At 72.1% G+C, this 112,980-nt stretch carries 104 protein-coding genes, 1 pseudogene and 2 riboswitches (2 of these 107 only partly in view); of the genes and pseudogenes, 47 read left to right on the top strand and 58 right to left on the bottom strand.

The features are described 5' to 3' along the window. Positions 1–637 carry the beginning of a class II 3-deoxy-7-phosphoheptulonate synthase gene (locus ACH4DX_RS04450; protein WP_398153945.1) on the bottom strand. It extends 719 nt beyond the left edge of the window, so only the first 637 of its 1,356 coding nucleotides appear in the window; it begins with the start codon at positions 635–637; its stop codon lies off the left edge, out of view. A gap of 201 nt (positions 638–838) precedes the next feature. Next, positions 839–1,777: a DUF2867 domain-containing protein gene (locus ACH4DX_RS04445; protein WP_398153944.1), complete on the bottom strand. Its 939-nt coding sequence runs from the start codon at positions 1,775–1,777 to the stop codon at positions 839–841. Positions 1,778–1,828: 51 nt separating this feature from the next. Between ACH4DX_RS04445 and ACH4DX_RS04440 the strand changes: the two genes are divergently transcribed. The 3 genes from ACH4DX_RS04440 (at position 1,829) to ACH4DX_RS04430 (ending at position 4,601) form a co-directional block, all read left to right on the top strand. After that, positions 1,829–2,440, top strand: coding sequence for a TetR/AcrR family transcriptional regulator (locus tag ACH4DX_RS04440; protein WP_398153943.1), 612 nt, complete (start codon positions 1,829–1,831; stop codon positions 2,438–2,440). Positions 2,441–2,484: 44 nt separating this feature from the next. Next, positions 2,485–2,541, top strand: a complete 57-nt coding sequence (locus ACH4DX_RS04435; protein ID WP_107450524.1) for a trp operon leader peptide — start codon at positions 2,485–2,487, stop codon at positions 2,539–2,541. A 113-nt stretch (positions 2,542–2,654) separates the two neighbouring features. Next, positions 2,655–4,601 (top strand): anthranilate synthase family protein, encoded by a 1,947-nt coding sequence (locus ACH4DX_RS04430; RefSeq protein WP_398153942.1) that lies wholly within the window; start codon positions 2,655–2,657, stop codon positions 4,599–4,601. Here the strand turns inward: ACH4DX_RS04430 and ACH4DX_RS04425 are convergent. From ACH4DX_RS04425 to ACH4DX_RS04405, 5 genes are all read right to left on the bottom strand, one after another. Then, entirely contained in the window at positions 4,544–5,548 is a 1,005-nt protein-coding gene (locus ACH4DX_RS04425) for a 2-hydroxyacid dehydrogenase (RefSeq protein WP_398153941.1), read from the bottom strand. The genes ACH4DX_RS04430 and ACH4DX_RS04425 overlap by 58 nt on opposite strands. Before the next feature lie 111 nt (positions 5,549–5,659). After that, positions 5,660–6,688, bottom strand: coding sequence for a 6-phosphofructokinase (locus ACH4DX_RS04420; protein WP_398117681.1), 1,029 nt, complete (start codon positions 6,686–6,688; stop codon positions 5,660–5,662). Between the two features lie 144 nt (positions 6,689–6,832). Then, positions 6,833–7,594, bottom strand: coding sequence for a response regulator (locus ACH4DX_RS04415; protein WP_398153940.1), 762 nt, complete (start codon positions 7,592–7,594; stop codon positions 6,833–6,835). Beyond that, positions 7,591–8,931 carry a MacS family sensor histidine kinase gene (gene macS / locus ACH4DX_RS04410; RefSeq protein WP_398153939.1) on the bottom strand — a complete coding sequence of 447 codons (1,341 nt, stop codon included), beginning with the start codon at positions 8,929–8,931 and terminating at the stop codon, positions 7,591–7,593. Before macS ends, ACH4DX_RS04415 begins: the two co-directional genes overlap by 4 nt. Positions 8,932–8,977: 46 nt before the next feature. Continuing rightward, a complete protein-coding gene (locus ACH4DX_RS04405; RefSeq protein WP_398153938.1) occupies positions 8,978–9,919 on the bottom strand; it encodes a lysophospholipid acyltransferase family protein in 942 nt (313 codons plus the stop codon). A gap of 163 nt (positions 9,920–10,082) precedes the next feature. Here ACH4DX_RS04405 and ACH4DX_RS04400 point away from each other — a divergent pair, with 163 nt between their 5' ends. Together ACH4DX_RS04400 and ACH4DX_RS04395 are read left to right on the top strand one after the other, a co-directional pair. Continuing rightward, positions 10,083–10,862 carry an alpha/beta hydrolase gene (locus ACH4DX_RS04400; RefSeq protein ID WP_398153937.1) on the top strand — a complete coding sequence of 260 codons (780 nt, stop codon included), beginning with the start codon at positions 10,083–10,085 and terminating at the stop codon, positions 10,860–10,862. Beyond that, on the top strand, positions 10,855–11,535 hold the full coding sequence (locus ACH4DX_RS04395) for a hypothetical protein (RefSeq protein ID WP_398153936.1): 681 nt from the start codon (positions 10,855–10,857) through the stop codon (positions 11,533–11,535). Before ACH4DX_RS04400 ends, ACH4DX_RS04395 begins: the two co-directional genes overlap by 8 nt. 168 nt (positions 11,536–11,703) lie before the next feature. Here the strand turns inward: ACH4DX_RS04395 and ACH4DX_RS04390 are convergent, their stop codons facing one another. The 6 genes from ACH4DX_RS04390 to ACH4DX_RS04365 all read right to left on the bottom strand — a co-directional run bounded on the left by ACH4DX_RS04390 (position 11,704) and on the right by ACH4DX_RS04365 (position 16,861). Continuing rightward, entirely contained in the window at positions 11,704–12,462 is a 759-nt protein-coding gene (locus ACH4DX_RS04390; RefSeq protein ID WP_398153935.1) for an endonuclease/exonuclease/phosphatase family protein, read from the bottom strand. Positions 12,463–12,667: 205 nt separating this feature from the next. Next, entirely contained in the window at positions 12,668–13,621 is a 954-nt protein-coding gene (locus tag ACH4DX_RS04385) for an ROK family glucokinase (RefSeq protein WP_398117669.1), read from the bottom strand. Positions 13,622–13,675: 54 nt separating this feature from the next. Further along, positions 13,676–14,230: a DUF5304 domain-containing protein gene (locus tag ACH4DX_RS04380; RefSeq protein ID WP_398153934.1), complete on the bottom strand. Its 555-nt coding sequence runs from the start codon at positions 14,228–14,230 to the stop codon at positions 13,676–13,678. A gap of 69 nt (positions 14,231–14,299) precedes the next feature. Continuing rightward, entirely contained in the window at positions 14,300–15,487 is a 1,188-nt protein-coding gene (locus ACH4DX_RS04375; protein ID WP_398153933.1) for an ArsA family ATPase, read from the bottom strand. 72 nt (positions 15,488–15,559) lie between these two features. Next, the gene (locus ACH4DX_RS04370; RefSeq protein ID WP_398153932.1) at positions 15,560–16,003 is read right to left on the bottom strand and encodes an SRPBCC family protein; all 444 of its coding nucleotides are present in this window, start codon (positions 16,001–16,003) and stop codon (positions 15,560–15,562) included. A gap of 81 nt (positions 16,004–16,084) precedes the next feature. Continuing rightward, entirely contained in the window at positions 16,085–16,861 is a 777-nt protein-coding gene (locus ACH4DX_RS04365; protein WP_398117662.1) for a metallophosphoesterase, read from the bottom strand. 382 nt (positions 16,862–17,243) lie between these two features. Between ACH4DX_RS04365 and ACH4DX_RS04360 the strand changes: the two genes are divergently transcribed. Beyond that, positions 17,244–19,040: an AMP-dependent synthetase/ligase gene (locus ACH4DX_RS04360; RefSeq protein ID WP_398153931.1), complete on the top strand. Its 1,797-nt coding sequence runs from the start codon at positions 17,244–17,246 to the stop codon at positions 19,038–19,040. A 185-nt stretch (positions 19,041–19,225) separates the two neighbouring features. Here ACH4DX_RS04360 and ACH4DX_RS04355 read toward each other — a convergent pair whose 3' ends face one another. Continuing rightward, positions 19,226–20,368 carry a glycosyltransferase family 4 protein gene (locus tag ACH4DX_RS04355; protein WP_398117659.1) on the bottom strand — a complete coding sequence of 381 codons (1,143 nt, stop codon included), beginning with the start codon at positions 20,366–20,368 and terminating at the stop codon, positions 19,226–19,228. A gap of 128 nt (positions 20,369–20,496) precedes the next feature. Between ACH4DX_RS04355 and ACH4DX_RS04350 the strand changes: the two genes are divergently transcribed. Then, a complete protein-coding gene (locus ACH4DX_RS04350; protein WP_398153930.1) occupies positions 20,497–21,837 on the top strand; it encodes a glycosyltransferase 87 family protein in 1,341 nt (446 codons plus the stop codon). On the opposite strand, the gene ACH4DX_RS04345 is transcribed toward ACH4DX_RS04350, so the two are convergent. From ACH4DX_RS04345 to ACH4DX_RS04325, 5 genes are all read right to left on the bottom strand, one after another. After that, a complete protein-coding gene (locus ACH4DX_RS04345) occupies positions 21,794–23,032 on the bottom strand; it encodes a hypothetical protein (protein WP_398153929.1) in 1,239 nt (412 codons plus the stop codon). The two genes, ACH4DX_RS04350 and ACH4DX_RS04345, sit on opposite strands and share 44 nt — an antisense overlap. Before the next feature lie 100 nt (positions 23,033–23,132). Next, positions 23,133–24,185: an NlpC/P60 family protein gene (locus tag ACH4DX_RS04340; RefSeq protein WP_398117653.1), complete on the bottom strand. Its 1,053-nt coding sequence runs from the start codon at positions 24,183–24,185 to the stop codon at positions 23,133–23,135. Between the two features lie 417 nt (positions 24,186–24,602). Then, positions 24,603–25,670, bottom strand: coding sequence for an NlpC/P60 family protein (locus ACH4DX_RS04335; RefSeq protein WP_398117651.1), 1,068 nt, complete (start codon positions 25,668–25,670; stop codon positions 24,603–24,605). 223 nt (positions 25,671–25,893) lie between these two features. Further along, the gene (locus ACH4DX_RS04330; RefSeq protein WP_398117649.1) at positions 25,894–27,243 is read right to left on the bottom strand and encodes an NYN domain-containing protein; all 1,350 of its coding nucleotides are present in this window, start codon (positions 27,241–27,243) and stop codon (positions 25,894–25,896) included. 34 nt (positions 27,244–27,277) lie between these two features. Then, positions 27,278–27,517, bottom strand: coding sequence for a hypothetical protein (locus tag ACH4DX_RS04325; protein WP_030564270.1), 240 nt, complete (start codon positions 27,515–27,517; stop codon positions 27,278–27,280). 147 nt (positions 27,518–27,664) lie between these two features. Between ACH4DX_RS04325 and ACH4DX_RS04320 the strand changes: the two genes are divergently transcribed. From ACH4DX_RS04320 to ACH4DX_RS04290, 7 genes are all read left to right on the top strand, one after another. Beyond that, positions 27,665–28,396 (top strand): rhomboid family intramembrane serine protease, encoded by a 732-nt coding sequence (locus ACH4DX_RS04320; protein ID WP_398153928.1) that lies wholly within the window; start codon positions 27,665–27,667, stop codon positions 28,394–28,396. Then, a complete protein-coding gene (locus tag ACH4DX_RS04315) occupies positions 28,393–28,674 on the top strand; it encodes an Lrp/AsnC family transcriptional regulator (protein ID WP_058850481.1) in 282 nt (93 codons plus the stop codon). Before ACH4DX_RS04320 ends, ACH4DX_RS04315 begins: the two co-directional genes overlap by 4 nt. 128 nt (positions 28,675–28,802) lie before the next feature. Next, positions 28,803–29,417 carry a hypothetical protein gene (locus ACH4DX_RS04310; protein WP_398153927.1) on the top strand — a complete coding sequence of 205 codons (615 nt, stop codon included), beginning with the start codon at positions 28,803–28,805 and terminating at the stop codon, positions 29,415–29,417. 67 nt (positions 29,418–29,484) lie between these two features. Continuing rightward, complete coding sequence (locus ACH4DX_RS04305; protein ID WP_398154177.1) at positions 29,485–30,855, top strand: ATP-binding protein; 1,371 nt, start codon at positions 29,485–29,487, stop codon at positions 30,853–30,855. A gap of 28 nt (positions 30,856–30,883) precedes the next feature. Beyond that, a complete protein-coding gene (locus tag ACH4DX_RS04300) occupies positions 30,884–31,546 on the top strand; it encodes a response regulator transcription factor (RefSeq protein ID WP_398117643.1) in 663 nt (220 codons plus the stop codon). 78 nt (positions 31,547–31,624) lie between these two features. Then, on the top strand, positions 31,625–33,058 hold the full coding sequence (locus ACH4DX_RS04295; RefSeq protein ID WP_398153926.1) for an SLC13 family permease: 1,434 nt from the start codon (positions 31,625–31,627) through the stop codon (positions 33,056–33,058). A 61-nt stretch (positions 33,059–33,119) separates the two neighbouring features. Next, positions 33,120–34,346, top strand: a complete 1,227-nt coding sequence (locus ACH4DX_RS04290) for a glycerate kinase (RefSeq protein ID WP_398153925.1) — start codon at positions 33,120–33,122, stop codon at positions 34,344–34,346. On the opposite strand, the gene ACH4DX_RS04285 is transcribed toward ACH4DX_RS04290, so the two are convergent. The 6 genes from ACH4DX_RS04285 to ACH4DX_RS04260 all read right to left on the bottom strand — a co-directional run bounded on the left by ACH4DX_RS04285 (position 34,271) and on the right by ACH4DX_RS04260 (position 41,774). Next, the gene (locus ACH4DX_RS04285; protein WP_398153924.1) at positions 34,271–35,710 is read right to left on the bottom strand and encodes an aminotransferase class V-fold PLP-dependent enzyme; all 1,440 of its coding nucleotides are present in this window, start codon (positions 35,708–35,710) and stop codon (positions 34,271–34,273) included. The genes ACH4DX_RS04290 and ACH4DX_RS04285 overlap by 76 nt on opposite strands. A 235-nt stretch (positions 35,711–35,945) precedes the next feature. Next, positions 35,946–36,063: riboswitch (SAM riboswitch) on the bottom strand. Positions 36,064–36,284: 221 nt separating this feature from the next. Continuing rightward, a complete protein-coding gene (gene trpD / locus ACH4DX_RS04280) occupies positions 36,285–37,349 on the bottom strand; it encodes an anthranilate phosphoribosyltransferase (RefSeq protein WP_398117635.1) in 1,065 nt (354 codons plus the stop codon). A gap of 180 nt (positions 37,350–37,529) precedes the next feature. Further along, positions 37,530–39,191: a cytochrome bc complex cytochrome b subunit gene (locus ACH4DX_RS04275; protein ID WP_398117634.1), complete on the bottom strand. Its 1,662-nt coding sequence runs from the start codon at positions 39,189–39,191 to the stop codon at positions 37,530–37,532. After that, positions 39,188–40,243, bottom strand: a complete 1,056-nt coding sequence (locus ACH4DX_RS04270; RefSeq protein ID WP_398117632.1) for a Rieske 2Fe-2S domain-containing protein — start codon at positions 40,241–40,243, stop codon at positions 39,188–39,190. Before ACH4DX_RS04270 ends, ACH4DX_RS04275 begins: the two co-directional genes overlap by 4 nt. Beyond that, the gene (locus ACH4DX_RS04265) at positions 40,240–41,049 is read right to left on the bottom strand and encodes a c-type cytochrome (RefSeq protein WP_398117630.1); all 810 of its coding nucleotides are present in this window, start codon (positions 41,047–41,049) and stop codon (positions 40,240–40,242) included. The genes ACH4DX_RS04270 and ACH4DX_RS04265 overlap by 4 nt, the downstream gene beginning before the upstream one ends. A gap of 104 nt (positions 41,050–41,153) precedes the next feature. Beyond that, positions 41,154–41,774 (bottom strand): heme-copper oxidase subunit III, encoded by a 621-nt coding sequence (locus ACH4DX_RS04260; RefSeq protein WP_030564245.1) that lies wholly within the window; start codon positions 41,772–41,774, stop codon positions 41,154–41,156. Positions 41,775–41,939: 165 nt separating this feature from the next. On the opposite strand from ACH4DX_RS04260, the gene ACH4DX_RS04255 reads away from it, so the two are divergent. Next, entirely contained in the window at positions 41,940–42,341 is a 402-nt protein-coding gene (locus tag ACH4DX_RS04255) for a hypothetical protein (RefSeq protein ID WP_398153923.1), read from the top strand. Positions 42,342–42,396: 55 nt separating this feature from the next. On the opposite strand, the gene ACH4DX_RS04250 is transcribed toward ACH4DX_RS04255, so the two are convergent. From ACH4DX_RS04250 to coxB, 4 genes are all read right to left on the bottom strand, one after another. Further along, positions 42,397–43,644 carry an Ig-like domain-containing protein gene (locus ACH4DX_RS04250; protein ID WP_398153922.1) on the bottom strand — a complete coding sequence of 416 codons (1,248 nt, stop codon included), beginning with the start codon at positions 43,642–43,644 and terminating at the stop codon, positions 42,397–42,399. Between the two features lie 165 nt (positions 43,645–43,809). Then, on the bottom strand, positions 43,810–44,208 hold the full coding sequence (locus ACH4DX_RS04245; protein WP_398117624.1) for a cytochrome c oxidase subunit 4: 399 nt from the start codon (positions 44,206–44,208) through the stop codon (positions 43,810–43,812). Continuing rightward, positions 44,205–45,944, bottom strand: a complete 1,740-nt coding sequence (gene ctaD, locus ACH4DX_RS04240; RefSeq protein ID WP_398117622.1) for a cytochrome c oxidase subunit I — start codon at positions 45,942–45,944, stop codon at positions 44,205–44,207. The genes ACH4DX_RS04245 and ctaD overlap by 4 nt, the downstream gene beginning before the upstream one ends. Further along, positions 45,941–46,903 (bottom strand): cytochrome c oxidase subunit II, encoded by a 963-nt coding sequence (gene coxB, locus ACH4DX_RS04235; RefSeq protein WP_398117621.1) that lies wholly within the window; start codon positions 46,901–46,903, stop codon positions 45,941–45,943. Before coxB ends, ctaD begins: the two co-directional genes overlap by 4 nt. Positions 46,904–47,234: 331 nt before the next feature. On the opposite strand from coxB, the gene ACH4DX_RS04230 reads away from it, so the two are divergent. Further along, positions 47,235–48,614 carry a cysteine desulfurase/sulfurtransferase TusA family protein gene (locus tag ACH4DX_RS04230; RefSeq protein ID WP_398153921.1) on the top strand — a complete coding sequence of 460 codons (1,380 nt, stop codon included), beginning with the start codon at positions 47,235–47,237 and terminating at the stop codon, positions 48,612–48,614. A gap of 104 nt (positions 48,615–48,718) precedes the next feature. Here the strand turns inward: ACH4DX_RS04230 and ACH4DX_RS04225 are convergent, their stop codons facing one another. Then, positions 48,719–49,693, bottom strand: coding sequence for a carbohydrate kinase family protein (locus ACH4DX_RS04225; RefSeq protein ID WP_398153920.1), 975 nt, complete (start codon positions 49,691–49,693; stop codon positions 48,719–48,721). Positions 49,694–49,826: 133 nt separating this feature from the next. Here ACH4DX_RS04225 and ACH4DX_RS04220 point away from each other — a divergent pair, with 133 nt between their 5' ends. Together ACH4DX_RS04220 and ACH4DX_RS04215 are read left to right on the top strand one after the other, a co-directional pair. Then, positions 49,827–50,054, top strand: coding sequence for a hypothetical protein (locus ACH4DX_RS04220; protein WP_398117616.1), 228 nt, complete (start codon positions 49,827–49,829; stop codon positions 50,052–50,054). Between the two features lie 224 nt (positions 50,055–50,278). Continuing rightward, positions 50,279–51,907 (top strand): hypothetical protein, encoded by a 1,629-nt coding sequence (locus ACH4DX_RS04215; RefSeq protein ID WP_398153919.1) that lies wholly within the window; start codon positions 50,279–50,281, stop codon positions 51,905–51,907. Positions 51,908–52,076: 169 nt separating this feature from the next. On the opposite strand, the gene ACH4DX_RS04210 is transcribed toward ACH4DX_RS04215, so the two are convergent. Beyond that, positions 52,077–52,433 (bottom strand): iron-sulfur cluster assembly accessory protein, encoded by a 357-nt coding sequence (locus tag ACH4DX_RS04210; RefSeq protein WP_030564219.1) that lies wholly within the window; start codon positions 52,431–52,433, stop codon positions 52,077–52,079. Between the two features lie 253 nt (positions 52,434–52,686). Here ACH4DX_RS04210 and nadA point away from each other — a divergent pair, with 253 nt between their 5' ends. Continuing rightward, entirely contained in the window at positions 52,687–53,883 is a 1,197-nt protein-coding gene (gene nadA, locus ACH4DX_RS04205) for a quinolinate synthase NadA (protein ID WP_398153918.1), read from the top strand. An 80-nt stretch (positions 53,884–53,963) separates the two neighbouring features. Here nadA and ACH4DX_RS04200 read toward each other — a convergent pair whose 3' ends face one another. The 4 genes from ACH4DX_RS04200 to ACH4DX_RS04185 form a co-directional block, all read right to left on the bottom strand. Next, positions 53,964–54,641, bottom strand: coding sequence for a response regulator (locus tag ACH4DX_RS04200; protein ID WP_398117610.1), 678 nt, complete (start codon positions 54,639–54,641; stop codon positions 53,964–53,966). Beyond that, positions 54,638–55,894 (bottom strand): sensor histidine kinase, encoded by a 1,257-nt coding sequence (locus tag ACH4DX_RS04195; RefSeq protein ID WP_398153917.1) that lies wholly within the window; start codon positions 55,892–55,894, stop codon positions 54,638–54,640. The genes ACH4DX_RS04200 and ACH4DX_RS04195 overlap by 4 nt, the downstream gene beginning before the upstream one ends. A 139-nt stretch (positions 55,895–56,033) precedes the next feature. Further along, positions 56,034–56,312: a hypothetical protein gene (locus tag ACH4DX_RS04190; protein ID WP_398117606.1), complete on the bottom strand. Its 279-nt coding sequence runs from the start codon at positions 56,310–56,312 to the stop codon at positions 56,034–56,036. 70 nt (positions 56,313–56,382) lie between these two features. Then, positions 56,383–57,180: a PspA/IM30 family protein gene (locus ACH4DX_RS04185; RefSeq protein WP_398153916.1), complete on the bottom strand. Its 798-nt coding sequence runs from the start codon at positions 57,178–57,180 to the stop codon at positions 56,383–56,385. Between the two features lie 277 nt (positions 57,181–57,457). Here ACH4DX_RS04185 and ACH4DX_RS04180 point away from each other — a divergent pair, with 277 nt between their 5' ends. The 3 genes from ACH4DX_RS04180 (at position 57,458) to ACH4DX_RS04170 (ending at position 60,186) form a co-directional block, all read left to right on the top strand. Continuing rightward, positions 57,458–58,060 (top strand): DUF3043 domain-containing protein, encoded by a 603-nt coding sequence (locus tag ACH4DX_RS04180; protein ID WP_398117602.1) that lies wholly within the window; start codon positions 57,458–57,460, stop codon positions 58,058–58,060. A gap of 50 nt (positions 58,061–58,110) precedes the next feature. Then, complete coding sequence (locus ACH4DX_RS04175; protein WP_398154176.1) at positions 58,111–58,812, top strand: class I SAM-dependent methyltransferase; 702 nt, start codon at positions 58,111–58,113, stop codon at positions 58,810–58,812. Between the two features lie 276 nt (positions 58,813–59,088). Further along, positions 59,089–60,186 carry a S1C family serine protease gene (locus tag ACH4DX_RS04170; protein ID WP_398153915.1) on the top strand — a complete coding sequence of 366 codons (1,098 nt, stop codon included), beginning with the start codon at positions 59,089–59,091 and terminating at the stop codon, positions 60,184–60,186. Between the two features lie 153 nt (positions 60,187–60,339). Here ACH4DX_RS04170 and ACH4DX_RS04165 read toward each other — a convergent pair whose 3' ends face one another. Further along, positions 60,340–60,555 (bottom strand): hypothetical protein, encoded by a 216-nt coding sequence (locus tag ACH4DX_RS04165; RefSeq protein ID WP_398117596.1) that lies wholly within the window; start codon positions 60,553–60,555, stop codon positions 60,340–60,342. Between the two features lie 113 nt (positions 60,556–60,668). Between ACH4DX_RS04165 and ACH4DX_RS04160 the strand changes: the two genes are divergently transcribed. Continuing rightward, on the top strand, positions 60,669–61,868 hold the full coding sequence (locus tag ACH4DX_RS04160; RefSeq protein WP_398153914.1) for a bifunctional adenosylcobinamide kinase/adenosylcobinamide-phosphate guanylyltransferase: 1,200 nt from the start codon (positions 60,669–60,671) through the stop codon (positions 61,866–61,868). 36 nt (positions 61,869–61,904) lie between these two features. Here the strand turns inward: ACH4DX_RS04160 and ACH4DX_RS04155 are convergent, their stop codons facing one another. Beyond that, positions 61,905–63,014 (bottom strand): class I SAM-dependent methyltransferase, encoded by a 1,110-nt coding sequence (locus tag ACH4DX_RS04155; protein ID WP_398153913.1) that lies wholly within the window; start codon positions 63,012–63,014, stop codon positions 61,905–61,907. A 362-nt stretch (positions 63,015–63,376) separates the two neighbouring features. On the opposite strand from ACH4DX_RS04155, the gene cobT reads away from it, so the two are divergent. From cobT to ACH4DX_RS04140, 3 genes are all read left to right on the top strand, one after another. Then, positions 63,377–64,450, top strand: a complete 1,074-nt coding sequence (cobT, locus tag ACH4DX_RS04150; RefSeq protein ID WP_398153912.1) for a nicotinate-nucleotide--dimethylbenzimidazole phosphoribosyltransferase — start codon at positions 63,377–63,379, stop codon at positions 64,448–64,450. Positions 64,451–64,534: 84 nt separating this feature from the next. Then, positions 64,535–66,340, top strand: a complete 1,806-nt coding sequence (locus tag ACH4DX_RS04145; RefSeq protein ID WP_398153911.1) for a phosphatidylglycerol lysyltransferase domain-containing protein — start codon at positions 64,535–64,537, stop codon at positions 66,338–66,340. Next, entirely contained in the window at positions 66,337–67,038 is a 702-nt protein-coding gene (locus ACH4DX_RS04140; protein WP_398117586.1) for a hypothetical protein, read from the top strand. Before ACH4DX_RS04145 ends, ACH4DX_RS04140 begins: the two co-directional genes overlap by 4 nt. Here ACH4DX_RS04140 and ACH4DX_RS04135 read toward each other — a convergent pair. Next, positions 66,978–67,742 (bottom strand): hypothetical protein, encoded by a 765-nt coding sequence (locus tag ACH4DX_RS04135; protein ID WP_398153910.1) that lies wholly within the window; start codon positions 67,740–67,742, stop codon positions 66,978–66,980. The two genes, ACH4DX_RS04140 and ACH4DX_RS04135, sit on opposite strands and share 61 nt — an antisense overlap. A 135-nt stretch (positions 67,743–67,877) precedes the next feature. Between ACH4DX_RS04135 and ACH4DX_RS04130 the strand changes: the two genes are divergently transcribed. From ACH4DX_RS04130 to ACH4DX_RS04100, 7 genes are all read left to right on the top strand, one after another. Continuing rightward, entirely contained in the window at positions 67,878–68,672 is a 795-nt protein-coding gene (locus ACH4DX_RS04130; protein ID WP_398153909.1) for an adenosylcobinamide-GDP ribazoletransferase, read from the top strand. 137 nt (positions 68,673–68,809) lie between these two features. Beyond that, positions 68,810–70,360, top strand: a complete 1,551-nt coding sequence (locus ACH4DX_RS04125) for a leucyl aminopeptidase (RefSeq protein ID WP_398153908.1) — start codon at positions 68,810–68,812, stop codon at positions 70,358–70,360. A gap of 351 nt (positions 70,361–70,711) precedes the next feature. After that, positions 70,712–72,100: a dihydrolipoyl dehydrogenase gene (gene lpdA, locus ACH4DX_RS04120; protein ID WP_398153907.1), complete on the top strand. Its 1,389-nt coding sequence runs from the start codon at positions 70,712–70,714 to the stop codon at positions 72,098–72,100. Between the two features lie 60 nt (positions 72,101–72,160). Continuing rightward, entirely contained in the window at positions 72,161–73,987 is a 1,827-nt protein-coding gene (gene sucB, locus ACH4DX_RS04115; protein WP_398153906.1) for a 2-oxoglutarate dehydrogenase, E2 component, dihydrolipoamide succinyltransferase, read from the top strand. Positions 73,988–74,154: 167 nt separating this feature from the next. Next, the gene (locus ACH4DX_RS04110; protein WP_398153905.1) at positions 74,155–74,778 is read left to right on the top strand and encodes a GntR family transcriptional regulator; all 624 of its coding nucleotides are present in this window, start codon (positions 74,155–74,157) and stop codon (positions 74,776–74,778) included. 390 nt (positions 74,779–75,168) lie between these two features. Beyond that, positions 75,169–77,874 (top strand): pyruvate dehydrogenase (acetyl-transferring), homodimeric type, encoded by a 2,706-nt coding sequence (aceE, locus tag ACH4DX_RS04105; RefSeq protein WP_398117573.1) that lies wholly within the window; start codon positions 75,169–75,171, stop codon positions 77,872–77,874. Positions 77,875–78,209: 335 nt separating this feature from the next. Further along, positions 78,210–79,205, top strand: a complete 996-nt coding sequence (locus ACH4DX_RS04100) for a helix-turn-helix transcriptional regulator (RefSeq protein WP_398153904.1) — start codon at positions 78,210–78,212, stop codon at positions 79,203–79,205. On the opposite strand, the gene ACH4DX_RS04095 is transcribed toward ACH4DX_RS04100, so the two are convergent. Beyond that, positions 79,196–80,314: an SDR family oxidoreductase gene (locus ACH4DX_RS04095; RefSeq protein ID WP_398153903.1), complete on the bottom strand. Its 1,119-nt coding sequence runs from the start codon at positions 80,312–80,314 to the stop codon at positions 79,196–79,198. The two genes, ACH4DX_RS04100 and ACH4DX_RS04095, sit on opposite strands and share 10 nt — an antisense overlap. A gap of 134 nt (positions 80,315–80,448) precedes the next feature. On the opposite strand from ACH4DX_RS04095, the gene ACH4DX_RS04090 reads away from it, so the two are divergent. Continuing rightward, positions 80,449–80,970 carry a DUF4240 domain-containing protein gene (locus ACH4DX_RS04090; protein WP_398118083.1) on the top strand — a complete coding sequence of 174 codons (522 nt, stop codon included), beginning with the start codon at positions 80,449–80,451 and terminating at the stop codon, positions 80,968–80,970. Between the two features lie 50 nt (positions 80,971–81,020). Here ACH4DX_RS04090 and ACH4DX_RS04085 read toward each other — a convergent pair whose 3' ends face one another. Together ACH4DX_RS04085 and ACH4DX_RS04080 are read right to left on the bottom strand one after the other, a co-directional pair. Beyond that, positions 81,021–82,172 (bottom strand): PP2C family protein-serine/threonine phosphatase, encoded by a 1,152-nt coding sequence (locus tag ACH4DX_RS04085; protein WP_398117569.1) that lies wholly within the window; start codon positions 82,170–82,172, stop codon positions 81,021–81,023. 121 nt (positions 82,173–82,293) lie between these two features. Continuing rightward, positions 82,294–82,782, bottom strand: coding sequence for a GNAT family N-acetyltransferase (locus ACH4DX_RS04080; protein WP_398117567.1), 489 nt, complete (start codon positions 82,780–82,782; stop codon positions 82,294–82,296). Positions 82,783–82,963: 181 nt separating this feature from the next. On the opposite strand from ACH4DX_RS04080, the gene ACH4DX_RS04075 reads away from it, so the two are divergent. Further along, a complete protein-coding gene (locus ACH4DX_RS04075; protein WP_398153902.1) occupies positions 82,964–83,926 on the top strand; it encodes a TIGR01777 family oxidoreductase in 963 nt (320 codons plus the stop codon). 210 nt (positions 83,927–84,136) lie between these two features. Continuing rightward, positions 84,137–85,558 carry an NAD(P)/FAD-dependent oxidoreductase gene (locus ACH4DX_RS04070; protein ID WP_398153901.1) on the top strand — a complete coding sequence of 474 codons (1,422 nt, stop codon included), beginning with the start codon at positions 84,137–84,139 and terminating at the stop codon, positions 85,556–85,558. Positions 85,559–85,741: 183 nt separating this feature from the next. On the opposite strand, the gene ACH4DX_RS04065 is transcribed toward ACH4DX_RS04070, so the two are convergent. Continuing rightward, complete coding sequence (locus ACH4DX_RS04065; protein WP_398117561.1) at positions 85,742–87,184, bottom strand: regulator; 1,443 nt, start codon at positions 87,182–87,184, stop codon at positions 85,742–85,744. A gap of 292 nt (positions 87,185–87,476) precedes the next feature. Between ACH4DX_RS04065 and lipB the strand changes: the two genes are divergently transcribed. The 4 genes from lipB to ACH4DX_RS04045 all read left to right on the top strand — a co-directional run bounded on the left by lipB (position 87,477) and on the right by ACH4DX_RS04045 (position 90,691). Beyond that, positions 87,477–88,277, top strand: a complete 801-nt coding sequence (gene lipB / locus ACH4DX_RS04060) for a lipoyl(octanoyl) transferase LipB (RefSeq protein ID WP_398117559.1) — start codon at positions 87,477–87,479, stop codon at positions 88,275–88,277. Between the two features lie 173 nt (positions 88,278–88,450). Next, positions 88,451–89,416 carry a lipoyl synthase gene (locus ACH4DX_RS04055; protein ID WP_398117557.1) on the top strand — a complete coding sequence of 322 codons (966 nt, stop codon included), beginning with the start codon at positions 88,451–88,453 and terminating at the stop codon, positions 89,414–89,416. Positions 89,417–89,749: 333 nt separating this feature from the next. Continuing rightward, a complete protein-coding gene (locus ACH4DX_RS04050) occupies positions 89,750–89,953 on the top strand; it encodes a hypothetical protein (protein ID WP_398117556.1) in 204 nt (67 codons plus the stop codon). A 30-nt stretch (positions 89,954–89,983) separates the two neighbouring features. After that, complete coding sequence (locus tag ACH4DX_RS04045) at positions 89,984–90,691, top strand: DUF4191 domain-containing protein (RefSeq protein ID WP_398117554.1); 708 nt, start codon at positions 89,984–89,986, stop codon at positions 90,689–90,691. Between the two features lie 307 nt (positions 90,692–90,998). Here ACH4DX_RS04045 and ACH4DX_RS04040 read toward each other — a convergent pair whose 3' ends face one another. After that, positions 90,999–91,466: an RDD family protein gene (locus ACH4DX_RS04040; protein WP_398153900.1), complete on the bottom strand. Its 468-nt coding sequence runs from the start codon at positions 91,464–91,466 to the stop codon at positions 90,999–91,001. A 299-nt stretch (positions 91,467–91,765) separates the two neighbouring features. Between ACH4DX_RS04040 and glnA the strand changes: the two genes are divergently transcribed. Next, positions 91,766–93,175: a type I glutamate--ammonia ligase gene (gene glnA / locus ACH4DX_RS04035; RefSeq protein ID WP_398153899.1), complete on the top strand. Its 1,410-nt coding sequence runs from the start codon at positions 91,766–91,768 to the stop codon at positions 93,173–93,175. Between the two features lie 410 nt (positions 93,176–93,585). Here glnA and ACH4DX_RS04030 read toward each other — a convergent pair whose 3' ends face one another. From ACH4DX_RS04030 to ACH4DX_RS04010, 5 genes and pseudogenes are all read right to left on the bottom strand, one after another. Then, on the bottom strand, positions 93,586–94,608 hold the full coding sequence (locus ACH4DX_RS04030; protein ID WP_398153898.1) for a hypothetical protein: 1,023 nt from the start codon (positions 94,606–94,608) through the stop codon (positions 93,586–93,588). A 138-nt stretch (positions 94,609–94,746) separates the two neighbouring features. Next, positions 94,747–95,097: an ASCH domain-containing protein gene (locus ACH4DX_RS04025; protein WP_398153897.1), complete on the bottom strand. Its 351-nt coding sequence runs from the start codon at positions 95,095–95,097 to the stop codon at positions 94,747–94,749. Next, positions 95,094–96,207 (bottom strand): annotated as a pseudogene (locus ACH4DX_RS04020) (hypothetical protein). The gene ACH4DX_RS04025 and the pseudogene ACH4DX_RS04020 overlap by 4 nt, the downstream one beginning before the upstream one ends. A 28-nt stretch (positions 96,208–96,235) precedes the next feature. Then, positions 96,236–96,715 (bottom strand): hypothetical protein, encoded by a 480-nt coding sequence (locus tag ACH4DX_RS04015; protein WP_398153896.1) that lies wholly within the window; start codon positions 96,713–96,715, stop codon positions 96,236–96,238. Then, positions 96,709–97,167, bottom strand: a complete 459-nt coding sequence (locus tag ACH4DX_RS04010; RefSeq protein ID WP_398153895.1) for an ATP-binding protein — start codon at positions 97,165–97,167, stop codon at positions 96,709–96,711. The genes ACH4DX_RS04015 and ACH4DX_RS04010 overlap by 7 nt, the downstream gene beginning before the upstream one ends. A 104-nt stretch (positions 97,168–97,271) precedes the next feature. Between ACH4DX_RS04010 and ACH4DX_RS04005 the strand changes: the two genes are divergently transcribed. Both ACH4DX_RS04005 and ACH4DX_RS04000 read left to right on the top strand, forming a co-directional pair. Next, positions 97,272–97,952 (top strand): helix-turn-helix domain-containing protein, encoded by a 681-nt coding sequence (locus ACH4DX_RS04005; RefSeq protein ID WP_398153894.1) that lies wholly within the window; start codon positions 97,272–97,274, stop codon positions 97,950–97,952. A gap of 66 nt (positions 97,953–98,018) precedes the next feature. Beyond that, complete coding sequence (locus tag ACH4DX_RS04000) at positions 98,019–98,354, top strand: tyrosine-type recombinase/integrase (RefSeq protein ID WP_398153893.1); 336 nt, start codon at positions 98,019–98,021, stop codon at positions 98,352–98,354. Positions 98,355–98,416: 62 nt separating this feature from the next. Here ACH4DX_RS04000 and ACH4DX_RS03995 read toward each other — a convergent pair whose 3' ends face one another. The 9 genes from ACH4DX_RS03995 to ACH4DX_RS03955 all read right to left on the bottom strand — a co-directional run bounded on the left by ACH4DX_RS03995 (position 98,417) and on the right by ACH4DX_RS03955 (position 108,793). Further along, complete coding sequence (locus ACH4DX_RS03995) at positions 98,417–102,124, bottom strand: hypothetical protein (protein ID WP_398153892.1); 3,708 nt, start codon at positions 102,122–102,124, stop codon at positions 98,417–98,419. Between the two features lie 485 nt (positions 102,125–102,609). After that, the gene (locus ACH4DX_RS03990) at positions 102,610–102,900 is read right to left on the bottom strand and encodes a DUF6355 family natural product biosynthesis protein (RefSeq protein WP_398153891.1); all 291 of its coding nucleotides are present in this window, start codon (positions 102,898–102,900) and stop codon (positions 102,610–102,612) included. 277 nt (positions 102,901–103,177) lie between these two features. Continuing rightward, the gene (locus ACH4DX_RS03985) at positions 103,178–103,705 is read right to left on the bottom strand and encodes an MmcQ/YjbR family DNA-binding protein (protein ID WP_398117543.1); all 528 of its coding nucleotides are present in this window, start codon (positions 103,703–103,705) and stop codon (positions 103,178–103,180) included. 10 nt (positions 103,706–103,715) lie between these two features. Beyond that, entirely contained in the window at positions 103,716–104,489 is a 774-nt protein-coding gene (locus ACH4DX_RS03980) for an ABC transporter ATP-binding protein (RefSeq protein WP_398153890.1), read from the bottom strand. 80 nt (positions 104,490–104,569) lie between these two features. Further along, a complete protein-coding gene (locus tag ACH4DX_RS03975) occupies positions 104,570–105,628 on the bottom strand; it encodes a FecCD family ABC transporter permease (RefSeq protein ID WP_398153889.1) in 1,059 nt (352 codons plus the stop codon). A 7-nt stretch (positions 105,629–105,635) separates the two neighbouring features. After that, on the bottom strand, positions 105,636–106,661 hold the full coding sequence (locus tag ACH4DX_RS03970) for an ABC transporter substrate-binding protein (RefSeq protein WP_398154175.1): 1,026 nt from the start codon (positions 106,659–106,661) through the stop codon (positions 105,636–105,638). A gap of 157 nt (positions 106,662–106,818) precedes the next feature. Continuing rightward, positions 106,819–107,004: riboswitch (cobalamin riboswitch) on the bottom strand. A gap of 13 nt (positions 107,005–107,017) precedes the next feature. Beyond that, positions 107,018–107,473, bottom strand: a complete 456-nt coding sequence (locus ACH4DX_RS03965) for a VOC family protein (RefSeq protein ID WP_398153888.1) — start codon at positions 107,471–107,473, stop codon at positions 107,018–107,020. Beyond that, positions 107,470–108,360: a helix-turn-helix domain-containing protein gene (locus tag ACH4DX_RS03960; RefSeq protein WP_398153887.1), complete on the bottom strand. Its 891-nt coding sequence runs from the start codon at positions 108,358–108,360 to the stop codon at positions 107,470–107,472. Before ACH4DX_RS03960 ends, ACH4DX_RS03965 begins: the two co-directional genes overlap by 4 nt. Positions 108,361–108,508: 148 nt before the next feature. Further along, on the bottom strand, positions 108,509–108,793 hold the full coding sequence (locus tag ACH4DX_RS03955; protein ID WP_398118079.1) for a hypothetical protein: 285 nt from the start codon (positions 108,791–108,793) through the stop codon (positions 108,509–108,511). A gap of 241 nt (positions 108,794–109,034) precedes the next feature. Between ACH4DX_RS03955 and ACH4DX_RS03950 the strand changes: the two genes are divergently transcribed. The 4 genes from ACH4DX_RS03950 (at position 109,035) to ACH4DX_RS03935 (ending at position 112,781) form a co-directional block, all read left to right on the top strand. Further along, positions 109,035–109,403, top strand: coding sequence for an arsenate reductase family protein (locus ACH4DX_RS03950; RefSeq protein ID WP_398153886.1), 369 nt, complete (start codon positions 109,035–109,037; stop codon positions 109,401–109,403). 145 nt (positions 109,404–109,548) lie between these two features. Continuing rightward, positions 109,549–110,604, top strand: coding sequence for a glutamine synthetase (glnII, locus tag ACH4DX_RS03945; protein WP_398153885.1), 1,056 nt, complete (start codon positions 109,549–109,551; stop codon positions 110,602–110,604). Positions 110,605–111,022: 418 nt separating this feature from the next. Beyond that, on the top strand, positions 111,023–111,655 hold the full coding sequence (locus ACH4DX_RS03940) for a winged helix-turn-helix domain-containing protein (RefSeq protein WP_398153884.1): 633 nt from the start codon (positions 111,023–111,025) through the stop codon (positions 111,653–111,655). Positions 111,656–111,785: 130 nt separating this feature from the next. Continuing rightward, positions 111,786–112,781 carry an NAD-dependent epimerase/dehydratase family protein gene (locus tag ACH4DX_RS03935; RefSeq protein ID WP_398153883.1) on the top strand — a complete coding sequence of 332 codons (996 nt, stop codon included), beginning with the start codon at positions 111,786–111,788 and terminating at the stop codon, positions 112,779–112,781. Positions 112,782–112,945: 164 nt separating this feature from the next. Here the strand turns inward: ACH4DX_RS03935 and ACH4DX_RS03930 are convergent, their stop codons facing one another. Further along, positions 112,946–112,980, bottom strand: the 3' end of a protein-coding gene (locus ACH4DX_RS03930) for an MMPL family transporter (RefSeq protein WP_398153882.1). The gene runs 2,152 nt beyond the window's last position; only the last 35 of its 2,187 coding nucleotides appear in the window; the start codon falls outside the window, past its right edge; its stop codon occupies positions 112,946–112,948.

Here is a 112,980-nt window from a genome sequence, read left to right as displayed (position 1 = left end):
CGATCTCCCGCGCGAGCTGCTCGTAGCGCTGCCCGGACGGGGACGACTTCACGAAGTCCTGGTTCCAGGCGTGCACCTGGTGCAGGTCGGCGTAGCCACCGGTGGTGAAGGCGCGCACCAGGTTGAGCGTCGAGGCGGAGGCGTTGTACATCCGCTTCAGGCGCTGCGGGTCGGGGACGCGCTCCTGTTCGGTGAAGGCGAAGCCGTTGACGGAGTCGCCGCGGTAGGTCGGCAGCGTCACGCCGTCGCGGGTCTCGGTGGGCTTGGAGCGCGGCTTGGAGTACTGCCCGGCGATCCGGCCCACCTTCACGACCGGCACCGAGGCGGCGTAGGTGAGGACGGCGCCCATCTGGAGCAGCGTCTTGAGCTTCGCCCTGATGTGCTCGGCGCTCACGCCGTCGAAGGACTCGGCGCAGTCGCCGCCCTGGAGCAGGAACGCCTCACCCCGGGCCACGGCGCCCATGCGGGAGCGCAGCTGGTCGCACTCGCCCGCGAAGACGAGCGGAGGATACGAGCTGAGCTCGTCGACGGCGTCGCGCAGCGCCTCGGCATCGGGGTACTCGGGCTGCTGCGCCGCAGGCAGGTCTCGCCAGGTCGCGTTGATGGCGACGGCGTGGGAATCAGCATTCACGGTCACGGCGTAAACATTACGGGGTCCCGTCAAGCGACTTTGCCCCTGCTCGGTTGATGAGACGACCGGCGTTTTACCCGATGGTGCGGTGTTCTGCTATGGCACGCACCAAGTATGACCCGATGGCCCGTTCCGGTGTGGTTTCGCTGAAGGGGCTCGAATGGGTGCTTCCGGGGGTTCGCCGCACGTCAGCGGGGTGGCCGTGGTTCACACCGCGGGGAGGCAGTCCCGGCCGACGGGACAGCGGGCGAGGGCCCGTTCACCCGCGCTCGGGGCCGCGAGGGCCAGCGCGCGATGCGTACGGCGCATCGTCAGCCTGGCCATGACGGGGTGGCCGAACCGGACCACGCCCCAGTACACGCGGCTGCGCCGGGTGTCGGGGCGCGCGAACGTGCTGAGCGTGACGAACTCCTCGTCGACGAGGATCGAGGCGCGCGCCGTCAGGCCCGCGACGTCCACCCGGAGCAGCAGCTCGCCGCCCTCGCAGCCGAGCACGGGGAAGGACTCGCGCAGCATGGGGGCCCAGGCCCGCGGGTCGCGGGGCAGCCCGGGGAGCATCCGCATGCGGTACGCGTCCTGGTGGGCGGGCCGCTCCAGGGAGGCGCGGAGCAGCCGGGCCGCCGCGGGGACGGCGACGGCCTCGGGCCGGTCCCAGGCGAGGGCGTGCAGGAGCCGCACCCGGCGCGACCGGCGCACCGGGTGGGCGCAGCCGCCGGCCGCGGCCCGCTCCACGTTGTCCAGGACCTCCTCGACCATCGTGTCGTGCACGGGCCGGACGACGGTGGGCCACTGGAGCCGCTCAAGGCCCTTCGGCTCCAGCTCCATGACGTGCCGCACCCGGCAGCGCCGGGGCCCCAGCGGCTCGACGGAGATCTCGTGGAAGCCACCCGCCGCGCCGGTGCCGCCCGCCGCCCCGGTGAAGGCGAAGCGCACGCGGCGCCCGGGCTCGTACTCGGCGACCGCGTAGCGCACCGTGCCGTGGCCGCCCGCCGCGCCGACCGCGAGCGGCCCGTCGAAGGTCATGGCGGGCCAGGCCGGGGTCGGGAAGAGCGGGTCGTCCGGGCCGGAGAGCCGGTCGAGCAGCGCCCCGACGTCTTCAGCCGAAGCCTCGACGACCCGCTCGTGTGCGTTGCGCACCACACCCATCACGCACCTCCATACGCTGGCGTATGTCTGACCGTACGGTACCGTATGGTCATGGTGCAACGGCAGCGGAGGACAACGGCAACCGGCGCGCGGGGGTCCGGCGGCAAGGCCCGGCTCACCGCACGGGACTGGGCCGACGCGGCGCTCGCCGCCATCGGCGAGGGCGGGCTCGCGGCGGTCGCCGTGGAGCCGCTCGCCGCCCGGCTCGGCGCCACCAAGGGCAGCTTCTACTGGCACTTCGCGAACCGCGAGGCCCTCATCGAGGCCGCACTCGAACGCTGGGCCGAGGTCAGCACCGAGGGCACGATCGAGGAGGTCGAGGCGGAGCCCGACGTCCGGCGCCGCGTCCGGCGCCTGTTCGCCGAGGCCATCGGCTCCGCCTCCGCCGACCCCCTGGAGGTCACGCTGCTCGCGACCGCCTCGCACCCCCAGGTCGCCGCGGCGCTGCGGCGCGTCACCGAGCGCCGGGTGGCGTACGTCGCCGGGCTCTTCGCCGCCCTCGGCTTCCCCGCCGCCGAGGCCCGCCGCCGCGGTCTGCTCGCGGTCACGGTGTATCTGGGCCACGCCCAGCTCGGGCACGCCGCGCCGTCGGTGCTTCCCGGCGACGACGAGTTCGGCGCCTATGTGGACGAAGCCCTGGACGTGCTCATGGCGCGCCCCTGAGACACGCCGCCGCGTCGGCGTGCCGATGCGTTAGGGTGCGGGGCATGTTCGCGCACTCGACCCGTTCCTGGTGGTGGCCCGCTCTTCCGGCGGCCCACTGACTGCGCGTACCCACGACTCGCGAAGGCCGCCCCGAGGGGCGGCCTTCGGTGTTCCCGGATCCATTCCGGGCCGGCCGTTCCTCTCCCACCGCTCTACGGAGAAGGAACGCCAAATGGACCCGCACAACCCGCGAAGCCTGCGGAACCTGCTGACCGACGACCGCCCCTTCGCGCTGCTGCGCCGCCGCACACCCGGCCGTGACCACGGCACGGTGGAGGTCCTCGTCGGCCCGGTCACCGCCTGCGAACGCCTCGCCGACCTGCCGGAGGGGCTCGCGCTCGTGCCCTTCCGGCAGATCCGGGAGCGCGGCTTCGAGGTGACGGACGACGGCACACCGCTCACCGCCCTCACTCCCGAGGACACCTGGGAAGTCCCGCTCGAGGAGACCCTTGCGGCACTGCCCGACCACGCCGTGCACGTCACCGGCGGCGGCTTCGACGTGAGCGACGCACAGTACGCGGACACCGTCGGCCGGGTGCTGCGCGAGGAGATCGGCAGCGGCGAGGGCGCGAACTTCGTGATCCGGCGTACGTACCGGGGCGAGATCCCCGGCTTCGGGCGTGCCGACGCCCTCGCCCTGTTCCGGCGGCTGCTGCTCGGGGAGCGCGGCGCGTACTGGACGTTCGTCGTGCACACCGGGGACAGGACGCTGGTCGGCGCCAGTCCGGAGGTGCATGTGCGGATGTCGGGCGGCACGGTCGTGATGAACCCGATCAGCGGGACGTACCGCTATCCGCCCGCGGGCCCCACGGCCGACGGCCTGCTGCGCTTCCTTGCCGACGGCAAGGAGACCGAGGAGCTCTCGATGGTCGTCGACGAGGAGCTGAAGATGATGTGCACCGTCGGGGACCGGGGCGGTGTGGTGGTCGGGCCGCGCCTGAAGGAGATGGCGCATCTGGCGCACACCGAGTACGAGTTGCGCGGCCGTTCGTCCCTGGACGTCCGTACGGTCCTGAGGGAGACGATGTTCGCGGCGACGGTGACGGGGTCGCCGGTGCAGAACGCGTGCCGGGTGATCCGGCGCCACGAGGCGGGCGGGCGCGGCTACTACGCGGGCGCGCTCGCGCTGATCGGCAGGGACTCCGGCGGCGCGCAGACCCTGGACTCGCCGATCCTGATCCGCACCGCCGACGTCGACGCGGCCGGGCGGCTGCGGGTGCCGGTGGGGGCGACCCTTGTCCGGGGCTCGGACCCGGCCGGTGAGGTGGCCGAGACGCACGCGAAGGCGGCCGGGGTGCTCGCCGCGCTCGGGGTGCGCCCCGGCCGCCCCCGGCGGGAGGACACCGGGCCCGCGCTCGCCGACGACCCGCGGGTACGGGCCGCGCTCGACGCGCGCAGGGCGGGACTCTCCCCGTTCTGGCTGCGCATGCAGGAGGGAGCGCCGCCCGCCCGCACCGCCCCGGAGGGCCCGGGCACGGCGGCCGCCCCGGCCGGGCGCGTGCTCGTCGTCGACGCCGAGGACACCTTCACGGCGATGCTCGCGCACGTGCTGCGTTCGGCCGGCCTCACGGTGTCCGTGCGGCGCTACGACGAGCCCGGGCTCGCGGAGGCGGCGCGCGCCCACGAGGGTCCCGTCGTGCTCGGCCCGGGCCCCGGCGACCCCGGTGACGCCGCCGACCCGAAGATGCGGTTCCTGCGCGGCCTGACGGCGGAGCTGATCCGCGGCCACCGGCACCCGGTGCTCGGGGTGTGCCTGGGCCACGAGCTGATCGCGGCCCACCTCGGCCTCGGGATCGTCCGCAAGGAGGTCCCGTACCAGGGCGCGCAGACGACGGTCGACCTGTTCGGGCGGGCGGAGACCGTCGGCTTCTACAACAGCTTCGTGGCGCGCTGCGACGAGGAGGCGGCCGCCGGACTCGCGGCGCGCGGCATCGAGGTGAGCAGGGACCCGTCGAGCGGCGAGGTGCACGCGCTGCGCGGTCCCGGGTTCGCGGGCACCCAGTTTCACCCGGAGTCGGTGCTTTCGCTGCGGGGCCCCGCCGTCGTCGCCGAACTGCTCGGTCAGCCGATGGGCGCGGCGGGCACCAGGACGTTCTCGGAGCGGCGGCCCGCCCGGTAGTCGAGGACGTTCTGAACCGTGGTCTCGATGATCTGGCTCACGGCGTCCCGGGTGTAGTACGCCTGGTGCGAGGTGACCACGACGTTCGGGAAGGTGACGAGCCGGGCCAGGGTGTCGTCCTCGACCACCTCGAGGGACTTGTCGAGGAAGAACAGCCCTGCCTCGGCCTCGTACACGTCGAGGCCGACGCCCGTGAAGCGGCCCGCGCGCAGCTCCCGCACCAGGGCCTCGGTGTCGATCAGGCCGCCGCGGCTGGAGTTGATCAGGATCGCGTCGTCCTTCATCGCGCGCAGCGCGCTCGCGTCGACGAGGTGCCGGGTCGCGGGAAGGAGCGGCACGTGCAGGCTGATCAGGTCGGCCTCGGCGAACAGCTCCTCCTTCGCCACGTACGTCATGCCGAGCCCGGCGCACGCCGGATTGATGTCGACGTCCCAGCCGAGCAGCCGCATGCCGAAGCCGTGCGCGATCCGGGTGAACGCCTCGCCGATCCTGCCGGTGCCGAGCACGCCGACGGTCCGGCCGCGCAGGTCCCTGCCCATCAGTCCGTCGAGGCGGAAGTCGAAGTCGCGGGTGCGGTTGCTCGCGCGGACGATGCGGCGGTTGACCGCCGTCGCCAGGGTCCAGGCGAACTCCGCCACGGAGTACGGGGAGTAGGACGAGACGCGGGCCACGGTCAGGCCGAGGCGCTCGGCGACCTGGAGGTCGATGTTGTTGAAGCCGGTGGAGCGCTGGACGATCAGCTGGGTGCCGCCGGCGGCGAGGGTCTGGAGGACGCGGTTGTCGAGGCTGGCGTTGACGCTCGTCGAGACGATCTCGTAGCCGGCGGCGATGGGGGCGGTGTCCTCGTTCAGGAAGACGTCCAGGCAGCGGATGTCGTGGTGCGGGGCGAACGCCCTTTCCATGAGGGGGCGCTCGTCCGCCTGGACGCCGAAGGCGAGGATTTCCACGGTTTGCTCCCGTTTTCGGTACGTAGCCCCCTCTTGTCCCCGAATATACGTTCCCGGCCCCTCCCTCGCGGCTCTGCCACCCGCCCGGCCGTGCGGCGGCAGCGGAAGCCCTCAGCCGAAGAAGACGCCGACCTCGGTGTACAGGGCGGGGTCCACCGTCTTCAGGCGGGCGGTCGCGTCGGCGATGGGCACCCGGACGATGTCCGTGCCCCGCAGCGCGACCATCTTCCCGAAGTCCCCGTCCCGCACGGCGTCGATGGCGTGCAGCCCGAAGCGGGTGGCGAGCCAGCGGTCGAAGGCGCTGGGGGTGCCGCCGCGCTGGACGTGCCCGAGGACCGTGGTCCGCGCCTCCTTGCCGGTGCGCTTCTCGATCTCCTTGGCCAGCCACTCCCCCACCCCGGAGAGCCGCACATGCCCGAAGGAGTCGAGCGTGCCGTCCTTCAGGACCATCTCGCCGTCCTTGGGCATCGCGCCCTCCGCGACGACCACGATCGGCGCGTACGAGGCCTTGAAGCGCGAGGTCACCCAGGCGCACACCTGGTCGAGGTCGAAGCGCTGCTCGGGGATGAGGATGACGTTGGCCCCGCCGGCGAGCCCGGAGTGCAGGGCGATCCACCCGGCGTGCCGCCCCATGACCTCGACGACGAGGACCCGCATGTGCGACTCGGCGGTGGTGTGCAGGCGGTCGATGGCCTCCGTGGCGATGCCCACCGCGGTGTCGAAGCCGAAGGTGTAGTCCGTGGCGGACAGGTCGTTGTCGATGGTCTTCGGTACGCCGACGACGTTGATGCCGTACTCGTCGGTGAGCCGTGCGGCGACGCCGAGGGTGTCCTCGCCGCCGATCGCGATCAGGGCGTCCACCTCGTACTTGGCGAGGTTCTCCTTGATGCGCCGGATGCCGTTCTCGACCTTGAGGGGGTTGGTGCGCGAGGAACCGAGGATGGTGCCGCCGCGGGGCAGGATGCCGCGGACGGCCGGGATGCCGAGCTGGACGATGTCGCCTTCGAGGGGCCCGCGCCAGCCGTCGCGGAAGCCCACGAAGTCATAGTCGTACTCCTGTACGCCCTTGCGGACGACGCCCCGGATGACGGCATTGAGGCCGGGGCAGTCGCCGCCTCCGGTCAGAACTCCGACCCGCATGGAAATGTCCCTTCGCCGCGGTTGCGCTGACGCGGGCCACGCTAATGGTGATCCGCGTCACTTCGGGATGGGGCGAACGGTGAATTCCCGGACGTGGCCGAGGAGTTGCCGGGCCACGGCAGATCCGTTTTCACTCGAAGGAGATCAGCCGGAGCCGTGGGCGGCGGAACCGTCGGCGGCGTCGGTGTCGAGGCCGCGCTCGATCGCGTACCGCACGAGTTCCACCCGGTTGTGCAGCTGGAGCTTGCCCAGGGTGTTCTGGACGTGGTTCTGGACGGTGCGGTGCGAGATGACGAGGCGTTCGGCGATCTGCTTGTAGCTGAGGCCCTTCGCGACCAGCCGGAGCACCTCCGTCTCGCGCTCGGTCGGGCGCGGTGCCCCCGGCTCGTCGGGCGTCGCGGGCGCGGGCTCGGCGGCCAGGCGCCGGAACTCGCCGAGCACCAGTCCGGCGAGGCCGGGTGTGAACACGGCGTCGCCGACGGCCGTGCGGCGGACGGCGTCGATCAGCTCGGCGGTGGACGCGGACTTCAGGAGGTACCCGGTGGCGCCGGACTTGACCGCCTCCAGGACGTCCGCGTGCTCCCCGCTGGCCGTAAGGACGAGGACGCGCAGCGCGGGATCGGCAGCGACGAGTTCCTTGCAGACCTGCACACCGGGCTTCAGCGGCAGGTTGAGGTCGAGGACGAGGACGTCGGGGACGGCGGCACCGGCCCGGCGCACCGCCTGTTCGCCGTCGCCCGCGGTCGCCACCACGTCGAAGCCCGCCTCGGCCAGGTCCCTGGCGACGGCGTCGCGCCACATCGGGTGGTCGTCGACGACCATCACCCTGACCGGCGCGTCCGCGCCCGCCGCGGACCCGTCCCCTCCGTCCGCCGCGCCCCCGTGCTGCTCGTGCAGGCTGCTCATCGCTCCGCTTCCGCCTTCCCCCGGACGTCCCGCGCGGTGCGCGGCACTCTCAGTTCCACTTCCGTCCCCTGGCCGGGCACCGAGATCAGCTCGGCCGTGCCGCCGATGTCCCGCAGCCGCCCCCTGATGGACAGGGCGACGCCGAGCCGCCCCTCGCCCTCGGCCTGCGCGAGCCGCCCCCGCGGGATGCCGGGGCCGTCGTCGCGCACCGTCACGACGACGGCGTCGGGGTCGTCCTCGACCAGGATCCAGGCCCGGGCGTCCGCCCCGGCGTGCCTGCGGACATTGTCCAGGGCCGCGCCGACGGCCGCCGCGACCTCCTCGGCCGCGTGCGGCGCGAGCGGCACCACGGCGCCGGGTTCCGAGAGGGTGACCCGCGACCCCGCGTACGGCGCGAGCAGCAGGCGCAGGTCGCGCTCCGCGCCCTCACCCGGTCCGGCGGCACCGGTGCCGCCGAGCACTCCACCGGCTCGGGCAGCTCCACCGGTCCCGGCGACTCCACCGGCCCCGGCGGTTCCACCGGCCCCGGCCGCTTCTTCGGCACCGGTCTCCTCGACCACACGGACGACGGCTCCCTGGGAGGCGTCCTCCGAGACGTACGAGGTGCGGACCAGACCGCCCGCGACCAGGGTGCGCAGCGCGACCTCCTGCTCGCCCGCCATCCGGCCGAGCTCGGCTGCCTCGCCGCCGATGGCGGTGCCCCTGCGCTGCACCATGGCGAGGACCTGGAGCACGCTGTCGTGGATGTCGCGGGCCAGGCGTTCCCGCTCCCGGGTGGCGGCCTCGATCTCCAGGGCGCGGGCCAGCGTCCGCTCAGAGGCGCGGGCGACCTCCACCACGTACCCGATGGCGATGGACGCGATGCAGACCAGCAGGACGTTGTGGACGGTGTCGCGGCTGAACGCGCCGCGCTGCACCACGTTGGCCACGCCCACGAGCAGCGACGCGCAGGCCGCCCAGCGCCAGCCGCCCTTGATCGCGAAGGCGAGCACGGAGCCCGCCGTCCATATGGACGGCAGCGTCGGCCCGCCGTCGAGCACCCGCCAGTGGGCGTCCGCGACCGGCGTCAGGAGGATGCCGGTGAGGGCGACGGCGAGGTCGGCGGCCAGGAACCCCTTGGTGCAGTGCGCGGCACCGGCGACCTTGGGCAGGGTGGCGAGCGTCCAGACGGCGAGCACCGCGAAGTAGGCGACGGCCAGCCAGGGCCTGGCGAAGCTCGAGTACGCGGCCACGAAGAGCCCGATGGCGTACATCATGGTCAGCACGCGGTAGGCGGTCAGCGCACGCCAGAGCGGCTGCTCGACCGACATCTTCAGCACTTTCTCACGCCCGGCCACGCAGGCACCCACCCCCGGAATCCGCGTCCCCCCTGCACCGACGCCGCTACGAGCCGGATCGTTCCCCGCCGGAGCGCCCGACACCCGCCGAACCGCTCCGACCCTCGTCCTCGGGCCTGCCGCCGGACTCGCTGTGGTGCTCGTCGTCAGGCTTGCTGTGGTGCTCGTCGTCGGGCTTGCCGTCGGACTTGCCCTCCGGGACGGAGCCGCCCTCGGCCTGTGCCCTGGCGGCCGCCGCGGTGCGTGTGGCGGCGGCCTCCTTCTTCGCGGCCTCCTCCTTCTTCGCCGCCTCCTTGGCGGCTTCCTTCTCCGCCTTGGCCGCCTCGCTGAGCCGGCGCTTCGCCGCGGTCGCGTAGATGTCGACGTACTCCTGGCCGGAGAGCTTCATGATCTCGTACATGACCTCGTCGGTCACGGCCCGCAGGACGAAGCGGTCGTGCTCCATGCCCTGGTAGCGGCTGAAGTCCAAGGGCTTGCCGATGCGGATGCCGGGCCGCATCAGCTTCGGCATCACCTTGCCGGGCGGCTGGATCTTCTCGGTGTCGATCATCGCGACGGGGAGCACGGGAGCGCCGGTGGCCAGGGCCACCCGGGCGAGGCCGCCCGGCTTGCCGCGGTAGAGCCGCCCGTCGGGCGACCGCGTGCCCTCCGGGTAGATGCCGAACAGCTCGCCCTGCTCCAGCACCGCGATGCCGCTCCTGATGGCGGCCTCGCCCGCGCCGCGCGCCCCCGAGCGGTCCACGGGCAGCTGGCCGACGCCCTTGAAGAAGGCGGCCGTCATGCGTCCCTTGATGCCGGGCGTCGTGAAGTACTCGGCCTTGGCGATGAAGGTGACCTTGCGGTCGAGGACCGCGGGCAGGAAGAAGGAGTCCGAGAAGGACAGGTGGTTGCTCGCCAGGATGGCGGGGCCCTCGGCGGGCACGTTCTCGAGGCCTTCCACCCAGGGCCTGAAGGCGAGCTTCAGCGGCCCTCCGATGGAAAGCTTCATTGCGCCGTAGATCAAACCGAGTGCCTCCTGTGTCTGTGGATCAGACCATAACCCGAGTGGGGCCCGCGCTCCTTCCGGAGACGGCCCTGGTCGGTGTCGGTCCGGTCGCGTACGGTGAAGTACCCCCCGTAGCAGAACCACTCACCCCACGAAGGAGACCGAGGTGCCGGTGCTCCCCGGAGCCGAGCCGTACCGCCACGAGGGCGGCGAGGTCGGCGTCCTGCTGTGTCACGGCTTCACCGGATCCCCGCAGTCGCTGCGCCCCTGGGCGGAGTACCTGGCGGGCCGGGGCCTGACGGTCTCGCTCCCGCTGCTGCCCGGCCATGGCACGCGGTGGCAGGACATGCAGGTCACGGGCTGGCAGGACTGGTACGCGGAGGTGGACCGCGAACTGCGCGCGCTGACCGAACGCTGCGCGGAGGTGTTCGTGCTCGGCCTGTCCATGGGCGGCGCCCTCGCCCTGCGCCTGGCCGCACGGCACGGCGACGCGGTGCGCGGCGTGGTCGTCGTCAACCCGGCGAACAAGCTGCACGACAGGGCCGCCGCCGCCCTGCCGGTGGCCCGCTTCCTGGTGCCCTCCACCAAGGGCATCGTCAGCGACATCGCCAAGCCCGGCTCGCGGGAGGTCGGGTACGAGCGGGTGCCGCTGCACGCCGCGCACTCGCTGCGCCGGTTCTTCCGTCTGGTGGACGCCGAGCTGCCGCAGGTCACCCAGCCGCTCCTGGTCCTGCACAGCCCGCAGGACCACGTGGTGCCGCCCGCCGACTCCGCCCGGGTGCTCAGCCGGGTGTCGTCCACGGACGTCACGGAGATCCTCCTGGAACAGAGCTACCACGTCGCGACGTTGGACCACGACGCGGACCGGATCTTCGCGGAGAGCCTCGCGTTCATCGGCCGGCTCGCCCCCAGCGCAGGCAAGGAAGGGACGGCAACCGGTGGCTGAGCAGCATGACGCGGACCGCGAGGAGAGTCGCGAGGACGACAGCCGGGAGCCGTCGGAGCAGTCCGTGCCGCTCGACGAGGACGCCGCCTGGCGCGCCATCGTCGCCGGGTACGGCGAGGAGCCCACGGACCCGCCGGGCGCCAAGCCCTTCAAGTCCGTGGAGGACCTCGCGCTCCTGGAGTCGGAGAGCAACGGCACCGCGGGCACCGGCACACCCCTGGACGCCGACACCGGCGCCGACACCACCGACACCACCGCCGCCGACGACGGCAAGGTCGGCAAGAGCGGCAAGGGTGCCGACGGCGGCGCGGGGGCGGGCAAGCCGCTCGGCAGCTCGGTGTCCTTCGCGCCGGGCGTGGGCGGCGGGGGCCCGCGGGACTACAGCGCCGCGGAGGCCTCCGAGGACGACTTCGACGAGGGCGACGAGGGCCACTTCGTGCCGCCGGAGCCGCCGCCGCTGCCGGAAGCGGATCCCACCGCCAGGTTCGCCTGGCTCGCCGTCATCGGCGGTCCGCTCCTGCTGCTGCTCGCGGTGCTGCTCGGCTGGCAGATGACGTGGTGGCTGACGACGCTGGGCATCGGCGGGTTCCTCGGCGGGTTCGCCACGTTGGTCGTCCGCATGAAGGGGGACGACGAGGAGGACGACGACCCCGGGCGGGGGGCCGTCGTCTGACCCTGCCGCCGGGGCCGGGCCTGCACGTGCTCCGCTGCGCTTCACGTGCTCCGCTGCGCTGCACGTGACCCTCTGCGCTTCACGTGGCCCTCTGCGTGGGGCGCCGCCCATCGCACCGCGCGCTCGTCCTCAAGCGCCGGACGGCCTCGAACACCCCGCCCGGGGGCGTCAGGCGGGCACCCGCAGCGCTGCCAGGACCGGCAGGTGGTCCGTCGCCGTCCGCAGGTCCTCCTCCGTCACCCCGGGGAGGTCCAGCGGCACCCCGCAGCCCAGGACCTCCACGCCCGGTGTGGTGAAGATGCCGTCGATGCGCTGGTGGGGGTCGGCGGGGGTCGAGGTGTACTCGCCGCCCCAGGGGGCGGTGGCCCAGCAGTCCTGGAGTGCGTCGGCGAGGCGGCGGAAGGAACGCCCGTCGGGGCGGTCGTTGAGGTCGCCGCCCGCGACGGCGTGCTCCACGCCCATCCCGGCGAGCTGGTCGAGCAGCATCCCGCTCTGCTCGTACCGCTCCTGGCCCTGCAAGCTCAGGTGGCAGCTCAGGACACCGAGCCTGACCTTCCCGAAGCGCACGACCGCGGTCGCGAAGCCGCGCCGGTGCAGTCCCGGCGTCAGCGGGAGCAGCACGTCCTCGGTGCGCTCGACGGTGGCGCGCAGCGAGCACAGGAGCGCGGGCCCGGCCGCCGTGCCGCCGCCGGACAGCACCACCAGATCGGCGGCACGGGCGAGCCGCGCCAGCTTCTTGCGCCAGCGGAAGAACCGCGGCGCCTCCTGTACGAGCACGAGGTCGGGCGCGCACGCGGCGACCACGCGCGCGAGCGCGTCGGTGTCGTCGCGCATCGAGCGGATGTTGTAACTGAGCACCCGCACGATGACCGAACCGTCCGGTTCGGTGCGGGAGTTGGGCAGCGCGGGGGTGGGGCTGGTCGGCATGGCGATCAAGATACGTCAAACGCGGGGCCACCCTGATGATCCGGGTGGCCCCGCGTTTGACGTATCCCGATCGCCGCACCGCCCGGAACCACGCGCTTCGGCCCGCCCGGCGGTTCCAGCCCGCCCGGCGGCACCCGGTGGTCTCAGCCCGTCCGGCGCTGGAGGACGAGCGCGCGACGCGATCGACGGCACCCCGAGCCGGGGCTCACATCACGGGGTCGGGCTCACGAGCCAGATCCGCGGCGCCGACGAGCCCGGCCTTGTTCCCGAGCCGCGCGGCGATGACCTCGGCCTGCGGACGCCACTGCGCCCCCACGAGCCACCGCTTGAAGGACTTGCGGATCGGGCCGAGCACGAGCTCACCCTCGTCGGAGAGCCCCCCGCCGACGATGAACGCCGAGGGGTCGAAGAGCGAGGCCAGGTCGGCGAGGCCGGCGCCGACCCAGCGGGCCAGCTCGCGGTAGGAGTCCACGGCGACGAGGTCCCCCTGGCGGGCGGCCATCGAGATGTGCTTGCCCTCGATGCCGTCGGGGGTGCCGTCGCCCAGGGAGAGGAGGTACTCGGCGTTCTCCGGCGTGGCGTTGGCGCGCTGCTTGGCGTACCGCACGAGGGCGCGGCCCGACGCGTACTGCTCCCAGCAGCCCTGGCTGCCGCAGCCGCACAGCAGGCCGTCGGGCACCATCCGGATGTGGCCGAACTCGGCGGCGACGCCGAAGTGCCCGCGGCGCAGCTCGTTGCCGATGATGATGCCGCCGCCGAGGCCGGTGCCGAGGGTGATGCAGATGACGTTGCGGTGGCCCTTGCCGCCGCCGAACCTGTACTCCCCCCAGGCCGCCGCGTTGGCGTCGTTCTCGACGACGACCGGCAGGCCGACGCGCCGCTCGACCTCGTCCTTGAGCGGCTCCTGGCGCCAGTCGATGTTCGGTGCGAAGTACACCGTGGAGCGCTGGCGGTTGACGTACCCGGCGGCGCCGATGCCGACGCCGACGATCTCGTGCCCGGCCCGGGCGCCCTCGACGGCGGAGGCGATCGCGTCCACGATGGCCTCGGAGGTGCCGGGGGTGGGCACCTTGAACGTCGACAGGATGTGACCGTCCTCGTCGACCACTCCGGCCGCGATCTTCGTGCCGCCGATGTCGACGCCGATGGTGAGTCCCATGAATCCCTCAGTTCGATCGAGCCCCGCTACGGCCCACCGTACCCGAGGAGGGGGTCAGTCCAGATCGATGTGTTCGCCCGGCCCGGGGCCCTCCTCGCGGCGTTCGGCGCCGCCCGGGGTGCTCGGCCCGGCGTCGTCGCGCGTCCAGCGGCCCTCCTGCCGGGTGACCGCGCTGCGGTAGGCGGCGAGCAGCTCGGAGCCCGCCGCGGCGAGGTGGTCGAAGACGTCGGGGTTGCGCTCGATGACGGGCTCCACGGCCGCCTTCGCCTGCCGCACGACCTGCTGCACCGTCTCCTGCACGGCCCCCTGGGCGACCGCGCCGAGCAGCGGCGACTGGAGCCCGGCCAGCTTGTCGGAGACGGCGTCGACGAGCTTGCGCAGCTCCTCGGCGGCCGATCCCTGCGGCGAGCCGTACTGGGCACGGCGGCGTGCCTTCTCGGCCGCGAGGTCCTCGGCGCAGGCGGTGGCCCAGGCGTCGCCGTCGGGGGCGGCATCGGGGGCGGCGTGCGGCTCAGCGGCGCTCTCCGGCTCGGACCCCTCGGGCTTCTCCGGCTCCGACGCGTCGGGCTTGTCCGGCTCGGACGCGTCGCGCTCGATGGCATCGCTCATGACGGGCTGACTCCTGCGCAGGGCCGACGTTTTCGTACTCTCGACGTTACCCGAACGGCGGCACGGCGTTCATCGGGTACGGGGCCACAGATCGGGGTCGGGGGCGAAGCGGATGCGCAGGGCGCCCTCGTGCAGGCCCGCGCCGGTGACGGTGCACCGGCGCAGCGCGGACGGCAGCGGAACGACGCGCCGGAAGGGGCCCACGGTGACCACCAGTTCGTCGCCCCGCCGGACCAGGTGCAGCTCGTCGCGTACGGCGCCGGGCAGCGGGATGGACCAGGTCAGCAGGGAGTCGGTGGCGAGGGAGTCGACGACGGGCCAGCGCACGGGGTCCGTGTCCCGCGCGGGGCCCGGCACGCCGAGGGCGGCGAGGTCGTCGGTGCCCCGGGGGTCCTGGCCGCGGTGGGCGACCACGTGCGTGCGGTGCTGCTGCGCCCACGCGCCGAGCGCCTTGTCCTGCTGCGCGTGGAGGGCGGCGAGCCAGGTGGTGGCGTCGTGGGGCTGCGGCAGGACCCGGTTGGCGACGAGGCTCTCGACGCCCAGTCCGTACAGGGCGAGGCCGGTCGCGGTGCGCTCCACGGCGTCGGCGCCCGCCGGGCCCGGCTCGGCGACGAGGCGGACGCTCGTCGCGGGGTCCTCGATCACGGCCTGTGCGGCGGCGAGCGCGGCCTCCCAGCGGGCGGCGGCCTCGTACAGCGAACCGGTCGGCACGGGCACGCCCGCGAGCCGTCCGAGCACCGGGCGCAGGGCGCGGGCCGCCTGCCGCTCCTGGGGCAGCAGCCTGCGCAGATAGCGGCGCAGCTGCGCGGGGAGGGCGAGCAGGGCGAGGGCCCTCGGGGCGGCGGGGAGGTCGACGACGACGGTGTCGTACGCCGGTTCGCCGGAGGTCGCGGGTGCCGCCGCCGCGCGCAGGGCGCCGAGCAGGGCGAGGTCCTGTGCGCCCGGCAGCGGGGTGAGCTCCTCGTCGTCCAGGCGGTCGGCGCCGAGCAGGTCGAGGGCGGGGCGTGCGTGCTCCTGGAGGGCGAGGAGGCCCGCCCGGAAACCGGCGTCCGGGTCCGGGCGCACCGCCGTCAGGCCCGGGGCCACCTGCTGCGGCCGGGGGCCCGTGGGGGTGCCCAGGGCGGCGCCGGGGGTGTCCGTGGCGTCGGCGGACAGGAGCAGGGTGCGGGCGCCCGAGCGGGCTGCGGCGAGCGCCGTGGCGGCGGCGAGGGTGGTACGGCCGGCGCCGCCGGGGCCGGTGACGAAGAGGGTGCGCATGCGGGGGCAGTTTACGGTGGGCGCCCGGTGCCGCCGCCGCCAGGCCGCAGGGGACGGCGGGGAGCTGGTGGGCTAGGCCGCCGGGCCGGACTCGACGCGCTTCTTGAGGCCCGCGAGGGCGCGGTCGATGATGACCTTCTCCGCCTTGCGCTTGATCATGCCGAGCATGGGGATCTTGACGTCGACGGTCAGCTGGTAGGTGACCTCCGTGCCGGTGCCCGCCTGCTTCAGGAGGTAGGAGCCGTCGAGGGAGCGCAGCATCTGGGACTTGACGAGGGTCCAGGAGACCTCGTGGGCGCCGGTCCAGGTGTACGCGAGGGTCTGGTCGTCCTTGATCGCGCCGGCGTCCATGACGAGGCGGACCTGTTCGGCGCGGCCCGCGCCGTCGGTGGCGAGGACGTCGGCCTCCTTGACCTCACCGGTCCACTCCGGATAGCGCGCGAAGTCGGCGATCACTCCCATGACGTCGGCCGGTGCCGCCTCGATCATGATGCTCGAGCTGGTGTATTCCGCCATCGCCGTGGCTCCTCCAGATGCGGTCCGGTGCGGGTGCAGTGCCTGCCGCGTGAAGGCTACCGCGCACCCGGCGGGCGACGGTCACCCGCTCCACTCCAGGGCCCAGGGCCGCCCCGACCCGGCGAAGTGCCCGACGTTCACGCACTCCGTGGAGCCGATCCGCATTCGCCGCACCAGGGGCTGGTGCACATGCCCGAAGAGGGCGTACCGGGGGCGGGTGCGCCGGATGGCGTCCAGGAGCGCGCGGCTGCCGCGCTCGAAGCGGCGCGCCACGGTGTCGTAGACGAGCTCGGGGACCTCCGGCGGGATGTGGGTGCACAGCACGTCGACCTCGCCGACGGCCTCGATCTTGGCGGCGTACTCCTCGTCGCTGATCTCGTACGGCGTGCGCATCGGCGTCCTGAGGCCGCCGCCGACGAAGCCGAAGACACGGCCGCCGATCTCGACGCGCTCCCCGTCGAGGACAGTGGTGCCGGCACCGGCGTATTCACGCCATAGCTGCGGCATGTCGACATTGCCGTAGGTGGCGTACGTAGGGGTGGGGAGAACGGCGAACAGCTCGGCGTACTGCTTGCGTACGGCGCGCTCCACGGCGGGGCCGCGGTCCAGGCCCGCCCACAGGGAGGCGCCGAACGCACGGGCCTCCTCGAAGCGGCGGGCGGTGCGCAGCTCCACCAGGCGGCTCGCGTTCTCCCTGCCGAACAGGTCGGGGAAGATGCCGCGCCCGTGGTCGGCGTAGTCGAGGAAGAGCACCAGGTCACCCAGGCAGATCAGGGCGTCCGCGCCGTCACCGGCGCGGGCCAGGCCCTCGGTGTTGCCGTGCACGTCACTGACCACATGGACCCGGAAACCTCGCATGCCGATCACCTTAGGACGAGCGGTCGGCACCGGGCCAGGGCGGTCGCCGTCCGCAGCGGGGCGGCCCCGGGCCGGGCGCGGGCGTCGGACCTGCGATGACGTCCGGGCCCCGCCCTCTGGTTACTTCCGAGTCAGGAAGTCCGTGGCGTACTGTGCGGTTCAGACCACAACGTCGTGTGACGCACGGAACATCTGGGCCGACCCCCCTACCGAACCAGCCATACCGATGGGTAACGTCCGGGCAGTCCAGTAGTGCTCAGCCCCTCAACGAAATCCTGAGGAACCCCCCGAGCCCCCCCGACTGAGCACCTGCCCGACCTTGGACCGCACCGTCGCATCGCACAACGTCGTGGCGCCGGCGCCCTATGTAGGAGCAGCAGTCTTGCGCGAGTTCAGCCTTCCGGCCCTGTACGAGGTCCCCGCGGACGGCAATCTGACCGACATCGTCCGCAGAAACGCCGCGCAGCACCCGGATGTGGCGGTCATCGGCCGCAAGGTGAACGGCAGTTGGCAGGACGTCACGGCGACGGCGTTCCTCGCCGAGGTGCGCGCCGCCGCGAAGGGTCTGATCGCGGCGGGCGTCCGGCCCGGTGACCGGGTGGCCCTGATGTCGCGCACCCGCTACGAGTGGACGCTCTTCGACTTCGCGATCTGGAGCGCCGGCGCGGTCAGCGTGCCGGTGTACGAGACCAGCTCGGCCGAGCAGATCCAGTGGATCCTCGGCGACTCCGGCGCGGTGGCCTGCGTGGTGGAGACCGACGCGCACGCCGCCACGGTGGAGTCGGTGCGCGTGGCCCTGCCGGCCCTCGCCCATGTGTGGCAGATCGACCGGGACGGCGTCGCGGAGCTGAACCGGGCGGGGGCGGAGGTCTCCGACGCGACCCTCGACGAGCGCGGCGCCGTCGCGGGCGCCGACGACCCGGCGACGATCGTCTACACCTCCGGCACCACGGGCCGCCCCAAGGGCTGCGTCCTGACCCACCGCAGCTTCTTCGCGGAGTGCGGCAACGTGGTGGAGCGCCTGAAGCCGCTGTTCCGTACCGGCGAGTGCTCGGTGCTCCTGTTCCTGCCCGTCGCGCACGTCTTCGGCCGCCTGGTGGAGGTGGCCGCCCTGATGGCCCCCATCAAGCTCGGCCACGCGCCCGACATCAAGCATCTGACGGACGAGCTCGCCGCGTTCCGGCCGACCCTGATCCTCGGTGTGCCGCGGGTCTTCGAGAAGGTCTACAACGCGGCGCGCGCCAAGGCGCAGGCCGACGGCAAGGGCAAGATCTTCGACAGGGCCGCGGACACGGCGATCGCCTACAGCCGCGCCCTCGACACCCCGAGCGGGCCCTCCCTCGGCCTGCGGATCAAGCACAGGCTCTTCGACAAGCTGGTCTTCAGCAAGCTGCGCGCGGTGCTCGGCGGGCGCGGCGAGTACGCCATCTCCGGCGGCGCCCCGCTCGGCGAGCGCCTCGGCCACTTCTTCCGCGGCATCGGCTTCACCGTCCTCGAGGGCTACGGCCTCACCGAGTCCTGCGCCGCCACCGCCTTCAACCCCTGGGACCGGCAGAAGATCGGCACCGTCGGCCAGCCGCTGCCGGGATCGGTCGTGCGCATCGCCGACGACGGCGAGGTCCTGCTCCACGGCGAGCACCTGTTCTCGCACTACTGGAACAACGAGGGCGCCACCGAGGAGGCGCTCGCCGACGGGTGGTTCCACACCGGGGACATCGGCACCCTCGACGAGGACGGGTACCTGCGGATCACCGGCCGCAAGAAGGAGATCATCGTGACGGCCGGCGGCAAGAACGTCGCGCCCGCCGTGCTCGAGGACCGCATCCGGGCGCACGCGCTGGTCGCGGAGTGCATGGTCGTCGGGGACGGGCGGCCGTTCGTGGCGGCGCTCGTCACCATCGACGAGGAGTTCCTCGGGCGGTGGGCCGCCGAGCACGGCAAGCCCGCCGGGGTGAGTGCCGCCTCGCTGCGGGAGGACGGCGAGCTGCTCGCCGCGGTGCAGCAGGCCGTGGACGACGGGAACGCGGCGGTCTCCAAGGCGGAGTCCGTCCGCAAGTTCCGGGTCCTTCCCGCCCAGTTCACCGAGGAGTCCGGGCATCTGACGCCGTCCCTGAAGCTGAAGCGGAACGTCGTCGCGAAGGACTACGCGGACGAGATCGAGGCGCTGTACCGCGGGTAGCGGTGGCGGGGCGCCCACGCGCCGTGGCGGCCCGCGCTGTCGTGCGGCTGCGGCCCATGGCTGATCGATCGCGGCGGAGCCGCACGGCGACGCAGCCCCGCCCCCTTCAGGGGCGCGGGAACCGCGCGACCGGCCCACCGCGGCGGCCAGTCGCGCGACGACCCCGAGCCGCACCCCCTGAGGCGCTACAGCAGTTCCTTGAGCCTCTCCGCCAAGAGGTCCCACCGCCATCGCTCCTCGACCCACTGCCGCCCCCGCTCCCCCATCCGCTCCCGCAACTCGGCGTCGGCGAGCAGCGCGAGAATCCGGTCGGCGCAGTCCTCGGCGGAGCCGCCGCGCACGACCCACCCGGTCTCCCCGTCGAGCACGGCGTCGGGCGCCCCGCCGGAGTCCCCGGCGACAACCGGCAGCCCGGTGGCGGAGGCCTCCAGGTAGACGATGCCGAGGCCCTCGACGTCGAGGCCCCCGCGCCGGGTCCGGCAGGGCATGGCGAAGACGTCACCGGCGCCGTAGTGCGCGGGCAGCTCGGCCCAGGGCACGGCCCCGGTGAAGACGACGGAGTCCGCGACCCGGGTCTCCGCGGCGAGCTTGCGGAGCTCGTTCTCGTAGGGCCCGCCGCCGACGACGAGCAGCACGGCGTCGGGCTCCCGCGCCAGGATCCGCGGCATGGCGAGGATTAGCGTGTCCTGCCCCTTGCGCGGCACGAGCCGCGAGACGCACACGATCACCGGCCGCTCGCTCAGCCCGAGCCTCGCCCGTACGGCGTCGCCGCCCGAGCCGGGGTGGAAGGTCTTCTCGTCGACACCGGGCGGCAACTGGACCATGCGCCCGGCGGCGGCCGGGGTGAGCGCCGCGGCGATGCGGGAGCGGGTGTACTCACCCAGATAGGTGATCGTGTCGGTCGACTCGCCGATGCGGCGCAGGAGTTGCCGCGAGGCGGGCAGTTGCGCCCAGCCCGCCTCGTGCCCGTGGGTGGTGGCCACGAGCCGTCGCGCCCCTGCCCTGCGCAGCGCGGGCGCCATCAGTCCGAGCGGCGCGGCCGCCCCGAACCACACGGACGTACAGCCGTGTTCCCGCAGCAGGGAGACCGCGCGGCGGGTGACGCGGGGTGTGGGCAGCAGCATCGTCGTGGGGTCGCGGACGACCGCGAAGGGCTGCTCGGCGTCGAAGGCGGCGGTGGCCTCCGCGCCCTCGTGGCCGCGCTTCCAGGTGGAGGCGTAGACGACGATCTCGGACGGGTCCAGGCGCAGCGCCATGTTGTGCAGGAACGCCTGGATGCCACCGGGCCTGGGCGGGAAGTCGTTCGTGACGATCAGGGTCTTGTGCATCGCCGCCGAATGTACCGGCCCGGCGCCCTCCCCCGCCGCACGGCCCCGCCTCGTCCCCCCGCCCGGCCCCGCCCGGCATCATGACCTTCCGAACCCCACGGAAATACGACAAAGCGGGCTAGGTGCACATGACGGGCACAGCGGAGATGTCGAGCGCGGCGGAGATGTCGGGCACAGCGGAGATGTCGAGCGCGGCCGATCTGTCGAGCGCGGCGGAAGTGCCGGACCCGGTGCCTCGCGAGTCGCCCGGGCTGCGGCTCCTCGCCGTCTGGGTCGTCACCCGCGGGCTGCTCCTGCTCTGCGTGCTCGGGGTCCTGACCGTCCCCGGCCCGGACGTCACCAGCGACGTCTCCTTCATCTACCAGGGCTGGTACGAGGTCCTGCGCACCGGCACGTTCCCGCTCGACGACGTCACCTGGCAGTACCCGCCCGCCGCCGCGCTCGCCGTGCTCGCCCCCGGCGCGCTGCCGTTCCTCGGCTATCCGGCCGCCTTCTTCCTGCTGTCCTTCGCGGCCGACGCGGTGGTGACGGTGCTGCTCGGGTACGCGGCCGCGCGGCCCGGCAGGACGCCGCGGGGCGTGTGGGTGTGGACGGCGGGGGTGGCGGCGCTCGGGCCCACCGCGTACGCCCGTTACGACCTGATGGTGACCGCCGTCGCGGTGGCCGCCCTGCTCGCGGGGGCGGGGCGGGCCCGCACCATGGGGGTGCTCGCGGGGGTGGGCGCGGCGGTGAAGGTGTGGCCGGTGCTGCTGCTCGCGGGCGTCCCGCGGGGGCGGGCCGTCCGGCGTTCGTGGACGGCCGCCGTGGCCACGGCGGGCGGTGTCGCGCTGCTGTTCTGGGCGGCGATGCCGGGCGCGTTCGCGTTCCTGGCCTTCCAGCGCGACCGGGGCACGGAGATCGAGTCGCTCGGCGCCCTCGTCCTGCATGGGGCGCGCCACCTCGGCTGGCCGGGGACGGTCCAGCTCAACTACGGCTCGGTGGAGTTCATCGGCCCCTGGGTGCCGCTGGTGAGCGGCCTCGCGCAGGGGCTCTCGGTGGCCGGGCTCGGGTGGCTCGTGGTGTGGCGGGCGCGGGCAGGTGTGTGGGGGCGGGCCACGGCAGCGGACGCGGCGTTCACGGCGGTGCTCCTGTTCACCACGACGAGTCGGGTGATCAGTCCGCAGTACATGCTGTGGCTGGTGGGGGTCGCCGCCGTCTGCCTGTCCTTCCGCGACAGCCGGATGCTCCGCCCCACCGCCCTCGTCCTCGCGGCCACCCTGGTGACGTTCCTGGAGTTCCCCGTGTGGTTCTCGCACGTGGTGGCGAGCGACGCGCTGGGGGTGGGGCTGCTCGTGGTGCGCAACGGTCTGCTGGTCTGGGCGACGGTGCTTGCCTGCCGGGAGCTCCGGCGTGGCTCGGTGCCCGCGCGGCGCGCCCCACGAGGCCCTACAGCAGCTCCCCCCGCAGATACTCCCGCCACCGCGCCGTGAAGTCCTCCACCGTCGTGCCTAGCACATCCCGCAGGGCGCCCTCGACGGCGGTCGCCCGCTGCTTGTGGCGGCCCACGGCCTCGTAGAAGGCACGGAGCTTCTCCTCGCCCCAGTCCTCCGCGATCATCCGGCAGGCCAGCCAGGACCCTTCGTAGGCCCGCGCGAGCCCCCCCGCGTCACCGCTGAAGCCGAAGGCGTCGTCCGTGGGGAGGGTGGCGGGCAGGCGGCCGTCGACCACCGCGCGGCGGAGTTCGGGGGCGGCCTCCTCGGGGTCGCGGTCGGTGCCGCGGTAGCCGACCCAGTCCGCGAACCCCTCGGAGAGCCACAGCGGGGTGGCCCGCGAGGTGGCGGCGCGGGTCGCCACATGGGTGGTCTCGTGGGTGAGGACGACCTGGCGTCCCAGTTCGCCGAGGACGCCGTACGCCTCGGGGTTGAGGACGATGCGGTCGGCGGGCGCCCGGCCCGAGCCGCCCGCCTCGCCCGTGGTCACCGCGGCGATCCCCTGGTAGCCGGAGGCGGGCGCGCCGAGGAGACCGGCCATGTTGTCCAGGGACTTCGGTACGAGGACGACCACCTTGCCCGGCCAGGGCCCGCGCCAGGCGTCGCGCACGGCGGGCACCGCCCGGTCCGCCAGCTCCGCGTACCGCCGCAGCTCGGCCCGCTCCCTGCCCACCCCGAGCACCAGGCTGTGGGTGCCGCGCACGGCGCCGACCCGGCCCTGGTCCCACAGCTGCTCGACGGCCTTCTCCGCGGGGCGCTCCGAGGTGACGTACCAGCGTCCCGCGCGCCGTTGCAGGGTCAGGGTCCGGTCGGCGGTCAGCGGGGCGCGGTCGTAGCCGGCGACGCGGTAGCCGAGGGCGGCGGTGACGGTGGCCCGGGTGCCGTCGCGCTCGAAGTCCTCGAGCCGGTAGGACCAGGACTTCAGGGGGACGTCACGCAGGTTGTCGTAGTCGGTGGCGGAGCCGCCGGTCGCCCGGTACGCCCGGGGGTCGCGCTCCAGGACGGCCGTCGCGCGCCGGTCGAGCAGCCGCCGCACGTCACCGGGCGCGCGGTGGGACTCGTCCCCTCCGGCGCAGCCCGTGAGGCCCGCGGGCGCGAGGACGGCGAGGCACACGGCCGCGCCCGCCACCGCCCGCCCGCCGTGCCGCCGCGTCCCCGTACGCCCCCACCCATGCCCACGCCCTCGACCAGCCACGTTCCGATCGTACGGGGGCGGCCCGCGAACCCCGCGGCCGTGCCCGGGCGGGCCGGGCCCACCGCGTCCCGCGCCGGACGCGGCGGCCGGGGCCCGTCCGTCAGACGCGGGTCACCGAGGACACCGGCATCATGCCGACCGGGTCGTAGCGCACGGTGGCGCCGGGGTAGGGCGCGTGCACCACCTGGCCGTTGCCGACGTACATCCCGATGTGGCTGGCGTCCCCGCGGTAGGCGACGAGGTCGCCGGGCTGCGCCTGGCCGAGCGGCACCCGCCGGCCCGCGCCCGCCTGGGCCTGCGAGGTGCGGGGCAGACCGACGCCCGCCTGCCCGTACGACCACTGGGTCAGGCCCGAGCAGTCGAAGCCGGTGGGGCCGTTGGCTCCCCACACGTACGGCTTGCCGACCGCCGAGCGGGCGGCGGCGATGGCCGCGGCGGCGCGGCCGGAGGCCGGGGCGCCCGCGCCCGCGCCCGTGGGGTCCGGCGCTGTCTCCCGTGCCGAGCGGGACGGCCGGCCGGAGCCCTCGTACCCCTCGCGCTCCTTCTCGGTCAGCGAGTTGAGCAGCTGCCGGGCCTTGGCGAGTTTGCTCTCGACGGTGCGCTTGTGGCGGGCGACGGTCTTGCGGCTCTTCTCCAGGGCCGCGAGTTTCACGGTGGCTTCGGCGCGTTCCTGGGTCAGGGCGCGCTGGGCCCGCTGGAGCTTGGTGAGTTCACCGCTCTGCCGGGCGCTCATGCGGTCCAGGGCGGTGGCCCGGTCGAGGTAGCGGTCGGGGTCCGAGGACAGCAGCAGGGCGAGCGCGGGGTCGATGCCGCCCGAGCGGTACTGGGCCCCGGCGAGGGACCCGAGGGCGCCGCGCATCGTGTTGATGCGTTCCTGGCCGCGGGCGACCTTGTCCTTGGCCCGGTCGACCTCGGTGCGCAGCCGGTCCGTGAGCTCGTCCGCCTTGTTGTACGACTCCGTTGCCCGCTCGGCCTGCTCGTACAGGCGGTCCACCTCGGCCTTGGTGTCGGACCGCGGCTCCTGCGGGGCCGCCCCCGCGGGTACGGCGGCGAGGGCCGCCGCGGTGGCCGCGGCGGACAGGACGGTGATGGTGGCGGTGCGTACGCACCGGTCGGGACCGGTGGGTGCTGCGGGACGGCGATGGGACCCCACGGGTAGCCGCTCTCCCTTCCGCTGGAACGTCACTCCGCGCGCGGCGGAGGGCTGCCGGTCCCCCGCGCGGGGCGGGGGCTGCGCCCCGGATGTCGGGGAACGCGCGCGACAGTAGCGGCGTGATTGCGTCCCGGCCAAAGACCTCAGGCGCCCGCGCATGCCGACGCCCCGCCTCAGACGCAGGTCATCGGCAGGGCGCGGGGTCAGCGTGCGTTATCGGAATTCGCCCGATCGGACGGTGTGACCGACACGGGCCGGGGGGCGGCACCCGGGTTCGGGGCCGCGTCCGGGGACGGGGCCGGAGGTCGGGTCCGGATCAGCGTCGATCAGCGCCGACCCGTGTCGGTCAGTGCCAGTCAGCGCTTGCCAGTGCCGGTCAGTGCTTGCCCAGCGCCGGTCAGCATCGGTCAGCGTCGGTCAGATGCGGACGCCGAACTGGAACGGCATGTTGTTGATCGACTCGTAGCGGACCACGGTGCCGGTGCGCGGCGCGTGCAGGACCTGGCCGTTGCCCGCGTAGAAGCCGACGTGGTGCAGGTCGCCGTAGAAGATGACGAGGTCGCCGACGCGCAGGTCGCCCTGCGAGGCGATGCGCGTGCCGTAGTTGGCCTGGGCCTGCGAGGTGCGCGGGATGTTCATGCCAGCCTGGGCGTAGGCCCAGGAGGTGAGGCCGGAGCAGTCGAAGGAGCTGGGGCCGGTGGCGCCGTAGACGTAGGGCGAACCGAGCTTGCTCTGCGCGGCGGCGTAGGCGGACGCGGCGCGGCCCGAGCCCTTGCCCGCGCCCTTGGGCGCTTCGCCCTGCGACGCCTGGCCCTGCTTGTCGAGGGCCTGGCGCTCGGAGTCGCGCGAGGCGCGCTCCTCCTTCTGCTTCAGGGCGGCGCGCTCCGCGGCGGAGAGGGTGTTCAGGAGCCGCTGGGCCTCGCCGAGCTTGCCCTGGACCTCACGCTTCTTCTTGCCGAGTTCCGTGCGCGTGGTGGCGAGGTCCTCGAGCTTGTCCGTGGCCTCCTTGCGCTGCTGCGCGAGCGTGCGCTGCTTGGCCTGGATCTTCTTCAGCGCCTCGGCCTGCTTGGTGCTCAGCTGGTCGAGCGCGGAGGCCTTGTCGAGGTAGGTGTCCGGGTCGGAGGAGAGGAAGAGCTGGAGGGAGGGGTCGATGCCGCCCGAGCGGTACTGGGCGCTGGCGAGCGAACCGAGGCCGCCGCGCAGTTCGTTGAGGTCGTCCTGGCCGCGGGCGACCTTGTCCTGGAGGGTGTCGACCTGCTTCTCCAGCTTCTGCTGCTTCTCCTTGGCGCCGTTGAACTTCTCGGTCGCCTTCTCGGCCTCTTCGTAGAGCTTGTCGACCTTGGACTTGACCTCGTCCTTGCTCGGCTTCTCGCTCGGGGCGGCGTTGGCGGCCTGCGAGGTGAGTGCGACGGCCGCGGCCGCGGTCGCGGTCAGCACGGTCACACGGGCGCGGCCCGGCTGCTTGGGTCGACGGTGTGACGCCACGAAGGCGGCTCCTTCGATGAGTGATCAACAGAGCGGAGGTCTGGGCGTGACCCTAGTGACCTGCTGATGATCAGATCAAATCCTGACCGGGAAAAAGTCAGCCGCCGAGCGTTTTCTTTACGAAGAATCCACGTTCGGTAACAGTCAATTGACGCTCCGTCTCGCGCACGCGTGAACCAATTCGGGCATACGGTACGGGAGTCGCGGATGGGACCAGCCGGGCTCAGCCCCGCGAAAGCCGCTTCAGGAGCACCGCGGAGGCCACCGGCCTGGCCCCCGCCTTGGCGATGCCGTCGGCCACCTCGCGGTCGGTGGACACCACGACCACCGGACGCCCCGGCGGCTCGGCGCGCACGAGTTGACGGATCAGCTCGTCCGCCGTCACCCCGGGCTTGGAGAACAGCACCCGGACTCCGCGCGGCGGCGCGAGCAGCACCGGCGCGGCCAGCTCGGCCCCGTCGAAGACGCAGGTCATCTCGGCCCCGGTCTGGAGCGCGAGCTGGGAGAGCGAACCGAGCAGGCGCAGCCGCTGCTTCTCCAGGGGCATCGTGGGATAACCGGTCTTGGTGACGTTGTACCCGTCGACGACCAGATGCGCCTGGGGCAGTGCGAGCAACTGGTCGAGGATGGCCGGATCGTTCTCGGACAGGGCGCGGGCGGCGATGTCCTTGGGGGTCATCCGCCCCGGCTCGACGGCGTCGACGGTCTCGGCGGGCCGCACCGACACCGGGGGCAGCGCCAGTTCGCGGCGCAGCCCCTGGGCGGCTTCGAGCACCGTGTCGAGGAGCAGGCGCACCCGCATGTCCTCGACGCTGCGGCCCTCGCGCGCGGCCCTGCGGGTGGCCTCGAGGGCCGCCTCGGCCTCCCCGAGCCGCGCCTTCAGGCGCCGTGTCTCGCTCTCGGCGGCCGACAGCTGCGCCTGGCTGTCGGCGCGCACGGCGTCCGTCTCCGCGGCCGACTTGCGCAGGGCGGCCGCACCGCGCTTGATGTCGCTGTGCGCGCTGCGCAGCTTGCGGTGCGCCGACTCGGCCTCCCGCCTCGCCACGTCCAGCTCGGCGCGCAGCCGTTCGGTCTCGGACTTGGTGTGGGCGCGCGCGGCGGCCAGCTCGGCGCGCAGCCGCTCCAGTTCGGCCCTGGTCTCCTCGTCGACGCGCTCGGCGTCCGCGCGCTGGGCCTCCTCGCCCGCCGCGGTGACGAGCTTCACCCAGCCGGTGGGGCGCAGGACATAGGCCGCGGCGGCCACGTCGAGCGGGTCGGCGGCGGGCGGCGGCGTGCCGGCGTCGAGCGCCCCGGTCAGCTCCGGCTGCGCCTCCCGCAGGCGTTCGCCGATGCGCTGGCGGAACAGGTGGTCGCTCTCCAGGGCGGCGGCCATGGCGTTGGCGGCGAACTTCACCCGCCTGCTCGGGGTGAACCGCGCGTACTGGCGCAGCTGCGGCGGCAGCTCGGCGACCGTGAGGCCGCCGAAGCCCTCGGAGACGATCTGCACGACCGCCCGCCGCACGCCGTCGGGCAGCGGACGGTCGAGCACCTCGGCGGCGCCGTCCTCCGGCGCCCCGCTCGCGCTCTCGTCCATCGGTCACCCCACTAGCTGTGCGGGGCCCGCTCCGTCAGGAGCCGGCCCCGGGCCTGTCCACGAGTTCCACCTGGTCCACCGCGTTGCACCAGCGGCAGCGGACCGACTCGATGGTCTCACTGACCACCTCGCGTTCCTCGACCTCGGGCTCTCCGGCGAGGTCGAGGTGCACGTACTCGACGGCCTTCGACGACCGGGTCACGTCGAAGCGCGTCAGGTTGCCGCAGAGGGTGCAGCGCCACCGGGTGGTGTCGGTCGGCAGGGGAACCGTCATCGTGACGTTCGCTTTCCTTCGGGAACCGTGGTGCGTATTGCCCGTAACCCTAAGGCCTGGGTAAGGGGCTCCGTACGCATACGGGCGGGCGGGGCGTTCTATGCGTATTGCCACCGTTAAGTGGCCTTCTGTCCATATGCTCTGCTCATGATCAGTTCGTGGGTGCCGGCCGTCGGCCGGGTGGCGAGGCAGCAGGCGGCTCCGGTGACGTACACGCTGATCGTCGCGTGCTGCGCGATCTTCGTGCTCTCCCCGAACTCCGGCCTCAATCCCGTCCACGGCACCGGGGAGGGGCTCGTCGTCGCGCAGGAGGCCTACTTCGAGCGCTGGGGCGTCGTACCCGTCGAACTCCTCAGCGGCAGCCCGCGGGCCTGGCTCACCCCTGTGACCGCGCTGTTCGTGCACGGCAGCTGGCTCCATCTGCTCGGCAACATGCTGTTCCTGTACGTGTTCGGGCTCATGGTCGAGGAGCGCATGGGTCACCTCCAGTACGCACTCTTCTACGTCGGCTGCGGAGCACTGGCCCTGCTCGCCTACGCGATCGCGCACGCGGGCTCGGGCCAGACCCTCGTCGGGGCGTCGGGGGCGATCTCGGCCGTGCTCGGCGCCTTTCTCCATCTCTTCCCGAAGGCGCGGGTCACCAGCCTCTTCCCGTTCCTGTTCTTCCTGCCGCTGCGGTTCCCCGCCTGGGTGGTGCTGCCGTTCTGGGTGGCGTTGCAGTGGGTGGCGGCGGGGCAGGCGAGCCGGGGGCCCGCGGTGGCGTACCTGGCGCACCTGGTGGGCTTCTCGCTGGGGTTCCTGTACGCCTGGGTGCGTGGTCGGGGGCCAAGTAGAGTGAGGACCTCTGGCAAGGCCACCGAGGGAGACAGTCAGCCGTGATCACCGCGATCGTGCTCATCAAGACCAGCGTCGACCGGATCCCGGAGATCGCCGAGTCGATCGCGGCCCTCGACTGCGTCAGCGAGGTCTTCTCCGTCACCGGGACCTACGACCTGATCGCCATGGTCCGCGTGACCCGCCACGACGACCTGGCGGACGTGATCCCGGGGAAGATCAGCAAGATTCCGGGCGTGGAGGGCACGGACACCCACGTGGCGTTCCGTACGTACTCGCAGCACGACCTGGAAGCGGCGTTCGCGATCGGTCTGGACTCGTAGCCACCGCTGGATCCCGCGGTCGCCGCCGGGTCTCGTGGCAGCCCCTGGACCCCGTGGCCGTCCCCGTATGAGGGTTTCTTCATCCGCGGCTCATCTGGTGAGGCGGTACGCGCAGCACGATCGCTGCCATGGTCTTCTCGCACCGCATCGCGGCCCTGGTGGCCGTCGTGGCGATCCCGCTCGGCATCGCCGTGACGAGCTACGTCCTCGCCGACGACCCCCCGGCCCCCAAGGCCCCGCCCAGGGTCGAGCTGGACAGCGGCGCCCCGTCGAACACACCGGCGAAACCGCCGCCCACCCCGAGCGACCAGGTGGTCTCCCCGCCCCCGGTCGGCGACGACTCCACGGACGGCACGGGCAGGCACGGCGATCAGGGCGGCACGGGTGACACGGGTGACGCGGGTGACAGGCACGGCGACGGCGGCACCGGATCCCGCGCCCCCGGAGCGGGCGGCGGCCCCGGGAGCGGGGACCGCCCAGGAACAGGGGACCGCCCAGGAACAGGGAGCGGCGGTGGCTCCGGAAGCGGCCCCGGCCACGGCGGCGGCTCCGGATCCGGGAGCGGCCCGGGGTCCGGCGGCGGTCCCGCATCCGGCGTCGGGCCCGGGCCCGGCTCCGGGTCCGGCTCCGGGTCCGGCTCCGGCGGCAGCGGTTCCGGCGGCAGCGGTTCCGGGGCCGGGTCCGGGTACGACGACGACGACGCGGACGACGACGGGGACGACGGACCCGGCGACGACGGCTGACGCGTCCGGACCCGGCCGTCGCAGGCTCTCCGCCCGCGTCCGCATCCTGCTGTGGCTGCTCGTGATGATGACGGTCGCGCTCGCCGCGGTCGCCACGACCACCCGTTCGATCCTGCTGCGCGACGTCGACCACCGCGTCGACCGGCTGCTCGCCCAGGAGACCGGGGAGTTCACCAACTTCGTCGACCGGGGCGTCGACCCCGAGACCGGCGAGAGCTTCACCGACCCGCGCCGGCTGCTCACGGTCTTCCTGGAGCGTCAGTACGCGGACCCGGGCGAGGAACTGATCGGTCTGGTGCGGCGCGCGGACGCGGGCCCCGCGCAGTACACCCAGCCCCGCGAGGTGGCGGTGCGCCATCCGCTGCACCACGACCCCGCGGCCCGGCGCGCGATCTTCGCGGCCCGCGGCCCCACCGGCACCCTGGACCGCCCCACCGGCGAGCTGCGCTGGTCCAAGGTCGACATCGCCCGGCACGGCGGCGAGCCCGAGGCGGCGTTCGTCGTGGCCTTCCACCCGGCCGCCGAACAGGCCAAGGCCGACGACGTCTTCCGTGTCCTGCTCGCCATCTCCGGCGTGGCGCTCGTGCTCACCACGGGCATCGCGTGGGCCGTGGCCGGACGCATCCTCAAACCCGTACGGGTGGTGCGGGCCGCCGCCGCGCAGCTCACCGGGCAGGACCTGACCCGGCGCATCCCCGTGCACGGCAGGGACGACATCGCCGCACTGGCCGAGACGTTCAACGGCATGCTCGACCGCCTGGAGCGGGCCTTCGCCGCGCAGCGCGAGTTCGTCGACGACGCCGGGCACGAGCTGCGCACGCCCATCACCATCGTGCGCGGCCACCTGGAGCTGATGGGCGGCGCCACGGAAACCGCCGCCGAACGCGAGGAGACCATCCGGCTCGTCACCGACGAACTGGACCGGATGAGCCGCATCGTCGAGGACCTGCTGCTCCTGGCCAAGGCCGAGCGCCCCGACTTCATCAGACCGGAGCCGGTGCAGGTCGCCGAGTTGACCGCCGACGTCTTCGTGAAGGCGCGCACGCTCGGCGAGCGGCGCTGGGAGCTGGCCGGGGTCGCCGACAGCGAGACCACCCTCGACCCGCAGCGGATCACCCAGGCGATGGTCCAGCTCGCCCAGAACGCCGTCCAGCACACCGTGCCCGGGCAGCGCGTCCGCATCGGCTCCCGGGTCACCGCGGGGCGCGTCGAGCTGTACGTCGCCGACAGCGGCCCCGGCGTCCAGGCCGAGGACGCCGAGGTCATCTTCGAACGCTTCCGCCGCGGCACGTCCCGGCGCGGCGCGAGGACCAGCGGGGCGGGGCTCGGCCTCGCCATCGTCCGCGCGATCGCCAGGGGCCACCGCGGCGAGGTCCTGCTGCGCCCCACCGAGGGCGGCGGCGCCACATTCGTACTCGTACTGGAGGACCGGACGTGAGTCTGCACCCGACCGCGGGGGACCGCGCGTGAACCGCATCCTGATCGTGGAGGACGAGGAGCGCATCGCGTCCTTCGTCGACAAGGGGCTGCGCGCCAACGGCTTCACGACGACGATCGTGGGCGACGGCGACACGGCGTACGACTACGCCCTCACCGGCGGCTTCGACCTGATCCTGCTCGACATCGGGCTGCCCGGACGCGACGGCTTCACGGTCCTGCGGGAGCTGCGCGAGGCACGGATGTCGGCGCCGGTGATCGTGCTGACGGCCCGTGACTGCGTGCGGGACACGGTCGCCGGTCTCGAAGGCGGCGCCGACGACTGGATGACCAAGCCGTTCCGCTTCGAGGAGCTCCTCGCGCGGGTGCGGCTGCGGCTGCGCACGGCGGCCCGCGCGCCCGAGGTGACCGTGCTGCGCGCCGGCGAGGTGACGCTCGACCTGCGGACGCGCCGGGCGCGCTCGGGCGAGCGGACGGTGGACCTGACGGCCCGTGAGTTCGTGCTCCTCGAACTGTTCCTGCGCCACCCGGGGCAGGTCCTGTCCCGCGAGCAGATCCTGTCCCACGTATGGGGCTACGACTTCGACCCGGGCTCGAACATCGTGGACGTCTACGTGCGGGCGCTGCGCAAGAAGCTGGGGGCGGAGCGGGTGGAGACGGTACGGGGCATGGGGTACCGGCTGCCGGCCTGAGGGGGTCGCGGGGCCCGGTGAAGTTCCCTTCATCTCCGGCTCATCGGTGGCTCACGGCGCGGCGGAACCCTGGACTCCGTGACCCCGACCCCGCGACAGTCGACCCTGCTCTGCCTGGCCCTGAGCCTGTGCGCGCTGCTCGTCGTGCCCGGCAACTTCCCCGGTCTGAGCGGGGACGCCCGCTGCACGCTCGTGGTCTTCACGCTCGCCACCTGCGCCTGGATCGGCACGCCGATCGACGACACCTACATCGCGCTCGGCGCCGGGCTCGCCCTCACCGCCACCGGCGTGATCAGCAGCGACACGCTCTTCGGGACCCTCGGCGACGCGACGGTGTGGCTGCTGATCTGCGCGTTCGTGCTCGCCGCCGCCGTGGCGCGCAGCGGCCTCGCGGGGCGCGCCGCGGTGTTCCTGGTCGGCGGGGCGCGCAGCGTGCGCCAGCTGACGCATCTGACGACCGCCGCGCTCGTCGTGACGGCCTTCGCGGTACCGGCCACCTCCGGCAGGGCGGCACTCGCCCTGCCGGTCTTCCTCGCGCTCGCCAAGGCCCTCGCCGACCGCGGACGGCTCGTCGTGATGCTGGCGCTGCTGTTCCCGACCGTGATCCTGCTGTCCGCCGTCGCCACCCTGATCGGTGCGGGCGCCCATCTGATCACGGTGTCGGTCCTGTGGGAGAGCACGGGCGAGCGGATCGGCTTCACGCAGTGGCTGCTGCTCGGCCTGCCCCTCGCGGTCGTCTCGTCCCATCTGGCGGCAGAAGCCGTGCTGTTGACGACGACACGCCGCGCCGACCGCGCGGGCCCCGTCCGGATCACGGCCGAGCAGATGCAGGAGCACGTACGCGACACCGAGGGCGCGGGCGGCCCCGTCACCGGCCCCTGGGCGCCCGCCGAGACGCGCTGTGCCCTCCTGCTCGCCACCGTCGTCGCGCTGTGGTGCAGCGAGCCGCTGCACCACGTGCCGCCCGCGACGGTCGCGTTGATCGGCGCCGTCGTCGCCTCGTCGCCCGCGCTCGGCACCGTACGCCTGAAGGACGCGCTGCGGACGGTGCCGTGGTCGCTGCTGCTCTTCATGGCGGCGACGATGGCGATGGGCGTCGCCATGTCCGACTCGGGGGCGGCGAAGTGGCTGGTGGCGGGGCTGCCCGTCGATGTGCCGCCCTGGCTGTTCCTGGCCGTGGTCGTCCTGGTCAGCACGGCGGCCCATCTGGTCCTCCAGTCCCGCTCGGCCCGCTCGTCGGTGCTCGTGCCGCTGGTGATCGCGGCTGCCGCGGGTGCCGGGGTCAATCCCGTCGCCGCCGCGCTCGCGTCCACCGCCGCCGCCGGTTTCTGCCACACCCTGCCCGCGTCCGCCAAGCCGGTCACCCTCTTCGCCGACCTACCGGGTACGCCCACCTACACCTCGCGTGACCTGCTGCGTCTGTCCGCCGTGCTCGCTCCCCTGACGGCGGCGCTCGTCCTGCTGTTCGCGCTCGCGGTGTGGCCCCTGCTCGGCGTGCCCGTCGTCCGCTGAGCCCACGCCTTCGCCGTACGCCCGCCCCTCCCGCCCGCCCGCCTTCGCAAGGAGTACGTCCATGTCCCTGACCCGTGTCGCCGTCGCGCCCAGCGGCTTCAAGGAGTCCCTGTCCGCGCAGTCCGCCGCCGAGGCCATCGCCGCCGGTGTGCGGCGTGTCGTACCGGACGCAGAGGTCGACCTGATCCCGCTGGTGGACGGCGGCGAGGGCACCGCGCAGGCGCTCGCCGCGGCCACCGGGGGCCGGCTGGTGGCGCTGCCCGCGACGGGCCCCCTCGGTGAGCGCATCGGCACGCACTTCGCGCTGCTCGGCTCCGGCACCGCCGTCGTGGAGATGGCAGCCGCCGCGGGCCTCGGCCTGGTCCCGCGGGACCTGCGCGACCCGGGTGCCACCACCACGTACGGCGTCGGCGAGCTGATCAGGGCCGCCCTCGACACCGGCGCCCGCCGCGTCCTGGTGGGCTGCGGCGACTCGGGCACCTCCGACGGGGGCGCGGGCGCGCTCCAGGCACTCGGCGCGCGGCTCCTGGACGCCGACGGCTGGGAACTCCCGTACGGGGGGCGAGAGCTGACGCGCCTTCACCACATCGACACCGCGCGCGTCGACCCCCGCCTGGCCCGCACCGAGCTGCTCGTCGCCTGCAACCCGCACAACGTCCTGTGCGGCCCCAACGGTGTGGCCCGGGTCTTCGGCCCGCAGAAGGGCGCGACACCCGCCCAGGTCGAGGAGCTCGCCGGAGCCCTCGACCACTGGGCGTACGTCCTCACGCGCGACCTCGGCGTCGCCACGGACCTCCGCGGGGGCCCGGGCACCGGCGCGTCCGGAGGCCTCGGCGCGGGGCTCGCCGCGCTCGGCGCCCGGCTCCTGCCCCGCTTCGACGTGCTCCTCGACCATCTGGACCTGGACGCCAGGCTCGCCCGCGCCGACCTGGTCGTCACCGCCGAGGGCGCCCTCGACCACCAGACGCCGCGCGGCAAGGTGCCCGCGGAGGTGGCGCGCCGCGCCAAGCGGTGCGGCAGGCCGGTGCTCGTGCTCGCGGGCACCATCGGCGACGGAGCGCAGGAGGTGCGCGCGCTCGGCGTGGACGCCTACAGCGCGATCCTGCCCGCCCCGGTGTCGCTCACGGAGGCACTGAGCCGGGGCGCGGAGTTCCTCACCGACGCCACCGAACGCGCCCTGCGCATGATCGTGCTGGGCTCCAGGCTGCCGGTTCAGGCCGCGGCGGCACCGGTGGCGGCACCGGTGGCGTCGGTGTCCGGCACACAACGCCCGTCCTCGGTGCGGTAGTTCCAGCGGGCGCCGTCGGCGACCAGTTCCTTGACGGCCCGTACGAACCGCTCCACGTGCTCGTCCGGGGTGCCCGCGCCGAAGCTCACCCGGATCGCGTTCAGGGACCGCTCGCCGGGCGCGGCCTCCGGGGCGCCGCACTCGCCGGGCTCCTCGGACGTGCCGCCGAGCAGGGTGCGCACCAGCGGGTGCGCGCAGAACAGGCCGTCGCGCACCCCGATGCCGTACTCGGCGGACAGCGCGGCCGCGAAGTGCGAGCTGTTCCAGCCGTCCACGACGAACGAGATGACGCCGACGCGCGGCGCGTCGTCCCCGAACAGCGAGAGCACCCGCACCTGCGGCACCTCGGCGAGCCCCGCGCGGACCGTGCGGATCAGGTGCCGCTCCCGCTCCACGAGCGAGTCGAACCCGGCCTCCTGGAGCGCCCTGCACGCGGAGGCGATGGAGTACGCGCCGATGACGTTGGGCGAGCCCGCCTCGTGCCGGGCGGCCGTGTCGTGCCACTCGACGTCCACTCCCCCGTCGGCGCGGCGCGCCACCTTCCGCGAGGCGCCGCCGCCCGCCAGGTACGGCTCGGCCTCCTGGAGCCAGTCGACGCGGCCGGCGAGCACGCCGGAGCCGAAGGGCGCGTACAGCTTGTGGCCGGAGAAGGCGACCCAGTCGACGTCGAGCTCGGCCAGGTCCACCGCGTGGTGCGGCGCCAGCTGGGCGGCGTCGAGCACGATGCGGGCGCCGTGCGCGTGCGCGGCGGCGGCCAGCTCACGCACCGGCCACAGCTCGCCGGTGACGTTCGACGCGCCGGTGACGCACACCAGGGCAGGCCCGTGGGGTTCGCGGTCGGCGAGGGCGCGCTCCAGGGTGTGGACGGCGTCGTCGTGGGTGCGCGGGGCGTCGAGGTAGGTGACGCGGGCGTCGCGCCACGGCAGCAGCGAGGCGTGGTGCTCGGTCTCGAACACGAAGACCTGGCAGTCGGCGGGCAGGGCGGCGGCGAGCAGGTTCAGGGAGTCGGTGGTGGACCGCGTGAACACCACCTGGTCGCCCTCCCGGCACCCGAGGAAGTCGGCGACGGTCCTCCGGGCGTTCTCGAACAGGTCGGTCGACAGCTGCGACAGGTATCCGGCACCGCGGTGCACGCTGCCGTAGTACGGCGCGTACGCGGCCACGTCGTCCCACACGCGCTGGAGGGCGGGGGCGCTCGCGGCGTAGTCGAGGGCCGCGTACGTCACCTCGCCGCCGGTGACGAGGGGAACGGTGACATCGCGGCCGAGGACGGGCAGCGGCGCGGCGCAGGCGGGGTCCGCCGGGTCGGTGGCGGAGCCGGTGGCGGGGGCGGTGGCGACCTGGGCGGCGGGGCGTGCGGACATGACGAAATCTCCCTGCGGGCACGAAGGAACAGCTGCGTAAGATCCCGTGCGGCGGCGAGGACGACGGCGGCGGTGGCCGCGACGGCGCGATCGGCGCTCCGCGTACGGGTGTTGCCTCGACGCGCGGCGCTCTTCGCCGGGCGGAGGGTTCAGGAAAACGGGGCCGGAGGCCCTAGCGCATTCGCTTGCTCACGAGACTGCTCCCTCGACGACCAGGACCCCTGGTGACGCGAGGGGTCCGCGCTTGCGATGAACCTTGCTGTCCACCGCCTGGTCTTCACCCGGGGCACCCCGCCACGGACGGAGGGTTGCCGAACAGCGGGCCGGGGCCGTAGTCGCTGTTACTCATGACCTGCGCAGCATCCTGCCACATGATCTTGCCAACGCAACACCACCGTCCAGAATTCGGACGGCCCCGTCCGCGCGGGCGCGCGTCCGGCGCCCCACCAGGGGCGCGGGGAACTGCGCGACCAGCCACGAAAAAGCCGCAGACGCGTCTGCACAGTTGCTCGGCAGACGCGTCTGCGGCCCTTCGCGGGCCGAGCGCGCAGTTCCCCGCGCCCCTTCAGGGGGGCTACCGGTTGCTGGCGGTGATCCAGCGCGCGAGCGCGGCCTTGGCGGCGCCCGAGTCGATGGCCTCGGCGGCCTTGGCCATCCCGGCCAGGATCTGCTCGGGGAGGGAGCCTTCGCCCTGCCCGAGGGCGACCAGCGCGGCGGCGGAGTTGAGGAGGACCGCGTCCCGCACGGGCCCGGACTCCCCGTCGAGCAACCGCCGGGCGACATCGGCGTTGTAGGCGGCGTCAGCCCCCCTCAGCGCCTCCACCGGCACCAGGTCCACACCGACGTCCCGGGGGTCGAAGGCCTCCTCGCGCACGCCCCCGTCCCGTACCACCCACACCCGGGACGTCGCCGTCGTGGTGAGCTCGTCGAGCCCGTCGTCACCGCGGAAGACGAGCGCGGACGAGCCCCGCTCGGCGAGCACGCCGGCGAGGATCGGCGCCATCCGCGCGTCGGCGACCCCGGTGGCCTGCGCCCGCACCCTGGCGGGGTTGGTCAGCGGACCGAGGAAGTTGAACGTGGTCCGGATGCCCAGCTCGCGCCGCGCGGGCGCCACGTGCCGCAGCGCGGGGTGGAACTTCACGGCGAAGCAGAAGGTGATGCCCGCCTCGTCGGCGACCTCCCGCACCCGCTGCGGGGTGAGCTCCAGATTGACGCCGAGCTTCTCCAGGACGTCGGAGGCTCCGCTAGCGGAGGACGCCGCGCGGTTGCCGTGCTTGACGACCTTCGCACCGGTGCCGGCGACGACGATCGCGGACATGGTGGAGATGTTCACCGTTCTGGCGCCGTCGCCGCCGGTGCCGACGATGTCGACGCTCGGGCCCGGCACGTCGATGACGTGGGCGTGCTCGTACATCGCGCGGACCAGGCCGGAGATCTCCTCGACGGTCTCGCCCTTGGCCCGCAGCGCCACCGCGAAGCCCGCGATCTGCGCGTCGGTGGCCTCGCCGCGCATGATGCGGTCCATGGCCCAGGCCGTGTCGTCCGCGCTCTGGTCGCGCCCGTCGAGCAGCCCGTTCAGTACGTCCGGCCAGGAACGGGCCGCCGCGGTGTCGCCTCCTGCGGGGTGCACAGCGCTCATGGCCGCTCCTGGGTGTCAGACGGGTCTCTCGCGGGATCTCGCGACGAGGGCACCCCGGCACTTGGGGGTGCCCCGCCACCCTATCCAGCCCCGGGGACGGCAAAGAGCCCCGTCCATGCACTGGACGGGGCTCCTGCCGTGGCGACCTTCGGGGTCGGCGCGCGTCGCGGCGCGCGGGGATCAGTGGTGGCCGTGGCCGCTCGTGATCTCCTTGTACTCCTCGGCGGTCGGCTTCGGGATCTGGCTGTCCTCGCCGTAGAAGCCCTTGGAGAGCTTCGCCTTGAGCTTCTGCGAGCCCTTCACCTTGCGCTGCACCCCGTTCTCGTCGACCGTCGGGCCGATCTCGAGCGGCTTGTACTGCTCGTGCGCGGTGAGGGTGTGCAGCTGCTCGGAGTCGAGCGGCTCGTGCACCTCGATGAACTCGCCGTGCGGCAGGCGCTTGATGATGCCGGACTCGCGTCCGTGCAGCACCTTCTCCTTGTCGCGGCGCTGGAGACCCAGGCAGATCCGCTTGGTGACGATGAACGCGATGACCGGTCCGACGAAGAAGGCGACGCGCACGAACCAGGTGATCGTGTTGATCGACAGATGGAAGTGCGTGGCCCACAGGTCGTTGCCGCCACCGACGAGCAGCACGAAGTACCACGTCATCCAGGCGACACCGAACGCCGTGCGGGTCGGGACGTTGCGCGGGCGGTCCAGGATGTGGTGCTCGCGCTTGTCACCGGTGACCCAGGACTCGATGAACGGGTAGACCGCGATCGCGACCAGGACCAGCGGGAAGATGATCAGCGGGATGAAGACGCCGAGGACCAGCGTGTGACCCCAGAAGTTGATCTCCCAGCCGGGCATGACACGGATCAGGCCCTCGGAGAAGCCCATGTACCAGTCGGGCTGCGCGCCGGTGGACACCTGGTCCGGGCGGTACGGGCCGAGCGCCCAGATCGGGTTGATCGTGGCGATGGCGGAGATGGCCGCGATGACACCGAAGACCAGGAAGAAGAAGCCTCCGGCCTTGGCCATGTAGACCGGGAGCAGCGGCATGCCGACGACGTTCTTGTTGGTCTTGCCGGGGCCCGCGAACTGCGTGTGCTTGTGGTAGAAGACCAGGATCAGGTGCGCCACCACGAGGCCGAGCATGATGCCGGGCAGCAGCAGGATGTGGACCGAGTAGAACCGGGCCACGAAGTCGCCGCCGGGGAACTCGCCGCCGAACAGGAACATCGACAGATACGTGCCCACGATCGGCACGGACAGGACCGCGCCCTGCATGAAGCGCACACCGGTGCCGGAGAGCAGGTCGTCCGGGAGCGAGTAACCGGTGAAGCCGGTGAACATGCCGAGGACGAACAGCAGGAAGCCGAACACCCAGTTGACCTCGCGCGGCTTGCGGAAGGCACCGGTGAAGAACACGCGCATCATGTGCACGAACATGCCGGCGAGGAAGATCAGCGCCGCCCAGTGGTGGATCTGCCGGATCAGCAGACCACCGCGCACATCGAAGGAGATGTGCATGGTCGAGTTGAACGCCTCGGACATCAGCTGGCCCTGCAAGGGCACGTAGCTGCCGTGGTACTCCACCTCGTTCATCGACGGGTGGAAGAACAGCGTCAGGTACACACCCGTGAGGATGATGATGATGAAGCTGTAGAGGCAGATCTCACCGAGCATGAAGGACCAGTGGTCCGGGAAGATCTTGCGCATGTTGGCCTTGGCCAGGGAGTAGATCCCGAGCCTGCCGTCCGCCCAGTCGGCGACCCGCTCACCCGCGGGCGCCTGCTTGCGGCTGTCGTTCGCCGGGGCGGCCGGAGCCGCCGTCGACGTGCTGTTCTCGGTACTCATCCGCGCTCCCAGAAGGCAGGACCGACGGGCTCTTCGAAGTCGCCGAGCGCCTCGAGGTAGCCCTCCTCGTTCACGCCGATGCGCAACTGCGGCAGCGCGTGACCGGCCGGGCCGAAGATCACTCGGGCACCGTCGGAGAGGTCGAAGGTGGACTGGTGGCACGGGCAGAGGACGTGGTGCGTCTGCTGCTCGTACAGGGAGATCGGGCAGCCCACGTGGGTGCAGATCTTGGAGTACGCCACGACGCCCTCGTGCGACCACGCGAGCTCGCGCTTGTCCTTGATGTCGTCCGGCTGGATCCGCACGATCATCAGGGCCGCCTTGGCGATCTCCTTCTGGAAGGAGTGGTCGTGCTCCTCCAGACCCTCGGGCTTGGCGAAGGTCAGCGATCCGACCTGGACGTCCGAGGGACGCAGCGGCTCGTTCGTGTTCATGTTCACGAGCAGCTTGCCCTTGGACCACAGCGTGTGCCGCAGCTTGTCCTCCGGCAGCGGACCGAGGTCACGCAGCAGGACGACACCGGACAGCGGGACCATGGCGAGCGCGCCGAACATGGTGTTGCGGATCAGCTTGCGCCGGCCGAGCTGGGACTCCTTGGCACCCGCCGCGAAGTCCGCCATGACCTTGGCCTTGACCTCGGGCTCGGCCTCGATCGGGTGCCGGTCGTCGGCGACCTCCACGTCGGACATCAGGGTGCGGGCCCAGTGGACCGCGCCCGCGCCGATGCAGAACAGCGCGGTACCGAGGGTCATGCCCAGAGCGAAGTTGAGCGCGCTGATGTGGCCGATGGGCCAGATGTAGACGCTCTTGTCGACCGGGAAGGCCACGAACGAGGCGATGAAGCCGACGGTGGCCAGCATCGAGATGGTGAAGAGCATCGCCACGGTGCGCTCGGAGCGCCGGGCGGCCTTCTCGTCGATGTCCTGGACGCGGTGCTCGTGGGGCGGGAGCCCCGGGTCCGCGAACGGGTGGGCCTCGTCGGCCACGGCTACGCCGCCGTGGGCGGATTCCTGCGCGCTGGGCAGGTTCTCTGGGTTCTCTTGTCCACTCATGACTTCTTGGCCTTTGCGGTCCGGGCGGCGACCCACACGGCGACCGCGATCAGTGCGCCGAGGCCGAAGATCCAGGCGAAGAGGCCTTCGCTGACCGGTCCGAGACCGCCCAGCTTGAGGCCGCCGGGGCTCTTGGTCTGCTCACCGTTGACCGCGTCGAGGTACGCGATGATGTCCTTCTTGCTCTTCTCCGGCATCGTCGTGTCGGGGAAGGACGGCATGTTCTGCGGGCCCGTCTGCATGGCCTCGTAGATGTGCTTGGGGCTGACGCCCTCCAGGCTCGGGGCGTACTTGCCGTGCGTCAGCGCGCCGCCTTCACCGGTGAAGTTGTGGCACTGCGCGCAGTTGGTACGGAAGAGTTCACCGCCGTTGGCGATGTCGGCGCCCTCGGGGCTGACCTGCTTCTTCGTCGGGACGTTGGGTCCCGCGCCGAGCGAGGCCACGTACGCGGCCAGCTGGTCGATCTGGGCCTGGTTGTAGATGACCTTCTTCTTGGGCGCCTGGGCGCCCTGCTGCTGGAGCGGCATCCGGCCGGTGCCGACCTGGAAGTCGACAGCGGCGGCGCCCACGCCCACCAGGCTCGGGCCGTCGGAGGAGCCCTGACCGCCGGTTCCGTGGCAGCTGGAGCAGCCCACGGCATAGAGCTTCTTGCCCTCGTCGATGGCGAGGGACTGAGCGGTTTCGTCGGCCTGCGCCTTGTCCGCCGGAGCGAACGCGGCGTACAGCCCCCCGGTGGCCGCCAGCGCGAGGAGTAGGACGACGACCGCCGCCAGCGGATGGCGTCGTCGTGCGGAGAGCTTTTTCACGGATTACCCCGGTGTCAGGATCTTCTGCGTCGATGCTTCTGGAATGTGTCGGTACGTCGGGTGCGTCGGGGCGGCCGAAGCGCCGCCGCGGTCCCCGGTACCGATTACTTGATCATGTAGATCGTGGCGAAGAGGCCGATCCAGACGACATCGACGAAGTGCCAGTAGTAGGACACGACGATGGCGGCGGTCGCCTGCTCGTGGGTGAACCTCCGGGCCGCGTAGGTGCGGCCGAGGACCAGCAGGAAGGCGATCAGGCCGCCTGTCACATGCAGTCCGTGGAACCCGGTGGTCAGGTAGAACACCGAGCCGTACGGGTCCGACGAGAGCGAGAGGCCCTCGTGCTTGACCAGCTCCGTGTACTCGAAGACCTGACCTCCGATGAAGATCGCACCCATGATGAAGGTGACGATGAACCACATCCGGAGCTTCTTCACGTCACCGCGCTCGGCGGCGAAGACGCCGAGCTGACACGTGAGGGAGGAGAGCACCAGGATGGTGGTGTTCGTCGCCGAGAACGGGAAGTTCAGGCTGTCCGCCATTTCCTTCCAGTGCTCTGGACCTGTCACCGATCGCAGGGTGAAGTACATCGCGAAGAGGGCCGCGAAGAACATCAGCTCGGAACTCAGCCAGATGATGGTTCCGACGCTGGTGAGGTTCGGTCGATTGACCGGCGGGTGCGCGTGCCCGGTATCTACTGTCGTTGCTGTCGCCACGACCGACATTATGTCGGTCGCTTATCCCGCCCTCACCCCGGGGGGTGCCGTTCGGAGTGTCCGCGGCGTGTGTCCAGCCCGTATGGCCCATCGCGGCGGTGCCCGAAGCGCTGTTGACGGGGTGTCGGGAGGGGTAGCATCCGCGCGAGATCCCCTCGACGAAGCGGAGGAACCATGCAGCCGACCGCCACGGTGCTTGTCTACAGCGACGACGCGAGCACCCGGGAGCAGGTCCGCCTGGCCACCGGGCGCAGGCCGGCCGGTGACGTGCCCGAAGTCCGCTTCGTCGAGTGCGCGACGCTCCCGGCGGTCCTGCGGGAGCTGGACCGGGGCGGCATCGACGTCTGCGTGCTCGACGGGGAGGCCGCGCCCGCCGGCGGCATGGGTGTGTGCCGGCAGATCAAGGACGAGGTCTTCCAGGCGCCGCCGGTGCTTCTGCTCATCGGGCGGCCGCAGGACGCGTGGCTTGCCACCTGGAGCCGGGCCGAGGCCGCGGTGACCTTGCCGGTCGAGCCCGTGGAGTTCGCCTCCGCGTTGGCGTCCCTGCTGCGCAGCCGGGCGGCCTTGAGCGCCTGAGCCCGGGTTTGGGTTTGCGCGCCCTCTCAGGGCCCTTCGGGGCCCTTCTGGGCCCCTACGCCGACTGGGGGCGCAGGCGGGCCGCGTCCGTGCGGGGCGGGCCCTCCTCGGTGTCGGCCAGGAGGGCGCTGCCCTTGCGCCATTTGTCCCAGCTCACGTTCCAGTCGCCGAATCCGTTCCCGAACGGGTCCATGTCGGCGCCGTAACTGTTGACGACCTTCACGATGTCGCCCTGGCGGACGGTCTCGTAGAACCAGGCGGCGTTGCCCGTGCTCATGCCCGTGCAGCCGTGGCTGGTGTTCGCGCTGCCCTGGGAGGCCACCGACCAGGGGGCCGCGTGCACGTACTCGCCGCTGTCGGTGACCCTGGTCGCGTAGTAGACCATCTTGTCGTAGAAGTCCGCGGAGCCGATGCTGGCGCTGGTCATGCGGACGACGTACTCCTTGCCGAGCACCACCTTGATGCCGTTGCGGGTGGCGTAGCCGGGCTTGCCGGTGGTCACCGGGATGGAATTGATCTTCTTGCCGTTGCGGTAGACGGTCATCGAGTGCGCCCCGGCGTCCGTCACCGCCTCGATCCTGTCGCCGGTGGTGAAGCGCAGCGGCTTGGCGGAGCCGCCCCAGAGCCTGTCTGTGACCTTGATGCCGTCGAGGTTGCTGTGCAGGTCCACGGTGGCGTTGGCGGGCCAGTACTCCTTGGGGCGGTAGTGCAGCGTCCTGTCGTCCACCCAGTGCCAGGCGCCCTCCGTGGCGGGCTGTGAGCGCACCTTCAGGGCCCGTTCCACGGCGGCCCTCGGCTCCTTGCCCCGGACGTCGGCGCTGAGCTTCGCGGTGGCGGGCTGGCCCACGCCGTACTTGCCCGCCTGCGGGCCGAAGGTGACCTGGAGCTGCTTGCTCCGGTCGGGCTGGTTCGTGGCGAAGGTGATGACCTTGCGGCCCGGTGCGCCCTTGTCGTCCTCCGTGCTGACCCGGACCCTGTAGTGCGCGCCGGCGGCCAGTGGCGCCGTGCTGCGCCACCGGGAGCCGTCGGCGCGCAGTTCGCCCGCCACGTAGCGGCCCATGGCGTCGGTGGCGGTCACATCGGTGATGCGTCCCTCGCCGCCCTGGGCGGTGACTTCGAGGGGCTTGTCCGGGTCGGCCTTCCGGCTGCCCGCGGGCCCGCTGAAGGCGATCTGGCTCGCCGCGTCGTACGGCTCGGCCGAGAGCGGATGGCCGTCGTTGCCGCAGGCCGTGGCCCCCGCACCGAGGGCGACCACCAGCAACGTACAGCTCAGTACCGTGCGGATTCGCGGAGAGTTGCTCATGAGCACACGGTATGAAGATCCGCCGGGTCCGGCGCGCCGAGTGCTCCGTACGAGTCTCCCCGGATTCCCCCGGACGGGCGAACGGCAGACCGAAGGGGCCCGGACGCTCCTGACGGAGTGTCCGGGCCCCTTCGGACCTTCGGTGCAACAGGACCAGCGGGAGGACTACTGGTTCTGGTTCTCGCCGCGGTAGTACTCGAAGACCCAGCCCCACAGGCCGATCAGCAGGATCGGGGCCGAGAAGTACAGCAGCCACCAGCCGAAGACGACGCCCATGAAGGCGAACGCGCCACCGATGGCCAGGGACAGCGGCTGCCAGCTGTGCGGGCTGAAGAAGCCCACCTCGCCGGCCTCGTCCGCGACGTCCGCCTCCTTGTTGTCCTGTGCCGAGGCGTCGACCCGCCGGGCCGTGAAGGCCAGGTAGTAGCCGATCATGATGCACAGGCCGAAGGCCAGGAAGAGCGCGGTGGTGCCGGCGGGCTCCTTCGACCACCAGCCGTACACGACGGCCATGATCAGTACGAAGACGCTCAGCCAGATGAACATCTTGCCCTGGATCTTCACTTGCCGGCCTCCTTGCTGCCGGCGAGGGCCTTGTCGCCGTGGTCGGCGTTCTCGAGCTGGTCGAGAGCGGCGATCTCCGGGTGGTGCAGGTCGAACGCCGGGGATTCACTGCGGATGCGCGGCAGCGTGAGGAAGTTGTGCCGCGGGGGCGGGCAGGACGTGGCCCACTCGAGCGAGCGGCCGTAGCCCCACGGGTCGTCGACCTCGATCTTCTTGCCGTACTTGGCGGTCTTCCAGATGTTGTAGAAGAACGGCAGGATCGACAGACCGAGCAGGAACGAACAGATCGTCGAGATCGTGTTCAGGGCGGTGAAGCCGTCGGCGTCCAGGTAGTCCGCGTACCGGCGCGGCATGCCCTCGGCGCCCAGCCAGTGCTGGACGAGGAAGGTGCCGTGGAAGCCCACGAACAGCGTCCAGAAGGTGATCTTGCCGAGGCGCTCGTCGAGCATCTTGCCCGTGAACTTCGGCCACCAGAAGTGGAATCCGGAGAACATCGCGAACACCACGGTGCCGAAGACGACGTAGTGGAAGTGCGCGACCACGAAGTACGAGTCCGACACGTGGAAGTCCAGCGGCGGCGAGGCCAGGATGACACCCGTCAGACCGCCGAAGGTGAAGGTGATCAGGAAGCCGACCGCCCAGAGCATCGGGGTCTCGAAGGACAGGGACCCCTTCCACATCGTTCCGATCCAGTTGAAGAACTTCACGCCTGTCGGTACGGCGATGAGGAACGTCATGAAGGAGAAGAACGGTAGGAGCACCCCGCCCGTGACGTACATGTGATGTGCCCACACCGTCACCGAGAGACCGGCGATCGCGATGGTCGCGCCGATCAGGCCCATGTAGCCGAACATCGGCTTGCGGGAGAAGACCGGAATGACCTCGGAAATGATTCCGAAGAACGGCAGCGCGATGATGTACACCTCTGGATGGCCGAAGAACCAGAAGAGGTGTTGCCAGAGCAATGCGCCGCCATTGGCCGCGTCGAAGATATGGGCGCCGAATTTGCGGTCCGCCTCCAGGGCGAACAGCGCGGCGGCAAGGACCGGGAAGGCGAGCAGCACCAGGACGGCCGTGAGCAGCACGTTCCACACGAAGATCGGCATGCGGAACATCGTCATGCCGGGCGCGCGCATGCAGATGATCGTGGTGATGAAGTTGACCGAGCCGAGGATCGTACCGAAGCCGGAGAAGGCCAGACCCATGATCCACATGTCGGCGCCGATGCCCGGCGACCGGACCGCGTCCGAGAGCGGCGAGTAGGCGAACCAACCGAAGTCCGCGGCGCCGTTCGGGGTGAGGAAGCCACCGATCGCGATCAGCGAGCCGAACAGGTAGAGCCAGTAGGCGAACATGTTCAGACGCGGGAAGGCCACGTCGGGGGCGCCGATCTGGAGCGGCATGATCCAGTTCGCGAAGCCCGCGAACAACGGCGTCGCGAACATCAGCAGCATGATCGTGCCGTGCATCGTGAACGCCTGGTTGAACTGCTCGTTCGACATGATCTGCGTACCCGGACGGGCCAGCTCGGCGCGCATGAAGAGCGCCATCACCCCGCCGATGCAGAAGAACGCGAACGACGTGACCAGATAGAGCGTGCCGATCGTCTTGTGGTCAGTGGTGGTCATCCACTTGACGACGACGTTGCCCGGCTGCTTGCGCCTGACCGGCAGCTCGTCCTCGTAGTACGAGTCTTCCGCCGCCGCGGCACCCTGGGGTTCGTTGAGGATGCTCACAGGTTGTTCGTCTCCCGGTTCTTCTCGTGGCCCGTCTGCTCGATGCCGGCCGGGATGTAACCGGTCTGGTTCTTCTTCGCGAGGTCCTCGAGGTGCTGCTTGTAGCGCTCGGGAGAGACGACCTTGACGTTGAAGAGCATCCGGGAGTGGTCGACGCCGCACAGTTCGGCGCACTTGCCCATGAAGGTGCCCTCCTTGTTCGGAGTGACCTCGAAGGCGTTGGTGTGACCCGGGATGACGTCCTGCTTCATGAGGAACGGAACCACCCAGAAGGAGTGGATGACGTCACGCGAAGTCAGTACGAAGCGGACCTTCTCGCCCTTGGGGAGCCAGAGGGTCGGGCCCGGGTTGCCGTTCTGCGGGTTCCGCTCGCCGGGCGTGCCGACCTGGTGGACACCGCCGGCGTCGGCCGGGAAGTCCTTGCGGAACCGGTCCGGGATCGCGTCCAGTTCCTTGGCGGTCCTGGCGTTGTCCTTGTTGGACCCCGGCACGTTCTCGATGTAGTTGAAGCCCCAGCTCCACTGGAAGCCGACCACGTTGATGGTGTGGGCGGGCTTGTCGTCGAGCTTGAGGAGCTTGGACTCGTCACGTGCCGTGAAGTAGAAGAGCACCGAGACGATGATGAGCGGGACCACCGTGTACAGCGCCTCGATGGGCATGTTGTAACGCGTCTGCGGAGGGACCTCCACCTTGGTGCGGCTGCGCCGGTGGAAGATGACGCTCCACAGGATCAGGCCCCAGACCAGCACGCCCGTGGCGAGCGCAGCCGCCCACGAGCCCTGCCAGAGGGAGAGGATCCGCGGGGCCTCCTCCGTGACCGGGGTCGGCATACCAAGGCGGGGAAAGTCCTTGTATGTGCAACCGGTGGCGGTTACCAGGACCAGGCCCGCAGTCAATGCCTGCAGCAGCTTCCGCCGCATCGGGCGCCGCGGCGAGCGGTCGGAGCCGTTGGGACTCACGTAGCGCCTTCCCGAGAGTCTCGCCCGCGCTGTTGGCTGCGGCCTTCTCGGTGGTCGGTCGCCGCCCTGCGTCGGGCAGGGGTTTGGATGTTTATGCGGACCAAACCCTACTGGACGCTATTTGGGGTCGCGCGGGGAGGGTGCCTAACGCGCCGCGGGTCACTCTGTCGGGGTGGGGTGCCCCTCCGCCAGCCGGTATCTGACGGTGGATCGGGCGCCGCGGAGCTCGGGGCAGCACGCTTGTTCGGCGACCGGCGGTTCGCTGTGGCCGCGCGCGCGGTTCCCCGCGCCCCTTTCGAGGGCTCCCGGCCGAAACGTTTAGGTTGACCGCGTGCCCTACTTCGACGCTGCCTCCGGAGTTCCCCTTCACCCCGTCGCCCGGCAGGCCCTGGTGGCCTCGGTCGACGACGGGTGGGCCGATCCCGCCCGGCTCTACCGGGAGGGGCGGCGGGCCCGGATGCTGCTCGACGCCGCCCGGGAGGCCGCGGCCGAGGCGGTGGGGTGCCGGGCGGACGAATTGGTGTTCGCCTCGTCGGGGACGCGGGCGCTGTACGACGGGATCGCGGGCGCGCTCGCCGGACGGCACCGGGTGGGGCGGCACCTCGTGGTCTCCGCCGTCGAACATTCGGCCGTCCTCCATTCGGCCGCGTCCCACGAGCGGGCGGGCGGCACGGTGACCGAGGTCGCCGTGGACCGGTCGGGTGCGGTGGACCCGGACGCGTACGCCGCCGCGCTGAGCGAGGACACCGCGCTCGCCTGCCTCCAGTCCGCCAACCACGAGGTGGGCACCGAGCAGCCGGTGGCCGTGGTCGCCGAGGCCTGCCGGGCGGCCGGGGTGCCGCTGCTCGTGGACGCGGCGCAGTCCCTCCCGTGGGGACCCGTGGACGGCGACTGGTCCCTGCTCACGGCGAGTGCCCACAAATGGGGCGGCCCCGCGGGGGTCGGATTCCTCGTGGTGCGCAAGGGGGTGCGGTTCGCGCCGCAAGGTCCGGTGGACGAGCGGGAGTCGGGGCGGTCCGCCGGGTTCCAGAACATTCCGGCGATCGTGGCGGCCGCCGCGGCGCTCAGGGCGGTGCGGGCCGAGGCCGCGGCGGAGGCGGCGCGGCTGCGGGAGCTGACGGACCTGATCCGGGCCCGGGTGCCGCGCCTGGTGCCGGACGTGGAGGTCGTCGGCGCGCCGGAGCGGCGGCTTCCGCACCTCGTCACCTTCTCCTGTCTCTATGTCGACGGCGAGAGCCTGCTGCACGAGCTGGACCGCGCGGGCTTCTCGGTCTCGTCCGGCTCCTCCTGTACGAGCAGCACCCTGACCCCGAGCCATGTGCTGAAGGCGATGGGCGTGGTCAGTGAGGGCAACGTACGGGTGTCGCTGCCGCCAGGCACCGGCGCCGCGGACGTCGAGCGCTTCCTCGACGTGCTGCCGGGGGCCGTCGCCGGGGTGCGCGAGAGGCTGGGGGCGCCGGTCGCCCCCGCCGCCGCGGGCACCCTGGAGGAGCTGACGGTCGACGCGCTCGGCGAGCGCTGCCCCCAGCCGGTGATCGAACTGGCGAAGGCGCTCCCCCGGGTCCGCGTCGGCGGCGAGGTCACCGTCCTGTCGGACGACGAGGTCGCGGCCGTGGACATCCCGGCGTGGTGCTGGACGCAGCGGCAGGAGTACGTGGGGGCGCGGGAGCGGGCGCACGGGGTGGCGTACGTGGTGCGGCGCCTCGGTTAGCGGCGCGGAAGGCGGCCGGGTACGGGGCTCCCGTACCCGGCCCTCGCGTACGGAGTTCCCGTACCCGGCCCTCGCGTACGGGGCTCCCGTACCCGGCCGTCGCGCTACGGCAGGTGGGCCTTGACCTCGAGGGCGGCCTCGTCGCCGTACTGCTTGGTGAAGCGCTCCATGAACTGGGCGCGGTGCAGCTCGTACTCCTGGGTGCCGGTCGTCTCGATCACCAGGGTGGCGAGCATGCAGCCGACCTGCGCGGCGCGCTCGTGCGAGACGCCCCAGGACAGACCGGAGAGGAAGCCGGCGCGGAACGCGTCGCCCACGCCCGTCGGGTCCGCCTTGGCCTTCTCCTCGGGCACGCCGACCACGACCGGGTCCTGTCCGACCGCCTCGATGCGCACGCCGTTGGCGCCGAGGGTGGTGACGCGGTGGCCGACCTTGCCCAGGATCTCGGCGTCGGTCCAGCCGGTCTTGGACTCGATCAGGCCCTTCTCGTACTCGTTCGAGAAGAGGTAGGTCGCGCCCTCCAGGAGGTTGCGGATCTCCTCGCCCTCCATGCGGGCGATCTGCTGGGAGAAGTCCGCGGCGAACGGGATGCCGCGGGTGCGGCACTCCTCGGTGTGGCGGAGCATGGCCTCCGGGTCGTCCGCGCCGATCAGGACCAGGTCGAGGCCGCCGACGCGCTCGGCGACCGCTTGCAGCTCGATGAGGCGGGCCTCGCTCATCGCACCGGTGTAGAAGGAGCCGATCTGGTTGTGGTCGGCGTCCGTGGTGCACACGAAGCGAGCGGTGTGCAGCGTCTCGGAGATCCGGACGGAGTGAGTGTCCACGCCGTGCCGGTCGAGCCAGGCGCGGTACTCGTCGAAGTCGGAGCCCGCGGCGCCGACGAGGACGGGGCCGCTGCCGAGCTGACCCATGCCGAAGCAGATGTTGGCGGCGACGCCGCCGCGGCGGACGTCGAGGGCATCGACCAGGAACGACAGCGACACCGTGTGCAGCTGGTCGGCGACCAGTTGGTCGGCGAAGCGGCCGGGGAAGGTCATGAGGTGGTCGGTGGCGATGGAGCCGGTGACTGCGATTCGCACGGCTGGAAGCTCCTGCAACGAGGCGAGGGGTTGACGGTTAACGCTATCCGGTCGCGAAGCCTTCGTTGTAGTGGCCAAAAATACCCAATAGTAGGTCTTTCTCCGTCGGGCAAGCGGTGCATACGGTTCCGTTATGGCCGTCTTCGCGAAGCAGAGTGTTCCCCGGCACATCGCCGACCAGGCCCCCGACGGCGGGGGCGAGACCCTGGAGACCCTGCGCGGCACCTGTGTCCGCATGGTTCCGCACTGGGTGGTGCCGGCGGTGCCCGTCGTTCCGGTCCCGCCGTCGCTGATCCACGGGGTCACGGTCCCGGCCGCGTCCGCCCGCGTCCTGGACGGGATGGCGGAGTACGGGGACTGAGAGACGGGCTGCGGGAGCCGCTAGCCGTAGTACGGGGGCTGCGACTGGTACGGGGGGCCGCGACCGGACGCGTACGGGCCGCGCGCACACCCCCGCGTGCGTCCGAGGGAACCGTGCGCTCCTCCGCCGCGTCCCACCGCTGTCCCCCGGGAAGGGGACGCAGTGTACGCCGGAGCCTCACAGACGGGGCTTCGGGGACGGCTGGCGTTCTAAGGAGCGATGCGGTGAGCAGCGAGCAGACGCAGGACGGACAACGGCGGCGGACTCCGCTGGCGGTCGCCTCGGTCGCGGCCGCGGTGCTGCTCGCGGGCGGCGGCGGGGCGTATCTGGCGACGGCGTCGTCCGACGGCGGGGGCCGTGACAGCTCGGCGGGCGACGGCGGGGCGCCCCCTCCCCTGACCCTCGACGGGTACGCGGGCGACCGTGACGGGCGTACTGGGCAGGGCCCGGACCCGAAGTCCGACGGCGGCACCGGGGGCATCGCACCGGGCGAGCCCGACCCGAGCGGCGCGACGTACAGGGCGGCGGGCGAGCTGCCCGACGGGCCGGACTCGGCCTCCGTGCAGTACGTGCGCGGCGAGGTCGGCAGGGAGCGGGTGGTCCGGCTCGCCGAGGCCCTCGGCCTGTCCGGCACCCCGGTCGTGCGCGACGGCACCTGGCGGATCGGTCCCGCCAAGGACGGTGCGGGTCCCGCGCTCCAGGTCGGCAAGGAGGCGCCGGGCACCTGGACCTACACCCGGCACCAGGCCCCCGGCTCCGACAACTGCCTCAAGGGCAAGCGCTGTCCGGGCCAGGGGGGCCCGGCTGCCGGCCGGCATCCCGACGACTCGGGCGGCGCCGTCGGCGAGGCGGCGGCGAAGAGGGCGGCCGCCCCCGTGCTGAAGGCCGTCGGCCTGGACGACGCCAAGCTGGACGCGCGCCAGCTGATGGGTGCGGTACGGGTGGTGAACGCCGACCCGAGGATCGCCGGGCTGCCGACGTACGGCTGGTCGACGGGCGTGCAGATCGGGGCCGACGGCCGGGTCGTCGGGGCCTCCGGCCATCTGACCGAGCCGGAGAAGGGCGCCACGTATCCCGTCGTGAGCGCCGAGAGGGCCCTGGACCTGCTCAACAAGTCGGGCGGTGGCGGCCGTGTGGGCATCGGCGGCTGCGCGACCCCGGTGCCGCACGGGGACGGGGACTCCGGTGCGGGGTCGGAGGCGGACTCCGGCAAGGGCCGGGGCGCGGACTCCGGCGGGGACCGGAAGCCGGGCGGTGGGGACCGGAAGCCGGGTGGCGGCGGGGACGCTGTCTGTCCGCCGGACTCCACGCTGCCCGGGCCGCAGCCGATCGCGGTCGAGGACGCGGAGTTCGGCCTCGCGGCACAGTTCGTGGACGGCCGCACGGCCCTCGTACCGTCCTGGCTGTTCCAGGTGAGGCCGCAGGGCGCGCCGGAGAGCTACACGGTGACGCATCCCGCGGTGGACCCGAAGTACCTGCGGGCCCCCGGCGCCCCGGGGACGGTGGGTCCCTCGCAGGGTCCGACCGCCCGGCCCGGTGACCCGGACACCCGCAGCCACACGGTGCGGGCCGAGGGCTACAGCGCGGCGGGGCGGACGCTGACCGTGCACTTCACGGGCGGCGTGTGCAGTACGTACGCGGTCTCGGCGGACGAGAGCGGCGACCGGGTCGCCGTGAGGATCACCGAGACCATGAAGAACGGCACGGTGTGCGTCGCGATGGCGCAGTCCTACGAGCTCTCCGTGAAGCTGGACAAGCCGCTCGGCGGCCGCGCGGTCGTGACCGCCGACGGCAAGGCGGTGCCGCGCGACGACGGCCGGAACGAGCGGGTCCCGGCGCCCCGGACACGCTGAGGCGGGCCGGGAACCGGGCTGAGGCGGGCCGGGAACCCCTCCGAAAACCGGACACCCGGGAACGGGCCGTCCGAGGACGAGGCGGCCACGACGAAGGCGGCGGCTCCCCGCAAGGGGTGCCGCCGCCTTTCGCGCGTGCCGAGCAGTGCGCGCGCTCGGCCGACCGTGCTCAGCTGAACGAGTCGCCGCAGGCGCAGGAGCCGGTGGCGTTCGGGTTGTCGATCGTGAAGCCCTGCTTCTCGATGGTGTCGACGAAGTCGATGGAGGCACCGCCCAGGTACGGAGCGCTCATGCGGTCGGTGACGACCTTCACGCTGCCGAACTCCTTGACGACGTCGCCGTCGAGCGAGCGCTCGTCGAAGAAGAGCTGGTAGCGAAGGCCGGAGCAGCCGCCGGGCTGAACGGCCACGCGCAGCGCCAGGTCGTCCCGGCCTTCCTGGTCAAGGAGAGCCTTGACCTTGTCCGCGGCGGCGTCGGACAGGAGGATGCCGTCGCTCACGGTGGTGGTCTCGTCCGATACGGACATCTGCTTCTCTCCCGGGTTGTACGGAGACTGCTTGCCGACGGTTGCAACCGGCGGGGGCGCGGGTTCATTCCCATGCTCGCACACGGGCCCGCGCGGGGGATGCGTCACATCGACACTATGGCCATCGTCAAACTGACGTGAACCAGTTATGATAGATAAGGTCAATTCGACGAAAAGGATCCGTGGTGCCGGTCCCCGGCCCACCCGGAACGCGGTTCAGGCCGCGTTCGTCACAGAAGAAAGGGTGTGTGTCGTGACCACCGCCCAGTCCACCGTGGACAGCTCCGACCTTGACGTACAGCCGACGCCGCTGGCCCTGCTGCTGCTCGGCCGCGAGGCCGACCCCAGGAGCGAGCGCGGCGTGGAGTGCCCCGGTGACCTGCCCTCGCCCTCGGACCCCGGCCTGGTGGAGCGCGCCCGCGCCGCCAAGGAGCGGCTCGGCGACAAGGTCTTCGTGCTCGGCCACCACTACCAGCGCGACGAGGTCATCCAGTTCGCCGACGTGACCGGTGACTCCTTCAAGCTGGCCCGTGACGCCGCCGCCCGCCCCGAGGCCGAGTACATCGTCTTCTGCGGCGTGCACTTCATGGCCGAGTCCGCGGACATCCTGACCGGCGACGACCAGAAGGTCGTGCTGCCCGACCTGGCCGCGGGCTGCTCCATGGCCGACATGGCGACGGCCGAGCAGGTCGCCGAGTGCTGGGACGTGCTGACCGAGGCCGGTATCGCCGAGCGGGTGGTGCCCGTCTCGTACATGAACTCCTCCGCGGACATCAAGGCGTTCACGGGCAAGCACGGCGGCACGATCTGCACGTCGTCGAACGCGAAGCGCGCCCTGGAGTGGGCCTTCGAGCAGGGCGAGCAGGTGCTCTTCCTGCCCGACCAGCACCTCGGCCGCAACACCGCCGTGCGCGACATGGGCATGTCCCTGGAGGACTGCGTCGTCTACAACCCGCACAAGCCGAACGGTGGCCTGACCGCGGAGCAGCTGCGGGACGCGAAGATGATCCTGTGGCGCGGGCACTGCTCGGTGCACGGTCGCTTCTCGCTGGAGTCGGTCGAGGACGTACGGGCCCGCATACCGGGCGTGAACGTGCTCGTCCACCCCGAGTGCAAGCACGAGGTCGTGGCCGCCGCGGACCACGTGGGCTCCACGGAGCACATCATCCAGGCCCTGGAGGCGGCCCCGGCCGGCTCGAAGTGGGCGATCGGCACCGAGCTGAACCTCGTCCGCCGCCTGGCGAATCGGTTCGCCGCCGAGGACAAGGAGGTCGTCTTCCTCGACAAGACGGTCTGCTTCTGCTCGACCATGAACCGGATCGACCTGCCGCACCTGGTGTGGACCCTGGAGTCGCTCGCCGACGGCAAGCTCGTCAACCGCATCGAAGTCGACCGCGAGACCGAGCGGTTCGCGAAGCTGGCCCTGGAGCGGATGCTGGCGCTTCCGTAGCCGCGCCCCTCCCGCGTTCGGTAAGGAGCGATCGGTAAGGGGCGTCCGCCATGGCGGACGCCCCTTACCGCTGCACGGGCTCAGTCCCCCCGCGGCCGCACGAGGCCCGACTCGTAGGCGATGACGACCAGTTGCGCGCGGTCACGGGCGCCGAGCTTGGCCATGGCCCGGTTCACATGGGTCTTCACCGTGAGCGGGCTGACTTCGAGGCGCTCGGCGATCTCGTCGTTGGAGTGGCCGCCCGCGACCTGGACCAGGACCTCGCGCTCACGCCCGGTGAGGGCGTCGAGGCGCTCGCTGCGCGCGGGCGAGTCGTCACCGCTGTCGCCCTGCGCGAGGAACCGGGCGATGAGCCCCTTCGTCGCCGCCGGCGAGAGCAGCGCCTCCCCCGCCGCGGCGATCCGGATCGCCCCGAGCAGTTCGTCCGGCTCCGCGCCCTTGCCGAGGAAGCCCGAGGCACCGGCCCGCAGCGACTGCACCACGTACTCGTCGACCTCGAACGTGGTCAGCATCACCACGCGTACGTGGGACATGGCCGGGTCGTCGCTGATCATCCGGGTGGCCGCGAGGCCGTCGGTGCCGGGCATGCGGATGTCCATCAGGACGACGTCCGCGGCCTCGGACTTGGCGAGCCGCACCGCCTGCGCGCCGTCGGACGCCTCCCCGACGACCTCCATGTCGGGTTCGGAGTCGACGAGGACCTTGAACGCGCTGCGCAGCAGCGCCTGGTCGTCGGCGAGCAGCACCCGGATCGTCACGCGGTCGTCCCTCCCTTGACCGGGGCGTGCCCACGGTCCCCCTGCTTCACGGTCGTGACCGGCAGGATCGCATGGACGCGGAAGCCGCCGCCGTACCGGGGCCCCGCACTGCACCGGCCGCCGAGCGCGCTCACGCGCTCGCGCATGCCGAGGAGCCCGTGCCCGCCGCCGCGGTCCGGTTCGCCACCGGCCCCGGGCGCGGGACCCGCGCCGTCGTCCAGGACGGTGATCTCCAGGTTCGGGCCCACGCGGACGATGCTGACCTCCGCCTTGGCGTGCTCACCCGCGTGCTTCTGCACATTGGTGAGGGCCTCCTGGATGATGCGGAACGCGGCCAGGTCGACGGCGGCCGGGGGCGTCGGTCCCGCGTCGCCGCGGGCCACGTCCACGGGCAGGCCCGCGTGCCGGAAGGTGTCGACGAGGTCGTCGAGGCGGCCGAGTCCCGGAGCGGGCTCGGTGGGCGCCTCCGGGTCGCCGCTCTGCCGCAGCAGGCCGACGGTGGCGCGCAGCTCGCCGAGCGCGGAGCGGCTGGCGTCCCGGACGTGGGCGAGCGCTTCCTTGGCCTGGTCGGGCCGCTTGTCCATGACGTGCGCCGCGACTCCGGCCTGCACGTTGACCAGGGCGATGTGGTGCGCGACGACATCGTGCAGATCGCGGGCGATGCGCAGCCGCTCCTCGGCGACCCTGCGCCCCGCCTCCTCCTCGCGGGTGCGCTCCGCTCGCTCGGCACGCTCCCGGATGGCGTCCACGAAGGCGCGGCGGCTGCGGACGGCGTCGCCCGCGGCGGCCGCCATGCCGGTCCAGGCGAAGATGGCGAGGTTCTCCTGCGCGTACCAGGGCAGCGGCCCCGCCAGCATGGCGACGCCGGTCAGGCCCGTCATGGTTATCAGGCCGATGCGCCAGGTGGTGGGCCGGTTGGTGGTGGCCGCGACCGTGTACAGGGCGATGACCGCGGACATCACGACCGGGGCCCGGGGCCCGGTGGTCACCAGCTCCACGATGGAGAAGCCGGACGTGGCCGCGAGGACGACCCACGGGGTGCGGCGGCGCAGGACGAGGGCGGCGGCGCCACAGCCCATCAGGGTCAGGCTCGGGCCGCCCGGGGCGTGCACGTTCCAGGTCGAGCCCTTCTCTCCGTACGGCTCGGCGAAGGAGCCGATGACCATGCAGACGAGGGCGGTGGCCGCGAGGATCGCGTCGACGGCCAACGGGTGCGTTCTGGCCCAGCCGCGGCACCGTTCAAAGTTGGTCACGTACTAGACGGTACGGGGCCCCACCGGCAGGCGGAACGGAAACGGGGTGTCCCTGGACGAGGGTTGACGCCGCCCGTTGACGCGCCCCGCGGGGGGCGGGGCGGGCGCGGGTCCGTCGACCGGGTGCGCGGGGCGTGCGCTAGCCGGGGATGAGGCCGTCGTCGGAGAGCATCTCCCGCACCTCGTCGAGGGCCGCGTCCGGTGCGGGAAGGATCAGCTCCGAGGGTTCCAGGGCGTCGTCGGGCAGGGGGTCGCCCAGCTCACGCACCTTGTCGAGGAGGGCGTGCAGCGTGCGGCGGAAGCCGGGCTCGTCACCGCTCTCCATCTCTTCGAGCAGTTCGTCGTCCAGCTTGTTCAGCTCGGTGAAGTGGCTGTCCGCCAGCTTCACCTGCCCCTCCCCCATGATCCGTACGATCATGACGCCCTCCTAGGACGTGAGCGGTCCGGCCGTGACGCCGTGCGCCGGCGTCACTCCTCGACGCTACCCGTCACTGCTTGTCGAAGCGCGGGGTGTCCTGCGGCTGTGCCTGCTGGCCGCGGTTGCCCTGGCCGCCCTCGATGGCCTGCTGCGAGGAGCCGGAGCCCCCGGCGAGCTCGGCCTTCATGCGCTGGAGCTCCAGCTCCACGTCCGTGCCGCCGGAGAGCCGGTCGAGCTCGGACTGGATGTCGTCCTTGTGCAGCCCGGAGGAGTCGTCGAGGGCGCCGGAGGCGAGGAGTTCGTCGATCGCACCGGCCCTGGCCTGGAGCGTCGCGGTCTTGTCCTCGGCGCGCTGGATCGCCATGCCGACGTCGCCCATCTCCTCGGAGATGCCGGAGAAGGCCTCGCCGATCCGGGTCTGGGCCTCGGCGGCGGTGTACGTCGCCTTGATGGTCTCCTTCTTCGTACGGAAGGCGTCCACCTTGGCCTGGAGGCGCTGGGCCGCGAGAGTGAGCTTCTCCTCCTCGCCCTGGAGCGTCTGGTGCTGCACCTCCAGGTCGCTGACCTGCTGCTGGAGGGCGGCCCTGCGAGACAGGGCCTCGCGGGCCAGGTCCTCGCGGCCGAGGGCGAGGGCCTTGCGGCCCTGGTCCTCGAGGGTGGAGGACTGCTTCTGGAGCTGGTTGAGCTGCAACTCGAGGCGCTTGCGGGAGGTCGCCACGTCGGCGACGCCGCGGCGCACCTTCTGGAGCAGCTCCAGCTGCTTCTGGTACGAGTAATCGAGGGTTTCGCGCGGGTCCTCGGCCCGGTCAAGGGCTTTGTTCGCCTTCGCGCGGAAGATCATCCCCATACGCTTCATGACACCGCTCATGGGCTTCGCGCGCCCCCTTCTGACGGACTTCCCGGCTCCAGCCACTGCTGCACAACCCACGGTACGGGGTCTGTATCCATTACCGCACTGTTCGCGAGCGGATGCGCTCATCCCCAAGGACGACTGCTCCGCACGCCTCTCCGGCGCAGGGAGTAGGTGCACCCCTGGGAATCTGCCCGCATCGCCCCTTAAGTCACCTATTCAAGACGCTCGGCGTTGTGGGATCGTTCCCCGCGCGGCGGAGGTTGCGGTCCCGCACCACGTACCCTTGGCTCTTGTGTTCCGTAGCCGATCCAAGGACGAGAAGGCCCCGGCAGCCAAGGCCCCGGTGACCGTCTCCGAGTCCGCGCAGACCCGTGACCCGCAGGCCCCCAAGGGCCGCCCCACCCCCAAGCGCGCCATGGCCCAGTCCCAGCGCCGCAGCGTGATGAACGCGCCGACGTCGCGCAAGGAGGCCGTGAAGCGGCAGCGCGAGGAGCGCCGCGTCCAGATGGCGAAGCAGCGTGAGGCGCTGGCCAGCGGCGACGAGCGGTATCTGCCCGCGCGGGACAAGGGCCCGGTGCGCAAGTTCGCCCGGGACTTCGTCGACTCGCGGTTCAACGTCGCCGAGTTCTTCCTGCCGATGGCCGTGCTCATCCTCGTACTGAGCATGGTCCGCGTCCCGCAGTTGCAGAACATCGCGCTGCTGCTGTGGCTCTTCGTGATCGTGCTGATCGTGGTCGACTCGGTCTCCACCGTCTTCCGTCTGAAGAAGCGCCTGAGCGAGCGGTTCCCGAACGAGAGCAGGAAGGGCGCCGTCGCCTACGCCCTGATGCGCAGCCTCCAGATGCGCAGGCTGCGGATGCCGAAGCCGCAGGGCAAGCGCGGAGCGCGGCCCTGAGCGAGGACCGGGGCGCGCGCCCCGGTACGCGCGAGGCCGTACAGCAGGAGCTGGTCGGCCGGCAGCTCGACGAGCGGATCGTGGCCCGGTTCCCCTTCGGCAAGCGCCTGAAGGTGCTCGACGTGGGCATGGGCCGCGGGGTGCAGGCGCTGCGCCTGGCCCGCGGCGGGCACGAGGTGACGGGCGTGGAGCGCGACCCGGACGGCCTCGCCGCGGTACGGGCCGCGGTGGCCGCCGAGCCCGAGGGCATCCGCTCCCGGATGCGGGTCGTCGAGGGCGACGGGCGTGACACCGGCGTGCACTTCGGGCCGGGAGGCTTCGACGTGGTCCTGTGCCACGGTGTGCTGATGCACGTCGAGGAGCCCGACGCCCTGCTCGCCGGGCTCGGCCGGATGCTGGCGCCCGGAGGCCTGCTGTCCCTAGTGGTGCGCAACGCGGACGCCCTCGCCATGCGGCCGGGACTGCGCGGGGACTGGGCGGGCGCACTCGCCTCGTTCGGCGCCGACACCTACCGGGACGGCGCCGGGGCCGAGGTGCGGGCCCACCGCCTGGACGCGGTCGGTCAGGCGCTCGCGGGGATCGCGGCGCCGCTGGTGTCCTGGTACGGGGTGCGCCTCTTCTCGGAGGCGACCGACGTCCCGGAGGCGGGGCCCGAGCTGGACGCGCTGCTGGCCGCCGAGGAGCGGGCCGGGCGCACGGATCCCTACCGCCGGGTGGCGACGCTGCTGCACCTCTGCGGCGGCCGGGACTGACGTCCGGGGCTCCCGGGGTCCCCTTGCCGCCGGGGCGGGCGGCGCACTCCCTACGCGGACGGCTCACCCTCACACGGACGGCTCCTCCGCACGCGGACGGCTCACCCTCACGCGGACGGCTCGCCCTCCGCCCGGACGACTCAGTCCCTACGCGGACGGCTCACCCCCACACGGACGCCCTGCGCAGCAGTCGCCCTGCCCCCTGTTCGGACGACTCGCGCCCTTTTCGGGCGGTTCGCGCAACCCGGGGCCGGGTGCCCGACGCAGACTCGGCGTATGAAAGCCCCCCGCACCCGCCTCCCGTTCTCGCAGGTCACCGCCGCCACGGCGGTCACGGTGGCCCTGGTCGCCCTGGTGGCCGGCTGCTCCGGCGACGGCCGCCGGAGCGACACCGGCGGCGAACGGCCCGGGCGGCCGGCCGTCCAGGCCACCCGGGTCGCCCCCGCCGCCGCGAGCGACCTCCAGGACGACTACCAGAAGGTGATCAAGGACGTGCTGCCGTCGGTCGTCCAGATCGACGCGTCCGCCGGTCTCGGCTCCGGCGTGGTCTACGACGACAAGGGTCACATCGTCACCAACGCCCATGTCGTGGGCGAGGAGAAGACGTTCCGGGTGACCACGGCCACCGGCGAGCACCCCCTCCGCGCGCGGCTGGTCTCGGCGTACCCGGAGCAGGACCTCGCCGTCGTCAAGCTGGACAAGGTGCCGGGCGGGCTGAAGGCCGCGCGGTTCGGCGACTCCAAGAAGACCGAGGTCGGCCAGATCGTCCTGGCGATGGGCTCCCCGCTCGGCCTCTCCTCCAGCGTCACGCAGGGCATCGTCTCGGCCACGGGACGCACGGTCAGCGAGGGCCGCGCGGGCGGCGGCACCGGTGCGACGATCGCCGACATGGTGCAGACCTCGGCCGCGATCAACCCCGGCAACAGCGGTGGCGCCCTCGTCGGCCTGGACAGCCGGGTCATCGGCATCCCGACGCTCGCCGCGACCGACCCGGGCATGGGCGAAGGGGCCGCCCCCGGCATCGGCTTCGCGATCCCGGCGTCCATGGTCAGGACGGTGGCGGACCAGATCGTCAGGAGCGGCCGGGTCACCGACTCCGGCCGGGCCGCGCTCGGCATCACCGCCCGCACGGTCCTCGGCGACGACTACCGCCCCGCGGGCGTGGCCATCGCCGAGGTCCGTGACGGCGGCGCCGCCGCCGGGGCGGGCCTGCGCCCCGGCGACGTCCTCACCCGCCTGGGCGACGCCCCGATCACCACCCTGACCTCGCTCTCCGAGGCCCTGGCGGCGCTGGAACCGGGCGCCGAGGAGCGGGTGACGTATGTGCGGGCGGGGGACGAGCGGACGGCCGAGGTCACGCTCGGGGAGATGTAGCCCGCGCCGGGCGGGGCGCCGTACCCGGCACTCCACCCCGGGCCCCGTACCGGCCTGCGGCCCCATACCGATCTGCGGCCCCGTACCGGCTTGCGCCCCCGTACCGGCCTGCGGCCGCGTCCCCGAACGCCGGGCGGGCCGCGAGCCCGGCCGCTACGCCGCGCCTTCCTCGTGCAGGCTCATCCGCCCGTAGATCTCCTTGTCGTCCTCGAAGAGGGACACCTGGTCCGCGCCGCCCTCCGCGAGTTCCTTCCAGTGCTCCCCGAGCCAGGTCTCCGCGTCGCCCTGAGTGGTGAACTCCTCGGGTTGCACGGCAGGCTGGACCTCCGTCCCGTCCGCCTTCTCGAACCGCCACGTCCATGCCGCCATGTCAGCCTCCCGAGGTCCAGTGGGTGTCCCGGCAGCCGCCCGGAGCGGAAGCCGGAGCCGCTCGAAGCCTATCCGGGCGCGCGGCGCGGGGGGCGACGCGGGAGGATCTTCCTGTGGAACTGACTCTGCTCGGCACCGGAGCCCCCGAGGGGCTGCCCTCCCCCGGCTGTCCCTGCGCCGTGTGCGCGACCGCGCTCGGCGACGCGGCGCGGGCCGCGACCGCGCTCCTCGTCGACGGCGTCCTGCTGCTCGACCTCACGCCCGGCGCGGCCTTCGCCGCCGCCCGCGCGGGGCACTCCCTCGCGGGGGTGCGCCAGGTGCTGCTCTCGCATCCCCACGACGGGCCCGCCGTGGAGGTGCCCGCCGGGCTGCCGCAGCCGGGCCGGGTGCCCGACGGGCGTGAGCTCGCGCTCCTCACCGGGCACCGGGTGCGGGCGATCGCGACGGACGCGCCCGGCACCGGCTACGAGGTGACGGGACCGGACGGCGACCGCCTCCTCTACCTGCCGCCGGGCACCGCGCCCGCCGGGTTCCCCGCGGAGCAGACGGCGTACGAGATGGTCGTCGCCGATGTCGTCGGCCGCCCCGACGGCCTCGCCAAACTGCGCGCCGCCGGTGGCGTGGCGCCGACGACGGACGTCGTGGCCGTCCACATCGGGCACGGGGCGCCCGGCGGCCCCGAGCTCGTGCGGCGGCTCGCGGCGGCCGGGGCGCGGGCCGTGCCGGACGGCAGCACCCTGACCGTCGGCGCCTACGAGGACGTACCGGACCTGCCGCGCCGCACCCTGGTCCTCGGCGGCGCCCGTTCCGGCAAGTCCGTGGAGGCGGAGCGGCGCCTCGAGGCCTTCCCCGACGTGCTCTACGTCGCCACCGGCGGCACCCGCGGCGGCGACGGCGAGTGGGCGGAGCGGGTGCGGGTGCACCGCGAGCGGCGGCCCGGGTCCTGGCGGACCACGGAGACCTGCGATCTGGTGCCGCTGCTCGCGGAGCCGGGGCCGCCGCTGCTCGTGGACTGTCTCTCGCTGTGGCTGACCCGGGTGATGGACGACGTGAACGCCTGGGACGACGCGGAGTGGGCGGGCGGCGGTGAGCGCTCGCTGCGCAAGCGGGTCACGGAACTCACGGACGCCGTGCGCGGCACCCGGCGCACCGTGGTCGCGGTCTCCAACGAGGTCGGCTCGGGCATCGTGCCCGCGACCGCGTCGGGCCGCCGCTACCGCGACGAACTCGGCCGCCTCAACGCCGCGTTCGCGTCCGAGTGCGAGCACGTCCTTTTGGTGGTCGCGGGCCGGGCCCTGTCCCTGCGCCCCTGACCCCGCGGCCCGCGTGGGCCCCGGCTTGCCGCGCGCTCAGGCCTCCGGCTCCTTGCGCGCGAGCACCCGGTACGCGTTGCCGAAGCCGGTGCGGACGAGCAGCGGGGCGAGGAGCGCGTCCGCCGCCCGGGCGAGGACGAGCAGCGGGACCGCCGCCCACCACGCCGTGCGGCGCAGGCGCAGGAGCAGCGCGGCCGGCGGCCGCGGGCGCCACGGGACGTCGGGGGCGGGCAGCAGCCGGTTGAGGAGCAGGGCGCAGGCCGTTGTCAGGTCGGACGGCACGTGCGGGGTGCGCCGGTCCACGCCGACGACGGTGAAGCCGAGTTCGTCCAGCTCGCGGCAGAGGCCCGCGAGCGGCACGAGGTGCGGGTGGTGCGGCTGGCGGTAGGACGCCCACCACTTGCCGAGCAGCCGGGCGGAGCGGCTCTCCGGGTCCGGCGCCTCGATCAGCAGGTGCCCGCCGGGGCGCAGTGCGGTCCGCGCCGCGCGCAGCTCGGCGCGCGGATCCGGGCGGCTCTGCAAGTAGTGGATCATGCTGAGCACGTCGTAGCGCCCTGCGAGGCGCCCGGCGAGGTCGGTGAGCCGGCCGTGGTGGGCCTCCTCGATGCGGCCGCGCCGCACCCCATCGGCGGGGCCGGGGCCGCTGTCGAGCCCGTCGAAGGCCGTGTACGGCAGGACCTCCCTGGCGACCCCGGGGAAGCGGCCCCGCCCCGTGCCCACGTCGAGCCAGCTCTCGGGTTCCCCGGTCCGGCTCAGCGCGCGCACGACGGCGAGCTGCCGGGTGCGGCTCGGCCTGGCCCGGGTCAGGATCGCGGTCGCCGCGGCGCCGACCCCCCGGCAGAGGTCCTGGCGCCAGAAGTCCCGGTGGCCGAGGTCCTGTTCGCCGGTCCCCAGGCGGTAGAACTCCAGGCCCGCGGGGCTGAGGCAGGGGTTCTGGAAGGTGTGGGCGCAGTCCGCGCACCGGGCGAGGGTGAAGTGGCCCGGCTTGCCCTGGATCAGGTCAAAGGTGCGCAGCCGTACCCGCAGGCGGTGGGAGCCGCACCAGGGGCAGTCGTCGCGGCGCGGTTCGTGGAAGGGTTCGGTGCCCTCGGCGAGGCGCGCGAGGCAGGCGGGACGGCGTTCGGCGGTCTGCTGGGCGAGGTCCATCGCGTACTCCCGGATGCGGTACGACCATGCGATACATGCGGGGCATGGGGAACGTACCGGAAAGAAAGGGGCGAATGGGGAAAGGAGTGGGTCCCGGCGATTCCCCCCCCGGGGCGGGCGGTCCGCTGACGGCGGGGCTTGCGAGCACCGCGGCGGAGCGGGTCGCGGGACTGCCGAGTGCCGCGGCGGGGCTGAGGGCGGGGCTGACGGCGGGGCCCTCCCGACCACCGCAGCGGAGCTGATCGCAGGACTCCCCCGACCACCACCGCGGAGCTGACGACGCGTCACCCGAGGGTCGCCGGTGGCCGTAGCGCACGGCCCCGTACGCGCGTGGGACACGCCCCGCCGGTACTGTTCGCCGAATGAGCTCGCTGATTCTCGACGACTTCACCGATCTGATCGAGCGGCCCGACGGCGGGGTGCGCCGGGACGCCGAGGAGCGCAGGGAGCGCCAGGAGGTGCCTCCCGGCGCGCTCGGCCGTCTGGACGACCTCGCCGAATGGCTGTCGGCCGCGCAGTCCGAGGTGCCGGTCAAGCCGATCGAGCGGCCCCGGGCCGTGCTGTTCGCGGGTGACCACGGGGTGGCGCAGCTCGGCGTGTCCACGCGGACCGCGGGCGGCGCGGCCGATCTCGTACGCGCCGTACTGTCCGGCGAGAGCCCCGCGGCGGTGCTCGCGCGCCGCCTCGACGTGCCCGTGCGGGTCGTCGACATGGCGCTGGACTGCGACGAGGACGCGCTGCCCGCCGGGGTCGCGGGGCACCGGGTGCGGCGCGGCTCCGGGCGCATCGACATCGAGGACGCCCTGTCCCTGGCCGAGGCCGAGCAGGCGGTGCGTGCGGGTGTCGCCCTCGCCGACGAGGAGGCCGACTCCGGCACGGACCTGGTCGTGCTCGGCGACGTCAGCGTCGGCGGTACGACGCCCGCGGCGACGCTCATCGCGGCGCTGTGCGGCACCGACGCCTCCGTCGTCACCGGGCGCGGCGGCGCACCGATCGACGACCTGGCTTGGATGCGCAAGTGCGCCGCCGTCCGGGACGCGCTGCGGCGGGCGCGTCCCGTGCTCGGCGACCAGTTGGAGCTGCTGGCCGCGGTGGGCGGGGCCGACCTGGCGGCGATGACCGGGTTCCTGTTGCAGTGCGCGGTGCGGCGGACGCCGGTGATCCTCGACGGGGTGGTGTCGGCGGCGGCGGCCCTCGTGGCCCAGCGGGTCGCCTTCCGGGCGCCGGACTGGTGGCTCGCGGGGCACGACAGCGGGGAGCCCGCGCAGGCCAAGGCGCTGGACCGGATGGCGCTCGAACCGCTGCTCACCCATGGCGTGCAGGTCGGCGAGGGCGTCGGGGCCCTCCTTGCCGTGCCGATGGTACGGGCCGCCGCGGCGCTGTCCGCGGAGCTGCCCGTCGCGGAGCCGCCCGCCGCCCGGCAGGACGGCGCGTGACGGAGGCGGTGGTCCCGGCGGGCGGGGCGGCTCCGGGCTACAGAACCGCATATCACACCACAACGCCCCATAAGATCCCGTTTCATGGGAGATGCAAGGGCAGGGGAAGAGCAGGTCCGTACGTCCACGACGGCCTCACGGCGGGCGGCGGCCGTGGCGGTCTGGTATCTGCGCGCCGTCACGTTCGTGAACTTCCTGAGTGCGGTGTGGGTCTCCCTCGGCCAGGACCTGCGCCGCCACAACACCGCGGACTACTTCACCCCGTACCTGCTCACCGCGGGCTTCGCCTCCGGCGTCTTCACGATGTTCCTGGCGATCACCATGCGCCGCAGGAAGCGGGCCGCCTGGATCCTCAACCTCGTCCTGAGCGGCCTGTTCCTGCTCCTGTTCGCCGTCGCGATGTACTTCCCGGAGATCAGGCGGTACGCGCAGAACTGGATCTCGCTCGGCCTCACCGCGCTGTTCGTCGGCGCGCTGCTCGTCGGCCGCCGCGAGTTCTACGCCAAGGGCGACCGCTCCAACCCCAGGCTCGCCGCCGCCGTCGCGGTCGGCGGGCTCCTGGTGACCTCGCTGCTCGCGGCGCTCCTGGTGACCGTCACCAACCACGCCGACGACGAGTACCGCTCGACGTTCCTGGACCGCTGGCGCTACGGCACCATGCGCCTGGTCTCCCTGGCCGCCGACGACTCCCGGTTCGCCGGGATCGCCACGCCCGGCTGGGTCAACGTCACCGTCAACGTCCTGAGCACGGTGCTGCTCTGCGCCGTCCTGTACGCCGCCTTCCGCTCCCGCAGGGCGGTCGACCCGCTGTCGGAGGACGACGAGGAACGGCTGCGGGCGCTGCTCGCGAGGCACGGCGTGCGGGACTCCCTCGGGTACTTCTCCCTGCGCCGCGAGAAGAGCGTGGTGTGGTCGCCGACCGGCAAGGCCGCCATCGCCTACCGCGTCGTCGGCGGCGTCTCACTGGCGTCCGGCGACCCCATCGGCGACCCGGAGGCCTGGCCCGGCGCCATCGAGCCCTGGCTCGCCGAGGCCCGCGAGCACGGCTGGACCCCGGCCGTGATGGGCGCGAGCGAGGAGGCGGGCACCGTCTACGCCCGGCACGGCCTCGACGCCCTGGAACTCGGTGACGAGGCGATCGTCGAGATCGCGGACTTCACCCTGGAGGGGCGGGCCATGCGCACCGTCCGGCAGGCCTACAACCGGGTGCAGCGCGCCGGGTACGAGGTCCGCATCCGCCGCCACCACGACATCCCCGCCGACGAGATGGCCCACCTCCTGGAGCGCGCCGACGACTGGCGCGACGGCGCCACCGAGCGCGGCTTCTCCATGGCGCTCGGACGGCTCGGCGACCCGGCGGACGGCGAGTGCGTGATGCTGGAGTGCCGGGACGGCGAGGGGACGCTGCGAGCGGTGCTCTCCTTCGTGCCCTGGGGGCCGAACGGCCTGTCGCTCGACCTGATGCGGCGCGACCGCGACTCCGAGAACGGCCTGATGGAGTTCATGGTCATCGAGCTGCTCCAGCGCGCGGCGGAGATCCAGATCACGCAGGTCTCACTGAACTTCGCGATGTTCAGGTCGGTCTTCGAACGTGGCTCGCGGCTCGGCGCGGGCCCGGTCCTTCGGCTGTGGCGCTCGCTGCTCAGCTTCTTCTCCCGCTGGTGGCAGATCGAGTCGCTGTACCGCGCCAACGCCAAGTACCGGCCCATCTGGGAACCCCGCTTCCTGCTCTTCGAGAAGAGCGGCGACCTGCCGCGCATCGGCATCGCGTCGGCGCGCGCCGAAGGGTTCCTCGAAGCACCGGGGCTCGCCAGGGGGGTCCCCCCTGCTCGAGCGAAGTCGAGAGCTTGGGGGCGGCTGCACCGCACACATCTGGAGTCCCGACGATGAACACCCTGACCCGGCTGGCGCGCGCCGAGTGGGGTCCGCTGTACGCCACCGTGCGGGACGGCCTCGCCGACCGGCACCTGCGCGCGATCCCGCTGACGCTGGCGGCCGTCTGCCTGACGGCGGCGTTCCAGTACGCGCAGAACCAGTCCTGGGGCTATCGGTTCGTCCAGAACATCGGCTGCGTACGGGCCGAGGACCCGCTGTGGCTCGCGCTCCTGCGCACCCCGCTCTCGCTCTTCGTCCCGGCCCTCGACCTGCCGGTGTGGGGCGCGCTCGCGCAGATCCTGCTGGTCTTCGGCATCGCGGAGATCTGTCTCGGCCGGTGGCGCACGCTCGTCATCGGGTACGTGGCGACGCTCGCGGGCACGCTGTACGCGCGCGTGGGCATCGCGCTCGGCTACGACAACTTCTTCGGCCTGCCCGCGTCCGACGCGGCCGTCGTCGACACCGGCCCCTCGGCGGCGGTGGTGGGGCTCGCGGTGTACGTGTGCTGGCGCTACCGGGCGTACGCCACCGGGGTCCTCGTGATCGTCCTGATGGTCGTCGAGGTGATCTTCAAGGACAACCTCGCGGGCAAGGAGCACCTGGCGGCGATCGGCGGGGTCCTCCTGCTGTGCGCGGTGTCGGCGCTGCTGCGTCACCGCCGCCGGGACGGGCGGGGCGCGACCGGGTCCGGCTTGCCGCCGATCAGGTCCTGAAGCCTGCGGCGCGGGCCCGACCAGCGGCGGTCGTGGTGGAACGCGCGCAGGCCCGCGCGGGCCCGCGCCCGGGGCCGGTTGCGGTAGCACCTGCAGGCCCACGCCGAACCGGGCCTCGCCAGACGGACCGCGCCGACCAGGGCGACGAACGGCACCACCATGCCGATCAGGGCCAGGCGCAGTTTGCCCTTGGCGAGCGCGATCAGGGCGAAGCCGCAGTTCAGGGTGATGTTGAAGGCGAAGGCGACCCGGTCGTCGCGCTCGTCCGCGGTCAGCTCGTTCACACCGAGCGGGCTGAAGCCGGTGAGGACGAGCACCACGAGCGCCGCCGTGAGGATCACGACCTCGACGCTCTTGCGGCCCTGTTCGCTCCAGTACACGTCGTCGAGGTGCAGGATCAGCGCGAACTCGTCGAGGACCAGTCCCGCGCCGAGGCCGAACAGGACGGCCGCGCACATCGACCCGACGCTGTGCCGCCCCGCCGCGACCGCCCAGAAACCGCCCACCAGCATCAGGAAGATGCCCGGTACGACATGGTGGATGTGCACGTCGCCGGTGGTGATGTTCCGGAACGGCCCCCGGCCCGCCCGGATGAGGCGGGTGATGGTCCGGGTGATCACGAAGCAGCCCACGAACGCGACCAGGGCGAGCAGCAGCGGCAGCTTCCCGGGCTCCACGACGTTCCGGTACCACCAGCCGTCCATACGCCCCATCCTCCGGCCGCCCCCCGGCCCCCGCAGCCCGGCCGCCCCCGCCCGGCGGACACCACGACCTGCGCCCCCGCCCGGCACGGGGCACCTCGCCTGCGCCCCGCCGCACGCAGCGGGTAGCCTCGCCGGATGCCACGACCCACCCCCGCCGACGGCCTCCGGTTCGCCTTCGGGACGCTCACCGTGATTCCCGTCCGCGTCCACCGGTGGGACCGCGACGCCGCCCGCGTGGGCATGCTGTGCGCCCCGCTCGCGGGCCTGGCCGTGGGCACGGGTGCCGCCGTCGCGGGCACGGGCCTGCTCGTGCTCGGTTCGGGGCCGCTGCTCGCCGCCGTCGCCGCCGTCGCGGTTCCGGCCGCGGCCACCCGGGGGCTGCACCTGGACGGCCTCGCCGACACCGCCGACGGCCTCGGCAGCGGCAAGCCCGCCGACGGCGCGCTGCGCGTCATGAAGCAGTCCGACATCGGCCCGTTCGGTGTGATCACCCTGGTCCTCGCGCTGCTCGCCCAGGTGGCCGCGCTCGCGGGGCTCTACGACAAGGGCTGGTCGCACGGCGCCGCGGGCACCGTCGTGGCCGCGGTGACGGCCCGCCTCGCGCTCACCCTGGCGGCCCGCGGAAACGTCCCCGCGGCCCGCCCCGAAGGCCTCGGCGCCGCCGTCGCGGGGACCGTGCCGTGGCCCGCCGCCGCAGCCGTCCTGGCCGTCGCCACCACCGCCGCCGCGGCCGCGAGCGCCCCCGACGGCCCCTACGGAGCGGCCCGCGGCGCGGCCGCCGTGGTGGTCGGCTGCGCCGTCGCCGAACTCCTCCTGCGCCACTGCCTGCGCCGCTTCGGCGGCGTCACCGGAGACGTCTTCGGCGGCCTCGCCGAGACCGCCGCGACCACGGCCCTCCTTGTGCTCTCCCTCGGCCAACACGCACAGTGAGGCACACCGCAACACTTACGGGCGTAGGCTCGCGACGGGCTTACCACCCCAAAGCCCACGAGATCACGTAGATCTCACCTGAGTTCGACAGAACGCGAGAACTCAGTGGAACTCCACGAAAGAGGGACCTCAGCACCGTGACTGCTCTGACTCTCAGCACCGCCGCCGCGTCCGGCCTGCGTGCCGACGCGATCGTCGTCGGTGTCGCGAAAGGCGCCAAGGGACCCGTGGTGGCCCCCGGCGCCGAGTCCGTGGACAAGGCGTACGACGGCAAGCTCGCCTCCGTCCTCGAGACCCTCGGCGCCGCGGGCGCCGAGGGCGAGGTGACGAAGCTGCCCGCGCCGTCCGGATTCAAGGCGCCGCTCGTCCTGGCAGTCGGCCTCGGCGCGGTCCCCGAGAAGGACTCCGGGTACGACGCCGAGGCGCTGCGCCGCGCGGCCGGTGCCGCTTCCCGGGCCCTCGTCGGCACCAAGAAGGCCGCGTTCGCGCTGCCCGTCGAGGACGCCGCGGGCACCGGAGCGATCGCGGAGGGCGCGCTGCTCGGCGCGTACTCCTTCGACGCCTACAAGGACAACGGCGAGGACACCGCCGCCAAGGGCAAGGACGCCAAGGACGGCAAGGGCGCGAAGGCGCCGCTCGCCGAGGTGGCCCTGCTCGGCGCCAAGCCGCGCGACAAGGCCCACAAGGCCGCCGTCGAGCGTGCGACCGCCCTCGCCGAGGAGCTCAACCGCGCCCGGGACCTGGTCAACACCCCGCCGAACGACCTGAACCCGGAGGCCTTCGCCGCGGTCGCCACCGCCGCCGCCAAGGAGCACGGCGTCAAGATCCAGGTCCTGGACGAGAAGGCCCTCGCCAAGGGCGGCTACGGCGGCATCCTCGGGGTCGGCGCCGGTTCCCAGGCCCCGCCGCGCCTGGTGAAGCTCTCGTACTCGGCCGGCAAGGCCAAGAAGCACCTCGCCTTCGTCGGCAAGGGCATCACGTACGACTCGGGCGGCATCTCGCTGAAGCCGGCCGGTCACAACGAGACCATGAAGTGCGACATGGCCGGCGCCGCCGCCGTGTTCGCCGCCGTGATCACCGCCGCCCGCCTCGGCCTCGACGTCAACGTCACCGGCTGGCTGGCGCTCGCCGAGAACATGCCCTCGGGCTCGGCGACCCGCCCCGGCGACGTCCTTCGCATGTACAGCGGCAAGACCGTCGAGGTGCTCAACACCGACGCCGAGGGCCGCCTGGTCCTGGCCGACGCCCTCACCAAGGCCTCGGAGGAGAAGCCCGACGCGATCGTCGACGTGGCCACGCTGACCGGCGCCATGGTGATGGCGCTCGGCGGCCGCACCTTCGGCGTCATGGCCAACGACGACGCCTTCCGCACCTCGCTCCACGAGATCGCGGAGGAGGTCGGCGAGCCGTCCTGGCCGATGCCGCTGCCGGAGCACCTGCGCAAGGGCATGGACTCCCCCACCGCCGACATCGCCAACATGGGCGAGCGCATGGGCGGCGGCCTGGTCGCCGGTCTCTTCCTGAAGGAGTTCGTGGGCGAGGGCATCGCCTGGGCCCACCTGGACATCGCGGGCCCCGCCTACAACGAGTCCGCCCCCTTCGGCTACACCCCGAAGGGCGGTACGGGCTCCGCCGTCCGCACCCTGGTGCGCCTCGCCGAGCGCACCGCGGCGGGCGACCTCGGCTGACCCGGGCCGCCCCCGGCTGCTCGGCAACCTGGGTACGGCCCCGGACGCCCTCGGGTCCGGGGCCGTACCCATGAGCGGATGTGATGCCGCCCACGGCGCGACGAAGGCCGCTGTTCGCTGTGGATGAAATCCGTACGTCCGTACGGGACGATGCCCGCCGCCACGGACGATCGGGCGGCTCCGGGACCGGCCCGGCGTCCCGCCTGTCGCCGACAAGTGCGAAGATGGGTTCTCGGCAGGACAGGGCCCCCACCACAGGGCCGAAGAAGAGCGGCCGTATACCAGCCGACCGACCGGTCGTCCCCGGCAACAGGGGTCCGGCGCACGGCGCACATGCATGGAGGACGTGACGTGGCGAACGACGCCAGCACCGTTTTCGACCTAGTGATCCTCGGCGGTGGCAGTGGCGGTTACGCCGCGGCCCTGCGCGCCTCGCAGCTGGGTCTCGACGTCGCACTGATCGAGAAGAACAAGCTCGGCGGCACCTGCCTGCACAACGGCTGCATCCCCACGAAGGCCCTGCTGCACGCCGGCGAGATCGCCGACCAGGCACGCGAGGCCGACCAGTTCGGCGTCAAGGCCACCTTCGAGGGCATCGACATCGAGGGCGTCCACAAGTACAAGGACGACGTGATCGCCGGCCTGTACAAGGGCCTCCAGGGCCTGGTCGCCTCCCGCAAGGTCACCTACATCGAGGGCGAGGGCCGTCTTTCGTCCCCGACCTCCGTGGACGTGGACGGGCAGCGGATCCAGGGCCGCCACATCCTCCTGGCGACCGGCTCCGTGCCGAAGTCCCTGCCGGGCCTGGACATCGACGGCAACCGGATCATCTCCTCCGACCACGCCCTGGTCCTCGACCGCGTGCCGGAGTCCGCGATCATCCTCGGCGGCGGTGTCATCGGCGTCGAGTTCGCCTCCGCCTGGAAGTCCTTCGGGACCGACGTGACGGTCATCGAGGGCCTCAAGCACCTGGTGCCGGTCGAGGACGAGAACAGCTCCAAGCTTCTTGAGCGCGCCTTCCGCAAGCGCGGCATCAAGTTCAACCTCGGCACCTTCTTCGACAAGGCCGAGTACACCGAGAACGGCGTGCGCGTCACCCTCGCCGACGGCAAGACCTTCGAGGCCGAGGTGCTGCTCGTCGCCATCGGCCGCGGCCCGGTCTCCCAAGGCCTCGGGTACGAGGAGCAGGGCGTCGCCACGGACCGCGGCTACGTCCTCGTCGACGAGTACATGCGCACGAACGTCGAGACGATCTCGGCCGTCGGCGACCTGGTCCCGACGCTCCAGCTCGCGCACGTCGGCTTCGCCGAGGGCATCCTGGTGGCGGAGCGTCTGGCCGGTCTCAAGACCGTCCCGATCGACTACGACGGCGTGCCCCGGGTGACCTACTGCCACCCCGAGGTCGCCTCCGTGGGCATCACCGAGGCCAAGGCCAAGGAGATCTACGGCGCGGACAAGGTCGTCGCTCTGAAGTACAACCTCGCGGGCAACGGCAAGAGCAAGATCCTCAAGACCGCGGGCGAGATCAAGCTCGTCCAGGTCAAGGACGGTGCCGTGGTCGGCGTCCACATGGTCGGCGACCGCATGGGTGAGCAGGTCGGCGAGGCCCAGCTGGTCTACAACTGGGAAGCGCTGCCCGCCGAGGTCGCCCAGCTCATCCACGCCCACCCGACGCAGAACGAGGCGCTCGGCGAGGCCCACCTCGCCCTCGCCGGCAAGCCGCTGCACTCCCACGACTGAGCCTTCAGTCCCACGGGCGCGACGACCACATACGTACGTAGTTAAGGAGCAACAGAAACCATGTCGGTTTCCGTAACCCTTCCGGCGCTCGGCGAGAGCGTCACTGAAGGCACTGTCACCCGCTGGCTGAAGGCCGAGGGCGAGCGCGTCGAGGCCGACGAGCCGCTGCTCGAGGTCTCGACCGACAAGGTCGACACCGAGATCCCCTCCCCCGCCGCCGGTGTGCTCGCCTCCATCAAGGTCGCCGAGGACGAGACCGTCGAGGTCGGCGCCGAGCTGGCCGTCATCGACGACGGCTCCGGCGACGCGGGCGGCTCCGCCGCTCCCGCGCAGGAAGAGGCCCCGGCCGCCCCGGCGCAGGAGGAGGCCCCGGCCGCCCCCGCGCAGGAGGAGGCCCCCGCCGCCCCCGCGCAGGAGCAGGCCGCCCCGCAGGCCGAGGCCCCGGCCGCTTCCGGTGGTTCCGCCGAGGGCACCGAGGTCACCCTGCCCGCGCTCGGCGAGTCCGTCACCGAGGGCACCGTCACCCGCTGGCTGAAGGAGGTCGGCGACTCCGTCGAGGCCGACGAGCCGCTGCTCGAGGTCTCCACGGACAAGGTCGACACCGAGATCCCGTCGCCCACCGCCGGTGTGCTGCTCGAGATCGTCGTCGGTGAGGACGAGACCGCCGAGGTCGGCGCCAAGCTCGCCGTCATCGGTGCCCCCGGCGCGGCCCCCGCCGCCGCTCCGGCCGAGGCCCCCGCCGCTCCCGCCGAGGCTCCGGCCCCGGCCAAGGAGGAGGCTCCCTCCCCGGCTCCGGCCAAGGAGGAGGCCCCCGCCCCGGCGCAGCCCGCGGCCCCGGCCGCCGAGCCCGCCGCCCCCGCGCAGCCCGCCGCCGCCGCTCCGGCTCCGGCGCAGCCCGCCGCTCCGGCGCAGCCCGCCGCCCCCGCGGCTGCGGCGACCCCGGCGGACGACGGTGCCTACGTCACCCCGCTGGTGCGCAAGCTCGCCTCGGAGAACGGCGTCGACCTGGGCTCGGTCAAGGGCTCCGGCGTCGGCGGCCGCATCCGCAAGCAGGACGTGCTCGCCGCCGCCGAGGCCGCCAAGGCCCCGGCTCAGGCCGCCGCCCCCGCCGCTGCCGCCGCCCCGGCGTCCGCGTCGAAGGCTCCGGTCGTCGAGGTGTCCCCGCTGCGCGGCCAGACCGTCAAGATGACCCGCATGCGCAAGGTCATCGGCGACAACATGATGAAGGCGCTGCACGGCCAGGCCCAGCTCTCCAGCGTGGTCGAGGTCGACATCACGAAGCTGATGAAGCTGCGTGCCGCGGCCAAGGACTCCTTCGCCGCCCGCGAGGGCGTCAAGCTGTCCCCGATGCCGTTCTTCGTCAAGGCGGCGGCGCAGGCGCTGAAGGCCCACCCGGTCGTCAACGCCCGCATCAACGAGGACGAGGGCACCATCACGTACTTCGACTCGGAGAACATCGGCATCGCCGTGGACTCCGAGAAGGGTCTGATGACGCCGGTCATCAAGGGCGCCGGTGACCTGAACCTGGCCGGTATCGCCAAGGCGACCGCCGACCTGGCCACCAAGGTCCGCACCAGCAAGATCAGCCCGGACGAGATGTCGGGCGCGACGTTCACCATCTCCAACACCGGCTCGCGCGGCGCGCTGTTCGACACGATCATCGTGCCGCCGAACCAGGTGGGCATCCTCGGCATCGGTGCCACCGTCAAGCGCCCGGTCGTCATCAACCACCCCGATCTCGGCGAGACCATCGCGGTGCGGGACATGACGTACGTGACGCTGTCCTACGACCACCGTCTGGTGGACGGCGCGGACGCCGCCCGCTACCTGACGACGGTCAAGGCGATCCTCGAAGCCGGCGAGTTCGAGGTCGAGCTCGGCCTGTAGTCGCCTCGCTTTCGGCTGTAACACTCGTCTCATCAGCGAGTGCGCCCCCGCCCGGAGTCCTCCGGGCGGGGGCGCGGCCGTGTTGGCCGTATTGTCTAAGGGTTGCCCGCCCGTCGCCCCCCACCGAGGCCCCTCGGGCCACGCTTTTGACCGCCGGAGGAGCCCCCATGACCGCGCCCGTCGTTCACTCGCTGCGCGAACAGATTCGCGAGCACATCGTGGAAGGCATCGTGAGCGGTCGCTGGAAACCGGGCGAGCGGATCGTGGAGCGCAGGATCGCCGTCGAACTGGAGGTCTCCCAGACCCCGGTGCGTGAGGCGCTGCGGGAGCTGGAGTCGCTGCGCCTGATCGAGTCCGCGCCCAACAAGGGCGTCCGGGTGCGGAACCTGACCGCCGCGGACCTGGAGGAGAGCTACCCCGTGCGGGCCGGTCTCGAAGCCATCGCGGCGGAGCTCGCGGCCGACCGCCTCGCCGAGGACTGCTCGGCCCTCGAACCGCATGTGGCGGCCCTGTACGAGGCCGACCGGGCGTCCGACGGCACCGGCCAGGTGCGGCACACCGTGGGCTTCCACCGGGAGCTGGTGCGGGCCGCGCACAACTCCGTGCTCCTGCACACCTGGGAGGGCCTCGGCATCGAGGTCTTCACCGCGCTGTCCATCCGCTGGCTCGGCACGGTCCAGCAGTCGTACGCGGAGGAGCACGAGGCCCTGGTGTCGGCGTTCCGGGAGCGGGACCCGGCGATCGCGGCGCTGGTGAAGGCGCATGTGCTCGGCTGCGCGCCCCGTCCCTGACCGAGCCCGCCCCCGACGGCCACGCGCTCACCCTCCGAGCACCGTGCCCATCTTTCAGGCACCGTGATCGTGCTCATCCTCCGAGCACCGTGCTCATACGTCGCCCCACCTGCGGAAACCCTGCACAATGAAGGCACTGCGTGCCCTGTAGGGCGGCACTCTGTGCCCACTTTTGTCATTTCGGGAAGTTTTCCCTTCAATGCTTTGATCGATCATCGATCGCGGGCTTACAGTCATCGATGGGCCCGCGGCGGAGCGCACCAACGACTCCGCACCCGAGCCCCGCGCCCTGTCCTGCCACAGACCAAGGGCACCCCCGACCCTTTCCGTTAAGGGACCCCCGCCCGACACAGGCACTGGGCACCCCCTCCGACTCAGGAAGGCGGCGTAATGACCGACCCCTCCCGCATCCAGCCGAGCGAGCTCGACCAGCTCCCGGACCGCGACCCGGAGGAGACCGCCGAATGGCAGGCCTCCCTGGACGCCGTGACCAAGGCGGCCGGGCCGCACCGTGCCGCGTACCTGATGCGCCGCACGCTGGAGCGCGCCGAGGGCGCGGGCCTGGCGCTCCCCAAGCTTCTTGAGACGGACTACGTCAACACCATCCCCACCGCCGCCGAGCCGGTCATCGACGGCGACGAGGCGATGGAGGCCCGGATCACCGCGTGGAACCGCTGGAACGCGGCCGCGATGGTCACCCGCGGCGCCAAGCACGGCGTCGGCGGCCACATCGCCACCTTCGCGTCGGCCGCCTGGCTGTACGAGACGGGCTTCAACCACTTCTTCCACGGCAAGGAATCCCAGAGTTCCCCCGGCTCCGGCGACCAGCTGTACATCCAGGGCCACGCCTCGCCGGGCATCTACGCCCGCGCCTTCCTCGACGGCCGGCTGGACGAGACGCAGCTCGACAACTTCCGCCAGGAGGCCGGCGGCAACGGCCTGCCGTCCTACCCGCACCCGCGCCGCCTGCCCTGGCTGTGGGAGTTCCCGACCGTCTCCATGGGCCTCGGCCCGCTGTCGGCGATATACCAGGCCCGCTTCAACCGGTACCTCACCAACCGCGGCATCAAGGACGTCTCGTCCTCGCACGTGTGGGCGTTCCTCGGCGACGGCGAGATGGACGAGCCCGAGTCGACGGCGGCACTCGCACTCGCCGCCCGCGAGGGCCTGGACAACCTGACCTTCGTCATCAACTGCAATCTGCAACGCCTCGACGGTCCCGTGCGCGCCAACTTCAAGATCGTGCAGGAGCTCGAGGCCCAGTTCCGCGGCGCCGGCTGGAACGTCGTGAAGTCGCTGTGGGGCAACGCCTGGGACGAGCTGTTCCGGCTCGACACCACGGGCGCCCTGGTCCGCCGCATCCGCGAGGTGCCGGACGCGCAGGTGCAGACGTACCAGACGCGTGACGCCGCCTACATCCGCGAGGACTTCTTCGGCAAGGACCCGGCGCTCGTCGAGATGGCGAAGCTGCTGAGCGACGACAAGATCCTCGAGTGCTTCCACCTCTCCCGCGGTGGCCACGAGCCGCGCAAGGTGTACGCCGCGTACAAGGCCGCGCTCGCGCACAAGGGCGCGCCGACCGTCATCCTCGCGCAGACCGTCAAGGGCTTCACCCTCGGTGAGGGCTTCGCGTCGAAGAACGCGAACCACCAGATGAAGAAGCTGACGTCGGACGAGTTCAAGAACATGCGGGACCTGCTCGACCTGCCGATCTCGGACTCCCAGTTCGTCGACGACGTGGTGCCCTACGGCCACCCCGGCGCCGACTCCCCCGAGGTCCGCTACCTCCAGGAGCGCCGCGCCGCCCTCGGCGGTCCCGCCCCGGCCCGCCGCACGCACGCGCTCGCGCCGCTGCCGCCCGCCGCCGACAAGGTCTTCGCCTCCTTCGACAAGGGCTCGGGCTCGCAGAAGGTGGCGAGCACCATGGCTCTCGTACGGCTCCTGAAGGACCTCGTACGCGACAAGGAGACCGGCAGGCGCTGGGTGCCGATCGTCCCGGACGAGGCCCGCACCTTCGGCATGGAGTCGCTGTTCCCCTCGCTCGGCATCTACTCGCCGAAGGGCCAGACGTACGAGCCGGTCGACCGCGACCAGCTGATGTACTACAAGGAAGCCAAGAACGGCCAGATCCTCAACGAGGGCATCACCGAGGCCGGTTCGATGGCGGACTTCATCGCCGCTTCGTCGTCGTACGCGACGCACGGCGAGGCGATGATCCCCTTCTACATCTTCTACTCGATGTTCGGCTGGCAGCGCACCGCCGACCAGATGTGGCAGCTCGGCGACCAGCTCGGCCGCGGCTTCCTCATCGGCGCCACCGCCGGTCGCACCACGCTGACCGGTGAGGGCCTCCAGCACGCGGACGGCCACTCGCCGATGATCGCCGCGACGAACCCGGCCGCGCTGTCCTACGACCCGGCGTTCGCGTACGAGATCGCGGCGATCGTCAAGGAGGGGCTGCGCCGGATGTACGGCGAGGCCGCTCCGGGCGAGGACCAGGACGTCTTCTACTACCTGACCGTCTACAACGAGCCGATGCAGCAGCCCGCGAAGCCCGCGGGCGTCGACGAGGGCATCGTGAAGGGCCTGTACCGCTTCAACACGGCCGAGTCGGCGGGTCTCGCACCGGCCGCCAACGCCGCGCGGATCCAGCTCCTCGGCTCGGGCACGGCCATCCACTGGGTGCTCAAGGCCCAGACGATGCTCGCCGAGGAGTGGGGTGTGGCCGCCGACGTGTGGTCCGCGACCTCCTGGACCGAGCTGCGCAGGGACGCCCTGGAGGCGGACGCGGCGGTGCTGCGAGGCGAGGAGCGCACGCCCTTCGTGCGTGCCGCCCTCGACGGCGCTCAGGGTCCCGTCCTCGCCGTCTCCGACTACATGCGGCAGGTCCCGGACCAGATCGCCCAGTGGGTCGAGCAGGACTACTCCTCGCTCGGCGCCGACGGGTTCGGCCTCTCCGACACCCGGGACGCGGCGCGCCGCCACTTCGGTGTCGACGCCGAGTCCATCGTCGTCGCGGCGCTGGCGCGGCTCGCTGTGCGCGGTGAGGTGCCTGCGGCCGCGGTCAAGGAGGCCAGGGCCAAGTACGGCCTCTAGCCTCCGGCTCGGTACGCGACACGGGGCCCCGTCCTCCGACGGGGCCCCACCCTGCGTCCCGCCGGGCCGCCGCCCTGTGGGCATCCGGGCCGCCGCCCTGTGGGCAACTGGGCCGCCTAGAGGGCGGGACGGGTGGGCACAGGGCGGCTCCCCGCAGCGCCGGGTTGCGCACCCCCCCGTGCGGCAACCGACCCCGCCGCTGCGCGGCGGTCTCCCACCCACCCACCCGTGACTGTCGGCACCGTCGCACCGCCCGGCACCGCCCGGCACCACCCAGCACCGCGCTGTGCGCAGCTCCCGTCCGGCCACGGCCGCCGCCCCGGCATGATGGAAGCATGCGTGCTGCCCGGCTCATCAAGATGGTGCTGCTGCTCCAGTCGCGGGCATCCATGACCGCCGCCGAACTCGCGGCGGAGCTGGAGGTCTCGGAGCGCACCATCACGCGGGACGCCCAGGCCCTGACGGAGGCGGGCGTACCCGTGTACGCGGACCGCGGCCGGACGGGCGGCTACCGGCTCGTCGGGGGGTACCGGACCCGTCTGACGGGGCTGGCCCGCGGCGAGGCGGAGGCCCTGTTCCTGTCCGGAGTCCCGGGCGCCCTGCGCGAGATGGGCCTGGAGGACGCCGCGTCGGCCGCCCGCCTCAAGGTCTCCGCCGCCCTGCTCCCGTCCCTGCGCGACGCCCCCCGCAGCGCGGCCCAGCGCTTCCACCTGGACGCCCCGGGCTGGTTCAAGGAGACCCCGCCCCCGGCGCTGCTGCCCGCCGTGGCCGACGCGGTGTGGGACGACCGCCCCGTGGTGGCCCGCTACCGGCGCCAGGACTCCGAGGTGGAGCGGGCACTCGAACCGTACGGCCTGGTACTCAAGGCGGGTGTCTGGTACCTGTGCGCCCGCGTCCCGGAGACGGGCTCCCACCGCGTGTACCGCATCGACCGCTTCACCTCCGTCACCCCCGTCGCCCCCGGCGCCTCCGGCCCCTCCGCGGGCGAACGCTTCGTCCGCGACGAGGACTTCGACCTGCCCGCGTTCTGGGAGGAGCGCGCCGCCCAGTTCGCCCGCGCCATCCTGCGCGAGGAGGTCGTCCTGCGCCTCACCCCCGCCGGCGCCCGGCAGCTCCCCCACGTCACCGACCGCGCCGTCGCCCAGGAGGTCCTGGCGGGAGCCGAACCCGACGACAGGGGCCGGGTCACGGTCACCCTGCCCGTCGAGTCCATCGTCGTCGCCTACTCCCAACTCCTCGCCCTCGGCGCCGAGGTGGAGGTCCTCAGGCCGCCGGAGCTGCGGGAGCGCCTCGCTACGACGGCGGCCGGGATGGCCGGGCTCTACCGGTAGCCCGTCACGTCCGCCTCCTTGCTCTCCTGGTCCACCTCCGTGATGTACCGCCAGGCGTCCGGCGCCGAACCGTCCACGTCCGTGAACCCGTACTCCTTCGCGAGGCCGCCGCTGGACAGGGACGCGCCGTTCCACCTGCTCACCCCGGGGTCCGACGCGAGGGCGGCGAGCGCCCGGCCCACGAACGTCGGGGTCTCGGAGATCGCGAAGTGCGGGTTCTGCTCGCAGCCCGCCGTCCAGTCGTCCTCGGTGACCTTGAAGTACGTGTCGAGCATGGCCTCGGAGCGGAGCCACCCCGGCGTCAGGCACAGCGCCGTGCAGCCGTACTCCTTCAGCTCCTCCGCGAGCCCGAGCGTCATCCGCAGCGGCCCCGCCTTCGCCAGGTCGTAGTAGAACGGCTCGCGGTAGCGGCGGTTGTACTCCCGCGTGCCGTCGGTCACCTCCACCACCAGGCCGCCGGGGTTGCGGATCAGGAGCGGCAGCGCGTAACGGCTGGTGACGATGTGGGTCTCGATGCCGAGGCGCAGGATGCGCAGCCCCTTGTCCAGGTCGTGCTCCCACATCTTCTTGCCCCACTCGACATGGACGTCGCCGCCCCAGATGTCGTTGACGAGGATGTCGAGGCGGCCCTGCTCCCGCTCGATCCGCTCGACCAGGGCGCGCACCTGCTCGGGGTCCAGGTGGTCGGTGGGCACCGCGACGCCCGTGCCGCCCGTGTCCGCGCCCGCCGCGGTGACGAGGTCCGCGGTGCCCTCGATGGTCTCCTGGGTCCTGCCGACCTCGCTGGTGTGCTCCCGCGTCGTCCGGCCGGTGACGTACACCGTCGCCCCGGCCCGCCCCAGCTCCACCGCCATGGCCCGCCCGGCCCCGCGCGTGGCCCCGGCCACCAGCGCGATCCTGCCCGCCAGGGCGCCCGCCGCCGCTGCCGTCCGCCCGGCCGCCCCGCTCTCCGCGCCCCCGTCCGCGCCCGTGCCCGCGTTCCTGTCCGCCTCCCTCTCCAGGTCCCTCTCCACGTCCCTCTCCAGGTCCCTCTCCACGTCCCTCTCCAGGTCCCTCTCCGCGTCCCTCTCCACGTCGCTGCCCTTGTTCCTGTCCTTGTCCCTGTCCATGCCGAAGACCCTCGCAGGAAAAGCCGACATCCTCTGTCGGTCTTTCCACGGGCATGTGCACGCATAACGACACAGCCGCATTCCGGCGCACTCCGCGTGCGCCCCCACCGCCGAGGACCGATGCTGGACCCGTGATGGACGAGACGGAGTTCTGGGAGATCGTGGACAGCACCCGCGAGGCCGCCGACGGCGACCCCGAGGACCAGGCCGAGCTGGTCGTCGACAAGCTCCTCGAGTACGACCCGGACGCCGTTCTGGACTTCGCGCGGCACTTCGAGGCCCGCTACAACCGCGCGTACCGCTGGGACCTGTGGGGCGCGGCCTGGATCCTGCTCGACGGCGCGAGCGACGACGCCTTCGACTACTTCCGGTGCTGGCTGATCGGGCAGGGCCGGGAGGTCTTCGAGGGCGCCGTGCACGACCCCGACTCCCTCGCGGACCTCCTCGACGACTTCGACGACGAGATCGACGGGGACGGCGAGGAGCTCGGCTACGCCGCCGACGAGGCGTACGAGCGGATGACCGGCACCGTCGCCCCCGACCTCGGCATCGCGCCCGCGCCGCCCGAGCCGGAGGGCACCCCCGTGGACTTCGAGGACGACCGGACCCTCGGGCAGCTCTACCCGAAGCTGTGGGAGCGGTTCGCCTCCGGCTGACCGGGGCCGCGCCCGCCGCCTGCCCCCTGCCCCCTGCCGCCCGTGCGATCCTACTCCCCCACCACGAACACCAGCAGCGCCACGTCGTCCCGTACCCCGCCGGAGAAGCGGACCAGGTCGCTCCAGATCGCGTCCGTGAAGGCGACGGGGTCGTCGCGCTCGGCCTCGAAGACGGCGGGCAGCCGCTGCGCGAGGGGATAGAACGCCCCGGACGCGTCGCGTGCCTCGGTCACGCCGTCGGTCACGGTCAGCACCCAGTCGCCGGGCTCCAGGTCCACGACGACCTGTTCGGGCGGCGACACCCCCGCGAGGCCGAGGCCGAGCGGCGTACCCGGGGCCGCGACGCGCAGTTCGGTGACCCTGCCGTCGCGGATGAGCAGCGGCGGCGGATGGCCGAAGCAGAGGAACCGCAGCTCGCGGGCCGTCTCGCCGAAGTCGAGGAGGACGGCGGTCGCGAAGAGTTCGGTGGGGTCGCCGGGCGCCTCCTCCTCGGGGTCGATGACGAGGCGGCGGCTGCGTCCCGCCTCCTCGGCGTCGACGACCAGGCGCCGGTCCAGGCACGCGGCGACCCCCGCGAGGCCGTCCTGGTCGAGGACCGCCTCCCGGAAGGCGCCGAGCAGCGCGGCGACGGTCCCGACCGCGGCGAGCCCGTGCCCCTGCACGTCCCCGACCAGGGCGCGCACCCCGTGCGGTCCCCTGCGTACGTCGAAGAGGTCGCCGCCGACGAGCGTGCCGCGCTGCGCCGCGCGGTACAGGCCCGCGCAGCGCACCGGCCCCACCCGGTCGGGCAGCGGCGGCAGGACCGCGAACTGGGCGGCCTCCGCGACCGTGCGGACGGTGACGAGCTGGGCGTCGCGCCGGCTGCGCACCCAGGCGAAGAGCACGCTGAGCGCGGCCACGAAGGCCACGGTCGCGGTGTCGCTCTCACCGGGATGCCCCAGGTCGTAGTCCGGCAGGGAGATCAGCAGCAGGACGGTGCCGCCGAGGAGCGCGGTGGCGCGGGGCCCGTAGGCGAGGGCAGCCAGCGGGGGCACGGCGGCGAGCAGGAAGCTGAGGTCGAGGGTCCTCGGGGTGGCGAGCTGGACGGCACACGTCAGGACCAGGAGCACGGGCGCCGGCCAGCGTGCCCACGGGGGCGTGGCGGCGCCGCGCGGCCACGCGGCCTCCCGCGCGTCCCGCCGCCGTGCCGCGGCCCTGATCATCGGTGCTCCTTCCCCGCGGACCGGAGTACGTGCCCACGCTCCTACGGGCATCCGCGGGGCGCACGCCGGGCCGGTCCGTCGGGAGTGCCGCGCGGCCCCCGCACGGCTCCCTGCGCCCGTGTCACACGGGGCGCCCCATCAGGACGTCGTCGACGTACCGTCCGTCCAGGAGGAACTCGCCGGGCAGCACGCCCTCGACGGCGAAGCCCTCGGACTCGTAGAGCGTGCGGGCCGCCGTGTTGTGCCCGAGGACGCGCAGCGTGACGCGGCGTGCGCCCTGGCGGCGGGCCTCCGCCACCGCGGCCCGCAGCAGCCCGCGCCCCACCCCCTTGCCGCGCGCCTCGTCGGCGACCACGAAGCCCAGGATCTGACGTACGTGCGCGTTCACGGCGAGCGGCGTCGGGAAGCCGAGCCGGATGTAGCCCACCGTCCTGCCGTCCAGCTCGGCGACCAGGTGGTCGCGGGGGCCGAAGCGCTCCGTGAAGAACGGGTCGTGGGGCGGTCGCGGTCGCGGCTGTACGGAGTGCAGGGTGGACCAGTGGTCCCGGTCCAGACGAGCCAGCACGTCATCGTCATCGGCACGCGCGGTGCGTATGTACGTCTGCTGCATGGGCGTCACTGTACGGCGGGCGCACGACGGCGCAGGCGCCCTTTTTCCGGCAGGGCGTACGCACCGTTCTCGGCCGGGCATGCGCACCGTTTCCCGGCAGGACGCGCGCACCGTTTCCCGGCAGGACGCGCGCACCGTTTCCCGGCAGGATGTGTGCATGGATTCAGGGCAGGATGTGCCCATGGACGAGCCCGCAGCGCCCGCTGAGTCACCTGAGCCCGCAGCGCCCTCCGCGGAGGCCTCCGGCGGCCCGGGACGCGTCGCCGTGGCGGGGGCCTCCGGGCTCATCGGCTCGGCGCTCGTGCGCTCCCTCGCCGCCGACGGGCACGAGGTGGTGCGGCTCGTGCGCCGGGCGCCGCGTGCCGCGGACGAGGTGCGCTGGGACCCCGCGAAGGAGTACGTGGACGCGGACGGACTCGCGGGCTGCGACGCCGTCGTGAACCTGGCGGGCGCCGGCATCGGGGACCGCCGCTGGAACGACGCGTACAAGCGCGAGCTGCGCGACAGCAGGGTGCTCGGCACCAGGACGCTCGCCACCGCCGTGACCGCGCTCGACGCCCCGCCGCGCGTGTTCCTGAACGGCAGCGCGATCGGCTTCTACGGAGACACCGGCTCCCGCGCGGTGGACGAGAGCGCCCCCGCCGGGGACGGGTTCCTTCCGTCCATGTGCGTGGAGTGGGAGCAGGCGGCCGCGCCCGTCCAGGAGGCGGGCGTGCGCACGGTGTTCGCGCGCAGCGGCCTGGTGGTCGCACGCGGGGGCGGCGCCTGGGGTCGGATGTTCCCGCTCTTCAAGGCGGGGCTCGGCGGGCGGCTCGGCGACGGGCGGCAGTACTGGAGCTTCATCGCGCTGCGCGACGAGGTGGCGGCGCTGCGGCTGCTGCTCGCGCGGGACGACCTGGCGGGACCCTTCAACCTGACGGCGCCGGAGCCGGTCACCAATCGCGAGGTGACGGCCGCGATGGGCCGGGTGCTGCGCCGCCCCACGCTGTTCCCGGCGCCCGCGCCCGCACTGCGCCTGGTCCTCGGCGAGATGGCGGGCGACGTCCTCGGCAGCCAGCGCGTGCTTCCGGCCAGGCTCACGGAGGCCGGCTTCGTCTTCGCCCACCCCCGGATCGACGACGCGGTGCGGGCCGCGCTGAGCTGACGCCGGGGGCGTGTCCCCGCGGCGGGTCGCCGGTTCCGCTCGGCACCGCGCACGTGTGCGACCGGCGTGCGACCGTGCCCGGTCCATGCGCGACTGCCGCGGGGCGTCCGCGCTCCTACCCTCGAGCGGAACTCGGGGATTCCGCCGCCCCGCCGTGGGCATAAGGCTCCCCAGCCGTCGAGCGAACCGCGCAACCTCCGGGAGGAGCACGTGCCAGAGCCTGCGCACCAAGCCGATGTCGTCATCGTGGGAGCCGGGATCGCGGGCCTGTCGGCCGCCCACCGCCTCACCAGGGCCGGTGTAACGGCCACGGTCCTGGAAGCCGCCCCGTACGTCGGCGGCCGGATGTCCACGGAGAAGGTGGACGGTTTCCGGCTCGACCGGATAGGCCAGCTACTGACCACGTCGTATCCGGAGCTGCGCCACGCGCCCGGACTCGACGCCCTCGTCCTGCGTCCGTTCGCGCCCGGTCTGCTCGTGCACAGCGAGGGCAGGCACCACCGGGCGGCGGAGCCAGGCGGGAGCAAGAGCGCAGGGGGCGCACGGGGAGCGCTCACTGCGGCACGCGCCCTGGCGGGCGCCCCCCGCAGCCCGCGGGTGGCGCCGCCGTGGCGCCCTGCGCCCGGCGCCGCGGCCCGGCGCCCGGCCGGAACCGCACCCCGGCCGTCCGGGCCCGGGTCCCGCACCACCCCCCTGGGCAGCGCGCTCGACCAGGCCAGGCTCGGGGCGGCGCTCGCCCGTATCGCGGCGGCCCCGGTCCCGCGGCTCCTCGCGCGCCCCGAACTGCCCGCCGTGCGGGCCCTGACCGCGCGCGGTCTTCCCGCGCGCACGGTGGCGGGGTTCCTGCGCCCCCTGCTCTCGGCGCTCCTGTGCGACCCGGACCTGACGACGTCGAGCCGCTGCGCCGACCTCGCCCTGCACGCCTTCGCGCGCGGCAGGCTCTGTCTGCCCGAAGGCGGCGCCGACGTCCTGCCCGAGCTGCTCGCGGCCGCGCTGCCGCCCGGGACCGTGCGCACCGGCGTGCGGGTCACCTCGGTGTCCGCGAACCGCGTCACCACCGCGGAGCACGGCGAGCTGTCCTGCGCCGGTGTGCTGCTCGCCACCGACGCGCGCGCCGCCGCCGGGCTCCTGCCGGGCCTGCGGGTGCCCTCCTTCCACCCGGTGACCGTGGTGCACCACGAGGCCCCCGAGCCGCCGCTCGCCGAACCCGCCCTGCTCCTCGACGCCGACCGCCGGGGTCCGGTGGCGCACACGGCCGTGGTCAGCCGGGTCGACCCCACGCGCGCGCCCGCGGGCCGCACCCTGGTCTCCTCGACCGTCCTCGGCCCGCCGCCGGAGGACCTGGAGCGGCGCGTCAGCACCCACCTCGCGGAGCTGTACGGCACCTCCACGAGGAGCTGGGAGCTGCTCGCCGTGCACCACACGCGCGAGGCGGTGTCCGCGATGCCGCCACCGCACGACCTGCGCCGCCCCGTACGGCTGCTCGCGGGCCTGTACGTGTGCGGTGACCACCGGGACACCAGCACCGTGCAGGGGGCGCTGCACTCGGGCCGCAGGGCGGCTGCCGCCGCGCTCGCCGACCTGGGCGTCGGGTCCGCGTACCCGGACGAAACGGTGCCTGCGGCTGCTTGAGCGGGGGCCTGGGCCGGGCCCGGCCTCGGCGCGTTGCCGCCCGCCCGGCTCCCGTCGATCGGCGCTGCGCGCCTCGTCCTCGATCGCCGGACGGGCTGGAACTCACCGGCGTGAACTCCAGCCCCGCCCCGCAGACCCAGCCCGGACGGGCTGGAAGCCGGACCCCGGGCCCGCCCGGCCCCGCTACCCCAGCGCCGCCACCTTGTCGCGGTACCCGCGTACGGGTGGCGCGTCCCGGTAGGGCTCGAGGCGGCGTTCGAAGTCGCGTACGTACTCCACCGCGCGGACCGATCGCATCTCGCCCGCCGCCTGGGCCGCCTCCGCACCCAACTGGCAGGCCTGTTCCAGTTCGCCGAGGCCGAGCCTCGCGGAGGCGAGGACGACGCGGCAGAAGAGCCTGCTGCGGGCGTAGCCGGGGGCGCGCAGCTGGAGGGAGCGCTCGGCGTGCTGGGCGGCCGCGCGGTACTGCTGGAGATCGCGGTTGCAGTGCGCGAACTCGTCGGCGAGCTGGGCCTCGTCGAAGAAGCGCGCCCAGTACGGGACCTCGTCGCCGGGCCGTGCCGTCTCCAGGACGCGCTCGGCCCGCACCATCGACGCCGCGCAGGCCCGCACCTCCCCGAGGACGCCGTGCCCGCGCGCCTCGACGGCGTGCAGCAGGGCCTGCACGACGGGCGGCGCCGACGAACCGACGCCCTGCTGGGCGACCCGGGCGAGCTGCACCGCCTCGCGCCCGTGGCCGAGGTAGACGGCCTGGCGGCTCATGGTGACCAGGACGTAGCTGCCGTACGCGCGGTCGCCCGCGGCCTGCGACAGGCGCAGGGCCTGGACGAAGTACCGCTGGGCGAGGCCGTGCGCCGCGATGTCGTACGACGTCCAGCCCGCGAGCCTGGTCAGGTCCGCGGCGGCGGCGAACAGCCGGCGCCCCGCCTGCTCGCCGTAGGTGCCGCGGAGCATCGGCTCGGCCTCGTGCTCCAGATAGCGGACCAGGGCCTGGCGGGCGTGCCCGCCGCCGTAGGCGTGGTCGAGGGCGCGGAACAGCTCGCCGACGGAGCGCAGGGCCGCGATGTCGCCGCCGGAGACCCGGTGGCCGGGGCCGCGGTCGGTCTCGCGGCGCTGGCGGGGCACGGCGGGGCGGCCCTGGGCGGGTACGCGCGGCACCTGCTGGGGCTCACCGCGGGCGACGCGTTCGTCGGCGCGGCCGATCAGCCAGTCCCGGCTCGGCACCACGAGCCCGGCCGGGGTGAAGGCGATCTTTCGCAGTTCGGCGTGGCTGCCGGAGTCCTTGCGCCACAGTCCGCCGACGATGTCGACGGCTTCCTCGGGCGAGGAGGCGAACTCGAGGCCCGCGTAGACGGGCGCGCACGCGTCGAGCCCGAGGTCCTGCGCGGAGAGCCGGCGGCCGAGCCGCCGGGTGAAGACCTCCGCGATCAGTGCGGGGGTCGTGCCGCGCGGCTGCTGGCCTCTGAGCCAACGCGTCACCGATGTCTTGTCGTACCTGAGATCGAGCCCGTGCTCGAGCCCTAGCTGATCGACGCGGCGGGCGAGGCCCGCGTTGGAGAAACCTGCTTCCGCGATGAGCGCGGCTAGCTGTCGGTTGGGGGTGCGCTGCGGAGGTCGTTCCGTCATCAGCTGTGCGGTCTCCTGCCTTCCGGGCCTGCCTTGAGCAGCCCTTATGGCCTCGTGAACGGCGCGAATGTAGCGGCGCTGAGGGCCCTGATCGTGACCTTCAAGCCGTATTCATCCGATCGTGTGAGGATTGACCGGTCGGCTGACGGGATTCCGCCGGACGTAGAGTGGCTGGGGCACGATCCGTGCACGGTGAAGGTTTCCGGGTGCGGGACGGGTCCGCGCAGACGGTGGCCGTGACGGCCGCGGCGGGCGCGGAGTGCGCGGGGATGGTTCTAGGGAGGCACGTGCCGTGGGCGATTTGCGATTCATCCGGCTGGGTTTCGGCCCCGAGTCCGTCGAGTACCAGGAGGCCTGGGACGAGCAGCGACGGGTGCACGCCGCCCGCTTCGCCGACGAGGCCCCCGACACCTGTCTGCTCCTCGAGCACCCGCCGGTCTACACGGCGGGCCGCAGGACCGACCCGAGCGAGCGCCCGCTGGACGGCACGCCCGTCGTGGACGTGGACCGCGGCGGCAAGATCACTTGGCACGGCCCGGGGCAGCTCGTCGGCTACCCGATCCAGAAGCTGCCGCGTCCAGTGGACGTCGTAGCACATGTACGCCGTCTGGAAGAGGCGCTTATCCGAACGTGTGCGGAGTTCGGCCTCGGGACCACGAGGGTGGAGGGGCGCAGCGGCGTATGGGTCCTCGGTGACCCGGTGGAGTCGCGTCCGGCGCCCGGCGGGCTCAGCCTCGACTTCGACCCGAGGCTCCAGGACGACGAGTTCGACCCCCGCCTCGACGGCCCGGAGTACGCGCCCTCCAACGCGGGCCAGCGCCGCGAGGACCGCAAGGTCGCCGCGATCGGCATCCGCGTCGCCAAGGGCGTCACGATGCACGGCTTCGCCCTGAACGTGAACCCGGACAACACCTGGTTCGACCGGATCGTGCCGTGCGGCATCCGGGACGCGGGCGTGACGTCGATCGCCCACGAGCTGGGCCGCGACATCACGATCGCCGACGTCCTGCCGGTGGCCGAGAAGCACCTGCGGGACGTCCTGGAGAACGCGGAGCTCAAGCCGCGCGAGGTGGCGAAGCCCGCACTCGCCTAGCCGTTCCGGGGCCCGGAGCGCCCGCCGTACGGGGATGTCGTACGGGACGCGGCCCGCGTACGGGAATGCACCCCTTGGGCCAGAGGTTGGCCGTACGTAAGCCCCATGACATGACGGGCGTACCCTGGGGTGCGCCGACGAATCGAAGTTACGCCAGCTAACAGGGAGCCGATGTGTCCGCAGTCGCACCCGACGGACGCAAGATGCTGCGCCTGGAGGTCCGGAACGCCCAGACCCCCATCGAGCGCAAGCCCGAGTGGATCAAGACCCGGGCGAAAATGGGCCCCGAGTACAACGCCCTGCAAAAGCTCGTGAAGAGCGAGGGCCTGCACACGGTCTGCCAGGAAGCGGGCTGTCCGAACATCTACGAGTGCTGGGAGGACCGCGAGGCCACGTTCCTCATCGGCGGCGACCAGTGCACGCGGCGCTGTGACTTCTGCCAGATCGACACCGGCAAGCCGCAGGCCCTCGACCGCGACGAGCCCCGCCGCGTCGGCGAGTCCGTCGTCACGATGGACCTGAACTACGCCACGATCACCGGCGTCGCCCGCGACGACCTCGAGGACGGCGGCGCCTGGCTGTACGCGGAGACGGTCCGGCAGATCCACGCCATGACGGCACAGCGCGAGGGCGGCCACACCAAGGTCGAGCTGCTCATCCCCGACTTCAACGCGGAGCCCGACCAGTTGGCCGAGGTCTTCTCCTCGCGCCCCGAGGTGCTCGCGCACAACGTGGAGACGGTGCCGCGCATCTTCAAGCGCATCCGCCCCGGGTTCCGCTTCGAGCGCTCCCTGAAGGTCATCACCGAGGCCCGCGAGGCCGGTCTGGTGACGAAGTCGAACCTGATCCTCGGCATGGGCGAGGAGCGCGAGGAGATCAGCGAGGCGCTCCAGCGGCTGCACGACGCGGGCTGCGAGCTCATCACGATCACGCAGTACCTGCGCCCGTCGGTGCGCCACCACCCCGTGGAGCGCTGGGCCAAGCCGCAGGAGTTCGTGGAGCTCAAGGAGGAGGCCGAGGAGATCGGCTTCTCCGGCGTCATGTCGGGGCCGCTGGTCCGCTCCTCCTACCGTGCGGGGCGGCTGTACCAGATGGCGATCGAGCGGCGCGGGTCGTACGTGGCGTCGCAGGCGGTGTGAGGCGGCCTCCCCGAGGCAGCCTCCGCCCTGCCGCCGCCCGCCGCTTTGCGGGTGCTCGGCCGGGTCACGGGAGGCCACCCGCCGTGTGAATCCGCGCACAAGCGACTACCCGCCAGTAGCGGCCGGTACGACGTGGCCCGTGCGTTCCTCGCAGGTGAGGGGAGCGTCGGCGCCGCGCCCGACGCCTGCGGTCTCCGCGTCAGGGTTTCACCGGTGTTTGACCGCCCGGTCACGCCCTGGTAACACCAATCAGTGACTCTGCTACTACCGCACGTACAGCCTTGGTCAGAGCCGGGATCCCCCGTCCCCTGTCGCTTTCCGGAGGGCATCACCATGCAGGCCGCGCCCGTTCGCGCCACCGCCATCCCGTCCGTCACCCACGCGCTGCGCGCCGTGGAGTCGCTGCTCATGAGCGGTGGCCAGCGCACCGCGCGCCGCAACGCCTGGACGTCGGTCCTCGAGGACCGGCGCCGCGCCAAGGACCGGGTCGAGGCGCAGCGCGTGCTGGAGGAGGCGGGAGCAACCCGCACGTCGTAGTCCTCTCCTGGGCCACGTAGACTTCACGTCATGGCGAGGAAGGAAACCACCGCGGCGGCTTCGGCCGCGGAACCCGGGCGACTCAAGCAGATCGCTCTGACCTACAAGATGACCCGGCGGGCCGACTCCAAGATCGGTCTCATCATCGCGGCTGTGGGAATCGTCACCTTCGGTGTCTTCCTCGCGATCGGCTTCTGGATCGACCACCCCATCTACCTCGGCATTCTCGGGTTCCTCCTCGCCTTCCTCGCGATGGCGATCGTCTTCGGACGCAGGGCCGAGCGTGCCGCCTTCGGACAGATGGAGGGCCAGCCCGGCGCGGCGGCCGCGGTGCTCGACAAGATCGGCCGCGGCTGGACCACGACCCCCGCGGTGGCGATGAACCGCAGCCAGGACGTGGTGCACCGCACGGTCGGCAAGGCGGGCATCGTCCTGGTGGCCGAGGGCAACGCGAACCGGCTGAAGCCGCTGCTCGCCGCCGAGAAGAGGAAGATGGCCCGCATCGTCGCGGACGTGCCCGTGCACGACGTGGTCGTCGGCAACGGCGAGGGCCAGGTCGAGCTCAAGAAGCTCCGCACCACCCTCCTGAAGCTTCCCCGGGTGCTCCAGGGCCCCCAGGTCACGGCGACCAACGACCGCCTCAAGGCCATGGGCGACCTGATGTCCAACATGCCGCTTCCAAAGGGCCCGATGCCGAAGGGCATGCGGATGCCGCGGGGTGGCCCCAAGATGCGGTGACGCTGCCGCTGTTCCTTTGACGTGTACGACGTGAGGGGCGGCGGGCCCCCCGGGGGTGGGCGGCCCCCACCGGGGGGGGACCCCGGGGGCCCCCGTCGCGGAGGGGTGGGCGGGCGGGGGGGGTGAGGGCCGGGGTGTGGGGGGGGGGGGCCCCCCAGGGGGGGGGGCGGCGGGGGTTTTTCTTTGGGGTGGTCGGTGGGGGGGGCGCCCCCACCGGGGGGGGCCCGCCGCCCCTCACGTCGTCGTACGCCCTGGCCCCTCGTACGCGTAGCAGTGGACGTACGTCAGTCGTACGCGCAGATGTACGTCAGATCCTGACCTGCACGGCGCGGGCGAGGCGGTCGTGGAGGCCGCGGCCGTCGCGGTCCCAGATGAGGGCAGGGATGCCGATGCACAGCAGCACGCTGCGGACCAGGACGCGGACGAAGCCGAGGCGGCCGCCGTCCTCGCCGATGACGCGCAGGCCGAGCAGGCGCTTGCCGGGCGTGCTGCCGACCGTACCCACGGTCAGCAGGCTCATCACGAGGAGGATGACCAGGGCCCAGTTGCCCATCGCCTGGGGGTTGTCGCGGGCGAGCAGGCCGTACGCGATGACCATGCACAGGCCCCAGTCGACGGCGATGGCGCCGATGCGGCGGCCGGGCCGGGCGATGGAGCCGGGGCCCTCCTCGGGCAGGCCGAGCTGCTCACCCCGGTATCCGAAGTCGACGCCCGCGTCCTCGGCTGCCGCGCGCGGGCCGGAGAGCCACGATCCGATTGCTTGCCTGTTGTCCACCCGTCCACGGTACTGCGCGGGCGCGGGGGGACGGGCGGGCGGGGTCGCACCCGGGGGCCGGCGGGATCGCTCCAAGGCCCGGCGGGATCGCACCAGGGCCCGGCGGGGTCGCGCCACGGAAGGGTGAGGTCGCCGTACGGGCCTGTCCCGCACTCGCCCTGGTTAACTTCGGCGAAACAAATGGGTCACGCTTGAGAAATCCGCCGTCCTTATGGTCGGGTCCCAGCGTGTGCCACCGCACCGGCCGCACAACCGAGCTGCAACCCCGTTCCTTCCCGGGCGGGAGTAGGAGGAGCTGGATGTTCCAGAACGCCGACGAAGCCAAGAAGTTCCTCGCGGACGAGGACGTGAAGTTCGTAGACGTCCGCTTCTGCGACCTGCCGGGTGTCATGCAGCACTTCACGGTGCCGGCCGAGGTGTTCGACCCCACGGAGGAACTGGCCTTCGACGGCTCGTCCATCCGCGGCTTCCAGGCGATCCACGAGTCGGACATGGCACTGCGCGCGGACCTCTCCACCGCCCGGGTGGACCCCTTCCGCCGCGACAAGACGCTGAACGTCAACTTCTTCATCCACGACCCGATCACGGGCGAGCAGTACTCCCGCGACCCGCGCAACGTGGCCAAGAAGGCGGAGGCCTACCTGGCGTCCACCGGCATCGCCGACACGGCGTACTTCGGCCCCGAGGCCGAGTTCTACGTCTTCGACTCGGTCCGCTTCGAGACCTCCGCCAACCGTTCGATCTACGAGATCGACTCCGAGGCGGGCGCCTGGAACACCGGCGCGGTCGAGAACAACCGCGGCTACAAGGTCCGCTACAAGGGCGGTTACTTCCCGGCACCGCCGGTGGACCACTTCGCCGACCTGCGTGCCGAGATCTCCCTGGAGCTGGACAAGCAGGGCCTGAAGGTCGAGCGCCAGCACCACGAGGTGGGCACGGCGGGCCAGGCGGAGATCAACTACAAGTTCAACACGCTGCTCGCCGCCGCGGACGACCTGATGCTCTTCAAGTACATCGTGAAGAACGTCGCGTGGCGCAACGGCAAGACGGCGACCTTCATGCCGAAGCCGATCTTCGGTGACAACGGCTCCGGCATGCACGTCCACCAGTCCCTGTGGACCGGTGGCGAGCCGCTCTTCTACGACGAGCAGGGCTACGCGGGCCTCTCGGACACCGCCCGCTACTACATCGGCGGCATCCTCAAGCACGCCCCCTCGCTCCTGGCCTTCACCAACCCCACGGTGAACTCCTACCACCGCCTGGTCCCCGGCTTCGAGGCCCCGGTCAACCTGGTCTACTCCCAGCGCAACCGCTCCGCCGCGATGCGCATCCCGATCACGGGCTCCAACCCCAAGGCCAAGCGCGTGGAGTTCCGCGCCCCCGACCCGTCCTCGAACCCCTACCTGGCCTTCTCCGCGCTCCTCCTGGCGGGCCTCGACGGCGTCAAGAACAAGATCGAGCCGGCCGAGCCCATCGACAAGGACCTCTACGAACTCGCCCCCGAGGAGCACGCGGGCGTCCCCCAGGTCCCCACGTCCCTCCCCGCGGTCCTCGACGCCCTCGAGGCGGACAACGAGTACCTCCAGGCCGGCGGCGTCTTCACGTCCGACCTGATCGAGACGTGGATCGACTACAAGCGCACGAACGAGATCGCCCCGATCCAGCTGCGGCCGCACCCGCACGAGTTCGAGCTGTACTTCGACATCTAAAGGGCGGGGTCGGGTGAGCTGGGGCTAGGCCCCAGAAACCTGCTGTGACCTGGGAAAACACTGCTCGGTAGTTCTCACTGGTCCCAGTTGTTTTCCAGGGCCTTGTGCACCGGCAGCGCCAATACCTGACCCACCATCAGAGACGCACGCGAGGGCCGTCACCTCCGAGGAGGAGGTGACGGCCCTCGCGTGCGTGACGTTCAGCGCCGGCTCAGAGGACTTCTTGGTCTCCTAGAAGTTGGGGAGGCAGTGACCTGTGGTGACGGTGACTACAGGGAACTGACCTGGCCATTTTCGTTGGATAACGATGTGGGCTGCGACGGTCCAAATTCGGTGCCCTGCGGACTGTGTGCGGACTGGTGTGTCACCACGCATGCCGCAGCTATGCGCATGCCATGAAGGTTGCGGCGCTACTGCCGGAGAATGCTCATAATCTCGTCGGCCTTGGCGACAGCAGCGCGTGGCCCATACACCGCCATTGCGGCCAGCAGTGCAGCAGCACCCGCGAGAACGGCATCAACACCTGCCGGAAGTCCCAACAGCACACCAAGAAGTAGGGCCCCGGCCGCAGCAACGACCACAGCCAGCAAGCGGAGCCCTTCTCTGGCGGCCACTGGGACTGTGCCGCGCAGCGTCTGCTCCGGTAGGAGCGTGCTCACGTTGCCAGCCGCAAAGCTATTGCCAATCTTCGCTAAGAGTGCCGCTAGGCTACGGAGGGCCGCATCTCCCTTTATGTCGACCTGAGCCTCGGCCAGTTGGATCTTGGCTACTACGAGAGCAGCGTGCTGTTTCGCGTTGCGTTGTCGTGGAGAGCCGCGACCAACGCTGTCTGAAATGCGATGGACGCGTAACAGCGACCGGCGGACGATCGAGCAGGTGTCATCCAGATGGCGGAGTGTCCGGTGTCTTTCGCTCGTACAAGACTTGGCCACTGCTTCGCATGCCTCGATAGCCGCCATGATTGAGAGCAACAGCCGATAGCTTGCGATGGCTTTGCTGCGCTTGGCCGCCCATGTCAGGAGTGGCAGCGATACTGCAGCGAGTATGAGCGCGTCGGGATGCAGACTCGGTTGCACTTCTTGTGTCTCGATCGTCTTGATGACTGACGCAATCAGGTCGCCCACCCCTGCGCCGACTGCGAAGGTCAACAGCCAGTAGCGCAGCTTCACGGACCCAGCGGTCTTCTGCCCGGCCTCACGGAAGGGCTGAATCGGCAGGTTGCCTAGACCGAGACGGTTGAGTGCCTCAACTGTTGGCGCCATGTCCCGCTCTGCGACAGCGGCGTTCCATGCCGACCACCGTGCCTGCACTGGCTTGATCCGGTGCGCAATCCAGGCGGCAGAGCGATAGGACAGCACAGCGATGGAGGCAAGGAGCATGCCGCCGATCAGCGACCGCTGAACGGCTGCTGCGCGTTCCCAGTCAAAGTTCATGGGGCGATACTGGCGCAGAGGGCTGAAAGTCGGGTTCGAACCGCCCAACTGGCCTTGTGGCTCTGGACTTTGGATAGAGGTGCAGCAGTCCCCATTCCAGGTGGTCACGCTGCATTTCACTACTCCGCAGCGGCCTTGTCAGATGCTCTTGATCTTGATGGCCAGGGCACCGAGGGCTTCCTTCTCGGGGCCGTAGTTGGAGCGGATGTTGGCCAGCTGCTCGTCGCGGCTCGCGCTCGGGTTCACGTTGGCCGGGCCTTCGCCGTCGAGGAGGGCCTCGAACGTCGTATACGCGGTGACGCGCAGGACACGGACCTCACAGGTCTCGTCGGTGCCCTTGATGCGGAAGCGGATGGTGTCGCCTGCGGTGAGGTCCTCCAAGTGCGGGTACTTCACCCGCACCTCGATGGTCTTGGTGCCCGCGGCCACGAGGTCGAAGTACTTGCGGTAGAGGTTGAGTTCGCGGACTCGGGCGGTGGTGTCGGTCATGGGGCGGGGACGCTCCTGGGCGCTGGTGTCGTCATCATGCGGCCGATCTCGGCAGCTGAGTACGAGCGGAAGAAATGGCGGGGGTCGGACAGCAGGGTCTCGGTCAGGTCGAGCAGTTGCTTGGTGTACCCGGGCAACGAGCCGGGCCACTGCCTGGTGTCGAGCATCCAGTCGGCGGCACCGTCGGGCAAGGGTGCGTGGCCCTCACGTATCAGGGACTTGGACAGCTTCGCACCCGTGTCGGTGACGATCTGGGGGCAGAACAAACGGGCAGGGAGCTGTGCGCGGGTGAGGCCGACGGCCTGGTGTGCCTCGTCCACGAGGTGGGAGCCGAAGGCCCAATCGCCGCCCTTGACCATGACGTGGAGCGTGCCGCGTGGGCTGGACAGAGCGAGTTCCTTGACGAGGTTGCGGTAGAGGGGGCCAGGTCCAGATACGCGCCTGTGGTGGGCTTGATGGTCGTCTCGTAGGGACCGTGGTGCAGGCACACAGCGGTCACCGTGGCAGTCTCCGGGCTGCTGGCGTGCACCTGCGTGCGCTCGGCGTGCTTCTCGGCCCAACCACATCCGAGATGCGGGCACGGAACGCGAATGTGCGGGGTGCCCGTCGAGGGGGCGAGCCACCAGCGGGCGGCGTCGATGCGCGGCAGGATCCGTAACCAGGTGCGGCGGAAGTGCTCGTCGGCCTGCTGCTGGGTGTACGTCTCGACGCGGTACGGGATGCCCAGGCGCCGGGCCGCTCGGTGAACAGGGGCTCGTACAGGGCGGCGACGAGGTCGGTGAGAGCTTGGGCGCCGATGGCCTGGGCGTAGGCGCGCTGGTAGCGGTGGCCGGTCGCCGGGTCGGTGGTCAGCTCGTAGGGGGCGTTGTCGAGGGCGCTGAAGAGGACTTCCGCCGACAGGCCGAAGCGGCTTTGGAGGCGAGCGGCCATGGCGAATGCGAGGGACTGGACCAGGGAGGTGCCGAGGTGTGGGGTGCCGTTGATCTGGGTGCCGACGACCAGCACGATCCGTTCCGGTGGGTCGGCCAGGATGCGCGGGGTCAGGACGTCCTCGGCGTTGTGGAGGGCGTTGGCGAGCACGGTGTTGGGCGAGACGGGGTGCACTGTCACGGCGGATTCCCTTGCGTCGGGGAGCAGTTCATTCGGTCCGGGTGTGGCCGAAGAGGAGCCGTCGCTGGAGCGTGGCGCGGTCGAGGTAGGCGTCGATCTCGGCGGGTGCGGCGGCACGCGAGAGGGCATCGAGGCCCAGCACGAGGGCGGCCGGGGTGCGCTGGCGAAGAAGCAGGGTCCAGGGTCTGCCTGCGGGTATGCGCTTGCGGTACGGAGTTCCGTTGAAGCGCAGGGCGACGTCGGTCGGGCTGAGCGGGCGCAGGCGCGGCCCGATGTCGGGTGGTGGTGCTGTGGCGGGGCCAAGGCCGAGCGAGGTCGCGACGGCGCGCATGCGCTGCTCGATGATCGCGGGCGTCTCATACGGGCTGCGGGGAGGCTGTGGCACGAGGAGCAGGCAGCACAGCGTGGCGCCGGTTGGGTCGGTGTCGAGCCAGGTGGCGGTCGCGAGGGAGGCGATCAGCCCAGGGGACGGGGTGTGCGGCTCGGTGGCGCGGGTGAGGATCAGCATGGGGTCACCGCCGGGACCTTGAAGGATGCCCAGACATGTTTGCCGGGTCCTTCACGCGCTGCGACGCCCCAGTCATCGGCGATGGCGGCGACCAGAAACAGGCCGCGTCCGGAGTCGCTGGTGTCCCGCACTTGGTGTTGCCTGGGTATGCCCTCGCCTCCGTCGTGTACTTCGACGAGTAGCTGGGCGTCGTGGATTTCGACGCGTACGAGGATCACATCGTCGGTCGAAGTCCCATGCAGCAGCGCGTTCGTGACGAGTTCCGACGTGCAGAGACGGACGTCGTCGAGGCGTTCGTCGCAGCCCCACTGGGTAAGGGTCTCGGCAATGAACTCGCGGGCTGCGCGTGCGGTGAGCTTGCGCCGGGCGAAGAGCATCGCGCGCTGCACCGTGGTGCCTGCGGCGTGATCCAGCTCGTCGGTATTCGGCTCATCGCGTGGTCTGTTGGGCATGCCCAACAGCCAACCGCCGTCGCTCGCTTGGGTCGGGAGCCAGCGCGGGGGCCAAGCAGGGGGCCACTATGGGGGCCAGAATCCACATGCTCCGGGGAGACGGGATGGGCGACACGGGTATCGGTGTCTTGCTCCTCGGACTGCGCAAGGGGCGTGGGTGGTCCCAGCAGAAGGTCGCCGACGAGTACAACGCCCGAGAGGGCCGTGCCGCCATGACCGGCAAGGAGATCGGGCGCTACGAGCGTGAGGCGCGCATCCCGGACCCGTACACCCGAAGCCACTTGGCTCAGGTCTTCGCGGTCGACGTCGGTGTCCTTGACCGCGCTGTCGCGCTCACCAAGCGGCGTCGTGGCGGTGGGGACGGTGCGGAGGACCCAGATGGTCTGGCGGTTCCGAGCCCCGCAGAGCGGTCCGTGGCCGGCGCCGTGTCGGCGGACGCCTCGTCGTCGGCCGAGTTCGCCAGGTTCATCACGCAGCGCAACGCCGACGAGGTGGTCGTCGAGCAGCTGGAGGCCGACGTGGCGCGGCTCGCGCGCTCGTACGTCAGCCACCCTCTGCTGGAGCTCTACGTTGAAATCAAGCATCTACGGGACGGCGCCTTCGACCTGCTGCGCGGGCGCCAACGGCCTTGGCAGACCAGCGACTTGTACGTCTCGGCCGCGCGACTGTGCGGGCTGTGCGCTCACGTCTGCCTGGATCTGGGGCACTACGACTCGGCAGCCACCCATGCCCGCACCGCCCGCGCGTGCGCCGAGGCCGCGGGGCACGAGGGGATGCTGGCCTAGGTGCGGGCGGTGGAATCGCTGATCGCCTACTGGACCGGGCGCTATGAGCCGTAGACCGTGCGCCTGGTGTTCACGACGCGCGAGCGCAAGTCGTTGAACAAGAACTACTTCAACTACCTCTGGAAGGGCGCCCTGGAGGCTATCGGCGCGATAAAGGCCCTCAACGACAAGCCTGTTGGCAAGGGCCGCAAGTGGGAGGAGTGCCGCAACAAGATGATGCACGCACTGCGGCACCTCTTCGCCTCCGAGGCGATCAACGAAGGCGTCGATGTATATACGCTCGCCGACCTTCTCGGTCACGAGGACCCGGCCTTCACGCTCCGTCGGTACGTGCACCGCGTCAAGGGCGCGGTCGAGAAGGCCCGAAAGGCGATCGGTCAACGGTACCGGCTCATCGCATGATGGCAGGTGAAACCCTCCAATCCCCCGAGGGCGCCCACCGACGGACCGTGACAGGGCTCGCGTCACCGGCGCCCCTTTTTCCGCCCGCTTCGAGACGTCCTTCGGGGCTGATTACGTGCAGCTTCTGGGCCCCGTTGCTGCGTGTCCGGTTTGCGAGGGAACGGTTTCACGCGCACAGACACAAGCGCTCCGGCGAGCAAGCCCTGTTCCCTTACTGCGTCGAGTAGTTGGGCTGCTTCGGCAGGCGAAGCCATAATGCGCTGGTGCTCGGTGCGATCATGGATTTCGAATCCGCAGCCGAAATAGACCATCGCGGCGCGGCCAGCGCGTGCTGCATTGCGCCAAGGTTCCGACGCCTGCACGAATGCGCGAGCTAGGACCGTACCGTCCGCGTGCCTAAGTATCACACCTTGACTGTTCAAGGTGAGGATCAACTGCTCGGCCGAGGGCACCGTGGGTACCGGCCCGATTAGGCGTCGCATCCCCTTGGTGCAGGCCCGCTGAATCTGCAACTCAACCGACTTGCCAGTCTCGGGCGACGTGACGGCAAGCATTGCGTTCGGCTGCAAAATCACCAGTGGTCTTGTCGTCGGAAGCCACTGATGCGCTTCTGGCAACAACACATCAATGTTCGAGGTCCCGTCGAGGACTCCGTAGACAGGGTCGGTTGACAAGGCCAGCACCGCATGGCAAGTAGCTGCTGCGTACGTAGCTGCCAGCATGGGCTCCTCCAAGAGGAGACCGCCATCGGCAGCCATGATAGTTTCCATTTCTTCCTGATACTTGCGCTCTATCATGTCTCCGAGGACTGCTGAAATCCGTGACATCAGGCCGCCGTAAATGCGCTCCCACACGCTGCTGGGGTCATGTGGATCCGTGAAGGTCTTGTCGTGGAGCTGGCCCATCAGCTCCACGAACCCTCTGCCCTGTAAATCTCCTTTCATGGCCCGCCAGCCGTCGTGCACCACCTGAAGCAGTAGGAACCGTGCATGATCGGTAGCTGTCTGGAGTGCCGGATTTTCACGGATGCCGGTCTCTTCCCAGAGGCGCCCAAGCAATTCGACCGCCTGCTGCTCACCCGTCACTACCCATTTCCAGGCACACTGGAAACCAACGTTATGCACGAGATGGTGGACGGCGAACCCATACAAGGTCCGAGAACCTGCGTAAGGCAGAAAATCAGCGAGCGCAGCATTCGCTTCCTCCCACCTGTCCTGCATAACAAAAGCCTCAACGAGCAGACGCTTCAAGTCCGCCGTGGTAGCTGCCCAGGGGTTGGGGCTCTGAGCCAGCGCGGCAGTGATGGCCTGCTCGGCGCGGTCAGCAGCACCACTGCTCAGCAGGTCTTGGATGTTGGTGAGATCTTTGACCGCCTGCGACGCCTCGGTGGGCGGCAACCTACGAGCCACTGCGCGGAAGCCCTTCAGCACCTTGGCAAGACCGTCGTCCGAGGCAATGCGTATCTGGGTCTGCAGCATCAGCAACGCCTCGGTGGCGAGGTCGGCGACTGCTGGGCCCAAAGGGTCAGGAAGCTGCTGAAGGTAGGCAAGTACAGGGCGCAGATGGGCAGTGAGCTTTTCAGCGGTATCGGTGTGCTGACGTAGCTGAGCGATGCGCGCCAGAACAGTGTGCTCCTGGGCCGCCAAGCTCTTATCCGGGTCACCAGCCCGACGAAGCCACTCCAGCTCCAGCTCCAGCAGCCTCTGCGCAGAATCGTATTGACCGTGGGCGTGATGGAAGGCGGCGAGGTTGCCCATGAGTAGCGACGTATACAAATCCGCTACCTCAGCTGCCTCAATGTGCCGGACCAGCACTGCCGCGTGCTGGGCTAATTCCCAGGCCCGTTCCGCTTGTCCGGTTTGCATGGCCCCGCGAAGCCAGCGGTCGGTGTGACTTGCCACTAGCGGCAACCCGTCAGAGGCGGTTTCGGACAGCCGCAGACGCTGCGCCAAGATCACCTGCAGCACCGCGTTCATCGACAAGGTGTCCTCACTGCCGGGGAATGCTTCCACGCGTACCGGCAGCGGCTCGTCGTACCGCACGAGGGAGACGTTGAGCAGCTCGCGGACCACTTCCCTGACTGGGGTATGAGCCTCGTCGAAAACCGCCCATCCCGGTGCTGGCGGCAGCTCCTCTGGTGCAATGAACGTTCCCGCCAGGGCTAGATGAACCGGTACCCGGCGCGGGCCAAGCCAGCACAAGGCAGCCAAGGTGTTCGACGTCTCCCGTAGAAGGTTCCTGGCCCGTGCCCCACTTACCAGGCGCTCAACGCTCAATGCGACAGCGGCCGCTAGGGTTCGGGGATAGCCAGTCGGCACCGAATCCTCATCGTCCGCAGCGCGCATGAGCAACGTATCCGCGTAGGCGGCGAGTCGGCCCACACCGATATCGCAGCTGACCAGATAGCCACAAGCGACTTCAATCGCCAACGGCCAGTGCTCCAGCGTCTGCGCCAGCTGTAACAATGGCGCCTCGTATTCCGTAGCTTCCTGCTCGTTCAATCCCAACCGCAGCCGTAGCAGTTGCATCGCTTCACCGCTGCTCATCGGGCTCAGTTCAATACGCCCCTGCACACTGCGCCAGTTCCCGCCCAGAGACGTTGCGATGACCCGGCCTCGTCCACGGCGCGGCAGCCACGGCGCAGCAGTGCGCGAGTTGGCGTCGTCGAACACCATTAGCCACGGGCCTGGCAGAGACTGCAACTGGGCGTGCACACGCTCCCGCAACAACTGCGGATCCGTCACCTCGGCCGGTTCACCGGAGCCGGTCAAGTGCGCCAGGACGCGGGCAAACGACGCGATTAACGATTCCTCGGTCTCCGCGTCCACCCAGTAGATCGCGTCGTAGCGGAATGCCTGATCAGCGATATGCGCCGCTGCCAGGCTGGACTTGCCCAGCCCCGATAGGCCCGTGATGACGCAAATCGCCGCATTCTCATCGCCGGTGTCAGGCGCGCCGAGGACGTCACGGATACGGTCCACCAGATCCGACCGCTCTACATCAGGCACCACCGGCATCTGCCCGTAGATGAGGCCAAAATCCTGTCGCCCCACGGCCGCGAGCAACTCCCCATCGCCCACCAGCACGCACCGCCGGAAGTCCTCTACATCCCAGCAGGCCAGGGCAGGGTCCACCGCCCGACGCATGACCTCCGCCACCAGATACCCCAACACCAGGCCACCGGACCGGTGCGAGAGCCCACAGCCCGCCTGCTCCCGCTGCCGGCGCAACGCGCTGCTGAGATCCTCACGCAGCTGCGCTTCACCTCGCCCGTCGAACTCGATCCTGGCTTGCCCCAGACGCTGCCATTGCTGTGCCGAGAGCGCCTCGCACAGACCCCACGCTGCCGGTGCCCGTGTCAGCAACTTCTTGATTTCCTCCTGCAGCACTGCGACGTCATCACCGTGGCGCCGAAGCAACTCGGCGAGCCGCAGGCAGCCTTCGTCCGGAACAGCTGACGTGATCAATCGGTACTCCCGGGCTTCGAACCCGGTGACCAGATGCACCAGCACCGAGACGGCCTCTCGTGCCCGGACCACCCGCGCTGAGCCAGCACTCTTGACCTGCACCGCCATCAGCGAACGACCGGCAGCATCGACCAGGTCAAAGTCGACCGCATCCACACGCTGAAACGAGACCGTGTCCCCGGGGCCTTCAATACGGCAGGCGGTGACCTCTGTGTCTCTCATGCTGGCCAGCAGCGCCTCTACTGTGCGCAGGTACTGGTACTGGAACCCCCGAGCAGCAACCCGCCCACCATCCAACGCCACGCAACGCCCCCTGCGTCGAAGCCGATCCGTAACATCAGATTACGCACAGCCACTGACAGCACCCTGCTTTCGATGAACTCCGGCCCTCGGCGGACGTCAGGGGGTGCACGACGGAGTTAACCGACCGCCCATCCGCAGGTACACGGCGATCGTTAGCATCGCGAGATCCAACTATTGCCGCGCCTATGTGCACCCGTTGTGCACCGGTCCGCCTCGGTGGGTCGCATCCATGCTGGTCAGAGGTTGCTCCATGCTGTACTTCGACCTCTAGTAGACCCCCCAGGTCGGAGCGGGGTTCCGTTCGCCTGGGCCGTCTGTGGGCCGTTGGCCGTGTTCCTCCCGCTCCGGGCAGGGCACGGCCGGCGGCCCTTTCCGTGGGGCTCGGGGGCGGAGACGGCGGCGGCCCGGGCCGCCGCCGGGCGCGGGCCCGGGCCGCAGGTGGGGCCGCCCGCCGGTGGCCCCGCCTCCTCACCGTCGGTCGGTCGTCAGCACGTGCGGCCGACGTAGTGCGCGCCCTGGATCTTGCTTGCCGAGCCCAGCCAGGTCTTGCCGGGGCCGACGCAGCGCTCGTAGTCGGGTGCCAGGGCGACCCTGACGTGGATCACCACACGGGAGCCGTCCGACGTGCAGTGGTTGTAGTAGGCGTCGGACCCGGTCTCGTAGAAGCCGCAGGGGTCCGCGGCCACGGGGGTCGCGGTCGTGGTCACCATCCCGAGGGACGTGAGGGCGAGGGCGGTGGAGGCGAGGGCGCTGGTCAGCAGGCGTCGGACACGCACAGGGGCTCCTTTTCAGGGGGCGAAAGGGACCGGGGCGGGGAGGGGGTACTCCGCCGACCTGGGTCGGGCGTCGCCTGAGAATGGCAGTCCCGGCGCGGTGCGGGCCGCGCGAACGCCGTGGTGTTCACCCGGAGGATCGTTCTCCCTGCGCCGATCGGATGGATTCGTTCCGGTTGTCGGCCCGGCGGAGTCGTTTTCTGCCTGTGGCTCGCCGGGCGCCTGTGGCTTGGTGCGACGTCTGTGTCTCGGCGGGACGCCTGTGGCCTGGCGGGGGCGCCTACGCCTCGGCAGACCCCGGCCGCGTCTCCGTCAGCGCCCTCGCCGCCAGGCGCTTCGGTGCCTGTACGCAGTAGCTCTCCGTCAGGAGTTCCCGCACCTCGTCCCACTCCGTGGCCCCGTCCAGGCGCATGCCGACCACGTTCGCGCCCCACGACATCCGGAAGAACGGTGCGCCCGCGCTCGTCAGGGCCTCGAACTCCTCGCCGTCGGAGCGGAACGTGAGGGTCGTCGACAGGCCCGGCGTCGTCGCCAGGGCGCGGGCCGCCGGTGCCGACGAGCGGCTCAGGTCGGTGCGGTAGACGTGAGCGAAGGTCCGGGTGCGGATGCGCCAGCGGACACCCGTCCACGCCGGTTCCTCGTATGCGTCGGGGAAGCCCAGGCACACGGCGCGGAGGCGGGCGAGGGTGTCCGGCGGGACCTCGTCGTCCATCGGTGCGTCGGCCCTCGTCGGTGCGGCAACCGTCGACGGTGCGGCAGCCGTCGACGCGGCGTGCGCGGGGGCCGTGAATCTTCCGGGGGTCTTCATCGTCGTGAGTCTAGGAGCGCAGGAACCTTACCGACGGGCGGTCCAGCGGATCGGCCGGGTCCGGCGGCGTCACCCGCGCCCGTACCCCGTACACCTGCGAGATCAGCGGTTCGGTGATGACCTCGGCAGGGGTGCCGTGCGCGTACGCCCTGCCCTCCTTGAGTACGAGGATCTCGTCGCAGAACATCGCGGCCAGGTTCAGGTCGTGCAGCGCGATCACCGTGGTCACGGGGAGCGAGACGATCAGGTTCAGGAGGTCCAGTTGGTGCTGGATGTCCAGGTGGTTGGTGGGCTCGTCGAGGAGCAGTTCGCGCGGGTCCTGGGCCAGGGCCCGCGCGATGTGGGCGCGCTGGCGTTCGCCGCCGGACAGGGTGTGCCAGGACTGGTCCGCCCGCTCGGTCAGGGAGGTGCGGGCGAGGGCGTCCTCGACCGCCCGGTCGTCCTCGGGGGTGCCGCCCGACCACGGCCTGCGGTGCGGGATCCGGCCGAGCGCCACCACGTCCCGTACGGTCAGCTCGACCTGTGTCGTGGCGTGCTGGTCGACCACCGCGAGGCGGCGGGCCGTCGTCCTGCGGCCGAGGCGCGGCAGCGGTACGCCGTCCAGCGTGACCACGCCCGTCGCGGGCGCGAGGACCCCCGAGAGCAGGCGCAGCAGCGTGGACTTGCCGGAACCGTTCGGGCCGAGGAGGCCCACCGTGCTGCCCGGCCGGGGCGCGAGGGTGATGCCGTCGACGATCAGACAGCCGCCCGCCCGGTGCGCGACCCGCTCCGCCGCGAGCCCCACCGGTGCGGCAACCTCCGCGGACGCGGAAGCCTCCGTGAGCGCAGCAACCCCCGTCCCCCCAACCCCCTCCCCGCACCCCGTCACGCGCCCCTCCTCGTCCGGTACAGCACGACCACGAACGCCGGTACGCCGATCAGTGATGTCACCACGCCCACCGGCACCTCCTGCGGGTCGAGGACCGTGCGGGCCAGGGTGTCCACCCAGATCAGGAAGATCGCGCCCGCGAGTGCCGTCACCGGCAGCAGCCGGGGGTGCCCCGCGCCCGCGACCGCCCGGGCCGCGTGCGGCAGGACCAGGCCCACGAAGCCGATCGCCCCGGCGCTGCTGACCAGGACCGCCGTCAGGAGTGCCGTCGTACAGAGCAGGACGACACGCACCCGGCCCACCCGTACGCCGAGGGTCGCCGCCGCGTCCTGGCCGAACGCGAAGGCGTCCAGGGTCCTCGCGTGCGGCAGGAGGACGGTGAGCGCGACGAGGAGGACCGCGGCGCACAGCCACACGTCCGTCCAGCCCGCTCCGCTGAGGGAGCCGAGGAGCCAGAACAGGACGCCGCGCGTCGTCTCCGCGTCGGCGGCCGTCAGGACGACGAAGGAGGTCAGGGAGGAGAAGAGCTGCATCGCCGCGACGCCGGACAGGACCACGCGGTCGATGGTGTCGCCCAGGGTGTGGCTGAGGAGGAGGACCAGGGCGAAGGAGAGTACGGCGCCGATGAAGGCGCCCGCGGACACCGTCAGGACTCCCCCGCCGACCCCGAGGACCACCACGGCCACGGCACCGGTGGACGCGCCGGAGGAGACACCGAGGACGAACGGGTCCGCGAGCGGGTTGCGGAGCAGCGCCTGGAGCACCGCCCCGCACACCGCGAGGCCCGCCCCGCACACCGCGGCGAGGACCGTGCGCGGCATCCGCAGGTTCCACACGATGCCGTCGCGGATCGGCGTCAGCTCCGGCTCGCCCCAGCCGAGGTGCGCCGCCACCGCCGACCACACGTCCGGTACGGAGATGTCGGCCGGGCCGATGGTGACGGCCGCCGCGAGGGAAAGGAACAGCGCCGCGAGCCCGGCGAGCCAGAGGAGGACCACCCGCGGCCCCGCGCCGCCCCGCGACCGGACACGCGGCGGCTCGGCGGAACGCCTCACCGCCCGCTCACTTCGCCAGGCCGAACCGGCGCAGTCCCGCCGCGACCTGTTCGATGCCGTCGACGGTGCGGATCGTCGGGTTGAGCGCCTGGCCGCTGAGCAGGACGTACCGCTTCTTCTTCACGGCCGTGAGGTTCTTCGTGGCCGGGTTGGACTCCAGGAACTCGATCTTCTGGCGGGCGCTCTCCGCGGACTGGGACCTGCGGGTGAGGTCGCCGACGACCAGGACGTCGGGGTCGCGGTCGGCGACGGTCTCCCAGTTGATCTGGGGCCACTCCTCGCGGGTGTCGGCGAAGGCGTTCTTCGCGCCGAGCTCGCGGGTGATGATGCCGGGCGCGCCGCAGCAGCCCGCGATGTAGGGGGCCTCGGAGTTGGCGAACCAGTACATGAGGGTGGTGTCGGAGGCGTCAATGGACCTGCTCGCCCGCGCGGTGCGCGACTTCAGGTCCGCGATCAGCTTCTCGCCCCGCCCGCGTACGTCGAAGACCCGCGCGAGGTCGCGGATCTCGCCGTACACGGTGTCCATGGTGAGGGTCTTGGTACGGGTGCCGTCGTCGTCGCCCGCGTTGTCCTTGCCCGCGCAGTCGGTGGGCGAGACGTAGACGGGCACACCGAGGTCGGTGAACTTGGCGCGGTCGGCGACGCCGCCCTTGCCGACCGTGTAGAGGAACGACGCGCTGACGAAGTCGGGTTCCTCGTCGAGCACCTTCTCCAGCGACGGATAGCGGTCCGCGAGCCGCGGGACCTTGGCGTTGTCCTTCCGCAGGCCCTTCAGGACAGGGTCCGTCCAGGTGCCGGTGCCGGCCATGCGGTCGGCGAGGCCGAGGGAGAGCAGGATCTCGGTGGAGCCCTGGTCGAGGGAGACGGCGCGCCGGGGCGGCGCGGGCACCTCGGTCCTCTCGCCGCACGCGGTGAGGGTGAGCGGGTAGCCGGGCGGCGCCTTGTCCGACCGCTTCGCGGACGAGCCGCCGCCGCACGCGGTGAGCAGGACGAGTCCGGCGCTCAGCAGGGCGGCACCGGCACGTGTACGGATACGACGAGTACGTGGACGGGAACGCGTGCGGGTGCGAGTGCGCGTACGCGTACGGGTGCGGGTGCGGGTGCGAACTGTACGGCGGACGATCGTGGACACACGTCTTCCCGAGTCTCAGGGCTCATGCGCGGAGCCTGGTCTGCGAAACCCCGCCGCCCGTGCGGACGGCGGTGCCAGCAGGTCTTCGGACTCGGGTTCGTCCGGGCGGGGCCGCCTTCCCAGGGGTACGGGCCCCCAGTGGCCGCTGGCCTCGCCCGTCCCCCTCACCGCTGCGCGTCAGTTCCGGTCTCGCACCGGATTCCCCGACCCTGGTACGGGTACGACTGGCGTCCGCAAGCTATCACCCCGGGCGGACGTCATGGCTGGTCGGGGCGGGGCTCCCCGGCGTAGGTGCCGAAGGACCACTTGTTGCCCTCGGGGTCCGCGACGCTGAACTCACGGCTGCCGTACGGCCGTTCCTGGAGCTCGCGGACCACCTTCACCCCGGCTTCGGTGAGCCTGCGGTAGAGGTCGTCGACGTGGGCGGTGACGACGTACGCGCTGAACGTGCCCGGCGCCGTGCACCACTCGGCCGCCGCCGGATCGTAGCTGCCGAACATGACACCGCCGCCCTCGGGCCAGTCGAGCTGGGCGTGGGCGACGCGGCCCGCGTCCTCGAACACGGCGGTGCGCAGGAACCCGACCGTGCCGACGAGGAAGTCGATCAGGGCGGGGGCGTCATGGGCCTGGAAGGCCGGCCAGACGTCGGGGGCGCGACGGTTCGCCGTCTTGGATGTGCTGGGTGCGTTCTGGGTGCTTTCGTCGGTGTTCATGGGTCCAAGTCTTCGCCGCCGCCGTGCGCCCCGGCTTGGATATTCCGGCACTCCTCCGCCAGCCAAGCGGTGGGGCTCGCGTCTGTGTACTGGCGGAAGTCCCGTACCAGGTGGGAGTGGTCGTAGTACCCGCAGTCGGCGGCGATCCCGGCGAGGTCGGGGCGCGCGCCCGCGGCGACGGCGCGCACGGCGGCCGTCTTGGCGTGCTGGAAGCGCATCAGGCGGGCGGCCTGCTTGGGGGTGACGCCGGTCTCGGCGCGGAACAGCGCGGACAGGCGGCGCTCGCTGAGCGCGACGTGGGCGGACAGGCCGCGCAGGGTGCCCGCGCCCCGGTGCCTGGCGAGCCACGACCAGGCTTCGGTGATCTCGGGCCGTACCGCGCCGGTGCGCCCGGCGGCGGCCGTGCGGCGGGCCAGGTAGGCGTTCAGGAGGGCGAAGCGGCCCTCCCAGGAATCCAGTTCGCAGAGGCGTTCGCGGACGTCGGCGGCCATGCGGCCGAGGACGTCGGCGCCCTCGACGACCATCGGGCCCGCGAGTTCGGCTGCGGGCAGGCCGAGCAGGGCGCGGGCCGCGAGCGGGTGCACGGCCAGCTGGATGCCGGACTCGTGCTCGGGCTGGACGACGTAGGCGGGGCTCTGGTGCAGGCCGCCGACGACGATGTCGGTGCGCGCGGCGTCGGGTCCCGTCGCCTCGCCGGGGGTGCGGCCGGTGACGACGGGGCCGTCCAGGGAGAAGATCAGCGTCAGGTACGGGGACGGCAGACCGCGGTGGAGTGCGGTGCCGCCGCCCTGTCTGCGGTAGCCGACGGCTGACACGACGGTGCCGCCGGGCGGGGGCGCGGCCCGGACGAACTCGCCGGACGCGGGACCCGTGACTGAGGAGCCCATGGAGCCATTGTGCGGGCGCGCGCGAGGGCCTGTCGTCCCGCAGGGCCACCCGCGCTGGCGGTGACGCCGGAGCAGCTCGGGCAGTCCCGCTGCGGGCGCGCGGGGCGCCGTGGGCCGGAGGCGGGCCGGTCCACGGCGTCCTGGCGCGTCAGCGGCTGTAGCGCATCAGGGCTCGCACCATGTGGCACGTGGTGTCCGACGGCGGGTGGATGCCGACCGTCTCGGCCATGGAGCGGATCCGGATGTTGCTCGCCTGGTTCGGGACCAGGACGCCCGCGTCGAGCAGGGCTATGGCCAGGCGCATCGCCTTGAGGCGGCGGTTGTGGGTGATGTACCAGTCGCGGGGGCGGCCGGGGGGCAGGGGGCGCTTCTCCAGTGGGACGTACGGAACGTCGCAGAGCGTGGGGTGGTCCGGGCGGGCCGCGCGGGACATGCGTGACGAGCGGGCGGCGGGGGACGTGCGGGAGCGGGTGGTGGCGGACTTCGACGGCGGTGCGGCAGCGGGCACAGGCATCCTCCTGTCGCGTTCAGGAACCCTCACGGGCCCCCTCGAACATTGCTTCCATTCTACGTCCCCGCACTGACAACGGCCGCTCCACGAGCCGTCAATCTTCCCTGGCCAGAGGGGGTTTGAGGGCCTGTGGGGCGGGTGGTTCACAGGTAGCCTGTACGGCATGGAGATCTGGATCAACCCGGCCTGTTCGAAGTGCCGCAGCGCCCTCTCGCTGCTCGACGCGGAGGGCGCCGACTACACCGTGCGCCGCTACCTGGAGGACGTGCCGAGCGCCGACGAGATCCGGGGCGTGCTCGGCCGCCTCGGTCTCGAACCCTGGGACATCACCCGCACCCAGGAGGCCGCCGCGAAGGAGCTCGGCCTGAGTGACCGCGTCCGTTGGCCGCGAGACGCGTCGGGGCGCGAGGCCTGGATCGAGGCCCTCGCCGCCCACCCGGAGCTCATCCAGCGGCCGATCATCACGGCGGACGACGGCACCGCGGTGGTCGCCCGCACGGAGGAGTCGGTACGGGACGCGCTCTCCCGCTGAGGGCCGCGACCGCCCGCCGCCGCCGGTAACACGGGGTTCACGAACGGGCAACGGACGGGAAATCACGCGTTGACAGGGTGCGGACATCACCACGGACCGCAGCACCCGCACCGCTGCGCCGTACCGAGCGTCAAAGGATGGGCCCGTGACCTCCAAGGCTGAGTACATCTGGATCGACGGCACCGAGCCGACGGCGAAGCTGCGGTCGAAGACGAAGATCCTGGCCGCCGACCAGCACCCGGCGAGCGGCGCCGCGCTGCCGATCTGGGGGTTCGACGGCTCGTCCACCAACCAGGCCGCGGGCCACGCCTCGGACCGCGTGCTCAAGCCGGTCGCCCACTACCCGGACCCGATCCGCGGCGGCGACGACATCCTCGTGCTGTGCGAGGTCCTCGACATCGACATGACGCCGCACGCGTCCAACACCCGGGCCGCGCTCGCCGAGGTCGCGGAGCGGTTCGCCGACCAGGAGTCGATCTTCGGCATCGAGCAGGAGTACACGTTCTTCAAGGGCTCCCGCCCCCTCGGCTTCCCCGAGGGCGGGTTCCCGGCGGCGCAGGGCGGCTACTACTGCGGCGTGGGCGCGGACGAGATCTTCGGCCGTGACGTCGTCGAGGCGCACCTGGACAACTGCCTCAAGGCGGGCCTCGGCATCTGCGGCATCAACGCCGAGGTGATGCCGGGCCAGTGGGAGTTCCAGGTCGGCCCGCTCGCCCCGCTGGAGGTCTCCGACCAGCTGTGGGTGGCCCGCTGGCTCCTGTACCGCACCGCGGAGGACTTCGGCGTCACCGCGACCCTCGACCCGAAGCCGGTCAAGGGCGACTGGAACGGCGCGGGCGCGCACACCAACTTCTCCACGAAGGCCATGCGCGAGGGCACCGCAGGTGCCGACGGGTACGCCGCGATCATCACCGCGTGCGAGTCGCTCGGCGAGGGCTCCAAGCCGATGGACCACGTGAAGAACTACGGCGCGGGCATCGACGACCGCCTCACCGGTCTGCACGAGACGGCCCCCTGGAACGAGTACAGCTACGGCGTCTCCGACCGCGGTGCCTCCGTCCGCATCCCGTGGCAGGTCGAGAAGGACGGCAAGGGCTACATCGAGGACCGCCGCCCGAACGCCAACGTCGACCCGTACGTGGTGACGCGGCTGCTGGTCGACACCTGCTGCGCGGCCCTCGAGAAGGCCGGACAGGTCTGACCCGGAAGCCTCCCCCTCGGGGCCGCACCCCCATCCGGATCCCGCCCGGGGCGTCCACCTTCGCGGTGGGCGCCCCGAAGGCGTTACGGAGCAGTCGGAGACGTCACGGAGGAGTCCAAGGGCGGGCCGGGGCGGCCCGGTTCGGGGCGAGCGCGGGGCCGGCGTTCGTCCCAATGTGCGAGAGGGATCCGCCGGTCCCGCGCCCATCTGCTTGAATGGGGCCATGGGCAGCTTCCAGAACACCGCGACGGGTCGTCATGACCTCGAGCCCTTCTGGCCTTCCCGGCAGCATCACGACTTCGACCGGGTGTGTTGCCGCGCGCTGAACGCGCGGGCCCTCTGAAGCCGTTTCCCGGCCTCCGGCCTGACGCGCACGACGTACGTCCTAGACGACTCCTTAGCGCGAAAGAGCTGACTCATGGCGAACTCCCGTACTTTCTCGACCGCCACCGCCACCGCGAGTGCCCCCGCCACCGCGCCGGCCGCCGCCCGCGGCGGCGCTCCCTCGGCCCGGGGCAGACTGCGCGCCGTGGCCCCCGGCGAGGTGGCCCAGGTCTCCGGCCTCGCCGACATCTCGGGCTTCCTGCCGCCGGGCGCGACCCTGCTGCCCGCCCCCCAGCACGCCCTGCCCGTCCAGCCCGGGCAGCCCCCGATGATCGGCTACCTGGTGCTGCTGCCCGCGGGCCAGGAGCACCTCGCCGCGGGCCCCGACGCCCCCGGAGCAGGGCCGCCCGGGGCCACGGACGGCCGCGGCCCCGTCCACGTCGACCCCGCACGGCGCTCCGCGTACGTCGAGGGGGAGCAGCTCGACCTCACGTACCTGGAGTTCGAGCTGCTCGCCCACCTGGTCGCGCATCCGCACCGGGTGCACACCCGCGACCAGCTGGTGACGACGGTGTGGGGCTACGGGCACGTGGGCGACGGGCGGACCGTCGACGTCCATGTCGCCCGGCTGCGGCGCAAGCTCGGTGCCGAGCACCGCAAGACCATTCAGACGGTGCGGCGGGTGGGGTACAAGTACGCGCCGCCGACGCCGCCGACCGCGGGCTGACGCCCGGCCCGCTCCCCGGGGCCTCCCCCCTGCTCCCGGCCGCCGACTGCCGCCCCCGCGCGGCGAAACGGTTCTTCTGTTGGCGGAATCCGGTTCCCCCGCGGCCTGTTCCGGCGTCAGAGTCGCCCCTATGAGACTTCTGATGCTGGGCGGTACGGAGTTCGTGGGCCGGGCCGTCACGGAGGCGGCGCTCGCCCGCGGCTGGGACGTGACGGTCTTCCACCGCGGGCGGCACGCGGCGCCGGACGGGGTGCGGGTCGTGCACGGGGACCGCACGACCGCCGAGGGGCTCGCGGCGCTCACCGACGACGGCGGCACGTGGGACGCCGTCGTCGACACCTGGTCGGGGGCGCCGCGTGCCGTCCGGGACGCGGCGCGGGTGCTCGCCGGGCGGGCCGGACGCTTCGTGTACGTGTCGAGTGCCTCGGTCTACCGCTACCCCGGCACCGCCGGTTCGGACGAGTCGTACCCCCTGGTGGACGGGGATCCGGACGCCGGTCAGGTGGCGTACGCGGAGGACAAGCGCGGGGGCGAGCTGGCGGCGGAGGAGGCCTTCGGGGCGGAGCGGACGCTGCTCGTGCGGGCCGGTCTGATCCTCGGCCCCTACGAGAACGTCGGGCGGCTGCCGTGGTGGCTGGGCCGGGTCGCCCGGGGCGGGCCCGTCCTCGCGCCCGGACCGCGCGACGCCGCGATCCAGTACGTCGATGTGCGCGACCTCGCCGAGTGGACGCTGGACGCGGTGGCGGCCGGGCTGAGCGGGCCGTACAACGTCGTCTGTCCCGTGGGGCACGTGACGATGGGCGAGCTGCTCGAAGCGTGTGTGGACGTGGCAGGCGGGCCCGGTGCCGAGCTGCGGTGGGTCGCGCCCGAGGTGGTTCTCGACGCGGGCATCGCGCCCTGGGAGGAGCTGCCGGTGTGGCTGCCGCCGGGTGAGCTGTACGACACGATGCACGACACCGCCGTCGGCAAGGCGCTGGCCGCCGGTCTGCGGTGCAGGTCCGTCGGCGAGACCGTGTCCGGTACGTTCTCCTGGCTCCAGAGCCTTGGTGGGGTCGCCCCCCAGCGGCCCGACCGGCCCCGTAAGGGGCTCGACCCGGAACGGGAGCGGGCGGTGCTCGGACTCTAGGCCCGAGGCTGCTCCCCCCGCGCGGTACGGCTGGCCGCCCGCGTCGACGTCGCCGTCCGCTCGGGCCGTGCCCCCGTCCCCGAGCTCTCGGCTTCGCCAGAGCAGGGGGCGCCCCACCCGCCCCCGCGGGGCAAGTGGGGCGCCCCCCGGCCGCGGGGGCCGGGTCAGGCGGGTTGCCGGGTGGGAGTGGGGCGCGCCG

The sequence above is a fragment of the Streptomyces sp. NPDC017940 genome, assembly GCF_044328435.1.
Classification (GTDB): Bacteria; Actinomycetota; Actinomycetes; order Streptomycetales; family Streptomycetaceae; genus Streptomyces.
Note: the sequence above shows the minus strand (reverse complement) of the source record. Positions and strands in the feature narration are given on the sequence as shown.

Bases quoted from the DNA above. Each gene is read 5' to 3' on its own strand.
- ACH4DX_RS04030 (WP_398153898.1), bottom strand. From the start codon at position 94,608: ATGAACTTTGACTGGGAACGCGCAGCAGCCGTTCAGCGGTCGCTGATC.
- ACH4DX_RS04325 (WP_030564270.1), bottom strand. From the start codon at position 27,517: ATGACGGTTCCCCTGCCGACCGACACCACCCGGTGGCGCTGCACCCTC.
- ACH4DX_RS04350 (WP_398153930.1), top strand. From the start codon at position 20,497: ATGACGGGCACAGCGGAGATGTCGAGCGCGGCGGAGATGTCGGGCACA.
- ACH4DX_RS04025 (WP_398153897.1), bottom strand. From the start codon at position 95,097: ATGACCGACACCACCGCCCGAGTCCGCGAACTCAACCTCTACCGCAAG.
- ACH4DX_RS04385 (WP_398117669.1), bottom strand. From the start codon at position 13,621: ATGGGACTCACCATCGGCGTCGACATCGGCGGCACGAAGATCGCGGCC.
- glnA (WP_398153899.1), top strand. From the start codon at position 91,766: ATGTTCCAGAACGCCGACGAAGCCAAGAAGTTCCTCGCGGACGAGGAC.
- ACH4DX_RS04090 (WP_398118083.1), top strand. From the start codon at position 80,449: ATGGACGAGACGGAGTTCTGGGAGATCGTGGACAGCACCCGCGAGGCC.
- ACH4DX_RS04285 (WP_398153924.1), bottom strand. From the start codon at position 35,710: ATGTCCGCACGCCCCGCCGCCCAGGTCGCCACCGCCCCCGCCACCGGC.
- ACH4DX_RS04420 (WP_398117681.1), bottom strand. From the start codon at position 6,688: ATGCGGGTCGGAGTTCTGACCGGAGGCGGCGACTGCCCCGGCCTCAAT.
- ACH4DX_RS04275 (WP_398117634.1), bottom strand. From the start codon at position 39,191: ATGAGTACCGAGAACAGCACGTCGACGGCGGCTCCGGCCGCCCCGGCG.
- ACH4DX_RS04375 (WP_398153933.1), bottom strand. From the start codon at position 15,487: ATGCGCACCCTCTTCGTCACCGGCCCCGGCGGCGCCGGCCGTACCACC.
- ACH4DX_RS04130 (WP_398153909.1), top strand. From the start codon at position 67,878: ATGCCACGACCCACCCCCGCCGACGGCCTCCGGTTCGCCTTCGGGACG.
- ACH4DX_RS04290 (WP_398153925.1), top strand. From the start codon at position 33,120: ATGTCCCTGACCCGTGTCGCCGTCGCGCCCAGCGGCTTCAAGGAGTCC.
- ACH4DX_RS04320 (WP_398153928.1), top strand. From the start codon at position 27,665: ATGATCAGTTCGTGGGTGCCGGCCGTCGGCCGGGTGGCGAGGCAGCAG.
- ACH4DX_RS04170 (WP_398153915.1), top strand. From the start codon at position 59,089: ATGAAAGCCCCCCGCACCCGCCTCCCGTTCTCGCAGGTCACCGCCGCC.
- ACH4DX_RS04220 (WP_398117616.1), top strand. From the start codon at position 49,827: ATGGCCGTCTTCGCGAAGCAGAGTGTTCCCCGGCACATCGCCGACCAG.
- ACH4DX_RS04310 (WP_398153927.1), top strand. From the start codon at position 28,803: ATGGTCTTCTCGCACCGCATCGCGGCCCTGGTGGCCGTCGTGGCGATC.
- ACH4DX_RS03950 (WP_398153886.1), top strand. From the start codon at position 109,035: ATGGAGATCTGGATCAACCCGGCCTGTTCGAAGTGCCGCAGCGCCCTC.
- ACH4DX_RS04390 (WP_398153935.1), bottom strand. From the start codon at position 12,462: ATGCCGACCAGCCCCACCCCCGCGCTGCCCAACTCCCGCACCGAACCG.
- ACH4DX_RS04430 (WP_398153942.1), top strand. From the start codon at position 2,655: ATGGACCCGCACAACCCGCGAAGCCTGCGGAACCTGCTGACCGACGAC.
- aceE (WP_398117573.1), top strand. From the start codon at position 75,169: ATGACCGACCCCTCCCGCATCCAGCCGAGCGAGCTCGACCAGCTCCCG.
- ACH4DX_RS04440 (WP_398153943.1), top strand. From the start codon at position 1,829: ATGGTGCAACGGCAGCGGAGGACAACGGCAACCGGCGCGCGGGGGTCC.
- ACH4DX_RS03960 (WP_398153887.1), bottom strand. From the start codon at position 108,360: ATGGGCTCCTCAGTCACGGGTCCCGCGTCCGGCGAGTTCGTCCGGGCC.
- ACH4DX_RS04010 (WP_398153895.1), bottom strand. From the start codon at position 97,167: ATGCCCAACAGACCACGCGATGAGCCGAATACCGACGAGCTGGATCAC.
- ACH4DX_RS04015 (WP_398153896.1), bottom strand. From the start codon at position 96,715: ATGCTGATCCTCACCCGCGCCACCGAGCCGCACACCCCGTCCCCTGGG.
- ACH4DX_RS04165 (WP_398117596.1), bottom strand. From the start codon at position 60,555: ATGGCGGCATGGACGTGGCGGTTCGAGAAGGCGGACGGGACGGAGGTC.
- ACH4DX_RS03955 (WP_398118079.1), bottom strand. From the start codon at position 108,793: ATGTCCCGCGCGGCCCGCCCGGACCACCCCACGCTCTGCGACGTTCCG.
- ACH4DX_RS04405 (WP_398153938.1), bottom strand. From the start codon at position 9,919: ATGAAGCTTTCCATCGGAGGGCCGCTGAAGCTCGCCTTCAGGCCCTGG.
- ACH4DX_RS04100 (WP_398153904.1), top strand. From the start codon at position 78,210: ATGCGTGCTGCCCGGCTCATCAAGATGGTGCTGCTGCTCCAGTCGCGG.
- ACH4DX_RS04185 (WP_398153916.1), bottom strand. From the start codon at position 57,180: ATGAGCGGTGTCATGAAGCGTATGGGGATGATCTTCCGCGCGAAGGCG.
- ACH4DX_RS04110 (WP_398153905.1), top strand. From the start codon at position 74,155: ATGACCGCGCCCGTCGTTCACTCGCTGCGCGAACAGATTCGCGAGCAC.
- ACH4DX_RS04045 (WP_398117554.1), top strand. From the start codon at position 89,984: ATGGCGAGGAAGGAAACCACCGCGGCGGCTTCGGCCGCGGAACCCGGG.
- ACH4DX_RS03935 (WP_398153883.1), top strand. From the start codon at position 111,786: ATGAGACTTCTGATGCTGGGCGGTACGGAGTTCGTGGGCCGGGCCGTC.
- ACH4DX_RS04255 (WP_398153923.1), top strand. From the start codon at position 41,940: ATGCAGCCGACCGCCACGGTGCTTGTCTACAGCGACGACGCGAGCACC.
- ACH4DX_RS04380 (WP_398153934.1), bottom strand. From the start codon at position 14,230: ATGAGCGATGCCATCGAGCGCGACGCGTCCGAGCCGGACAAGCCCGAC.
- trpD (WP_398117635.1), bottom strand. From the start codon at position 37,349: ATGAGCGCTGTGCACCCCGCAGGAGGCGACACCGCGGCGGCCCGTTCC.
- ACH4DX_RS04250 (WP_398153922.1), bottom strand. From the start codon at position 43,644: ATGAGCAACTCTCCGCGAATCCGCACGGTACTGAGCTGTACGTTGCTG.
- ACH4DX_RS04330 (WP_398117649.1), bottom strand. From the start codon at position 27,243: ATGGACGAGAGCGCGAGCGGGGCGCCGGAGGACGGCGCCGCCGAGGTG.
- ACH4DX_RS04445 (WP_398153944.1), bottom strand. From the start codon at position 1,777: ATGGGTGTGGTGCGCAACGCACACGAGCGGGTCGTCGAGGCTTCGGCT.
- ACH4DX_RS04365 (WP_398117662.1), bottom strand. From the start codon at position 16,861: ATGCGAGGTTTCCGGGTCCATGTGGTCAGTGACGTGCACGGCAACACC.
- ACH4DX_RS04080 (WP_398117567.1), bottom strand. From the start codon at position 82,782: ATGCAGCAGACGTACATACGCACCGCGCGTGCCGATGACGATGACGTG.
- sucB (WP_398153906.1), top strand. From the start codon at position 72,161: ATGTCGGTTTCCGTAACCCTTCCGGCGCTCGGCGAGAGCGTCACTGAA.
- ACH4DX_RS03940 (WP_398153884.1), top strand. From the start codon at position 111,023: ATGGCGAACTCCCGTACTTTCTCGACCGCCACCGCCACCGCGAGTGCC.
- ACH4DX_RS04355 (WP_398117659.1), bottom strand. From the start codon at position 20,368: ATGCACAAGACCCTGATCGTCACGAACGACTTCCCGCCCAGGCCCGGT.
- ACH4DX_RS04370 (WP_398153932.1), bottom strand. From the start codon at position 16,003: ATGGCGGAATACACCAGCTCGAGCATCATGATCGAGGCGGCACCGGCC.
- ACH4DX_RS03985 (WP_398117543.1), bottom strand. From the start codon at position 103,705: ATGAAGACCCCCGGAAGATTCACGGCCCCCGCGCACGCCGCGTCGACG.
- ACH4DX_RS04415 (WP_398153940.1), bottom strand. From the start codon at position 7,594: ATGAGCAGCCTGCACGAGCAGCACGGGGGCGCGGCGGACGGAGGGGAC.
- ACH4DX_RS04155 (WP_398153913.1), bottom strand. From the start codon at position 63,014: ATGGACCTCGCCCAGCAGACCGCCGAACGCCGTCCCGCCTGCCTCGCG.
- ACH4DX_RS04075 (WP_398153902.1), top strand. From the start codon at position 82,964: ATGGACGAGCCCGCAGCGCCCGCTGAGTCACCTGAGCCCGCAGCGCCC.
- ACH4DX_RS04095 (WP_398153903.1), bottom strand. From the start codon at position 80,314: ATGGACAGGGACAAGGACAGGAACAAGGGCAGCGACGTGGAGAGGGAC.
- ACH4DX_RS04085 (WP_398117569.1), bottom strand. From the start codon at position 82,172: ATGATCAGGGCCGCGGCACGGCGGCGGGACGCGCGGGAGGCCGCGTGG.
- ACH4DX_RS04210 (WP_030564219.1), bottom strand. From the start codon at position 52,433: ATGTCCGTATCGGACGAGACCACCACCGTGAGCGACGGCATCCTCCTG.
- ACH4DX_RS04260 (WP_030564245.1), bottom strand. From the start codon at position 41,774: ATGTCGGTCGTGGCGACAGCAACGACAGTAGATACCGGGCACGCGCAC.
- ACH4DX_RS04140 (WP_398117586.1), top strand. From the start codon at position 66,337: ATGAACACCCTGACCCGGCTGGCGCGCGCCGAGTGGGGTCCGCTGTAC.
- ACH4DX_RS04270 (WP_398117632.1), bottom strand. From the start codon at position 40,243: ATGAGTGGACAAGAGAACCCAGAGAACCTGCCCAGCGCGCAGGAATCC.
- ACH4DX_RS04065 (WP_398117561.1), bottom strand. From the start codon at position 87,184: ATGACGGAACGACCTCCGCAGCGCACCCCCAACCGACAGCTAGCCGCG.
- ACH4DX_RS04145 (WP_398153911.1), top strand. From the start codon at position 64,535: ATGGGAGATGCAAGGGCAGGGGAAGAGCAGGTCCGTACGTCCACGACG.
- ACH4DX_RS04135 (WP_398153910.1), bottom strand. From the start codon at position 67,742: ATGGACGGCTGGTGGTACCGGAACGTCGTGGAGCCCGGGAAGCTGCCG.
- ACH4DX_RS04305 (WP_398154177.1), top strand. From the start codon at position 29,485: ATGACGGTCGCGCTCGCCGCGGTCGCCACGACCACCCGTTCGATCCTG.
- ACH4DX_RS03965 (WP_398153888.1), bottom strand. From the start codon at position 107,473: ATGAACACCGACGAAAGCACCCAGAACGCACCCAGCACATCCAAGACG.
- ACH4DX_RS04050 (WP_398117556.1), top strand. From the start codon at position 89,750: ATGCAGGCCGCGCCCGTTCGCGCCACCGCCATCCCGTCCGTCACCCAC.
- ACH4DX_RS04005 (WP_398153894.1), top strand. From the start codon at position 97,272: ATGGGCGACACGGGTATCGGTGTCTTGCTCCTCGGACTGCGCAAGGGG.
- ACH4DX_RS04190 (WP_398117606.1), bottom strand. From the start codon at position 56,312: ATGATCGTACGGATCATGGGGGAGGGGCAGGTGAAGCTGGCGGACAGC.
- cobT (WP_398153912.1), top strand. From the start codon at position 63,377: ATGAGCTCGCTGATTCTCGACGACTTCACCGATCTGATCGAGCGGCCC.